This is a genomic window from Bacillus sp. cl96 (assembly GCF_900100505.1).
In the GTDB taxonomy this organism is placed as follows: Bacteria; Bacillota; Bacilli; order Bacillales; family Bacillaceae_G; genus Bacillus_A; species Bacillus_A cereus.
Map to the genome: position 1 here is coordinate 166,945 of NZ_FNDM01000006.1, position 115,343 is coordinate 282,287.

Consider the following 115,343-nt stretch of genomic DNA (forward strand, 5'->3'; position numbering starts at 1 on the left):
AAAAGGAAAAGTAACAGGCGCAATTTTCAACTTAGGTTACCTTCCAGGCGGAGACAAGCATATCGTTACAAAACCGAACTCAACAATCTCAGCGATCGAACAATTATTAGAAGTAATGGCACCTGAAGGTATCATCGTCCTTGTTATTTACCACGGACACCCAGAAGGACAAGTAGAACGCGACGCTGTACTTACATTTGCCGAAGAACTAGACCAAAAACAAGCACACGTACTGCGATACGGCTTCATTAATCAACAAAATAACCCGCCATTTATTGTGGCGATTGAGAAGCGATAATATATCAACGATTTTTCAATTATATCTATCGTAACTCGGGATATATCAACGATTTTTTCGATATATCTATCATAACTTACAATATATCAACGATTTCTCGGATATATCGATTGTTCGACAAAACATAACAAAAAAAGACGTGCATTCATTGCACGTCTTTTTGTTATTCTCCTATATAATGGATATATACAATATTTGAAGAAAGAAGGATAGAACTTTGCTAGTAGAACTAAGGGGAATTCAAAAGAAGTATGGCAAATCACTTATACTAGACAACATTGATTTATCCATCCCAGAAGGAGAAGCGCTCGCCATTGTTGGCGGGAACGGGACTGGAAAAAGTACTCTACTCAAAATAATTGCAGGCTTTATTTCACCTACGGCAGGGGCACTTCAAAGAAAAGAACATATACAAATTGGCTATGTACCTGAACATTTTCCTGAAGGGATTCGTTTTACATTAGAGGATTATTTATATCATCTCGGCCACATTCACGGTTTATCAACAAAATATGTAAAAGATAAAATTCCGATGCTCCTTGAATCTTTTCACCTACATCATGCAAGACATTCCGTTGTACGAAACTTTTCAAAAGGTATGAAACAAAAAACCGGTATTATGCAAGCATTACTTACAGACGTCCATTTATTAATTTTAGACGAACCGCTTTCTGGGCTCGATCCTAACTCCCAGCAAGAATTAGAACATATTTTACTCTCATTAAAACAACAAGGCATATCTATACTCTTCACATGTCACGAAAAACAACTATTAGAAAACTTCGCCGATAGAATTGTGACGTTAACAAATCATACAATCACAGCAGATACTTTTGTACAAAAAGAGGCAGAACAAGTCTATATTGAAGCAATCGTTCACGACACATTTTCAGCGATAGAACTACAAAAGCAATCCGGTTTTATACACGTTACACACAATTCAAATCAAAACCTTATTCAATTACAAATTGAAAAAGAATATACAAACGACATGCTTCAGTTTTTATTACATAAAAAAGCATCTATCACACTGCTACAACCTAATTTTTAAATCGAAAGAAGGTTTATTATGTTCGCGCTTATTCGTTACCATTTTCTCGACTATACAAAATCGTATAAGTACGTCCCTCCTATTGCGATGTACTTTGTGAGCTTACTTTTTGTATATACATATAAACCGACTCCTATTGTACCGACATATTTAGAAACAGCACTTGCGCTTTATTTATTATCTGCCTGGATTACAATCACAATTTTTCATACGGAAGACCCTATACAAGAGCAAATTACTATTTCTCACACAAATAATATTTCCGCACTATATGTTGGTAAATATATTACAGCTCTTCTCATTTGTACTGTGTTATCTTTTATATCCGTACTCTACCCAATTATTTTGCAAATGTTTAATGAAAAAATAACAGTTTCTTTATTTCTAGTCGGATTTCTCGCTCACATGTCTTTCTCTATACTAGGAATTTCAATCGCAACATTATTTACTAGAAATATAATTCAAAAAGCAGGCACTGCTTGGCTTAGCCTTACATTCATATTACTTATAACGATTGCTTCTATCCAATTTAAAAAAGAGTTACTATGGTTTTTACCACCTGTCGAAAGCTTTCTCATGCTTGGACAATACAACTATAATATACTGACTCACACACTATGGCTCACAGCTTGGGCTATCGTATATTCATTTTTATTATTTACCTTATTTCTTTTTATCGTTCGCAAAAAACGTTTTTAATTACATATTAAAGGAGACGAAACAATGATCGGAATACTAGCAGGAATGGGACCAAAATCAACTGGGCCATTCGTCGATACAGTTGTAGCAAGGTGCCAAACAATATACGGAGCAAAGTATGATATGGACTTTCCTCATATGATGATCTATTCGTGCCCAACACCGTTTTACATGGATCGCCCTATTGATCACGAAGCGATGAAAAAAGCAATTATTGAAGGAGCACAAAAACTTGAAAGTACTGGCGCAAGCTTTATCGCTATGCCGTGCAATACGGCGCATCTTTATTTTGAAGAATTACAGCGTTCGCTTTCTATCCCGATTTTAAATATAGTCGATGAAACGTTACAATCAATTCCTGAAAATACAAAAAGAGTCGCTCTTCTCGCAACAGAAGCAACTGTTCAAGCCGGTATTTATCAAGACGGGATTGCAAAACGGAATATAGAATACATTCATTATGAAAAATGGCAAACGATGATTAATCAAATTATTACGTATATTAAAAGCGGGGAAGTTGAAAATGCTCGCAAATTATGGAGCGCGCTCGTTGTGCAGTTGAAGGATGAAGTAGATACCGCAATTATCGCATGTACTGATTTGAATGTTGTAGCGGCTAGTGAGAATTTTGTTGATTCTTCTCAATGTCTTGCGAAAGCGGTTGTTAGGATGTATCTATCAAATACAAAGAAATCTTCATAAACATAGAAAACATCCCTTTTGAAATGTGTTTTATGTTTTATGAAAATCATCCTAAAAACTTTTAACTTTCTTCACAATTCTTTCAAAGTAATCACACTTAATCTCGCTATATTAAATAAGTAGTTATTCATATAGGGAAGGTTAGGGGAACTGAAAGTATGAAAGTAAATCGTTCGCTTCATTACATTTTTTGGCGTTGGCATTTTTATGCTGGGCTTTTTATTACGCCGCTTCTTATTACATTGTCACTAAGCGGAATTGGGTATTTATTTCGGGAAGAGGTTGAGGATTTCATCTATAAAGATTTATATTTTGGGAAGAGCGCTCAAACGGAATCTATTTCGATGTCTGATTCTATTTCCTTAACAGAGAAAAAATATCCACATTATAGCGTGGCGAAAATTAGTGAGTTTAATGGGGATTATAATACGAGACTTACGATTGCAAATGAGTATACTGGGCAACAAAAATATGTGTATTTAGATAGTAATAATCAAATTGTTGGGGATCAAAACGCAAGTGAAACGTTTGCTAATATAATGAGGGAATTACATAGTTCTCTTTTAGTTGGTGGCACTGTCGTAAACTATACTGTAGAACTCGCGGCATGCTGGACAATCTTTTTAATCGTAACCGGATTGTACATGAGTATACGACAATTCAAAAACACACCATCATCCAATAAGCGAGAAAAAGCAAAAAGACGTCATTCTATTATCGGTATTATATTTACAATTCCTCTCTTTCTGCTAGTCGCATCTGGATTGCCATGGTCAGGATTTATGGGGAACCAAATTTATAAAATCGCATCGTCAAATGAATCACTCGGATATCCCAAATTGTACATGGCTCCGCCTGAATCAAAGGTAAAAGAATTGCCGTGGGCAACAAGAAAAGAAGCTCCGCCTGAATCAAATTTAAATGAACCGAAAGCAATTTCTGTCGATGAATTACAAAAAGGAATTGAAATAAAGAAGCCATATGTTATTTCCCTACCAGCTGATCCGAAAGGTGTATTCACTGTTTCGAAATCGAGCGGTTCTGGTATTACAGGTATGCATGTTGCACCAAATGAAGAGATAACAGCTTACTTTGACCAATATAGCGGGGAGCTCATTTCAAAAACGGACTATCGTGATTATGGATTACTTGCACAATGGTTCACTTACGGTATCCCGCTTCATGAAGGACATTTATTCGGATGGCCAAATAAAATATTATGCTTACTAACGACATTATCTCTACTACTTCTCATTTATTACGGAATAAAAATGTGGTTAGCAAGAAAGCCGAAAGGAAAATTAGCAGCACCTCCAAAACAAAGAGATAAGAAAAGTATATTCGTTTTCTTTATCATGATGGTGATACTAGGCGCTGTCATGCCTTTATTTGGACTATCTGTTTTAGTTATTTTTGCAATTGAACTTCTTATATATGTATTTTTAAAAATACGATCATAATGAAAAAGCATTTGTACCATCGTGTACAAATGCTTTTTATTTACTGTTCTCTTTTTTTCTACCACTTATTAAAAAAACAATATCTACTATAATAATCAATGCAATGATAATTTGAGCTACATAATCCATCGTTGTAGGACCGCCGGTTTTATTCATCATCATATACATTCCAGTTACAAATGAAATGGAAAGTAGCACAAGTAATGTTACTTCAATATTGTCATATGGCTTTTGAAACAATCGCTTCATTTCCACCACCATCTTTACCATATTATAACAAAAAAACCACTCTACATGAGTGGTTTTCTTCATCACTGCGCTGTTTTCTTTCGGTACATCTTCCCGTTCCAATAGAAGAATCGTGAAGTGAGGCCTCCGTACTTTACAATGCGCCGTGCCATTTTGTGCATATTCTTTTGTGCTGATACTTTTTGATCTGATAAATAAATACCAAGTAACCCTCGGCTTATGAGACGATGAAACTTCGCATGAGGCAAATCACCAATGCTCTTCTCTGCTTCTTCTACAAAGTGTTTCATCCGATCTAATATCGCTTGCTCGTTTTCGTAATAACTACAGAAATTCAAATCTCCGCCTATACGGTCTTCTTCTTGATCAATGAAATAATCAAGCAAAATATGAAGTCCTTGTACGTAAGGGAAGTACCCTTGTCTAATTTTCGCAATATCTTCATCATGTAACTCATCATGAAATGCATATGCTACAAGACAGAAAATTCCAAGTGTAGAACCGGCACATGCTGAAAATTCAAACCAACTCATCTCAGGTAAGTTTTCTTTATGTGCTTCAAACCAATTTTTCAAGCGCGGCTCTCTTTCTTCTAATTTCACGTGTTTATGAATTTGCAAATCACAATAATAACAAGCAAGTTCATGAAGAACAGGAGCAATTTTGTCATAGTGCTTCGTTTTCTTTAAAACATCTTGGCATGTTTCAACAAGTTCATCTAAATAACCACCATCATCTTGATCATCACGATAACGATAATAATTACCGCCACCTTCTACTTCAGGTGATAATGCCATTAACATCGATTCATGCAGTGCGGCAAAATCATTTGGATCAAGTGATGTACTGCGATCACATAAATTATCTAAATAGTCGCTGATCGTTTGATACGCTACGATAAAACGAATACATTCTTCTCGGTGTTCATTTGCTAGCAGAGCTAAAATGCCACCGCCCTCACAATGAAACGTTTTATGCTCAATACTTGCGATTGCCTGACTATGAAGCTCATCATTCGGAATATGGTAGGCACGCTCTTTCCACATCGCTAGCTCATGGTGTACAACCGGAAACACATCACGGTATACTTTCGCCATGAGCGTTATGGGATTACTCGGTACGTTCACTTCTTCCTTCATCTCCTCTATTAAATGTACAAATAATGATTTATTTGTTTGTTTTTACTATATTATTGACATGCATTTCAGTAAATGACTGAATATAACTCAAAATTTCATCACGCTCATACTCATTTAATAACTCGTGATAACAATTCGGCCATTCTTTAAAAGCCTTATCACTTATTTTAACATTATCAAACCAAGTGCGGACACGTGTTTTATCTACAAGTTTATCCTCACAAGCTTGCATTAGCAAGAGCGGAACATCTGGAAAATCATCTATTTTTTTATGAGCAATTTCGATAGACTTAATCAATTCACTATACCAACGTACTGATACTTTGCGCAAGAACAAAGAATCATTCTCCATTGCATCTCTCACTTCGTGGTTACGTGTTGACATTTCCACCGTAAGATTCGTTGCAAATTGCAATTTTGGAGCCACAACATTTAATATTTTTGAAGCAAATTGAAGCGGAGCAGAGGGTCCAGTCACTACCCCTAAACAAGGCGAACTCAAAATAATACCCTCTACATCTTCTCTCTTCGTTTCTTGCATCATACGAATGACAATAAGACCACCCATACTATGACCGAATAGAAAAATAGGTAACCTATACTTTCTTGCTTCTTTCACCCATAGTTTAACTTCCTCTATGTATTCATCAAATGAATCAATATGTCCTCTATTTCTTGAAGTCGTTCCATGTGATGGAAGATCCCCCATCACGACGTGGTAGCCGATATGATTCCACATTTCCGCAACGGCTTCGTAACGTCCGTGATATTCCATTGCGCCGTGCACAATAACAATGACAGCCTTTGCTTCCTCCGCTTCATAATTCCACATACGGCTCTCCTCCATTTCACTCTTTCTCATAATTTGATACACTAAAACTAGTCTCTAGGAAAGGAAGACTTTACATGATATATCCTTACAAAGAAAAAAAACCGAAAATTGCGAGTAGTGCTTTTATCGCTGACTATGTTACGATTACAGGCGATGTTTACGTTGGCGAGGAATCAAGTATTTGGTTTAATACAGTCATCCGTGGTGATGTGTCACCAACGATCATTGGAGACCGAGTAAATGTACAAGACCAATGTACACTCCACCAAAGCCCTCAGTATCCTCTTATCTTAGAAGATGATGTTACAGTTGGGCATCAAGTTATTTTACATAGTTGTCATATTAAAAAAGATGCTTTAATTGGAATGGGATCCATTATATTAGATGGTGCTGAAATTGGCGAAGGAGCTTTTATCGGCGCTGGAAGCCTCGTTTCACAAGGAAAGAAAATTCCACCAAACACGTTAGCTTTCGGTCGTCCCGCGAAAGTCATTCGTGAATTAACAGCAGAAGACCGTAAAGATATGGAGCGTATTCGCACGCAATACGTTGAAAAAGGTCAATATTATAAATCATTACAGAAGTAAATTTCCGCTGCCATAAGATTGGCAGCTTTTTTTATATAAAAACTAACTTTTTCTTTACAAAACATTATTACTCCCTCAACAAAATCTTATTAAAATAAAAGCTAATATCTCCATATATATGTAAACGAGGGAGGAGAATTTTCATGAAGGTCAGTGGATTATATAAAATAGAATGTTACATTTTCAAAGGAATTAATCGCTACTTTGATCAAAAAACATTAAATATCTTTTTCAGCAATATTACTCATATCGGTGGCGCGACTTTCTCCATCGCACTCACACTTTTCTTTTTAATTTTTGCAAAAGGTACTTTACATCAGGCAGCAATTGCAACTGCTATTTCTTTAGCAATTAGCCATATTCCTGTACAAATATTAAAAAGATGGTATCCACGAAAACGTCCTTATTTAACAATTCAGGATGCAAAATATCCAGTCCATCCATTAAAAGACCACTCTTTCCCGTCTGGTCATACAACAGCCGTTTTCTCTGTCTTCATTCCATTTATTTGCTATAATCCAAGCTTACTTGCTTTCCTATTACCGTTAGCGTTATGCGTCGGTATTTCACGTATTTATTTAGGCCTTCACTATCCGTCAGATGTATTCGTCGGTATGTGCCTTGGCACTTGTTCTGGCATCATCTCTTTTTATCAATTCATCCCACTTTTCACATAAAGGAGTGATATGATGAGAGTCGCCATTTTTACCGATACTTTTACGCCACAAGTTAACGGGGTTGCGAAAACGTTAGAGCGATTAACACAATATTTTCAGAAAGAACAGATCGCCTATTCTGTTTTCGCCCCTCAGCATACAGCTGAAGATAATTTTGTAGCGAATGTGAATAAGATGAGAAGTATCCCGTTAACAATATTATATCCAGAATGTCGTTTTTCTTTTCCTACTCCGCGTATTAAACGGGAACTACTTTCCTTTAAACCTGACATTATTCACATTGCCACACCTTTCAACATGGGACTTTGTGGATTGTATTATGCAAAAAAGTTAAACATCCCAGTTGTCGGTTCTTATCATACTGATTTCGATGCCTATTTACGTTATTACAAAATCGAATTCCTCTCCAATATGCTTTGGAACTATTTAAAATGGTTTCATAGTCATATGCAAAAAAATTTTGTACCTTCCTTTGAAACATTACATCAATTAAAAAATAAAGGCTTTCAGACCCTCTCTATATGGGGACGTGGTGTAGATTGCACACTCTTTCATCCAGCTTACAATACAGACCTATTCCGAAAAAAATATAATATTACAGCGAAGTATGTCCTTTCCTATGTTGGACGAATTGCTCCTGAAAAAGATATTGATACGCTGCAACACCTTATCGTTAAAACAGCACATACTCGAAACGATATTCATTGGCTCATCGCAGGAGACGGTCCTCTAGCAACAAGTTTACGTGAAGCTGTTCCGAAAACAAATATCACTTTTACTGGCTATTTACAAGGCGGGGATTTAGCTGAAGCATATGCTTGTTCTAACATAATGGTGTTTCCATCAGCTACTGAAACATTCGGAAATGTCGTACTTGAATCACTCGCATGCGGTACACCTGTTATTGGTGCAAATAGTGGCGGGGTTAAAAATATTATTACAGATGGAAAAACGGGAGTTCTTTGTCCGCCTAAAAATGAAGATGCATTTCTATCATCCATTTATTTTTTATTACAAAATGAAGAAAAACTTGAGCAGATGGGAATAGAATCTTCCTCTTTTGCGAAATCAAAGAGCTGGGATGAGGTCTTTCGTGGCTTGCTTAACCAATATGAAGAAGTCCTTCAGCATAACGCATCAGAGTTGCTTGCTTAAATAGAAAAACTCCCTTCAAAAAACGAAGGGAGTTTATTACATGGTCATAAATTTTAGTTTAATAAATGATACATAAGGTTAAGCATTGTTTTATTTCTATATTAATTATATCAAAAATAAACATAACTAAACAGACTTGTAATAAAAACCCATAAAAATTAATATATGGTTATACAGTGTTTTAACTGTATAATGATTTTAAGAATTCCCCTTAAAATCAACTCACTCACATACCTTTATACAGCAATTGTTCCCCAATTCTGTATATCAAAAAAACCTTTCATTCATTTGAAAGGTCTTTTTGAGCCTGCACATATTCTTCTTTCGTATTTACATTTATAAACCAATCCGCATTCGCTTGTACATCTTCTCCAGAAACATACTTCACATTACATTGTGATAAAAGCTGCCCCATACTTCTTTTTTCTTCCTGAAGTAAAGCATAAATCTTTTCTTTCACGCGGTTATGATACGCCGCAAGTAGCGGTTGTTTTCTTCCATTAATAATAGGTACAACCGCATCATATTCATTGTTCGTTTGCTCTAGTAAAATGGTAAACCATTCATGCGAAACATTTGGCGCATCGCAAGGCATAATAGCGTACCAATCTGCTTCTATGTATTCCATTCCTGATACAATGCCGGCCAGCGGTCCATTCCCTTTATAGTGCGGAATGTCTTCTATAACAGGTACTTGTACGAATTGCTCTACTCGCTCTTTTATATCAGTATGGCTAATTACTACAATGTCTTGCAAAGTATTTCCCATCACTTTCACAATACGCTCAACAAAAGTAGTTTCCTTCCAAATTGCTAACGCTTTCGGCTCACCGAATCTACTCGACATACCACCTGCTAATACAATTCCAGCATACTTACTCATTGGCGATGCAGCTCAAATGTAATATGACCTAATTCCGGTAAAATTAATTTATTCATCGCAAGGCGAACCGCTCCGCTAGACCCTGGCATCGAGAAGACTACTTTGCGCCCAATTGTACCACCAATCGCTCTACTTAACATTGCGCTGCTTCCGATATCTTCTAAATAACTAATCATACGGAACAGCTCACCAAATCCAACAATTTCTTTATCTAATAACGCTGATACTGCTTCAATTGTGACATCGCGTTTCGTAATACCAGTACCGCCATTTGTTAATACAACATCTACATCTTCCTTATGATAACCAGCTAACACTGCTTGCTGAATACTTTCTTTATCATCTTTTACAATTTCATAAGAAGTTACTTTATGTCCCGCTTCTTTTAACAATTCATGTAATAGTTGTCCGCTCTTATCTGTTTCTTCCGTACGTGTATCGGAAATCGTCACGATCTTGCAACGCACTTCTTTTGGAGCTTGTTTTTTATGTTCAGTTACACTCATTTTTTATCTTTCCTTTCTTAAAGACTTTTCTTCATTTTATCATACATACCTTTACACAATTATGTATGAAGCCAATCATGCGCCATGATACAATATAAGTATACTAACCCACAAAAAGGAAAGTGCCCTTTCTTATACTCCTAGACTACACATCTTTAGCTACTCTTTATATTTTCTACATAATAGAATTCAATTTTAAAACTTGTACTAAAAAATAAATTGGAGGTCTACATAGTATGGAACTTTATAAAAAATTAACAACAACATTCATCCTCTTATTCGTCGCTTCCATCACTGTCGGTTTTTCTCTAAAAGGCGCAATTCCATACGCTACATTAGTAAGCATTATATTCGCGACACTATTTTTACTAAGTAGTGCCTTTTGCGCAGGTAAAGCACGTCAAATGAAAGGTTGATTACATATGTTCCAGAAGAAATCAATCCTTTGTAAATCATGTGAAAAGGAAATACAAAAGGAGGACTTACATTGTTTGAATCAAACCGTATCCAGTTACGAAAGTTTTCCGAAGATGATATTCTAACATATTATAAATGGCATAATGATATAGACGTTATGAGTTCAACTACTCTCACTCTTGATAAATATTCCCTTCAAGACACAGAAAAACTTTGCCAGCAATTTATTCATTCTTCGGACTCTAAGAGCTATATCATTGAAGAAAAATCTACGCATCTTTCAATTGGTATTACTTCTTTAATTCATATTGATTCGTATAATCGAAACGCTGAATGTATTATTGATATTGGTAACAAGGATTACTGGGGGCAAGGTTATGGGAAGGAAGCTTTCACCTTATTATTGGATTATGCATTTTTAGAATTAAATTTACATCGCCTTTCTTTACGAGTATTTTCTTTTAACGATAGAGCAATTAAATTATATAAATCACTCGGTTTTCAACATGAAGGAACTTGTAAAGAAGCTATATTCCGCAATGGCAATTGGCATGACATTGAACTCTTCGCTTTATTCCAACGTAATTATAAATAAAAAAAGCTTTGCGCTCACCGCGCAAAGCTTTTTTTCATATATTATAGACCAGCTTGCTCTTTTAAAGCTGCTGCTTTGTCTGTACGTTCCCATGATAGATCTACATCAGTACGTCCAAAGTGGCCGTAAGCTGCTGTTTGTTTGTAAATTGGGCGACGTAAGTCTAGCATTTTAATAATACCAGCTGGGCGAAGATCGAAGTTGTTACGAACTAGCTCTACTAGTACGTCTTCAGATACTTTACCAGTGCCGAATGTATCAACTGAAATTGATACTGGTTGTGCTACACCGATTGCGTATGCAAGTTGTACTTCTGCTTTTTCAGCAAGACCAGCTGCTACGATGTTTTTCGCAACATAACGAGCTGCATATGCTGCAGAACGGTCAACTTTCGTTGCATCTTTACCAGAGAATGCACCGCCACCGTGGCGAGCGTATCCACCGTAAGTATCAACGATGATTTTACGTCCTGTTAAACCAGCATCACCTTGTGGTCCACCAATTACGAAGCGGCCAGTTGGATTAATGAAGAATTTCGTTTCTCCATCCATTAATTCTGCTGGTACTACAGCTTTAATTACGTGCTCTTTTAAGTCGCGATCGATTTCTTCCCATGTAACATCTGGGTGATGTTGTGTAGAAATTACGATAGTATCAACACGTACTGGTTTACCATTTTCATCATACTCAACTGTAACTTGCGTTTTTCCATCCGGACGTAAGTATGATAATGTATCATCTTTACGTACTTCAGTTAAACGGCGAGCTAATTTGTGAGCAAGCGAGATTGGAAGTGGCATTAACTCTTGTGTTTCATTACATGCGAAACCAAACATTAAACCTTGGTCTCCTGCACCAATTGCCTCAATCTCAGCGTCAGTCATTTGACCTTCGCGTGCTTCTAGCGCTTGGTCAACACCCATAGCGATGTCAGCAGATTGCTCATCGATAGATGTTAAAACTGCACAAGTTTCTGCATCGAATCCGTATTTTGCGCGTGTGTAACCAATGCCTTGAATTGTTTCACGAACGATTTTTGGAATATCTACGTAAGTAGAAGTCGTAATTTCCCCCGCTACCAATACTAAACCAGTTGTTACAGTTGTTTCACAAGCTACACGTGCATTTGCGTCTTTTGATAAGATCGCATCTAAAATTGAATCAGAAATTTGGTCACAAATTTTATCTGGATGTCCTTCAGTTACAGACTCAGATGTGAACAGATGACGTTTTTTTGTCATGTGGTAAACCTCCCTACAGTAATTGTATATATTGTACGGAACTCATCCTTAATTTGCCACAAACTGCGACATACATTTATTCTCCCACACAAGCATACAGAAAAACCTTTCCTACTTTACATAGAGGAAAGGTTTAATTTGCTACTTGCATACTGCTTTTTGCCCTTCGCTCTTATCGTTCGAGACCTGTAGCCTCGCACAGGTTTTAGCACCTATTCACCTGTATTTACCACTACAAGTGAGGTTGCTGGGCTTCATCGGGCCTGTCCCTCCGCCAGCTCGGGATAAGAGAGTATCCGTCCCAACCTATACTAAAGAAATGATATTCATTTGTCAATTAATATTCACATTTTCCTGAAAGTTTTTCTCAATACGCCTGAAATGAAATATTAATAGGGAAATAATGCATTCACACAAACAAAAAGAAATAAATAGTATACATTATTTATATAATTGTGTTATACTCTTGTTGGGGATTACGAGAAATATTTCATTAAATGAAAAGGATGGTATATAAATATGAGTACTGTGAATGTCCAAATTGGTTTACACGAATTATTGAACGGAAGCAATGCACAGATTCAACTAAGTGTTCCGCAATTAGTGGAAAAAGTATTAATGCGAAATGAAGGGAAATTAACTTCTACTGGTGCCGTTTCTGCTTCAACAGGAAAATATACAGGACGTTCTCCTAAAGATAAATTTATTGTGAAAGAAGCATCGGTTGCTGACAAAATTGCTTGGGGAGCTGTAAACCAACCGATTTCTGAAGAACATTTTAATAAATTATATACTAAAGTTTTAGAATACTTAAAAGAAAAAGAAGAGTTATTCGTCTTCAAAGGATTTGCAGGCGCTGACCGCAATTACCGCCTACCAATTCAAGTTATTAATGAATATGCATGGCACAATTTATTTGTACATCAATTATTCATTCGTCCAACTGAAGAAGAATTAACAACTCATGAGTCAGAGTTCACAATTGTTTCTGCACCGAACTTCAAAGCTGATCCAGCTGTTGACGGTACAAACTCTGAAGCATTCATTATGGTTTCATTCGAAAAACGTATTGTACTAATTGGTGGTACAGAATACGCTGGAGAAATGAAAAAATCAATCTTCTCTATTATGAACTTCTTACTACCTGAACAAGATATTCTTTCTATGCATTGCTCTGCAAACGTAGGTGAAGAAGGCGACGTAGCACTATTCTTCGGTTTATCTGGAACAGGTAAAACAACATTATCTGCTGATCCAAACCGTAAATTAATCGGTGATGATGAGCACGGTTGGTCTGATAACGGTGTATTCAATATTGAAGGCGGTTGCTACGCGAAATGTGTAAACCTTTCTCACGAGAAAGAACCACAAATTTTCGATGCAATCACATTTGGATCTGTTTTAGAAAACGTTATCATTAATGACCAAACACGTATCGCCGACTACAACGATACTACTTTAACAGAAAATACTCGTGCTGCATACCCTATGCATGCGATCGACAATATCGTACTGCCAAGTGTTGCTGGACACCCAAATACAATTATTTTCTTAACTGCTGATGCATCTGGCGTATTGCCTCCAATCAGTAAGTTATCAAAAGAGCAAGCTATGTATCATTTCTTAAGTGGTTACACTAGTAAACTAGCAGGAACAGAGCGCGGCGTTACTTCTCCGCAAGCAACATTCTCAACTTGCTTCGGTTCACCATTCTTACCACTTGATGCATCTCGCTATGCTGAAATGCTTGGTGAAAAAATCGAGAAACACGATGCGAAAGTATTCTTAGTAAACACTGGCTGGACTGGTGGCGAATACGGCGTTGGTAAACGTATGAACTTAGGTTACACTCGTGCAATGATTCAAGCAGCATTAAACGGTGAACTTGCGAAAACTGAAACAGCTAAACATGACATCTTCGGTCTTGAAGTTCCACTTCACGTACCAGGTGTACCTGACGAAGTGTTAATGCCTGAACAAACTTGGGCTGATAAAGCTGCTTACAAAGCAAAAGCAATCGAACTTGCAAATGAATTCAAAGCTAACTTCAAAAAGTTCGACAGCGTATCTGAAGACATTATTAACTTAGGCGGTCCAATCGCTTAAATTAAAACTTTCTGTTGGAATAACCCTTTACTCATATGAATAAGTGTCGTGTAACCGTAAAGTTTCGCGTACTCACCGACAAAACCCAATGCGGCTTAACGGTTACACACACTTACATAAAAAAGAAGCTTACGTGAAAACGTAAGCTTCTTTCTATATCTTATATAAAGTGAAACGCTAATCTCTTCATCTGTGACCTAGATTATAAAATTACAGCTTCGAATATATACATTATATCCCTACTCACTACATCTCTCGGGTTTCACATCGTATGGGGCTAAAAAAGGCCCTGACCGCTTCTATTCGTGACTGGATCATCTATTCCATCTAAAAAGAAGTCTTTTATCTTTTTAGCTCTTTGTTAGTTCTTTCTCATCTTTCATGCTATAGTAACCTAAATTCACAACGATTAAGAAATACCCACCCATAATCCCTACTGCAAACGCCCACATAACCATGTGGTGCTCAATTTCGTACATAATAATAGCACCCAAAATGGCAGCTGCAAAACGGTTAAACATACCGAGTGTCGGTGCTTTCGTCTTCTTTACAATACTATCTCCAAGCTTCTCAATTCTTCTGCCTAAAAGCCAAACGCAATACATACTTACGATAAGTCCAATTCCTGCACCTAAAAAATGTGCTGAAAACGGTGTTATCATCCAGCCTAGTAAAAGAATACCTAGTATATAATACGATTGAATTTTAAATGATCTTAGTGACATACTAATCATGCTGTACCTCTCTTCATTCGTTCTTATCTATCCAACAAAAAATTTCTTTCAAATTCATATTCCTTACATTCATTTCATTCAAATTAAAAACAACATAAACAGTATGTTTATGTTGTTTAAATGTTTTTAGAAAATAATATTATACAAGATTTCAAACATCATATTCTCATATTTTGTGACGGTTTTTCAAACTTTTTTCGTCCATTTATGAAAAAAATGATATCAATCTATGAACATACGGATATGATGTAATAAGCACACAAATAAAGGGGGCGTCTAATGATTTATTTTTTAATGGCTCTCATTCACCTCATTATCCCTGCACTTATTGGACTTTCATTGTATTGGTACACGAAAAATCATAGCATTTTTTACGCTGTCCTCGGTGTTCTTCTTCCAGGTATTATTCTTATTACACTCTTCCGTATTCCATTTTTAAACTTAATTCCACTTATTACTGCTATCTTGTTTCTCATCTTCTTACCAAAAATAAAAAAATAGGAAAGCAGATCATAGGTGATCTGTTTTCCTATTTTGATATAGGTTCCTCTGCAATAGAATGAATTTTTACTTTCTCCGATTTCACAAACCATAGACCGACAAAAATGATAATTCCACCGATGATTTGTTGAAACGATACATATTCATTTGCCCAGACAGCTGCAAATAGAACCGCTACAAGCGGCGTTATATACATATATACCATCGTATGTGACGCCCCAATTTTTTGAACACCAACATACCACATTACTAGACCAAATACTGTTACAAAGAAAATAGAATATAGTAAAGCAAATAGTGTCATTCCGTGAGTAATGTGAAATGGCATGACAAACACATGTGGACCACTTAACAATAATAGCGGAATCGCACCCACTAATGCAGACCATGCAGTAACACGTAATGCTGAATATTTTTTAATTAATGGTCCTGCTAAAACAGGATAAAGCCCCCAGCATATTGATGTAATAAGTCCAATTCCATTGCCATAAAAAGAACTAGTAAGTGAATGTCCTGCTACTAAAACTAAGGCTGCACCAACAAAGGCAGTCATAGAACCGATTAACTTTCGAGAAGAAAACTTTTCTTGTTTCAAGAAAATCGCAAATGCAGTTGTAAAAATAGGTGAAATAGAAATGAGTAAAGAGGCATTTGTAGCGGATGTATATTTGACAGTTTCCATAAATAACGTTTGATACAGTACAATACCTACAACGCTAACGATAATTAATCTAGGTATATCCGTTCGCTCCATATAAACCGACTTTTCAATACAAAAGGTAAGGAGTAACAGAAGCGGTGCCGCCGCCATCATACGAAGTGCAGTAAACTCAATTGCTGTAAATTCTAAAAGTCCATACTTCGCAATTGTATAGTTAATCCCCCAAATAATAACAACACTTAAAATTAATAACTCAATTCCCCATCTTCTCATGCGTATCCCCTCCGCAAAGAAGATTATACAGAAAATTCAATCACATGTACATTTCATTATGTGAAAAAATCTTTTTATTATATGAAACGTTTTGGTAAATGAAATTATATCGGCGCAACTCCATTTATATCAGCGATTTTTTCAATATATCGACTTATCGAGAATAATAGCGACTTATAAAATAAAAAAAGTGAGTCCAAAATACATTTTGGACTCACCTTTACTATACTCGAACGTGTAATTTCATATTTGGATTATAAAACTGGCTTGGGCTCTTCAACTGAAAAGTTCCTCCACCTTCATGCCAATCAACCGTTAACTTATCGTCCATAAATACAAGCTTTGTACGATCAGCGATAAAATTCATTGTGCTTGATTCAATATCCACATCGCGCTCATCTTTCTCTGCTACAGCTACTAAATCGATGATTCCGCTCATAACACAACCGCAACCTTCATTATCATAAAATAACTTTATATATTTCGCTTCACTTGGAATCGTATCCATAATCTTTTTATATGCTGCTTCTGTTACAGTAACGTACATATGTTAATCTTCATCCTCTCTTCTCTTATCATTCATATATTGTATCACCATTTTTCTTAAAAGTTATATACAGAAAATTAAGACTAATATACAATGTATGTGATAAAGTTTCAGCAATCGAGCTTTTATGAGTAGTTCATGCAGGAGAAAGGATGTTTACTATCTGTGTTCAAACTACAACGATATCCCATGTTATTAGGTGTATTTAGTAGTTTCTTCATTTCTAGCGGAATGCTATTACAGCATGTACTTCCCTATTCTCCTTCTATTAGCTGGATTCTAGGTTTTATTTGTTTCCTATCCGCTTCTTATTTTGCTACGAAGAATACAAACAACTCATAAAGCAAGAATCATCTTAAGGAGGATTATCAAACATGCCAGCCTTAAAAAAAATAGAGCAATCACTCGATCACTTATTCCAAATTGAAAAATACGGAAAAGATAGTGCCTTTAGTCGATTTATCCCAGCCGTATATGATCCTATCAAATTTCCTTGGCAACAATTTTTCGAAGCAAATTTTGTAGATTTATTTAACGGCCTTATGATGCACGGATCTGAAAATGTAAACAAAGTATTTTTAGCTGTATTCCCTACAGATGACGTTCTTGAAACATTCATTTCACAATCCACACCCGGTGATTTACTCTTTATGCATCATCCCCTTGTAATGGAGTGCGGTGATCCGCTTGGAAGATCAGGCCGCGGTTTCTTACCAATTCCTGAAAAATATTTGCAAGGAATAAAAGAAAAACAACTTTCTATATATACATGTCACGTACCAATGGATTTTCATCAAACACATGGAACGAGTATTTCAATTGCAAAAGCATTAAACGCTACTGTAGTGGACGACTTTGCATATGGAGGTCCAGAACAAGAACCAGTTGGCCTTATTTGTGAAATAGATGAAACATCAACAGAAGCACTCCAAAAACATCTAAAACAACTCTTCCAGATTCCTTACACAGACTTCGAAGGTAAACGACATGATTCCATCAAAAAAATCGCAATTATCGCTGGATGTGGCGATGTCGTATCTTTAATGAAGGAAGCAGAAGAAAAAGGTGCTGAAGCATATATTACAGGAGAAATCCATTGCCATATCGATAATGATTACGGCAGACATAAATACTCGCTCATTATGGATTATGTAAAAGAAACGAATATGTCTCTAATTGGTGTGTCACACTCTGCCTCTGAATATTTAGTGAAAGAGACATTGATGTATGATTGGTTTAAAGAGAATTTTGATGTGGATGTTATTTTACTTCCTCAGGAAAAATGGTGGCTCTAACACTACTTAATTCTCCTCCCGCTATCTTTTGAAATCTAGACACAAAAGACGATCTGCCACACAAAATTATAGAATTCATAATATATATATATTAGTTCTATTTTAAAAACTAGATTTTGAAAATATAGAAAGGAGAACATATATGTACCCACGTAATTTTTTTAGTTGCGATGGCAGACGCAACAGCGGCTCTAACGGAAATACTGGACCCACGGGGAACACCGGACCTACGGGGAACACTGGACCCACGGGGAACACTGGACCCACGGGGAACACCGGACCCACGGGGAACACTGGACCCACGGGGAACACCGGACCCACGGGGAACACCGGACCTACGGGGAACACCGGACCCACGGGGAACACTGGACCCACGGGGAACACTGGACCCATGGGGAACACCGGACCCATGGGGAACACCGGACCTACGGGTAATGCTGGACCTTCCGGAGCTGGTTTCCAAAGTACTACCACCTTTAGTCTAGCAGCGGCTCCCAACTATAAAAAAGGACAAGTTGTCACTTATACGGGCAGTGGCTATGTTGTAAAAAAAGATGCACCTCAAGGGTTTCCTAATATATCTCCAGATTATATCGTATTAGTAGAAAGTGGACCTACCGGTAGTACCGGGCCTACCGGCATCACTGGGCCTACGGGGAACACTGGACCTACGGGCATTACTGGACCTACGGGATCTGCCGATAGTGCTTCAGCAAAAAGTATTGTTTTTCAAGGAACAAATGCTGGTTTTCAACGTATAGCGGGTTCTCCTGGAATTGACTCCAATGTTATTCCATATGTCACTGCTGGAGCCGGTAGTATTGTCGGCTTTTCTGCGTCTATAAATATAAATAATTTACCTGCTGCTATTTATACGATTAATATTTGCAGAAATGTCCCAACAAACCTCACAACCCCTTCTTCTAGCTACATCCTATCTACTATTACCTTAACTACTACTGACAAAATTACCGGAACTATGGTATTTTCCATTAAACCAACGGATAGCGGAGCAGGACAAATTCAAGTATTTAATCCTACCCCGGCAGTAGGTCCCGCTACTGTAACTTGGACTAGTATTACAACTGGAAACCCAGTTGCAAGAGGAGATGCTATATCCCTTTATATTACCCCTGGAATTACTGCAAGTGCTGTATATTCTATTTTTCTAATTACCGATATATAGCAATTTATTTCATAAAAAAAGACCCGAGATTCGGGTCAACAAATAGAAATATAAATGAACTACAACAAATAACAGACAAAGCCATTATATATTTTTCATAGTAAAACATCCATTATTTTCTTTTTACACTATCAATATATTATTTTTCGTTATCGTCCTCTTTTTTAGAACGTCTACCTAAGAAGAACACAAAAACATCACTTCCAAATAAGTGATGTTTTTTGTAGTTAATGCAGTGGTAACATAACTTCAACCGTCGTTCCAACCCCAACTTCACTTTCAAAACTTATTTTACCGTTGTGGTCTTTAATAATTTTTTCTGTAACTACTAAACCTAGACCAGTTCCTGTTTCTTTCGTTGTATAAAAGGCTTCATTTAACTTTGGAATTTTATCTTTCGGAATGCCGCATCCCTCATCTTTCACTTGAACGATGATTCCATCTTTTACAGTAACTTTAATCGTAATTGTTCCGCCAACTGACATTGCTTCAATTGCATTTTTGATTAAATTAAAAAAGACCTGTTTTAATCGTTTTTCATCACATGTAATTGATGGTAAGTCTTTACTGTAAATACCTTGTATGTAAACTCCTTGTTTTAAAGCTGGCTTTTCCATAACTCGAATAACATAAGAAATAATTTCTTGTATGTTATGAGTTTCTGATTCTAGTGATTTAGATTTCTCAAATCCACTAAGTTCTGTAGCAATTATATGAATCCGATCTACTTCTTGTTTCATAATATCACTATAAATTTTATCCTCTGGATGCTTGTCTGCTTGTTTATTCACAAGTTTTTTTAAGTTTGCTAAAGGTCTTCTAATCTTATAACCAATAACCGTTGCCATCTTTCCAACAGCTGCTAGTTTTTCTGTCTGTTTTATTTCTTTGTCCATCATCTCAAGCGTACGAACGTAAGACTGAACCCTTAAAAATATAATCCAACATATGATAGTAAATACGCTATATAATGCCATTGGGATTAAAACGAGAGAAGATTGAATAATGATTCCTGTAAGAGCATACTTTCCGATAAGTATCGCTGGAACTAACCAGAAATATCTTTTATTCACAAAGATTGGTGCAAACAAAATAAAAAATCCTTCTACTATATTTCCACCGTCAAATTCTGCATCGCTACCATAATAAATCATAATGTTATGGATACAATCTAATACATTATAGCCAATTAGAATAATATACTTTACCGCAAAAGCATTCTTCCATTTCATAAAGTATATTCCAATGCAAAACAATACCACCATCAAAAAGTAAAGCCATAAACCTAAACCATCTTCAAACTCTCCTACACCTTCTTGCTCTCCACCGATTAACGGTACGATAAATTCATAGGCAAGATCATATACGAAAAATATAATAAAAAATAAACTTAAAAATGCTTTCAGCGCCTTTATTTCTTCATTTTTAAATATATAGCCTTTATTCATATGGTAACTCCTAGCTTTTCTTCCACTTGGATTTCAGTATTTCCACACTTCCTTGGGAGAATGATGTCTATTCTCGTTCCAGTATCTTTTTCACTTGAAATATGCAACTCACCAAGGTGCTCGGCGACAATTCGATTCGCTACCGTCAGTCCCAGACCAATTTTATCTTGTTTCGTTGTATAAAAGGCCTCTGTAACACGGGGTAAGTTTTCTTGCTTAATACCATGACCATTATCGATCACACTGATCATTACATATTCTTTCCCTTTATTTTCTAATTGTAAATGTAATATACCACCTTGTCCCATTGCCTCTAAAGCATTTTTTATCGTATATAAAAAGACTCCTCTTATTTTTCGTTCATCACATTCAACTTCTATTGTTTTTTCTTCCACATTAGAAATAAACTGAATGTTTAATTCATCTATTTTTTCACGAAGACTTGTTATTACTTGTAATACAATTTTTCCTACATCATGTTTCTTATAAATAGAAGGTTTGCATGTAGCAACTTCCATTAACTCACTTATCATATTATTCATATTTTCTATTTCAAAAATCATACGTTTATAAATAGGATCCTCTTCATGCTTCTCTCGTTGTAATTGCGTAAATCCTTTTAATGAAGCAAGTGGATTTTTAATTTCATGTCCAACCGTCGCTGCCATTTTTCCGATTACTGCTAATTTCTGTGATTCACTAGCAATCGCAATACTTTCCTTTACAGCTGAAAGATATTGTAAAAATCGGTTTAAAATGATATATGCAGCTATTAACATAAGTGTATACATAATAAGGAACATAAATGCTTTTACTTCCTCTAATACAAATAAATAAATTAAATATTTTCCTACAATAGAGGAAAGTAAAAACACATAGAATTTTTTATTTAAAAATATAGGTACAAAGAAAATGAGAATAATTTCTATTATATTTGTCGCATCAAACGCCGCCTTATTATAAAAAACATACGAAAATATATTAGCGAATTCTATCCCTATGTATGCAAATATCCATGCATATTTAACAAGGTTTGCCTTCTCTTTTTTCATTAAATATATATTCACGCACAGTATTGCTACTCCGCAAATAACTTGCCATATTATGTTGTATCCCTTATCCATTATTGATTTATCTTCTAATACGATTGCATAGAAAATTTGATATACAATAACAATGACATATAACACCCATAAAAGGATTTTTGCATTTCTTTCTTCTTCTTTATATGATAGAAAACTTTCTTTCACTTCAACACCCCTTCAAAATAATATCTCGAAGAATACCATTTATTATAATAAATGATTTTCATAGACAAACAAAGATAAATCGAACATTTGAGGAAAATCATGCCAACTATGCAATATCTTCATGCTATATACAAGCATAAAAAACATAAACAATAATACGTATATTATCGGAGGTGTTTTTTATGGATGGCAAAAAAAATAAAAAGACCGAACAACTCCAATCTTTCATGCGTGAAAATGAAGGAAAGGAGATGACAACAAATACAGGTGTTAAAATTTCAAGCAATGAAAACTCTTTAACTGCCAGTGATCGTTTCAGAACGATTAGGTAGTGCAGGGAACGCCAAATGGACAGTGGGAAGTAAATGATACTTTCTTAACAGGCTCACCACTCCTTTATGATGGATTACTTCTTATCGGCGGAGAGATGGATGATCATTTTCTTAACAAAGCAAGTTCATTTGTCGTAGAATCATATAATCACTTTAAGCCGATTGGCTCCTTCCAAAACGGCTCTTCTATTATTCAATCTTTAAATATCGAAGGAAAGCCTGGTGTTCTAATAGAACAAGACCCTACGAGGCTAGCAAATGAATTTATTAAAGCTATGACAAAACAACGCTTTTGGGATAGAGCATATTCATAAAATAGGGGGACATTTATGTTTGTTACTGTCGAGAAAGATGTGCATATTTTTGTGCAAGACGTTAATCCTGGTCCAGGTAGTAAGACTGTTTTCTTCGTTCACGGATGGCCTTTAAATCATCAAATGTACCAATATCAACTCAATGTTTTACCTGAGCATGGCTTTCGCTGTATCGCCATGGATATACGAGGGAATGGACAATCTGATAAGCCATGGACTGGTTACACGTATGATCGATTAGCCGATGATATCGCAATTGTTCTGGAAGCACTTCAAGTAGAGAACGCTACATTAGTCGGTTTCTCAGTTGGTGGTGCTCTTTCTATTCGCTATATGTCTCGCTATAATGGGCGCCGCATTTCTAAGCTCGCATTAATTGACGCTGTCTCCCCCTCTTTCGTTAAAAATCAAGAGTCCCCTTACGGTGTACCGAAAGAACAAGCAGATGCTCTCATTAATCAAATGTATGCTAATTTACCAAAATTTTTAAATGATGTATCTTTATCCTTTTTTAATAGAAACTTAGGGGCTGCAACCCTTGAATGGTTTTCTTATCTCGGTATGCAGTCCGCTTCTTATGCCCTTATAAAAATTTTACAAGCAGCTGCAAATGAAGATGTAACGAAAGATTTAAATAAAATTAACGTCCCAACAAAAATCTTCCACGGCGTTCACGACCAACTAATTCCTTACAAAAGTGCTGAGCTTACGCAACAACGAATTAAAAATTCTCAGTTACATGCTCTTACAAATAGTGGTCATGGTTCACCAATCGATCAAGCGGATGAATTAAATAAAGAACTGATAAAATTTTTACATGCATAACAACTGCAATACAAGAACGAAAGTTAATATAATCGATTTTTCACAAAACATAAAATTCACATATTTCTCACAAATACACAAATAAAACGATTACATTTTCATATATACTAAATGTACAGGTAATACTCCCTAAACCCAGCTTGTCTGGTTACCCCGTTAAATACTATGAAAAAAGAACTTGTATCGTTATACAAGTTCTTTTTGTTTCTTTTATTTAAAGAGGATATCTTTACTATATTGATTTCCGACGAGTAAATCATATTGGAGCATTTTATATTGCTCTAACATTTCTTTTTGTTTCTTTGTTAAATCATTGATTACTTCTCCATTTTTATCAACTTTTAATTCATCTCTAAGTACTGGTATTTCCTTGTAAAGTTCCGATAAAAATTGATAAAATAAGGATTTATTTAATCCTGCATAATCAAAAATAAGATTAGAAAAATGAATTGGGCTTACTAAACCTAAATTATCATTTGGCATATCAAAGTTTGCATACATTAATAGCGGCGTTTGCGCCATCGCTAAACGTTCATTCGATGTTTTTTCATTCGTTATATACTCATTTTCTTTATAAAAAGATTTATTTGTTCCTAATGATGGAAGATGATCTCCAAAGAATACTAATAATGTAGGTCTATCAAAATTATCTAGTTGCTCTATTAAATATTGAAGAGCCTCATCTGAACGTCTTAATCCTTCTGTATACGTCTCTAATTCTCCCTTTGATTCTTCATTTTCTAGACCGCTAATTTCGATTAGGTTTTCACCAAATCGGCCCTCTGTAAATGGAAAATGATTTTGCATCGTAACTGCATGAATAAATGTAGGTTGTTTTTGTTCCTCTAACTCAGCAATTATCTCTTTACTCATCGCTAAATCACTAATATAATCTCCATCAATATCCACATTTTCCATCGTGTCCTCTGCATTAAACTTATCAAATCCTAACACCTTATATACATCGTCACGTTTAAAGAATGTGCGACCAAATGAATGAATTGCACTTGTATAATAACCTTCTTTTTTCAACGCCGTAGGGATTGATGGAATTTCTTTCTTATTTGTAATAACCTGCTGATATGGTATAGAACCTGGCTTTAACAAACTCATTGAATAACTTGTTAATGCCTCAAATTCAACGTTCGCCGTATTTCCCCCAAATGTAGGAGAAATAGTTTGTCCACCAGGAAAGTTTTCTATATAATGATGTAAATTTGGTACAGGATCTTCACTAAAAGAAAGGTTAGTTACTTTCGTCGGATCCCAAAACGATTCACTCATTACAAAAATAATATTCGGTTTCTCTTTTTTCTTTTGGCTCCCTATATTTCCACTATATTGTTTTTTTATATTGTTTGCTATTTGAAGCATATTTTCTTTAGAATAATTTTTTGGTTTTTCCATAACTGTTGTATCTAAATTGCTAATAAACCCAAGTACAAAACCATTTGAAGCATAGTTCTCATTTTGATTCCACAAAACAAAATCTACACCTGATTTTTGAAATACTTTATTCATAAATGTATTCGCAAAATTACCGTACGCATATAGAACAAAAATAGATCCCACTACTAATAAGGCTCTTATTCCTAGATGAATCTTTACATTTTGAATATACCTTCTCATATATATCCCTGCTACAATACAAGCTACGATACTTAAGATAATGACAAAAATATAACTCCAACTAAAATAGTCCATCACCATCGGTATAACAGATTGCATATGCGTAATTTGTGTAAAATCAGAAGGATATAACGGATCACCTCTGAAAATAAGCTTCAAATAATTCACAATACATAAAATGACTAACGTACAGCTCGTTAAAACCATACTTAGAAAAACCTTACCTATTAAATTATATACAAGAATATATATTGCATAAATTACTACAAAACTTAATATAAACTGCATATTATAAAAGTAAATCCAATTCATTGCCTCTATGAAACTCATATTAACTTGCATGACAATATAAAATAACGCTACTGTATGAGCTAGCAAAAATAATATAAAATGCACTCGTAGGGATGCTCTAAGTATAGACATCTCTTTTTTATTGAAATGCGTAATATAAAACGTTATGCCCCATATGAAAATCATCATAACACTTAAAACAAGCTTTTGATTTAAATGATCTTTCATCATGTCTAAATTGAAAACCTTTAAAATCATAAACAGCATAGTTATTACTAATAAAGTCACCATACTACTTATAATGCTAGAAATTAATATATTTCTTTTTGGAAGATGAAAAAGTGTAGAACCATACTTCAATTCATTCCCTCTTTTCTATGTATTAATTTCACCTCGCATCGAAAAAACTATTTGTATTAAAATAACATATATCCTATATTTCGTCTGCAAACTTGCTTCTACTATAAATATATTTCCTTAATACTTCCTTAATCAATAGTTAAATTGTGGCATACAAATTACTCATTCTTGAAAAGCTTAATTTTAGCACTCCACTTTATGATATAATAACTATTTTTTAGAAATCCTTAATGCTATTAAAGATTCCACATGAAAATACGAAAGAATTAATAAACAAGCGTTGTACGTTTTTAACAACTATTACTATAACGAAAAGAACCCGCCACAAGACAGGTTCTTTTCGTTATTTTATGATGAAAGAGAAGATGATTAGCATGTGTATTATATAAAAGGAAGCAGCCATATTTTCCATACGATACATACGAGTACTGTAACTACAAAATCAAAAAAATCTAATCTCGGGCCTTTTTTCATATTCATATGTAGCCACATATGAAACCATTTTATTTTTGTATATTTATGGATGTTTTTCTTTGCAAATCGGTAAATAAGCATTTGCATGATAAAAATCCGGCCACAAAAATAAATAATAAGATGAGAAATCCAATCACAAAATTCCTCCTATTTTTGTAGCGTTTTTTCTACTATCCGATTTTTCAAAACCCACTCTTCAAACTGGGCACTTCCAAATTCCCAGCTAAGATCGCGAGCATGTACAGAAAAAACGTAATGACCAGCATATTCGTCCATAAATCTCCCTAACTCTACATCGTCTTTCTGAATACCGTATACTCCAAAATTAAAATACACATCCCATACGTCTTCATTCTTTCTCTTATAAGCAATCGATTCCATATCACATTCTGTCCCGAAATAATCAAGATGTAAATGTACGCTATCATCGTATTCGTACTCCATTTTATCACCCCTTATATTTGTACTTCTTTACCACCAAAAAAATTCCTGCTATCTACACTCACATATGGGCGATTACCTACATATCATGCTTGTAGAGTGACTTCTAGGAGGTGTTATATAGTGAAAAAATTAATCGCGATTTTTTGCATCATGTTACTAGCTGTTTTTACTTTTGCTGCTTGTAGTAGTAAAAAAGAAGGTACGAAAGAACAAACTCAAAACATTCGCGTCGGCGAAGTTACCCATTCTCTCTTCTATGCCCCATTATATGTTGGGATTGAAAAAGGATTTTTTAAAGATGAAGGACTAAATATTGACCTACAAACAACAGCTGGTGGCGATAAAACGATGACCGCCCTATTATCTGGCGGAATTGATATTGCTCTCGTCGGTTCTGAAACGTCTATTTACGTTCATCAACAAGGAGCGAAAGACCCTGTCATTAACTTTGCACAGCTTACACAAACAGATGGGACATTTTTAGTTTCACGTAAAAAACTAGACTCTTTTAATTGGAATGACGTAAAAGGTGTTACATTTTTAGGACAGCGTAAAGGCGGCATGCCGCAAATGGTTGGGGAATACGTTTTAAAGAAAAATGGCATTGATCCTCGTAAAGATACGAACTTAATTCAAAATATCGAATTTGCTAATATTGCAAATGCCTTTGCATCTGGTACAGGAGAGTTTGTCCAGCTCTTTGAACCGACTGCAAGCATATTCGAAAAAGAAGGTAAAGGTTATATCGTCGCTTCATTCGGAAATGAATCTGGTACTGTTCCTTATACAACATTCATGGCAAAAGAAAGTTTCTTAAAGAAAGATAAAGCTGCTGCTGAAAAGTTCACACGTGCGCTCTATAAAGCACAGCAATGGGTTGATACACATAGTCCAGAAGAGATTGCTGATGCTGTTTCCCCGCTATTTAAAGACACTTCAAAAGACATTACAGTAAAAGTAATTGAACGGTATAAAAAGCAACATTCTTATGCGACAAATCCACTACTAGATGCGGAAGAATGGAAACAGCTCCAAACGATTATGAAAGACGCTGGTGAATTACAAAAAGAAGTCCCATATGAAGCGCTCGTCAATACAAAAATTGCCGAAAGCGTTATTAAGAAATAGAGGCGAAGTGTATGAGTTTTTTACAAATACGTAACGTTTCTCACTGCTTTTTTGCAAAAGAGAATGCCAAACTTATTCTTGAAGATATGAGCTTACAAGTGGAAGAAGGCGAATTTATTTCTATACTCGGCCCAAGTGGTTGCGGTAAAACAACGCTCCTCTCAATCATTGCTGGGTTACTTGATCCAATTGATGGTATTGTCTTTTTAGATGGTGAACCAATTACAACGAAAACATCATCTATGGGATATATGTTGCAGCAAGATTACTTATTCCCGTGGAAAACGATTGAAGAAAATATTATGCTTGGACTTCATATTCGAAGGATTTATGATGAACAAATGAAAGAACATACTTTAAATCTTTTAAAGCAAGTCGGTCTACATGGGGTAGAAAGACAATATCCTCGTGAACTATCCGGCGGTATGCGTCAACGTGCCGCTCTCGTTCGAACGTTAGCAACTGATCCGAAAATTTTATTACTAGATGAACCATTCTCCGCACTCGATTATCAAACGAAATTAAAACTAGAAGAACTCGTTTTCAACTTACTAAATAAATATAAGAAAACATCACTACTTGTTACTCACGATATTGAAGAGGCGATTGCGATGAGTGATCGTATTTATTTACTTCAAGCGAATCCTGGAAAAATCGCGAAAACCTTTATCGTCCCGGAAAGTATCCGTTCTTTATCACCGTTAGAAGCACGCCATCACTACGATTTCCCAGCCCTCTTTCAAGATATATGGAAGGAGCTGGAACGACTTGGATAATATAAAACAACTACATGAACAATTTCGAAAGAAAGAACGCAGGCGTGCTTGGATTGCTCGCTCACTACAGCTTTTACTACTCATTCTTTTCTTTGCACTATGGGAAATAGCTAGCAAAAAAGAATGGATTGATCCTTTACTCTTTAGCTCTCCTTCGAGTATTTGGGATCTCTTCTTAACGAAATGGATCGACGGTTCACTTTGGGTCCACATATGGACGACATTGCTGGAAACAGGAGTAGGCTTCATTCTCGGAACGGTACTCGGTGCTATTATTGCCACGTTTCTTTGGTGGATGCCACTTCTAGCCCGCGTACTTGATCCTTACCTCGTCGTCCTAAATGCAATGCCAAAAGTTGCACTCGGTCCAATCATCATCGTTATTTTCGGTCCAAACATTTCATCTTCTATCGCAATGGGAGTAATCATTTCCATCATCATTACCATTCTCGTTATTTACAGTGCATTTCAAGAAGTCGATTCTAACTATATAAAAGTGATGGACACATTTGGCGCAAATAAATGGCAATGTTATAAGCAAGTCGTTCTCCCTGCATCCTTTCCAGCAATTATCTCAACGTTAAAAGTAAATGTTGGTTTATCCTGGGTTGGTGTTATTTTCGGAGAACTTCTCGTTTCCAAACAAGGACTTGGCTACTTAATTAGCTACGGATTCCAAGTCTTTAACTTCACACTCGTCTTACTTAGCGTACTACTCACATGTGTTCTTGCAACTCTTATGTATGTATTTGTTGAGGCATTTGAAAAAATTCTAATTGGAAAAAGAAAAAGAAGCTGACTCAAAACAGTGCGCTATAGTCAGCTTCTTTCTTTTACCTTTTATCACACATTTTCGTTTCATTTGTAATGTTTCCATCCGCAACCGTAACTGTATGGAAACAGTCTTTCACACGTACTGTAACGACATTATCTTTTCGATCTATCACATGATAATCATTAAACTTTTCATTCAAAGCACTACGAATTTGCTCCCCTTCAAAAATCGGAAAACCGTGAGACATTACCCAAATGAGACCAGCAACAGCAAGAATCGTTTTCATACGTTTCATTACCTCCTCGAGAGTAAACTTATAGTCCCTACAACACGCGCATTATAATTGTGTCTAAATTGTGACATTTTTATACTAATTCTCTTTTGTGCCTCCAGTTCCTTCTTCTTTTTGATAAAAATACAGAATTTTCAACTTTATCAACATAAGAAAAAACGCAAAGAATTAAAAATTCTTCACGCTTTTCTTTAACAAAACTATATCGAAAGCATAACTCACATTAGTCTCCACTTTGTTGTTCTATCGTTTTCGAAACATCATATAATCCTGACAGCACTTCCGCTCTCATTTTTACAAGCTCAGGGAACTGATAGAAGAAAGCAATTTTCTTATATTTTAACTCTGTTCCTTCTTTCACTTTTTTTGAATCTTGTAAAATGAACGCTGTAAATGTATCTGCGATATCTTCCGTTACATTTGTTGTTCCATATAGCGATACAAAATCATCATGCTTTTCTTTATAAAATTCAATTTGTGCCTCTTCACTTTCTTCTACTTTCTTTTCTGTCCACTCTTGCTCAATTGGTTTCCAAAATTTATTATAAAATTGGTTAATATACGAACTTTTTCTCACACATCCATTTTTCACGAACACCGTTTTACATTTATTTCGATATGATGAAATGTCTTTCTCTTCATCAAACGCCTCTAAATACTTTCTATCCACTGGTACTTGTTTATGTCCAATCGTTAATAGGTGAGCCGTTTCATGAATTAATGTTTTCATCACTTCATCTATATTCACCCCAGAATCAAGCACGTCTAAACTAAGCACCCAATCTCTCGGGTCATCTATACTTGGCATGACATGGGCAACAACGCCATCATAACCATCCGTTATTAGACCAAATCCTGTTATATTCTCACGATATTTCACTGGGACGAGAGTGCGATACATGTCCCATAAAGTTTCATGATACTCTCTATCTTGTCGCTGACTTAACAAATCATCTTTTGCTACTTCGTCATCTGCAAAAACTTTATTCAATCTCTTACGATCCAATCTCTCAAAATAAGGATCTACAATTTCATCATCATCGATATAATAAGAAGCTAAAAAGAAGTAATTGTCATCCTCTTCTTTTTTCTGTTCCGCCTCTTTCATATTCATACTTTCATACTCTTCTATGTCATAATCCTCTACTTTTTCAAGTTCTGAAAGTTCCTCTATCTTTTTATATACTTTTTGTAATGTTTTATCTCCTATTTGCGTGCACTCTTCTTCTGTTTTACAAATTTCTTTTTCTTCCGTAACCTCGATAGCACTATCGCATCCTGCAACTAAACTGCTTGCTATAATACAACACACTAACTTGCCATACAATTTCTTCATACAATCCCCCATTATTCCATTCTACAAAATATCATAATCATTTTTTTACGAATATGCGATAATTAATTATAAAAACTGCAAGGAGGCTTCCCATGATTCGTGCAATCTTATTCGACTTAGATGGAACACTATTAGATCGGCGCCAATCTTTAGAACAATTTATTTGTGAGCAATATAATCGCTTCGCCTCACATTTGAAGAGTATAGAGAAATCAAAGTATTGTTCTCGATTTCTTGAACTCGATAATAATGGCTATACGTGGAAGGATAAAGTATATGCTACTCTCTTTTCCGAATACAACATTACTACTTTAACGCAAGAGCAACTACTACACGACTATATTACAAACTTCCAACATCATTGTATTCCTTTCAAAAACACGCATGAACTACTTCAACAGTTAAAACAGTGAAACATTAAAATTGGTATTATTACAAATGGTTTTACTGAATTTCAGATGAGCAACCTTCGAGCACTACATATACATACGTATACAAACACCATTCTCGTTTCAGAAGCTGAAGGAATTAAAAAACCTCATCCTGAAATTTTCGAACGTGCTTTGCAAAGACTAGATGTGAAGGCAGAAGAATGTCTTTATATTGGAGATCATCCAGAAAACGATGTGCTTGGTTCTGAACAAGTAGGGATTCTTGGTGTTTGGAAAAAAGATTCGTTTTGGGGTGATTTTAAGCATTCACGTATCGTAGATGATTTGTTGGAGGTGCTTTCGTTTTTAGAGGTGGAGGTGGAGATAAAAATACAATAATAGTAATTAAATTATATCAACAATTTTCACAATATATTGATTTACCGACAAAAAATAATAAGAGGAGGCAGTTGTTCAAAAATGCCTCCTCTTATTATTCATATACTGTAAACTGCGGTTTACTCGGATGATCTTTTACTAGCGCATCATCTGGAAACTTTGAAACTTTTTGATATAAGACAATGTCGCCGATACACCCTGCTGTTAGTAGAATTCCTAAAAATGAGAGTGGCTCCAGATTCATAGCTAATCCCAATACAATTGGCAAAATTCCAGTTGGTAAAAACGGAAGCATTAACACTTTCTTCATTTGCTTTACTGTAACCGCCTGTTTAGAATGAGCATATGCAACACCTAATTTCCAATTAACGCCCCATTTTAGTTCACTCCACGGAACACCTCCGATATAGCGAAAGCCAATTAAATGTATCGCTTCATGAATACAAACGAGAACCATCATTGCGATAATAAAAAGAAACATCGTTAATAATGTAACTTCGACTTGAACCCCACCTGAAAGAAATATATGCAAATAACCAATTCCAAACGACAAGGCAATTATTATAAAAAATAAAGAAAAGTTTAATTTAACCATCGAAACAGTAACAGTCGTTTCTTTTCTTTTATCCATCTTCCCCCTCCTAAAATGTAAATATACCTTTACAAAATTGTATAATATCCCCAAAATAATGTAAAGATATGTTTACATTTATTCTTACATACAAAAAAAAGAAACCGGCTACTTTACTTCGTAAAACAGCCGATTTCTTCTATATGTTTCATCGTACGCGCTAATACGTCATCGCGCATTATAAAGCTAAATTTTCTATTCGTTTTAATGTTGTCAGGAATGTCTTTTAATAAAACAGACCCTTTCGTTTCTTCGTAATGCGTATGTTCTTCTACCGCACTAATTGTTGCAAAATAAATGTTTTTAATGATTATTTTGTCTTTTCCAGATACTTTGTATTGTCCTAAGTAAGTTAAATCAGAAACTATGCCGCCGGTTTCTTCATGAACCTCTCGAACTGCCGCTTCTTCCGGTGTTTCCCCTAGTTCTACTTTACCACCTGGAAATTCAAGACCGCGACGTAAATGATGCGTTAATAACCATTGATCCCCGTACCGGCATACAACCCAAACATGCTTTGGCTCAGGAGAAAATGGATAACGTTCAAACGATAATTGTACAGTGTTGTGGTAATAATCTTTAAATTTGTACATGCCATTACTCCCCTATTGATGGTTACAAGTTTTTCCTACCACAAATTGTAGCATATTCTCGCTTTTCTGCATAATATTATCCAATTACAATCCATTGATTATTCCCATTTGTGCGACTAATTCTTTCGTCTCATGATTTCCTAAATCGTAAATCATTTTATATGCTTTTTGTAGTTGTTCATCATATCGGTCATTATTTGAATCGTGATGATACTCAACAAATGGAACGTGGGAGCGTACAAATGACCCTAAATCTTCTACATATGCTTGATCAAAGTGCTCTCTTAATTCCGTAATTTCCTCATCATTTGCGGAAATCTCAAAATTATACGTATCCGCCGTCTTCACTTGTGAAATTTGACCGTTTCCTATTGATATATAATATGTTTTTTTCGTCTCCATGTAACACCCTTCTTTCATCCTTTTATTTTCTATTGTTTTCATCAATTACAAAATTATGTAAAATAAAGAAAAGGAGGGATTTTATGTTCAAAATATTAATTATCGGTATTATCATCGTCCTAATCATCCTCGTACTCTCCGTCATGACAATTAATAAAGGCTATGCTTATAAACATTCCGTCGATAAACTAGAAGACAATCCTTATACAAAAAAGAATAAGGAGAATTCCTAATATGCTTCGTATACTTCGCATCATAGTAGCACTCACTGTGATCGTTATGTCGGCAATTGGATTATATACAGGTCAAAATAATTCTTTACCTCTTTCACAATTTCTATTAGGGGCTTTAATGTTTCTCATCGCATTTGAACAAATAAAGAAAAGGGAATCAGCAACTGGACTTATTTGTATTATTGCCGGTGCTTTCATTTGGATTGTTCTCATTATTACCTACATAAAATAGAGGAGGTCTTTTATGCTAAAATGGGGACGGATTACTTTATCACTTATTGCCTTATCTATAGCAATCTATGGATTTTTTACTGGTAATAGAGAAATAATCCCTTATATGTTCATCTTTTTAGGAGGTATGGCCCTCACCATAAGTTTAGAGGAAATATTAAAACAGCAAACAGGAGGTAGTGTGCTCGCTCTACTAGCAGGAGCTGCTGCTTTATTTATTGGTTTCACAGAAATATTCTAGTAAATGGTCTAAAGGGGGCTATACGATGCTAACTCTAACTATATTACGGATTTTTTTAGCATTTTTCATGCTTCTCTTACTCACTCTAAGCACTTATGTCCATTTTACCGATAATTTTTCACTTCTCCCATACGTACAATTTATTCTCAGTTGTTCCTTTATTCTTCTAGGAATTAATGAGTATCCCGTATTTTTTCGTTTCTAGTCTCATATTCTTCTTTTTAATATCAAACTCTTTCGCTACATGTAGAATAAAATTTCGATCAATTTAGCATTTATAATTATTTTCTCTCAGTAACTATTTTTTTCTACTTAAGGGGGATTCCATGTTAAAAAACATTCAAATCATAATCGCCACTATCGCTCTTTCTCTCGCCCTATTTAGCTTCTTTGCAAACTTCACTATTCTTTTACCTTACGTGTTTATCCTTTTAAGTATTATGTTTATCCTTTTTGGAATTGATGAAATGAAGAAACGGGAAAAAACAAAAGCATTTGTTTATTTTCTCGGTTCTGCCTTTGTTTTATATGTTGGAGTGTCTAGTATACTTTCATAAAAAAAGAACATGTTCGCTCTTAATAAAATAAAAAACTGCCCTTTCACAGGCAGTTTTTTATTTTATCCAAACACTTTCTCAAGTTCATCTTTATCTTGGCTTAACCAGAAGTTCATTAAGCGTTGTGCTCCTTCTAAGTCGTGAAGCTTCGCTTGACCACATTGTGTTTCATTTGCAGCTGGAATTTCTGTAATTTGAACCGCATCTTTTAATGTTAATTCTAATAAATCAATGATTTCTCGTACTGTCGGTGTTCCGCTTACTACAAGATAATATCCTGTTTGGCAGCCCATCGGTGAAATATCGATAATATCAAAATGCGGATAACGATCAATATATTTACGTAAATTAAATGCTAATAAATGTTCTAACGTATGAATAACATCTGGTTTCATTGCTTGTTTATTCGGTTGGCAAAAACGAATATCGAATTTATTTACAATACCGTCACTACCTACATTGTGAACTCCGCAATGTCTTACATAAGGTGCCTTTACAATCGTATGATCTAATTCAAAGCTTTCTACTGATGGCATACAACATCTCTCCCGCTTTTAATTTAATTCCGTTATATCCAATATGATATAACGGAAATGCACATTAGTAAAGTATTATGTACAGTCGTGCTATAATACTTTAAGAATATGCTGAAAAGGAGACCGTTATGAAACAGATTTTTATTGGGATTATACGCTTTTATCAAAAATTCATTTCTCCGATGACACCACCAACATGCCGTTTTTATCCGACTTGTTCTCATTACGGATTAGAGGCGTTTCAAAAACATGGTGCACTCAAAGGTTTTTGGCTTACTTGTAAGCGTATATTAAAATGTCACCCTTTCCACCCGGGAGGATTTGATCCTGTCCCAGATAAAAAGGATGACAAAGTAAATTCTTAATTGTCGTAACCATTCACAACTAAATCTAATTTTCCTGTTTCAGGATCGATAACAAGACCGTGAACAGGTACTTCTTCTGGAAGTAACGGATGGTTGCGAAGTATCGATACGCTATGTTCTACACTTTCTTCTACACTAGAGAACCCTTGTAGGAATCTTTCTAAATCGATTCCAGAATAACGGAGTGTATCTAATTTCTCATTTGTTATACCGCGCTCTTTCATCTTCTCAATTGTACTGCTTGCCTGAATTTTTGCCATACCGCAATCGTGGTGACCAACTACACAAACTTCATCAGCACCAAGTTCATATACAGCAACTAAAATACTACGCATAATACTTCCGAATGGATGTGAGATAACAGCTCCTGCTACCTTAATAATTTTCACATCACCGTTACGCATATTCATTGCTTTTGGTAATAATTCAACAAGACGAGTATCCATACAAGAGATAATTACCATTTTTTTATTCGGGAATTTTCCTGTTTCATACTCTTCGTATTTTTTCTCTTCAACAAATTTCTCATTGTACTGCAAAATCTCTTCTAATGACTTCATAGTAAGGAACCCTCTTTTCTCTCATTTACACTACATAAATAGTGTACCAAAATATGAAAAACTCAAAAAGGATATCGCTTTATAGTAAAAATAAGATATTTTCAGATAATCGACATAATTCTTTCAAAATATACACACAGCTTTGTAACAAGTTTCACATACTTTAAACGTATTTTCACTATAAACTGATTGTAGATAATGTAAAAAAGGAGTGAATATTTATTATGTCCGACGTTCTGTTACTGAGTCGTTTTCAATTTGCAATTACTATTTTTTATCACTTTTTATTTGTACCTTTGACAATCGGACTTGTTATTTTGGTGGCATGTATGGAAACTCAATACGCCCGCACATTGAATCCAACATACCGCAAAATGGCAAATTTCTGGGGTAAATTATTTACAATTAACTTCGTAATGGGGATTATAACCGGGATTACAATGGAATTCCAATTTGGAACAAACTGGTCTGAGTACTCCAAATATATGGGAGACATTTTCGGATCACCTCTCGCAATCGAAGCACTTGTTGCCTTCTTCTTAGAATCTACTTTCATGGGAATATGGTTATTCGGTAAAGACAAAATTTCACCAAAGTTCCGTGCCTTCTGCATGTGGATGGTTGCACTTGGAACAAATATTTCCGCCCTTTGGATTATTACAGCAAACGGCTTTATGCAAAACCCTGTTGGCTACGTAGTACGTAACGGCCGCGCTGAATTAAATGATTTCTGGGCACTCGTTACGAATCCATACGCTTGGAATATGTTCTTCCATACTGTAGTTGGTTGTTATATTGTTGGTGCTTTCTTCGTTATGGCAATTAGTGCCTATCACTTATTACGTAAAAATGAAGTTGAATTCTTCAAAAAATCATTTAAGTTCGGCTTAATGTTAGGCTTATTCGCCGCAACAATTACACCGTTTATGGGACATCAATCTGGTGTATCAGCGGCTAAATATCAACCCGCAAAAGGAGCTGCGATGGAAGCAGTTTGGGAAACCGGAAAAGGACAAGGCTTCTCAATAGTTCAAATTCCTGATGTGAAAAACGAGAAGAATTTTGAATTCCTTACGATTCCAAAACTCGGAAGCTTCTTCTATACAAACTCATTTGATGGCGAAATTGTTGGTTTAAAGGATATTCCGAAAGATGAACGTCCAAATGTTAACCTCGTGTATTATAGCTTCCGCTTAATGGTTGCACTCGGTATGTTCTTTATGGCATTAACTTGGTATGGCTTCTATTTAAACCGAAAAGGAAAACTAGAAAACTCAAAACGTTATTTAAAAATTACAATATGGTCTGTCTTACTTCCTTATATTGCGATTAACGCAGGATGGATTGTCGCTGAAGTAGGTCGCCAACCATGGACAGTATATAAACTAATGCGTACAGCAGAATCTGTATCGCCTATATCTGTCCCGCAAATTTGGTTCTCATTAATTAGTTTAATTTTATTCTACACTTTACTTTTAATCGCAGATGTATACTTAATGCTGAAGTTCGCGAAAAAAGGACCTGCCGCATTAGAAGAACCTGCTACTGAGGGAGGTGTGGCTCATGTCTCATGATATGCTTGCAATCATCTGGTTCGGTTTATGGGGCGTGATTTGGACAGTTTACTTCATTCTTGACGGGTATGCACTTGGTAACGGAATGATTTTTCCTTTCGTTACGAAAGATCGACAAGAACGAAATCAATTACAAGAAGCAATTGGCCCGTTCTGGGGCGGTAATGAAGTATGGTTAATTACAGCTGGTGGCGCAACATTTGCTGCCTTCCCAGTCACATATGCTAATATGTTTAGTTATTTATATACACCGTTATTCTTAGTATTACTTGCACTATTTGCTCGTGCCGCTGGACTGGAATTCATGCATAAAGATGATTCACCAATTTGGCAAAAAACTTGTAAATGGGCATTTGCAATTGGCAGTTTCTTAATCGCCTTTTTATTCGGTGTTACATTTGCTAACTTGTATTACGGACTACAAATCGGAAAAAATGGCTATGAAGGAAATTTACTTAGCTTACTAAACCATTACGGTATTTTAGGAGGGTTGTTCTTCACTGCTATATTTGTCGTATCCGGTGCCCTTTGGGTCATGATTAAAACGACTGGTGAAGTATCTGATCGTGCTTATAAAATCGCAAGGCCATTTTCAATGGCAGCTGCTATTATTTTAGCTATCTTCTATGTAGCGACTGCTAATCGAACAAACTTATTCCAAAACTTTACGGAATATCCGGTACTATTCATTCTTCCAGTACTTGCAATGCTAATGAGTGTACTCGCACTAATTATGGTGTACAAACATAAAATTGGCCTTGCCTTCACATTCGTTTGCCTAACAATCGCAATGTTTATGACAACTGGCTTTGCAGGTATGTTCCCAAGAATGTTACCATCTCGTATTAACGATGCATACAGTACAACGTTATACAACGCAGCCGGTAGTCAATTAAACTTAAAAATTATGTTCTTCGTTGCAATGGTCATGGTACCAATCGTTATTGGATATCAGCTTTGGAGCTACAGTATATTTAAAAATAAAATTCATAAAGACTCTGCTAAAGGGTATCACTAAGGTAAAAAAAGACACTTCATTTGAAGTGTCTTTTTTATACGTATGATTTTCGATAAGATGTTATATTTCTAATCTAACAACTATACTACAGAAGAATCATTAACAGCTCACAGCTAGATTGTATCATAGGGCAACTTCATCATTTTATGCAATTTTACATACTGTACTATAAAGTAAACTGTATCCCCTGATCATTCGCATCATTATCCCATACATCAGCTGTACTAATCCCGCTAAACGTTTGTACTTTCATTCCTGTATTTGATGATCCCGATCCATTATAAGCCTTCGTCTTTTCAATCGGCTGTACGTTATATTTGTCACCTACATTAATTGTTCCATTGCAGTTTTCAATAATAACACCTTCCACAACTGCCGGCATTTTGTCACCCACTTTCATTTCTTTACTTTTATTTTATGAAAATCGCCTAGAAAAATAGCATGTTTCAATAAGAAAAAGCACTCAATTTGAGTGCTTTTTCTTTAAGCATAAAGACAAGTTTGGAGACAGTTGACTTCTTCAAAATTTTATTAGGGGTAATATTTTGAAAAAGAAAGCCTTTCATATGTAGGTTAACACCACTGGAATATATAGTAAATTGATAATATTTATACGGAAGATTGCTAATGTTTAGTATAGATAGTTTACACTATGCTAACAGTGTAAACTATCTATACTAATAAAAAAAGGTGCCTTCAAAAAAGACACCTTTCAAAAACAGACACTATAAAACAGAATTATTTATTGTTATACGATTGTTAGATACAAAAAGTAGAGGGAAATGTTTGTATGAAATTCTGCTTTATAAAGTCTGTCTACAACTTATATTGTAATCCTCTTCATTTGAAAAAAAATATAATATGCACAATTGCATACAAAAAGAAAAAGCACTCTACTGAGTGCCTTTTCAACCATTTTACTTTTAATATATCGCTTTGAATATATTGTAACATACGTATCTATATATTTTATTGGGAAAATTCAAAATCCTTTTTCTTTCATTTTCACTTATAAAATCATGTAATATAAAAGGTATGTCAAATTCTTATACAAGTTGAGGTGTACTATATTTATGATGTATTTCGGAATTATTCCTCTTATATTATTTATTATTTTTCTTATCTCATATTTAAAAGATCCGCGAAAAATAATAAACGGCTTTTTATTTAATGCCTTTATCTGTTTTTTCCTTCTTTTTTGTGTGATTGTATCATTGAACTCAGATAGTGATGTCCTACGCTACATTATATTTTTACCTTTTTTAGCACTTCTCATTATGCTTCCTTTCGGTATTGTTGCTTTAATGTTTGGGCTATTTCTTAATGCTAGAATTTTAATGAAGCGAGAAGGACGACGGTTCACTAACTGTTTAACACTCCTTGCTGCTTTAGGGATGTTATTCTTTATGTTACTCCCTATTATAAATCCAGCAAGTTTGGTTTCATCGCATTTAGAGCCTATTTTTGCAGCTATTTCTCTTATAAGCATATATTTCTTTATACACTTATCTAACTTCTTAAGTGCATATTTTTTATACCAATTCAACAGACCAAGACGTAATCAAGATTTCATCATCGTTCTTGGTAGCGGCTTAATTAATGATAAAGTACCACCTTTACTTGCAAGCCGCATTAATAAAGCGATTGACTTCTATTGGAAACAAGCCGCTGTTAATACACCACCAACAATTATTTTTTCTGGTGGACAAGGTCCAGATGAAGGTCTTCCAGAAGCGGAAGCGATGCAAAGTTACGCTGTTGAAAAAGGAATTCCTCTTGAACATACAGTCCAGGAAAATCGCTCTGTAAACACATATCAAAATATGCTGTTCTCTAAAGAAATTATGGATTCTTTAAAACCAGAAGGTAAATATAAAAGTATTTTTACAACGAATAATTTCCACCTTTTCCGTGCTGGTATATATGCAAGACAAGCCGGTCTTAATAGCCAAGGAATCGGATCAAAAACTGCATTTTATTACTGGCCTAACGCAATGATCCGTGAATATGTTGCGATTGTCGTAATGGGACGCAAGCGCCATATGAAAATATGTGGAACTATTTTAGGTTTCGCTTTATTCGTATCAGTACTTAGTTTTATATTTTCTTAATAGCATCCCATCCTTTGAAAGGATGGGATTTCTTATACTGATTTCAAAAATATTTTAAAGATAATATGGTGATAATATTCCCTGCATACATCCATTAAAGGAGAATTTTTTCAAATTAAATGTTAAAATAAAATTTAGGTGTGAATTACGTAACAAATAAGAAACTAGTTTGAAACGAGGAAATTACATGGAGAAAATTATCAAAAACAAGCCCAATAAGCTAAGAATTGCTTCAAAAGCTTTGATGATTATTATTGGGGCATTTATCACAGCGTACGGATTAGAAGCAGTATTAATTCCAAATAACGTATCAGACGGTGGTGTAACTGGTTTAAGTATCGTTAGTTCAAGATTATTTGGATTGCCATTAGGAGCTCTAATCGCAGTTATTAACATTCCTTTCGTTTGGTTAGGGTATAAGCAAATCGGTAAAAGCTTTGCGATTTATTCTATTATCGGAATTGCTTCATTAGCAGTAGGTACCGTTGTCATGCACGGAATACCAGCTATTATTGAAGGCGATACATTATTAGTTACAGTTGTTGGTGGTATTATCATCGGTTTTGGTATGGGACTAGCATTACGTAACGGTGGGGCATTAGATGGAATCGATATGCTTGCTGTATTGCTTTCTCGTAAGTTACCATTTGGAACGAGTGACCTTATTTTATTCTTAAACATGTTCGTATTTATTTTCGTATCAACGGTATTCGGCCTGCAAGGAGCTATCCTTTCGGCAATTGCTTACTTTATCGCTTCGAAAGTGATTCATATCGTTGAAGTTGGTTTAAGTGGTTCAAAAGCATTTAAAATTATTACAAAAGAGCCTGAATTAATGGTAGAAACAATTCGCGATCGTTTAGGCCGAAGTGCAACATATAACGAAGTATACGGTGGTTATTCAAGAGAGAAGTTTAAAGAAATTTCATGTGTAATTAACCGTTTAGAAGAAAGTAAAATGAAAGAACTTATTAATGAAATCGATCCACACGCCTTTATTACAGTTTATGACGTAGCAGAAGTAAAAGGCGGTAACTTTAAGAAACGTGATATTCATTAATCGTTATGAAAAAGAGGGTGTGCCAAAATTTTGGCACACCCTCTTTTTATTATTAAGTTGCTATCGTTGTCAGTTTTTGTCGGTAAGTCGATATATTTCAATAATCGCTGATATATTTTTACTTCCTCCCTTATGCCTAAATCGTACCACATGAGAGGAATTAATTCCCATAACAAAAAAAGACCAAAAAGCAAATTCCACTTTTCGGTCTCTACACTATCTTCTCTTCGTAATTTTTCCTGAACCACCGACCCTCGTTTTCGGAGGAGATGTATTCCTTGGCGGCGTTTTAATAGATGATTTTGGCTTCACATCTGATCCGCTTGAACCGCCTGGTGTTTTTGTAATTTTACCCTTGCTTCCAGTAGAAGGTGGGGGCGTCGTATTACTTCCTTTTTCAGTAATACTTCCCTTATCACCTACTGATGGTTTCGAATCTACATTATCGCCTCGCTTAATGATAGACCCTTTCCCTTCCTTCGTAATTGGAGGTGGGGTTTTCTTTTCTTCTTTTGTAGGTGGTCTCTCTGGAATAACTGGTTTATGATTTTGTCTATCGTTATATCCTCGATAATCACCGTATGATGATTTTCGTGAGCCGAATATATCGTTTAATATGCTACCCATAATATATCCTTGCAAGAAGGACGGTTGGTAATTTTGACGGACAAATTCTTTATTACTTATTTCAATTAACGTATCAGATGGTTTCTCTTTATCCTTTTGCAGGTTATAAATCTTATCAGAATAAACGAGGAACATTTGATTTTCGTCTTCTTTAGACGCTTGCTGCGGTTCTCTTTCATTAATGAGTTCCTTTGCGACTTCAGGAACTGACCGATTGGCGGCCCTATACACGTAAGATTCTTGTTTACCTTCCTTGGCAACAGATTCAAGTGGATAACGGTCTTGAATCGACTTTGTCTGCCCGCCTTGACAACCTGATAAGGCATAACCAGCAACAACAAGTAATATAACGATAGCAAGTATAGGGATCACAAACGATTTAATCATGGTAAACAATCGGTTTGACATGATTACGCCCCCTTACGTTGCTCTTATAATTTGTACATCAGCAGGAATGATTGCTTCTCCCTCATACATCATTGTGCGACCATTTTGCCATTCAATACGCAATAATTTTCGATTATCTGATTGGAATTCCCATATATACTGTTCTTCTGAAGCTGAGAATGGAGTTTTTCCCATCACAACAACACGTCCGTTATATTGTTCTTCCATATGATACTCGGTATCATCCATTTCAATTGTCGTCGGAATTTCATCAATTGAATCTAAGCGACCATCAATTGGAGTATATAATTTGTAATACGTATTTTCTCGGTCTTCAATTTTTAAATAACGAATATCTTTTCCATCTTGCAATGTCAAAACAATTTCCTTACGCGAATGCATACTCGTTTTCCCAATTAATTCATACATAACTAATGAAACTTCAATCATATCGCCAGGAGCTAACGTTAAAAGACTCTTTTCCGGCTTCGGTGGCTCTGGGCTTTTCATTATATTTTTAATTCGTTTAAATAAACTCATGATCTACCCCTCCTTTTCTCTTTATAAACAAGCACCTAAAATTAGTGCACCAACAATATGTAATGATCCGGCTAACATCGCATGTGCAACGCTACCTTCTTTCGTACCTTCTTCTAAATCAAGACCAGACATTTTCTTTAATACGAATTCGATAAACATTTCTACCACTAATAAAATAACGAAAGAAACTGCTGATGCAAGAAGTGCTTGCCATAAATCATTTGCTTTCGTTATCGATTGAGATAAAATGTACCCTTGTGCAAATAATTTCATAATAAAACGAGTTGTTACAGCTGTATTTCCATTTTTGATTTCTTTTAAATCATTGTATTTTGTAAAAATTGAATCAACCCACATAATTGCAAATAAAAGTACTGCACTCGCTCCAGTCCATACAAGCATGGCAACTACATTCATCCATGTCATTGCAAAACCTCCTCTAAAATATAATAGAAAACCGACATGAATATATTTAGACATGTCGGTTCATTTGTCTTTATTCTATATTATTTCTCATACTGCTTCATAATACGAGCTAATTCATCGTCAACAGCAGAATTTTTGTTTAAGCTTGCGAATTCATCATCTAATGATTTTTCTTTCTTATAAACTTCACCGCTTGCTTCCGCTTCAGCCTCTAATTGAAGGGCTTTCTCTTCCATACGGCTTAAACCAGCTTTTGCTGAATTTGAATCAAATCCAGACATCGCCTGATTAATATTTTTCTGTGCTTTCGCAGCATTTACACGTGCTACAAGTGTTTCACGTTTATTTTTCAGCTCATTTAATTGCTTACGCATTTCTTCTAGCTTTAGGCGCAGGTTATCAGCAGCAGCTTTATTTTGCTCGTAGCTTGCTTTATACTCATTCATTTTTTGCTCTGCATTTTGTTTTTCTTCTAATGCACGACGCGCAAGATCTAAGTTATTAGCTTGAACAGCCGTATGAGCCTGCTCTTCACGTTTTTTCACAAGTGCTTCTTGCTCTTCAAATAATATTTTGAATTTCTTCTCAAGTGCGATTTGAGCTGCTACACTTTTCTCAGCCTCTTGTACATCGGCTTGCATATCGCGTAAATATTGATCAGTCATCTTAACTGGATCTTCCGCTTTTTCAATTAACGAATACACATTTGACATTGTTAAATCTCTTAATCGTTTAAATACAGACATCTAAATTCCTCCTATGATATACCTCATATTTCAAATTCACTACTTGGAAAACTGAAAAATCTCCCTTTACAGTAAAGAATATTCATTTTACAGCCTATGTGTTTATTATAACAAAACTAATATGTCCTTACATGTTATTTCCAAAATACATCCATTATAATATGACATTCTATATACAATATTGTATTTCTAATATATTCTCATTATCCCTCTTTGAAATTAACTTACTTTTGTGCAATTTCACTAAATTACATAAGTGTAATGTTACTGTAAGCTAACTCGATAGTTGCATTCCGATATTTCTTATACACTAATACCAGAAGCAACAAACAAGCTTCTTCACATTTAAGCACTAATACAAAAATTGTATTTACTATAAAACATATAAAAGGAGAAATCATCATGAAAAAATTAGTAGGAATCGGATTAGCAGCAGCAATTTCACTTGGAGCATTATCAGGTTGTTCTTTATTAGGAGAGAAAGCGAACGGCTTTGTACTGTACGGATCAGAAGAACAAGTTCAGCAAATTACAGATAAAAACAAAAAAGAAGTGAAAGAAAAAGACTTCTATAAAATGAAAATGACAACATTAGATGGTAAAAAAGTTCTTGTAATGGATAAGAAAACTGGTGAAGAACTAGTGAAAAAAGAGTTACTTAGCAAAGTTGATGAAAAAGACAACACGAAACCACTTGATAAATTACCAGCTGTAACAACAGAACAAGGTGTATTATTTGCAAAAGAAAAAGTAGAAAATGCTGCACTTGATGGGGCAAAATTAAAATATGAAGGCAACACAATTATCGGAAGTGGTCGTGCATATACAGATATGTATGCGATTGTCGATGACGCAACTTACAGCAATGTAAAAGGTGATGAAAAATCTGTAGGTGTATTAAAATTTGATAAAGACCCAAGTAAAGAATTCCCTGGTTACAAAGGCGTAGAAGCTTCTCAACTTGTAAAAATTAAAAAGTAAAACAAAAAAGCTTTGCGAAATTCGCAAAGCTTTTTTCTATTTATTATGAGCAATTTGCTCCATATCCGGGCTACAAGTTTGCGACTGACATGACTTATTTAAAGAACATGCCGCGCATTTTCCTTTTTTACTTCTCTTTACAAAATTAACTAACGTATATGCTGCATAACCAAAAATGATAGCTCCAATTATAATATTGACCATCATCACAATACATCTCCTTCTAGAATCCGAGTAAGGATCCAACTTGGTATATAATGAGCGTTAATACATAAGCAACTACGAGTGGATAAACGACTGAGAAAATCGTCCACTTCGCTGATCCTGTTTCACGTTTAATAACAGCTACCGTCGCTAAACACGGAACATATAATAAAATAAAGAACATAAATGCATAAGCTGATAATGCTGTATAATGTGCTCCCATTACATTTCCAAGCACATCTTCTTTAACTGCATAAATAATTGCCATTGTAGAAACGACAACTTCCTTCGCTAAAAATCCTGTTAAAAGGGATGCTGCAGCTTGCCACGTTCCGAAGCCGAGCGGTGCAAATAGTGGTGCGATAAATCCACCAATCATCGCTAAGTAACTGTCTCCCATATCAACGCCAAATCCTGATGGACCTGCATAGTTTAATAACCAAATGACAACCGAACCACCAAAGATGAATGTACCAGCTTTACGAACAAATCCTTTTCCTTTCTCCCACGTGCTTAGCCATAATGTTTTTGCTTGTGGCACACGGTAAGGCGGTAATTCAATTACGAAAATAGACTTTTCCGCTTTCAAAATTGTAAGAGACATAATTTTTGTAACTAATAACGCAAGAACAATCCCTGCAACATATAAAGAAAATACAACAGTCGCCTGACTATGCGGGAAAAATACGCCCGCAAATAATGCATATACAGGTAATCGTGCTGAACAAGACATAAATGGTGTTACTAAAATGGTAAGTAAACGTTCTTTTTCCTGTTCAATCGTTCTCGCAGCCATGATACCTGGAACGTTACATCCAAAACCGATAATCATCGGAATAAAAGCTTTTCCGTTTAAGCCGAAAAACTCCATAATTCTATCCATAACAACTGCAATTCGCGCCATATACCCTGAGTCTTCTAATAATGAAATAAAAAAGAATAGTGCAAAGATTTGTGGTACGAATACTAATACAGCACCAACACCGGCAATAATACCTTCTGTAACTAGTGCTTGAATAAAATCAGAAGCTCCAATACTTGTAAGTCCAGCCGTCACCCAATCCGTAAGCTGGCCACCAAAAAACTCATCTAACATATCCGATAAAGGTGTACCAATCCACGTAAACGTAACCTGAAAAATAAAAAACATAACTGCTAAAAAGATTGGAAGTCCTAAAATTTTATGTGTAATTAATCTATCAATTTTTTCTGAAAAAGGAATTTTTCCTTCTTTCTCATGCTTCATAACATTTGTTTTTAACTTTTCAATATACGCTTCACGAGTTTTGTAAATGTGCTCTTCTAACGTACAATCAAGTCTTCCTTCTAAGCGAGATCGAATGGCTATGAGTTCCTTATAAATTGGTAATGCTTTCATTTCTTTTTCTACTACTTCGTTATTGCTTAAAAATTGAAGTGCTAACCATCTCGGATGCTCGTAATTCGCTGTCTCTAAAAGAGCAATTACTTCTCCAATTCCTTCATCCATTTGTACACCATATGAAATAAGGAATGGCTTTTTCTCTTTTTTGTCATTTTCTTTAAGAGTCGTAAGCAGTTCTTCACAGCCTTTTCCACTTCTTGCAACAACAGGAACGACTGTTACACCTAATAGCTCTGATAATCGTTTTACATCAATGACAATTCCTCTTTGCTTCGCCACATCAACCATGTTTAAACCAATTGAGACTGGCTTACCAAATTCAAGTAACTGCAACGTTAAATGCATATTTCTTTCAAACTGCGAGGAATCTACGATATTTAACATATGATTAAATTCTTCTGTTAATAGAAAGTTTGTTACAACACCTTCATCACGTGAAACTGGATTTAAATCATAAACACCTGGTAAATCAATTAATGTTCCTTGTCTATCTTTTAATTTACCAACCTTTTTTTCTACTGTTACACCGCTCCAGTTTCCTACGTATTCATAAGAACCAGTAAGTGCATTAAATAATGATGTCTTCCCTGTATTCGGATTCCCTAGCAAAGCTACCTTATTCACGCTAATTCCACCTTTATCATTTTCGCGTCACAATGACGAATACTAATTAACTGTCCACGACACTCCAATGTACAAGGACCTTTGAACATCGCTTTCTGTTTCAGGCGAAGTTCGCTTCCTTCAGCAAGACCGAAAGCAGCTAGTCTACGCTTTAATAGCTGATCTAAAGACTGAATACTTTTTACTAACACTTTCTCTCCAATTTTAATATCTACTAAGCTCATAACCTTCCCCCTCAGAAGAGAATGATAATTATTTTCAAAAAAATTATACCACACCCAATTTCTCTTGTACTATACCCTTTTGCTTCATATTTATTAACATTTCGCTACAATTCTATTTCAATTATTGTCATACTGTATTCGTTTGCCATTCTCATCCATTTCGCTTACAATAAACAATAACAAATAAAGAATTTCGTTATCGCTGGGGGAGCCATGCCGCTGAGAGGGAACACTTCGTTCCGACCCTTCGAACCTGTTAGTTAATGCTAACGCAGGGATTGTGCAAACGTCCGAAATACATACCTCATTTTTATTTACGTATTTCGTATCCTCCTATGATATCTATTCTTTTTTGTACAACTTGGATTTAGGGGGAGACAACATGCGTAACACCAATTTACAAGCGATGATCGAATCTGCTATTCTTGCAGCCTTCGCCATGATTATCGATATTTTACCATTATCACTTAAACTTCCAACAGGCGGTTCTATCTCATTCGCTATGATTCCTATTTTTATTATTGCTTACCGCTGGGGCTTTAAATCAGCTTTCTTAGGCGGTTTAGTTTGGGGACTATTACAAATTGTCGTGGGAGATGCTTATATTTTAACACCTGTTCAAGCATTCATTGAGTACTTCATTGCCTTTGCTTTTATCGGATTTGCTGGCTTATTCTATCGTCCAATTCAAAAAGCACTTTTAACATCCAATGAAAATAGCTTAGAACAATCAAATTTAGGTAACCGTAAAGACAAACATTCATCAAAACAAAATCAGGGTAAGAAAGTCCTTGCTTATATTATCCTTGCTACATTTATCGGTAGCTTTGCTCGCTATTTCTGCCACTTTATTGCCGGCATTATTTTCTGGGGACAATATGCGCCGAAAGGTCAATCAGCTGTGTTATATTCATTAATCGTAAATGGAAGTACAATGCTTGGTTCTTTTATTTTATGTACCGTTTTACTTATATTTTTATTTATCACTTCACCACGATTATTCAAAAGCATCAGTGCTTATCAAATGAATACACAAAAAAAGGGCGCTTAATGAGCGCTCTTTTTTCATATCGTAATATCAATTAAAAATACAATAAATGCGCAAAAGAAAATAAATACCATTATACTTAGCCAATTGCTATGCACGGTTCATCGACTCCTTACATAACCTCATATTCTAAACAAATTATACTGATTAAAAATAAAGATTAGGTAAAGATAATATGAAAATAAATTAAAAAAGCATAGATCATATTGTCTACGCTTTTTTCGGTAAATAGAAATAAAATAATACACCATCTTCTGTATTTTCTGCCCCATATTCAGCATCATGTAGTTCTAAAATATTCTTTGAAATAGCAAGCCCAAGCCCCGTCCCACCTTGTGAACGCTGACGAGCTGTATCCACGCGATAAAAACGATCCCAAATTTTATCTAATTGCTCTTCTTCAATATGAGTACCTTTATTTTCAATGCACACTTTTATACGATTCTTCTCATCTATTGTAGAAATAATAATATCCTCTTTATTTGGTGTATATCGTATAGCATTCGTAATGAAGTTCACGATGACTTGTTCAATCCGGCCTTGATTTGCAATCACTTCAAATGAACTTATATTTTTATGAATATGAAGTTCTTTTTTCTCTATTTCCACAGATAGATGTTCACATATACCTTCAATTACTGTATCAATATAAAACGAATCTTTTTTCATTTTATATGTACCAGATTCAAATTTAGCTAACTCAAGCATATCCAAAATTAACGTATCCATTTTGTCTACTTCTCTCTCCATTGCCTGAAAATAATACTCTTTTTTATGTTCAGCTACCCCATCTTTTAAAATAGAAATACAGCTTTTCATAATACTTAGCGGTGTTTTTAATTCATGTGAAACACCAGAAATGAATTCTTTTCGCGTCTTTTCTAACTTTCTTTCCTTTTCAATATCTTCTTCTAACTGTCCAATATGCGAATGGAGTTTATTTGATAGCACATTAATATTTTTCGATAAATCTCCAATTTCATCTTTCGAAGTAATCGGTATTTTTTCTGTGAAGTCTAAATGCGCTATTTTCTTTGTTGTATCATTTATTTTCAATAATGGCTTTGCAATTTGTTTTGAGTAATAGAACGAAGCTAGAAAAATAAGAACGACTACAAATGCAATGATATAGATATAATAATCTTGCACCATTTGTACAGCTTCATCTACCGGCTGTAAAGAAGCCATCGCATAAATATATGTTACCGATCCGTCTTTTTCTTTTATTGGTTTCATTAATAATTTATATTTTATATCATTCTTTTCGTAGTCCATTGTCTTTGTTGAATACTCTATTTGATTACTCTCTTTTAGTAACACATCCGTTTGAAATTCTTTTATACTATCCAAAAATAAAGTGTTTTTATAAATTGGATTTACGGGGCCTTTTACATCTGGAAACTGTACTTTCGTAACACGCCCTCCTATGTAAACATCTGGTTCTTGAGCAGCTTGCTCCCGAACAGCCGGCTTCTTTTCCTTACCAACTTGTTCCACAGCTGCTTTCTTTTTCTCCTCATTTAATTTACTCATTTTCTCATTAAATGCTTTTTCTAACGGTTTATTAGATCCGCTTAAATTCTGCTTAGATAAAGAAAAAGAGAATGGAATAAAACTATCTTCTTTTCTCACTCCAGAAAAATAAATTTCTTGCCCTAAAAAATGCTCCGATAATTTATTATCAATCTCCTCTATATTGACGAGATTGCCTAAAGGAATTTTAAATATTTGTTGTCCAAAGCTCTTTTGTTGCCTACGATCTATCGTTACCTCAAAATAAAAATCATCTGCATGTTTTAAATTCCCGTTCTTATCTAATGTCGTAATCCACGTATTATTTTCTCTTAAAAAGTCTTGCTCTAGTTTCTGAATTTCTTCTGCATTTCCTGCATGATTTAAATAGTTCTTCTCAAAGGAATTTAAATTCACTTTAATATCTTCCACTTTTCGATTCGCATAATATTGTTTAAAAAATATCGTTTGTCCAATAAATATCGTCGCTAAAATTAACATGCATAATGCTGTTGTAAGAGTAAATAATTTTAGAACAATCCCTTTTCTCATATATTCCCCTCAAATTTATAACCAGTTCGTACTACAGTTGTAATATACTTTGCTTTCTCTCCTAATTTATTTCTTAAATTACGAATATGGCTATTCACCGTTCGATCATCGCCAGCAAATTCATATCCCCAAATTCTTGAAATGAGTTGCTCTCGCGTTAAAACGATTCCTTGATTTTTCATGAAATACACCAATATTTCAAACTCCGTATGCGTTAAACTAACATCTGCCTCATCAACAGTAACAGTACGCGACGGAAAATGGACATGGATGCCATGAATCGATAACGTATCATCTTCGTTCTCTAAAGGTTTCTTCGATGCTTTTCTACTTTCTAATAATCGTTTCGCTCTTGCTAATAAAATTGGCGGACTATACGGCTTCGTCACATAGTCATCTGCCCCAAGTTCAAAACCGAGTAACGTATCGTCTTCATCTACGCGCGCCGTCAGCATAATAATAGGCACCTCGGACGTCTTTCGAATTCTTCGGCAAACAGACCATCCATCGAGTTCTGGCAACATAATATCTAAAATAACTAAATCAACCTCTTCTTCTTCAAATACAACTAAAGCCTCTTTCCCGTCCCTCGCTTCAAACACTACATATTGCTCACTTAAAAAATAATCTTTTAATATTTCACGTAATATGTCTTCATCTTCAACAATTAAAATATTTTTTGACATAATTTATATATCCCCCTCCCGCTTTCAGAAACTATAATTTCACTTTGAATAACTGCCAGTTAACTTCGCCTCGATAATATATCTATCTGGTGCATTCCCTATATAATTAAATGGGTAACAAGTTGTCAGTGTTAATATCGGTTCTTCTTTTTTTATAATAACAGTACGATCATCCGCATGAGTAATCCATGTCTTTTGAATTTCATATGTGTACATTTTATTATCATACTCTAAAACAAGGGTATCCTTTTCTTTCAACTCTCCTAAATCTGTAAATACAGTATCTCGATGTCCACTTAGTACAGTATGTCCCCCTCCAGATGGAGTTGTCGTTAAATCACTAACGAACATACCCACTCCTTTTTTCAAAGTCGTATCATCCGCTCCCCAATATATAGAAAACTTCTTCTTTATTTTTGGTATGTTTAACATCGCTACCTTTTCTCCTTCTTTATGTTCTGTTTGAGAAGAAGGCACTTGAGAAGTTACAGGTGTTTCACGAGAAAGTTGAGTATCTTGTATATTTTTAAGACTCTTTATTTCTTCTGCAGTTAATTGCCCGGCAGAGCTTCTTCCTTTATACCATTCCACAGCATAATAGGATCCCATGAATAGCCCTATAGCCATCAATATGATACCGATATAATTGAGTGACTTCATTCTTCATTCCTCCATGCCAAAAATGGTAGGAGTAACCTACCATTTTTAATATATGAAATTATCCCATTCTTTATAGGAAAATATTTTATTTACGCTTTAATCTTATTGCGACGATTCAAACCAAATAATGTACCTACCGCTACAAGACATGCACTTAATCCCATCATTGCTACATTATTTGATGCTGTATTTGGTAATTTTTCACCTTGTACAACTGGCTTTGCTACTTCTTTTTTAGCTACTTCATTCTTTTGCTCGGCTTTTATCGCTGCTTCTTTTTTTGCCATATCGTTTTTTAACTGTTCTTGCGCTATTCTCTTTTTCTCTTCTTCACTTTTTTTCTCAGCTTTTATTGCTTCCTCTTTTTTAGCCATATCACTTTTTTCTTGTACTTGCGCTGCTTGCTTTTTCTCCTCATCACTCTTTTGCTGTTCCTTAATTGCTTCTTCTTTTTTAGCTTTATCTTGTTGCACTTGTGCTTCTTCCTTTGTTACTGTTCCAGTATCTGCACTCGCTACTGAAGAATATCCTACTGCTAAAAGTGCCATTGCACAAATTGGTAATAGTCTCTTTTTCATTTTCATTCTCTCCTTATATTTTATTCTCATCAACTCGCACCGGATGTATTACTAGAATAAGCAAGAGATATAAATATAAGATGCAGATGAAATATATTTCATTTAAAGATTTCATTGTAGAAAAAGAAAAAAACATCGCAATATGTACGATGTTTTTTTCGGGTGTGTGTCTCAATTATTTACATGTTACTTTCGCGTGATTTGGAAGTAGAACGGGTTGGAGCGATAACTAATTGTCTCGGCTCAGTTTTCTTGAAGTGATTTTTGACGTTACACTTACGACGTTGAACAACCCACGCTTTAATAGGGTTTGTTAAAATAATCTTTTGCTCTTCGTTAGGGGCCTCTTCTTCAAACCTACAACTCTCGCTCCATTTATTCCATTTCATTGTAAATTTAGAAGAAGAATGATCATCTTCACGATCAAACAAGTGCAAAAAATCCATTTTTCCATCTAGCATTACGGTGTTACTAGTCGCTAAAAAAGAAAAGGTCGTCCAACGTTTCTCCATGCCCTCCTACTCCTTTTTCACATATAGAGTGCCTAAAACTTAATTTACCTAAAATATGCTTGCCTTTTACCTTACACCCATAGTTTATCCAAAATGCTATTATGCAACTATCGATTTGCCTTACAACTACCTTACATTTTTGTAAGAAACAAAAAAACCTTCACTCTATATAATGAAGGTTTCTTACTTTTTATCTATATGATCTCTCATATCATCAAGTCCAGCTTCTTTTAGCTGCGACATCATACCGTGCGAAATTGCTCCTAACACTAAAGTCATTCCAATTAATGAAATACGAATCGCAGGTACATCAATTACGTAAGCCAACAGGCCAAGAACAATTGTTAAAAGTAATGCTTTTATAAATGTTACACTTGTGTACTGTTTCTTCTTCATCATATTCACCCTTTATGGAAGCGTTTTCTTAATATAATTAGTATATCATATCATCAGATGATTTTGTCGTTATCTTTGTAAAAAATTACTATCTCCTTTGACTTTTTCTATTCTATCCTTTACAGTCGAAATGTTCGCAAGTTTTACACTGTAGGAGGATTACAATGAATATTGAAATAAAAGACACTTTAATTTCTGAAGAACAATTACAAGCAAAAGTTAAAGAATTAGCACTTCAAATTGAACGTGACTTTGAAGGAGAAGAAATCGTAGTTATCGCAGTATTAAAAGGTTCATTCGTATTTGCTGCTGATTTAATTCGTCACATCAAAAATGATGTAACAATTGACTTTATTTCTGCATCTAGCTACGGAAATCAAACAGAAACAACAGGAAAAGTGAAACTACTAAAAGATATCGACGTAAACATTACTGGGAAAAACGTAATTGTTGTAGAAGATATTATCGATTCTGGTTTAACACTTCATTTTCTAAAAGACCACTTCTTTATGCATAAACCAAAGGCACTCAAGTTCTGTACATTACTTGATAAGCCAGAACGTCGTAAAGTAGACTTAACAGCTGAGTATGTTGGCTTCCAAATTCCAGACGAATTCATCGTTGGATACGGTATCGACTGTGCAGAAAAATATCGTAACTTACCATTTATCGCTTCAGTTGTAACGGAATAATATAATAAAATAAACTTTCATCAATTACTGGTGGAAGTTTATTTTCTATCACAATTCGTAAAAGACAAAGGGAGAGAAAAAAATGACAAAGACAAAATTTGAAAAAGTACTCCTCATCGTAAATCCGAAAGCTGGACAAGGTGACTTACATACAAATTTAACGAAAATCGTACCACCTCTTGCCGCAGCTTTTCCTGACTTACATATCCTTCATACGAAAAAGCAAGGTGATGCAACAAAATATTGCCAAGAGTTTGCTAGTAAAGTAGATTTAATTATCGTCTTTGGTGGTGACGGCACTGTATTTGAATGCACAAATGGCTTAGCACCTCTTGAAACTAGACCTACACTTGCAATCATTCCAGGCGGAACTTGCAACGACTTCTCTCGCACACTTGGCGTTCCGCAAAACATTGCAGAAGCGGCAAAACTTATTACAGAAGAACATATAAAACCAGTTGACGTTGCAAAAGCAAATGGACAACATTTCTTAAACTTCTGGGGGATTGGTCTCGTATCTGAAGTATCAAACAATATCGATGCAGATGAAAAAGCAAAGCTTGGTAAAATCGGTTACTATTTAAGCACAATTCGAACTGTAAAAAATGCTGAAACATTCCCAGTAAAAATTACTTATGACGGACAAGTATATGAAGACGAAGCTGTCCTTGTCATGGTTGGAAATGGTGAATATCTTGGTGGTATTCCATCCTTTATTCCGAACGTAAAATGTGATGACGGAACACTTGATATTTTCGTAGTCAAATCAACAGGTATTCAAGCATTTAAAGATTACATCGGAAAGAAACTATTCGAGGATTCAAATGAAAATGACATCTTCCACGTAAAAGCAAAATCCATTCATATTGAAACGAAAGAAGAAAAAGAAGTAGATACAGATGGAGAAAGTTCGCTTCATACACCTTGTCACATTGAATTATTACCAGGACACTTTACGATGATTTATAATCCTGCGGTTGTGTAAAGAAAAAAACGAGTGCTAGCACTCGTTTTTTTCTCTTCTAATCTAGCTATGTCTTTGAATCATTTCTTGTATTTCTTTAACTCTCTCTAAAGTAATTCCATTTCTTTGTTCGATTGCTAAAGGATGCTCGGTTGGCTCTAATTCAACATACGGTGCCGTTCCAACTTCTCTTATATGTACATTTGTTTTTAAATTTAATGTTTCTGGATAAACTGGCATTTCTACAGATAACCACCCAAAATAAGGATCACTATTTTCTCGGCCTCTCTCATCCCACTTTTCTAATACTTCATCATAACTTTCTTTACTAAGTGATACCCAAACAGTCCATATGAAGTTTTCGTGGTAGTCAATGATAGGAATCTCTAAACAACCTCTAATAAAGTAATGCTCATCGTCCATTACGCAAAGTTCTGATGTTAAATGGAAGCGTTCCTCTCTTTCATGGGGCGCTACCTCGTAATAATAATATGGTGCTTCACTTCCGTAGCATAGAGGTAGTGCAAAACGATGCATTTGTACTTTTTCTCCGGATTTTCTTCTTCTTTTCATTTATTATTCTTTCTCCTATCCTTTTCAGTCACAATCAAACGCTACCCAATTTCTCCAATGCGTGTTAGAATCCTTCTTCACAATAATACGTGGATCTTTCTTCTCTATTGCAGCGGCTACTGATTGGAAGAATTCATTTTCACTTACTTTTTCGTCTTCAACATGTTTCCATTCTTCCGTTTCATACGCTAGTTCCCAATTACCTTCTAAACCGAACTCTTCTAAAATCTCTTCTTTACTCCACCATAATAATGTTCTAACTTCTTCATTAGTAGCAAGCATACGCATAAAGTATGTTGGATAATGCTCTGTCGTTTGTACTTCTATTCCATTATTTATATAATCCTCTTCTGTAAATTCATATTCAAAATGCTGCTCACGAATTTTTAAACTGCCGTTATAAATATTCGGCATAAATTCACCTTCATCATTAAATAACTCATAATTGCCATCATTTAATTGTAAAATGCAATCATCACCCATTGAATGAGTAATTCTATCTCCATATACTTGAATATCATTACATACACCTAATGAACCTACACCAACAAGTTGAAACACCATTAACCAATCCTTAGTATCTTTAAAGAAAAGAGAGAATTTCACTTGCGAAATATCCATATATTCATTATCAAAGGCAGGAAATTCATAGTTACTTTGCTTTTTATCTAATAGTTTTAAAATATCTTTTTGCATATGTATCATCTTCACCCCGATATAAACAAAAATATTTTTTTAATTTCACTAGAGTATAACATAACCATACTTACCTGTGACATTCTAATAAAACTACTAAAAAATAGAAGAATGGCTTGTTTGCATACTCTAGTTCTTTTTATGTACAATGAAGGAAAGAAGTACCTTCATATAAGGGAGAGGACAAACTTTGTTCAACCAACAGTTAGTTAATTTACGCATTGATTTTGCATTTAAACAATTGTTTGGTACGAATGGTAGCGAAGATATTCTAATTGCATTTTTAAATGCTATGTTACAAGAGTCTTTAGAGTCGCCCATTGCTTCTCTACAACTAGAAGATCCACATTTACACAGGGAATATGAAGAGGATAAGTTATCTATTTTAGACATTTCAGCGACATTAGACACAGGAACAAAAGTTAATGTAGAAATACAACTCAATAATAATCACGATATGGTTAAACGCAGTTTATATTATTGGGGAAGGCTATACACATCTCAACTACAAAAAGGGATGCCCTACAGTGCACTTCACAAAACCATCACCATAAACTTACTAAACTTCGCAATGTTTTCGGAACACCCAGCCTTCCATACAACGAGCGTATTATGGAATACACAACAAAAAAAAATCCTGAGTGAAGACATAGAAATCCACATTATAGAAATTCCAAAGTTAACTGAACAATGGCATGAAGAAAAAGTAAATCCGTGGAAAGATCCATTTGTTCGTTGGCTTTTATTGCTTTCAGCAAATGAGGATGAGCACTTAACTAAACTATTGGAGGATATTGCTATGAACCAAGACCCTATTTTACAAAAAGCAATAAATAAATGGGAACGTATGAGTCAGGATTCTTCTTTCCGACAAGCCTATGACGCAAGGGAGAAAGTTTTAATGGATGAAGCAGCAAAATTCGCCCATGCAGAGACAGAAGGAATTAAAAGAGGAATGGAATAAGGAATTAAAAAAGGCATTGAAAAAGGTATTGAAAAAGGTATTGAAAAAGGCATTGAAAAAGGCATTGAAAAAGGCATTGAAAAAGGCATTCAACAGGGGAAAATTCAAATGATTAAAAATATGTATGATCTTGGTATACCACTTGAAACGATTGCTAAGGCAAGTAAATTAAGTTTGCATGAGATTGAACATATTTTAGGACATAAATAGTCATAAAAAAAGAGCTTGAATAGTTTCAAGCTCTTTTTTATCAACTCTCCTCAATATCATCCAATTGAGTCTTATAACATTCATCACACTCTGGCCTCGTAGGAAGAATCCCTCTTTCATCAGGTAATAAAACCCTCAAAACTTCTCGATCCATCTCTACGAAAGACTTCATAATAATGGGATATCCTTCAATAATATTCGTATACTCAATCCCTTGTTCAAACTTTTTTCCGCTCTTTATTTCTTCTATTATGGTACAAAAAACACTATGCGCGACTTCAGGATCCATATTTAATGCTATTTGTAAATCTTGATGATTAAAGTTATCTCTTAGACCATGTGTATGATAATTAGCATGGATGCCATCAATATCTTCTGCTAATATGCTATGCATGTACCATCCATACTCTTGTAGCATATTTTCTTCCCATTCATCTGCATCCTCTTCTAAATCTTCATCAAACAAATTCGGATCATACCACACGTCCTCGTAATCTCCAGCAATTAAAAATCTCCAACCAGGTGGTAACCCTAAATACTTCTTTATTTCAGGTGCCCATTCATCAATATGTTGAACGTGTAAAGGAAGAAAGAAATCTTCTTCTGTCCCCATTTCTTCACCAGCCCAAATGTACCAACCTGTCGTTCCGTTTTCTATAGGCATTCGTAACCCATTAATCGGAGCGATACCATCTTTCACATTTTGCGCTATTCCTAATTTCAAGTCATTCGGAGATTCTACATACTCCGCTTTATATTTATCACATATACTCCTCTGTTCTTTTATGTATTTTTCCATCCTTTTAGCACACTCCCCAATTTTTGAAAGATAGATTTCTTTGCCGAAGCACTCTCTAACTTCCATACCCCACACGGATTATAAAATGGATCCTCTTGTTCATAACGTTTATCTATATAATGAGATAAAAGATACACTGGAGCATCTTCTGTGAAACTAATTGTATCTCCATCTTTCAAATTAGGTTTTTCCAATATATTATGTAGGTTAAAATCATTTAATAAATCTACAGCTACTTCCGGATCTATCCCTCCGTCTAAAACAACGTCTGGTAGATTAAATGCTTGCATTCCACATGAATAGTAACCGTCCTCTTCATCTCCAACTAAAGTTACAAGGTGCGAATACATCGGGAATATTTCCTTATTCTCTGCAAGCTCTTGCCATTCTTCTTTCGAATAAGCCACACCTGCTGTTTCAACTTTTAAAGCAAGTCCCCCTGCATTTAAAAGTTCCATTCCTACATCAATTACTTCTTGTAATCTCTCTTTATCGTCAACTTTGGCAATAACATACACTATATAAGTATGCTTCTCCAACTCCTGAAGCAATTCTTCATCAAAACGCTCACCACCTGCATAGAAGAAAGCCTCTCTCAAAGAAGGGTCTTGTTCATATATATCAATTTCAAAGCCAATCTCTTTCTCCTTATGGTGCATAACATTTCCCGCTAATATATAGTTACTTTTACTCACAACTTCTTGTATTAATTCTGTTCTATCTTTCCATAAACCAGGTACTCCAATAACGATTTGTGTCTCCATCATATGCACTCCAATTCTCATCTATTTTCAATCTATTCTTTCAATCTTCCAAACTAAATTAGCTGGGATATCTTTCTCTAAAAAGGTTAACATCCATACAGTTTTTCCTTTATCATTCATCAGTAGCACTTTATGATTTAACTTCCAAGCCACTTCACTAACATGATGAAACATCTTATACATATCTTCTTCTCTAATAAGCTTTTCCTTTTTGATTAACCGCCTCGTTCTATACTCTCTTATTTCTAAGTACACGTCAGCATAAGCCACTTCATGCTGACATGTTATACTACATACGTATTTTTTATTCGGACTACTCTTTTTTATATATACGAACTCGTTTCTATAATTCAATTCTAGTATCTTATTCTTCACTTTTTCTAACTCTTCTATATCCCAATCATATTTCACAGCTAAACGCTTCATTTCAACATGAACGATTTGAAGGGCTAATTCTTTTTGCTCTCTATCTGATAAATATGGAAAACCCTTCACACTCTCATACTCCACAAAAACATTCATATATTCAGGGAAAATTCTATATTTCTTCTCCCACTCATCGAGTAATGAAATATCATCCACACAATGAATCAAAATCCCTTTCTCATAATCCATTCTTAACTTTGGCATATGTCGACAATATAAAGAAGTAATACTGCTCGTCTCTTTACCAAAAGAGATGTCTTCATCGTAGTTGCTTGTAGATGTTAACTGTAATGCCTCTATGTTTCTGGTATGCTCTTTTACTTTTAGAAAACTCAATTGTATATCTCTTATAACCGGCATTTGCTCTCTCCTCTTCGCAATACAACTATGAAATATTTTTGTTAATACGCCTTAATCAATTTCAAGCCAGCCCATTCCCATAGAAAGAAATAACATTCCGATTACCAAAAAGAGACCCCCAGTTAAAAAATAGAATGGCGCTCCGTGCAATGGATCACTAAATAACTCTATCAAATTTCCAGCTACTACTTTCCATTTCTCTCTCTTTGAATTTTTTTCTTTTAATTCTTTTACAAATCGATAAATACTGAAACTGATTAAAGTGATACCAATTAATAAACATCCTGCTATGATAAGAATTTCCAAATGTAACCCATTTAAATACCATTTTCATGCACACCTCATTTTAACTAAAAAAAGCGAAAGAGAACATAATTTTCACTATGCTCTCTTTCGCTTTTTCAAAAACTGTATATCTTATTTTCATTTACTAACAATCCTGAAATAAGAACGAACTGTTAAGCAATAATAACCAATATAAATAACACTATACACCCCGATGCTAATTAGTAACGGAACTGCAATTTCATACGGAATAACTGTCGCTAATCCTTTGAGCGCAAATAAAGTGTGTAATATACCAACTACTAAAGGAATAAAGAAGATAAATCTCATTTGCTTCGCAATGGCTTTTTTCATTTCTGTTTTCGTGACACCGAGTTTTCGAAGAACGATGTAACGTTCACGATCTGCATGTGCTTCTGTTAATTGTTTGAAATAAATAATAGAGCCTGTTGCAAGTAAAAATACAAGTCCTAAGAATATACCACTAAACATCATTAACCCTGACGTTTCAATACCGCTGCGGAATATTGTATAGAAGTCACTGAATTGCTCTCTTCCTTCTGCATCTTCTTCCGATATTACTTTCTTTAATTTCTCCGTTAACACTTTACTATTTCTTTCGTCTTTCACATCAATATTTTTCACAGTATGAGAGCCAATTGTCTTCTTTGCTTGCTCATACACTTCATCCGGAACGACAACTAGAAGTTCATATAAGTTTGTAATGTTTTTTGCTTGTACCTCTTTCACTTGTACTGGTGCTACTTCTTCAATTGGGAATGTAGCTTTTCGATTTTTATATACGCCACTATCTCTCTTACCTTCACTGTACATGCCATCAAATGCATACAATTCGTTCTTCTTTAAATCTAAAGTTTCTTCATTTAAATATTTTGCGATTGTATTAAATGATGATTGTGCGATAAGTTCTGTTGTTCTTGATTGTAATGAAGTGCCATCACCGTATTCTCCTACTACTTTTACCGTCTCTAATTCATATTGATGAATGACTTCATTCTGTCCTTCTTTTAAAATCTCATTTACTTTACGATCTAATTCCATATCTTTCTTTTCATAAGAATAACTAACTGGATGATATTTCTTCGCCTGCATATATGTGTTGTAATACATCGTTACAGAAGTTCCAACCGCCGTTAACGTTACTGCGCTTAATACGGCAATTGTTGCTAACGATTTTGCATTTCCTTTAATGCGGTATAGTAACTGAGACGTCGTAACCATTTTCATTCCGTTATAAAATGCGGATTTTTTATTTCGCACTCTTTTTAATACAAAAACGGTAAAGAACATAAATAATAAATACGTTCCAAGTACTGTCGCTAATAAAATGTAAAGTGCAAGGGGCATAAAGTTATCACCGCTCACATTTTTTATAGCCGTTACTGACAAGAAATAACCTGATCCAATTAATAATAAAGAAATGAAAGCCATTATTTTCGAACCTTTTGGCATGACTTCGCCTTCGTTATCTGCACGGAATAGCTCGATTAACTTAAATTGATAAATAACGCGGTATCCTTTAAACGATGTGTATAAAATGATGAGACAAAAAATAACTGTTGTATCTATAACCGCTCCAACTGGTACTTCAAAATGAACATTTACATGTAGCTCTAACATATTTAAAAGTAGCTTTAGGAATCCTTTTGAAAGTAAACTACCAATTACAATTCCGATTACTAATGATAATAAACCCATTAACATGTTTTCATAAAAAAGCATTTTACCTATTTCTTTTTTTCGAATACCAAGTAAAGAATAAACACCTATTTCTTTCTTACGCTTTCGTGTAAAGAAATCATTCGAATATATAATAAATATTGCAACGAAAATAATAAGCATTACACTCGCAAGCTGGAATCCTCGGCCGATGTTATCTCCAGCTTCACTTATTTGTGAATTGTATTGAAGCGCCTTAAACGTAAAATAAATGACGATGCTAAAAATCATGGAAGCAAAGTATATAAAATAATCTTTAAAATTTCGTTTTATATTACGAAGGGCGATGCTAGATAAGCTCATTTGTCGCACCCCCAGAGATTGAAGACATCATATCAATAATTTGTTGGAAGAACTGTTTTCTTGTCATCTCTTTGCGATGTAATTCTTTATATAACTTTCCATCTTTAATAAATACAACTCGTTTACAATAACTTGCCGCAAACGCATCATGCGTTACCATTAAAATCGTTACAAGATCTTTTTCATTTAATGTCTTCATACTTTCTAATAAATCCGTCGCTGACTTTGAATCAAGCGCACCAGTTGGCTCATCTCCAAAAATCATACTTGGATTTGTTACAATCGCTCTTGATGCCGCGCAGCGTTGTTTTTGTCCGCCTGAAGCTTCATACGGATACTGATTTAAAATATGATCTATCCCAAACTTCTTTGCAATCTCCTCAACGCGAGATTCTACTTCTCTCGCCTTCACCTTTGATAAAGCAAGTGGCAATGCAATATTTTCTCGCACTGTTAACGTATCTAATAAGTTATAATCTTGAAAAATAAATCCTAAATGATTACGGCGAAAAAGTGCCAATTCATCATCATTCATCTTCACAATATCTTTTCCATCAATTAAAATCTCACCTTTTGAAGCCGTATCAATAGTAGAAAGAACATTCAAAAGTGTCGTCTTACCAGAACCAGACGGTCCCATAATACCGACAAACTCTCCTTCTTTCACTTGCAGTTGAATATCTTTCAACGCTTCAAACGTATTCCCGCCTGTATCATATATTTTCGAAATCCCTTTCGCTTCTAACATTGTTTTCATCTATTTGTACCTCCTGTTATAATTCGTGATGTTCTCTTTAAGCAACAGAATTCAGTATAGATACATTTTCTTAACAAATAGTAATGGGGTTTCTTAATATTTTCTTAAAAAGAAAAATCCAAAATCATAAGAATTGATTTTGGATTTAATATAGTTAAAATATTAAATTACATTTCGAACAAAAAGGAGCCGAATTCCCTTTTCTAATTTTCGCATCACATTTTGGGCAATATACATATCGCTCTTCTATCATTTGTCGCTCTATCATATGTAAGGATACTATTCTCATACTGCACATAATCCCAATTAATATAAGGCTAACAATGAGTAGCATACCTCTCGCCCTCCCCCTTTATCATTTTACCATAAAATAACAAACCCGATTCTCTCATCTAGAACCGGGTTTATACTTACAATCCTAACTTCACCTTCGCGCCATCAGGAATTATTTCTTCTTCTATTTGTACCTTATCGTGCACAGACTTTCCTCTCGTAATTACATGCCAGTAGGAACCTTTTTGCAATGTATCCACTCCATCAATTGTTATCTCTTTTTCGTTTCCATCCTTATCATATGTGTTCACTGTGTATGCACGGCCTTTATTTCCACCTAAATCTTTTCCATCGTTATCAATTACCGCATAACGATATTCTAATTTAAGAAACGGATTCATGGAATCTACTGTAGCACTCCCATTTAACAAATATGCCGCTCCTGCTATGATGACAAGTAATGATCCTAAAATAAATCTTTTCATCTATATTCCGCCTTTCATTATGTTTTTCTATAAGACCTTTCTAAGTATAGAGAGCATTTCTTAATAAAAACTCGTGCGGTTTCTTAACTTTTTCTTAATGTCACAGGGCTTTGCATCAGCACTTCGATAAATAAAGCCATATTAATAATAAAAGGAGGCTGCCGCCTCCTTTATTTACTCATCACTGTATTTCTTTTTTGTCTGTAAAAATAAAACACACTCACAATCAATGCAATACTCCCGCCAAAATACAAACCATACTCTATCGCAGCTGCTACAATCCTTTCAATATGTTGTCCAAATAAAGAACCGAGCACAAAATAAACGAGTGTCCAAACAAATCCTGTCGTATAGGAATACAAAGCATATATCCGAAATGACATGTTATTCATCCCAACTAAATACGGTACGATATGTCTTACAACTGGTATGAAATAGCTTGTAACTAACGCGTACTGTCCGTATTTATCAACCATTTCTTGTGATTTCATCAAATACTTCGCTTTTTTCTTTTTCATTAATTTATGGAGTACCTTCGTTCCAAAAACCTTCCCTAATATATATCCTAAAGAAAGCCCTGATACAACACCTAAATATGTTAATACGAATGAAGGAACAACACTTAATATACCTACTGAAGATACGAAACCACCACTCATAACAATCATTTCATCTGGAATTGGCATACCGATAATCCCTAACCATAAACAGAAAAATAAAGCCCAATAACCGTATTGTTCAATATAAGATAATAATTCATGTAATTCCATTATGCATATGCTCTCCTTAGTTCTTTTTTGCAACTAAAGACGTAGGCTGGCGGGAAATTGAGCCATACTTTTTCTAGTGTAATTTCAGGGAAGAAATGCTGTATAAACCCTTTTTTCACAAGTGAATATTGAAATGTAATGAACTCACCATTCTCATGTATCGCTTCCATCGCATTATTTAAAATGCGCTTTGAAACTTCTTCTGGTAAAGAAGTGAAAGGCAACCCTGATAAAACGTAATCAATGCATTCTATATTGAGCTCCTCCATATACTTCTTTATATTTTCAGCTGAACCGTGTACAACAATGACATTCTGCTCATCTTTAAACTTTCTTTTTAATTCTTTGAAAAATACTTCATTAATTTCAATAAGAAGAAATATCGTTTCCTTCTTTTTTCTCTTCATAATCTCTTTCGTAAAAACCCCTGTGCCAGGCCCTAACTCTACAATACATTTCGCTTTATTAAAATCAATTACATCGACCATTTTCTTTGCTAATATTTTTGAACTTGGCGCAATTGCACCAGTATGTTTTGGATGCTTTATAAATTCATGTAAAAATGTAATGAGCTGCATGTAAACCTCTCCTCATTCGTTCGATAGTTTTTAACTTGTGTCTAAGTATAACTATCGTTTCTTAATAAAAATTGAGGAAGTTTCTTAAGATTTTATGAAGAATAAAAAAAACAGCTATCGCGTGTAGCGATAGCTGCCCCTTATTACTTCGTACTCACGATCTTATAATAAGAACGAACCGTTAAGAAGTAATATCCAATATAGATGACACCGTATACTCCAATACTAATGAGAAGAGGAATCATAATTTCAAATGGTAATATATTTGATAAACCTTTTAGTGCGAATAAACTGTGTAAAATACCGATTACTAACGGAATAGCGAAGATAAAGCTTACTTGTTTTGCGATAGCTTTCTTCATTTCTTGCTTCGTTACACCAACTTTATGAAGGACAATGTAACGATCACGGTCAGCACTTGCTTCTGTTAATTGTTTAAAGTAAATGATTGAGCCTGTTGCTAATAGGAATACTAATCCTAAGAATAACCCAATAAACATCATTAAGCCTGTCGTTTCAAGCCCCATTTGGAATCCTGTATAGAAATCGTTAAATGGTTTTAAAACTTCTGATTCTCCAGCTGGCATAATGCTTGCTAATTTTGCTGTTAACTCTTTACTATTTCGCTCACCTTTTACATCAATATTTTTTACAGTACGCGTTTCGTTTACTTGTTTCACTTGCTCATATGTTTTATCAGGAACGATTACAAATAGTTCATTTAAATTTGTAAGGCTTCTATTATTTACACCTTTAATTTTTAATTCTTTTGACTCATTTCCAACAGGGAATACAGCTGTATTTCCTGTATAAAGAGGACCAAAATCAAGTTTCTCAATATATAAGCTATCATATACGAAAGCTTCATTCGCACTCAAATTTACAGGTTCTACATCTAAGTGTTTCACATGTTTATTAAAGCTTGATTGAGAAATAAGCTGGTACTGATTCGTAACATTATAGTGTGTGTTCAGAACTTGATCAGCTCTTTCACCTTTAAATGTTCCTTTCACAGGAATCATTTCAACTTCTGATTCATATGTGACTGGGTGATTATTCTTCTCTCCAGCAAGTATTTCATTTACTTTTTTATCTAATGCTGCATCTTTTTTCTCATAGGAATAACTATACGGCGCAGCAACTTTTGATTGCGTAAATGTGTTGTAATACATCGTAACTGACGTACCAACCGCTGTTAATGTAACTGCACTTAAAATAGCGATTGTCGCCAATGATTTCGCATTTCCTTTAATACGATATAGTAACTGCGATGTCGTTACCATATTCATACCATTATAAAATGCTGACTTATTATTTCTTGCACGTTTCAATACAAATACTGTGAAGAACATGAACAGTAAATAAGTCCCTGCTACTGTCGCTAATAAAATATATAATGCAACGACCATAAAGTCTGCATACATAACTGCTTTCATGTACATTAGCGCTAAAAAATAACCTGAACCGATTAAGAAAACTGAAATTAATGCCATGATGACAGATCCTTTTGGCATTGCTTCTCCTTCACGTTCTGCACGGAAAAGTTCAATTAACTTAAAGCGATAAATTAAACGATATCCTTGAAGTGATGTATATAAAATAATCACAAAGAAAATAATTGCTGTATCAATAATAGCAGCCATCGGTACTTCAAAATGAACATTTAAATTTAATCCCATCATATTTACTAATAACTCAAGGAATAATTTCGAAAGGACACTACCAATCGCAATCCCGATTACTAATGACATTAATCCCATTAACATATTTTCATAAAAGAGCATTTTACCAATTTGTCTTTTACGGATACCTAATAACGAATATAAGCCAACTTCTTTTTTACGTTTACGTGTAAAGAATCCGTTCGAATATATAATGAACACCGCTACGAAAATGATAAGCATCACACTGGAAACTTGGAACGCTCCGCTAATCTTTTTAGAAGCTTCTGCTGCTTTTTCCATTTGTGAATTATATTGCAGTGCTTTAAATGTAAAATAAATAACGATACTAAAAATCATAGATGCGAAATATACAAAGTAGTCTTTAAAGTTCCGCTGTATGTTGCGGAGGGCAATGCTAGATAAGGTCATCAGCCATACCTCCAGAAATAGAAGACATTACGTCAACAATTTTTTGGAAGAACTGTTTACGCGTCGATTCACCGCGGTGCAATTCTTTATATAGTTCACCATCTTTAATGAAAATAACTCGTTTACAATAACTTGCTGCAAATGCATCATGCGTTACCATTAAAATTGTTGAGTTATCATATTCATTTAATGACTTCATACTTTCAAGTAAATCTGTTGCAGATTTAGAATCAAGCGCTCCAGTTGGCTCATCCCCGAAAATCATACTTGGATTCGTAACGATTGCACGTGATGCTGCGCAGCGCTGCTTCTGTCCACCAGATACTTGATATGGGAACTGACTTAAAATATGATCAATGCCAAATTTCTTTGAGATTTCAAGAACGCGGCGATCAATCTCACTCGCTTTCACCTTTGATAACGCAAGTGGTAAAGCAATATTCTCTTTCACTGTTAATGTATCTAATAAGTTATAATCTTGGAAAATGAAGCCTAAATGATCGCGGCGGAATAATGCTAACTTATCATCATTCATTTTCACAATATCTTTTCCATCAATTAAAATTTCACCGTTCGTCGCATTATCAATTGTAGAAAGAACATTTAGTAAAGTCGTCTTACCAGAACCAGAAGGTCCCATAATTCCAACGAACTCACCTTCTTTTACTTGTAAGTTAATACCTTTTAACGCTGCAAATTTATTACCACCCGTGTCATATACTTTTTCAATATTTTTTGCTTCTAATACTGTTTTCATCTCGACATCCCTCATTTCTTCTATTCTCTATTTTCAACTATATACACTCTCTACTCTTGCCACTATCGATGTTTCTTACACAAACATGACAGTTATGTAAGGCACATAAGTAAAGAAATCAAAAAGTTAACGTAATGAATTAAAGTACTTTGTTACTATAACATTGGGATATCATACCATCCATTCATTCTCCTTACAGGAACATTACAATTTTGTAAGGTAAAAAATGCACCTACAAAGTTGTGCACGAAATGTCGGATGGAGCTATTTCGTTCCTGCTATTCTATGTACAGAGGAGGTCATAATATGGATTCACTTAAAAATATGAATGCTGCAATGCGCTATATTGAAGATAACCTTACGAATGAAATTGATTTTAAAGAAGTTGCGAGGCTAGCTCTTTGTTCTGAGTATCACTTTAAAAGAATGTTTTCGTTTTTAGCAGGTATATCACTATCTGATTATATTCGCTGTAGACGTCTTACTCTCGCTGCCTTTGAACTAAAAAACAGCAATGTAAAAGTCATTGATATCGCTATAAAATATGGATACAACTCACCAGATTCATTCGCTCGTGCATTTCAAAACTTGCACGGTATAACACCTTCAGAAGCCCGAAATAGTAGCCATTCTTTGAAGGCTTATTCACCAATGACCTTCCAATTATCCATTCAAGGAGGAAATGAAATGAATTATCGAATTGAAGAAAAAGAGCCATTTCGAATTATAGGTATTACAAAACGAGTACCAATCGTTTTTAACGGTGTAAATGAAGAAATTGCTTCTATGTGGAAAAGTTTAAACCCAGAGTCTATTCAAACATTAAAGTCCCTTTCGAACATTGAACCTACTGGAATTATTAGTGCTTCTACTAATTTTTCTGAAGGAAGAATGGAGGAAGAAGGAGAACTTGATCACTATATTGGAGTAGCCACAACAAAGGATTGTCCAGAGCAATTCGCGCAACTTGAAGTCGCAGCTTCAACATGGGCTATATTTGAAGCTGTCGGTCTATTTCCTGATGCATTACAAAATGTGTGGGGGCGTATTTATTCTGAATGGTTCCCTTCTTCGAACTATGAACTAGCGGAAGGACCGGAAATATTGTGGAATGAACAGAAAGATATATCTTCTCCAAACTTTAAAAGTGAAATTTGGATACCGGTTTTGAAGAAGTGATAAAAAAAACAAAGCTGCTCTTCCCTAAAAGGAAAAGCAGCTTTATTTACATTTTTAGTTCTTTTTTATAAGCAATATATGAATATCCCATCGTTAATCCTACTGCACCAATAATAATTCCAACCATTACGAAAGATTTCCACGCCACTGGTGCAAAAACACTTAAAATCATAATGATCCCCAATGCAACAAACACCTTTCCGCTAAAACGGTGCGTTTTTCTCCACACTTCTTCGTTACTTAATGTCCACGGTGTTTTTATACCTACAAAGTAGTTTGGTTTACATTGTGGTAAATAGTTTCCGATGACTATAAATAAAATACCCACTAATAATTCCGGCACGCGATTAATGAATAAATTGTATCCTAATCCACTTGTAATAATATCTATATTCCCTACAAATAGTAGCAGTAGTATCCCGTTATTCATCATCATAAAAGCTTTAGAAAACTTCTCGTAGTTCGCTTTCTTTGGATCAATCTTTGGTAACACGTTTAGAAAAATATATAAAACAATCATAATTCCAACCATAGAAAGCATTCCATACAATTTAGAAGAATATCCATCTACTTTACCGCCGCTCCAATGCGTTGCAATTGTATCCGGTAAATGTGGCCAAGCAAACGCCCAAGCTAAACAAGTTATAACAATTAATAAGATTGCAAAAAGATGCTTTTTCATTTCCCCTCTTCCCCCTTATTCGTAAATGTAAACACCCAAGTCAATAAATCTTGAAAGACCGTTGTGTTTAAAGAGTACATAACGAATTGCCCTTTCTTTTCATCTTGAATAAGTTCAGCATTTTTAAGTGCATTTAAGTGGTGTGAAATACTTGGTTTTGTCATATTGAAATGTTCAGCAATCTCACCAGCGGTTAGATCGCCTTCTTTTAATAAGTCTAAAATTTTTCGCCTTGTTGGATCTGCTAATGCTTTGAATGCTTGATTCAATGTCTTTCTTCCTTTCGATAATTAGACATTTAGATATTTATCTAAATATTAAATCAATTACTGTTATTTGTCAATTTCATCCAGCGCTCTTTTTACTTTTCTCACTTTTAACCTATACTGTTTACTAGCTTATCTTTCAACATAATGAAAAGACTTGAAACACATGATACACTATAGCTACAATTGTTTTTTTGAGGAGGAATATACATATGTATAAAATTTTAATCGTTGAAGACGATCCAAATATTTCATCATTACTGCAATCTCACATTCAGAAGTACGGTTATGAGGCTGTGGTAGCGGAGAATTTCGATGATATTATGGAATCGTTTAACGCAGTGAAACCACATCTTGTTTTACTTGATGTAAACTTACCGAAATTCGATGGTTTCTACTGGTGCCGTCAAATTCGTCATGAATCTACTTGTCCAATTATTTTCATTTCAGCGCGTGCTGGTGAGATGGAACAAATTATGGCAATTGAAAGCGGTGCGGATGATTACATTACAAAACCATTCCACTACGACGTTGTAATGGCAAAAATTAAAGGACAATTACGCCGTATTTACGGTGATTATGCACCAAATATTTCTGAACGTATCGTTGAAGTAGAAGGTTTAAAACTATTCCCTGAACGTCCAGAAATTCATTTTGGATCTGAACAAGTTCTTTTAACGAAGAAAGAGGCAATTTTAGCAGAAATGTTATTATCTAAATTCCCTCGTACAGCGAGCCGTGAAGATTTATTAGCTGCGCTTTGGGATGACGAAAGTTTCGTTGAGGAAAATACATTAAACGTAAACATTACACGTCTTCGTAAAAAGTTTAATGAGCTTGGCATTGAGAACTCTATTGAAACAGTACGTGGACTTGGATATCGCTTTAACGCAACTTGGAGTGAATAAGCATGAAGCTATTTTTACGTGATCATTTTGCATTTTTTCTACTGTACGTATTAAACTTCGGTATCATTTTCGTTCTTTATGATGCAGTAGACGGATTTCAAAATAATAAATTTTACTTCGTCGTTTTAAGCCTATACTTATTTATTTGTTTCCTCGCTTATCGTTACGTTCGCAATCGTAGAATGTACCATAGATTAAGTGAGCAACCAGAAAAAATGGAAGATGCGTTTATTGAAAGAGCAACTGCTCCGATGCCTCACGGTGTCAATGAACTCGTACGTACGCAGTACCGTCTATTCCAAAAAGAACTACAATCGTATGAAGTAAAACAACAAGAACATCAATTATTCATTAACCATTGGGTACATCAAATGAAGACACCTGTTTCTGTTATGCAGCTTATGGTGCTAGAAATGGAAGACGAGCATTTAATTCCAAAGTTTAAAAAAGAATTAGAGCGTCTAAACCAAGGACTTGATATGGCTTTATACATGGCTAGGTTAAATAACTTCCATGAAGATTTCCATGTCGAGACGATTTCATTAAAAGATACGGTAACAAAAAATATTAACGGATTAAAAGAACTATTCATTCGTAATGGTGTCTTCCCTGTTTTAGAAGTCCATTCTGATTTAAAAGTTGCTTCTGATGCGAAATGGCTAAAATTTATCATCTATCAGTTAATGACAAATGCTGTTCGTTACTCTGGGGAACGCGGAAAGAAAGTATTCTTATCTGCTTACCGAAACGGAAAAGATATTATTTTAGAAGTTCGCGATGAAGGTGTTGGTATTCCACAAGAAGATATTCGAAGAGTATTTGAACCATTTTACACTGGGAAAAACGGTCGCGCATTCGGAGAATCTACTGGTATGGGCCTTTATATTGTAAGTAAAATTTGTGATTATTTAGGTCACTCTGTCAAACTAGATTCTGAAGTTGGTAAAGGAACGACGATTAAAATCATCTTCCACAACGCTGCAAATAATCAAGCAGAACATACGGAGAAGGTGACCGAAGCATGATCGTAACATATGCAAGCAAAATGTATGAGAACTCACTCTCATACATTTTTTGCAATACAACTACTTCTATATCTTCTAGCCGGAGGTATAATCTATGACATTTTGGCAATTTGCATTTAAAAACGTCACGCGCAACTCAAGAGCTTATTTTGCTTACTTTGTAAGTAGCTCCTTTTCCATTGCTGTGTTCTTTTCGTTTGCTGTTTACTTATTCCATCCGAAATTACAAAACTTTGACATGACCTCTGAAATTTCAGGATTAATGATATTTTCAGAAGTAGTAATTGTATTTTTCTCTTTCTTCTTTTTACTATATTCCATTGGTACTTTTTTAAAAGTTAGAAAAAAACAATTTGGTATTTTGACCATTTTAGGAATATCGAGAAAACAATTACATCGTCTTATTTTTATGGAGAATATGTTAATCGGGATTTTATCTATCTTTTTCGGCATGCAGTTTGGAGTTGTTTTTTCTCAATTTTTCTTATTAGTAACAGCCAAACTTACCCATGTTCCAGGAATATATTTATACGGGCCTACTAACGCGTTTATTTTAACAACCATTGTTTTCCTTAGTCTTTTTATCATTGTATCTGCATTCACACCAATGCTTATTCGTACAAAAAAAGCAGTACACCTTTTAAAAACAAATGGTGGAAAACAAAAAGAAAGAAAACCATCCATACTTGTTTCATTATTTGGTGCGATTTGTTTATTTGGTGGTTATGCGTTAGCTGGAAATCCTAAATATTTCGTATCAGTAAGCCCGCAAATCGGTGTTATATATATGGTTTCAAGTATTTTCGTCATTCCAACGCTCGTTACAATCGGAACATATTTTTTCTTTTCTCAAATTAGTTTCTTACTTATTTATATTTTAAAGAAAAGAAGAAAGTTTTATATGAAACGGATTAATATGCTTTGGATTTCGGATTTAGCGAGCCGTATTCGAACGAATATTAATATGCTGTTTATTGTAGCGATGCTATCTACAATTGCTTTCACAATGATTACGTTTCTATATGGATTCGGGAAATTTATTAAGCTAGAGGTGAATAGAACTTCTCCTTTTCCAATTTCTTATTTTTCTTATGATGCGAACCCTTTTGTTACAGAGCATTTAAATTGGCTTGAGCAACAATTACAAAAAGAGCATTTCCCCTATCAAAAAATAAAAGCTGATATATATGAAACACCACTAAAAGAAGATAAAGATATAGCTATTTATAATGACGTATACGCAATTAAGCAAAGTGACTATAACAAACTTGCAGATTCTTTACGAATGAAACAACTATTTATGGATGATAACGAAGCATATGTGCTAACAGGGACATCTTATAACACCATATTCAACGAATTTGAGCAAAGCTACAAAAGAGATTACATTACACTCTCTAGTACAAATACGAAATTACGAGTGAAAGGCTATGAGCATGTGAATGCAATTCCATCTGGCTTTTCATATCAAACGATAGTTTTGCCTGATGTTATCGTAAATAACTTACCTAGCACCGTAAAGCATATATCAGCATACAATTACAAAATTCAAAACTGGGAACAGACATATGAAATTGCTGATAATTTTATAGAAAAAGTGCAAAAAGATCGAAATAAATCCCAGTATGAAGGACCTCTTATTCGTTCCTTTGAATCAGCAGGATCGTTATACAAAATAACATCAGGCAGTGCTGCATTTTTCCTAATTGGGACCTTTTTAGGAGTTATTTTCTTCATTGGAGCTGGTAGCGTTCTTTACTTTAGAATGTATACGGATTTGACGAACGAACAAGAGAAATATATAACGATTTCTAAAATCGGTGTAACAGATACAGAGATGAAACGATCTGCAACCATTCAACTTAGTATTTTATTTTTCATTCCGTACATTATGGCATCCATTCATACAATGTTTGCAACAAAAATGCTACAAGATGTAATTGGTTTATCTCTGTTCAAAGAGGTTTTAGCCGTTCTTATTATTTTTGGATTCGTTGAAATCGTGTTTTTCATATTCATTCGTTCACTTTATATGCAAAAATTATCACAATACACGAGTGGACAAAATATTTAAAACAAACTTGATGAAAAGAGTATTTCTTATGCTCTTCTCATCTTCACCCTATCAGGAGGTTCAGGTGAATGACATTTTGGCAGTTTGCATTTAAAAACGTGACGCGGAACGCCAGAGCTTATTTCGCCTATTTTGTAAGCAGTGCGTTCTCCATCGCAATCTTTTTCTCATTTGCAGTTTATTTATTTCATCCTAAATTGCATATGACAGACGTGAATTATTCTCTGAACATATTAATGACAATTTCAGAAGTTGTCATTGTGTTCTTTTCATTTTTCTTTTTACTGTATTCAATCGGGACCTTTTTAAAAGTACGAAAAAAACAGTTCGGGATTTTAACAGTACTTGGCATATCTCAAAAACAATTAAAGCGACTCATATTTATAGAAAATATGTTAATTGGTGCTCTTTCTATATTTTTTGGCATTCAACTTGGAGTTGTCTTTTCACAGTTCTTTTTATTAGTTACCGCCAAAATTACACACGTACCTGGTTTATATTTATATCCGCCTACAAGTGCTATCGTTTTAACTATCATCATCTTTCTTGGGCTCTTCATTCTCGTATCATCTTTTACACCGATGCTCATTCGTACGAGAAAAGCCGTACGTCTTTTAAAAGAAGGAACACAACAAAAAGAAAGAAAAGCATCCGTGCTCATCTCTCTATTTGGTGCGACGTGTTTAATATGTGGATATGCGTTAGCCGCAAATCCGTTGTATTTTATGTCGCTAGGTGACATCATTGGGCTTTTATATGCCGTCTCTAGTATATTTGTCATCCCATCACTTATTGCAGCTGGAACATACTTTTTCTTTTCACAAATTAGTTTTTTACTTATTCGTATTTTAAAAATGCGAAGAACGTTTTATATGAAACGAATTAATATGCTTTGGATTTCGGATTTAGCAGCGCGCATTCGGACAAACATTAACATGCTCTTTATTGTAGCGATGCTATCAACACTCGCTTTTACAATGATTACATTCTTATACGGTTTTGGGAAATTTACAAAGTTTGATGCAATTAGACAAAACCCTTTCCCGTTTACGTATTTATCACATACTGAAAATACATTAGCTGATGAACATTTAAACTGGTTAGAGCAGAAATTTAATGAAGAGCATTTTACTTATACGAAATTTAAAACGGATATATATGAAGTATCTTCAGCTGAAGATAACACGCAGCTCTATTACGCAATTAAACAAAGTGACTATAATGTACTTGCTAAAGCATTAAATTTTGAAAAACTCACGGTAAATAAGAATGAATCTTATATTCTTATGAAAGACTTAGATGATCAAGTTATTGGAACACTTCACAATGAAGAAAAGAAAAATACTCTTACACTTACTCAAAACAATTTACAACTACAAGTGAAAGAATATAAAAGTTATAGCCCATTCCCAAACAGCTTAATATACCAATTACTCATACTATCTGATGAAAATGTAGAAGCCTTATCCACAGTTTCCAAACAAATGAGTGTATATAACTTCAAAGTTACAGATTGGGAAAAAGCACATAATATCGGTTCATCGTTTATAACAAAAATCCATAACGATAATGCAGCTATTCAAGCAGAGCACCCACCTTTCCATGCAAGTGAAGCGAGCGATTCTCTATATAAGAAAAAACTAAATGTTGCCTCATTCTTCTTAATTGGTACTTTCTTAGGTGTTATTTTCTTTATCGGTGCTGGTAGTGTTCTTTACTTCCGAATGTATACAGATTTAACAAATGAGCAAGAAAAATATATAACGATTACGAAAATTGGCTTAACTGAGACTGAAATGAAACGTTCAGCGACAATTCAGCTTGCGATTCTTTTCTTCGTGCCTTACATTATGGCATCAATCCATACGATGTTTGCGACAAAGATGCTACAAGAAATATTACATCTCTCGTTCTTCGCTGAAATTACAGTCGTACTTATGATTTTTGGAACAGTTGAAATTTTATTTTTCCTTTTAATTCGTTCCTTTTATATGCAAAAATTATCACAACACATTAAGTTTTAAAAAGTAGAAAGGTGATTACTATGGAAGAAGTATTACACATAAAAAACGTCTCAAAAGTATATGAGGGAAAAGTCCCTCATACTGCTTTAAAAAATATAAATTTACACGTGGATAAAGGTGAATTTGTTGCCATTATGGGACCATCTGGTAGCGGGAAATCTACATTTTTAAACGTTATCTCTACAATCGATTCTCCGACTTCTGGTGATGTCGTGATTAACGGAAAAAAACCGCACACATTTCGTAGAGAGAAGTTAGCTATTTTCCGCCGCCAAGAGTTAGGATTTGTTTTCCAAAACTTTAACCTACTAGATACACTAACAATCGGTGAAAATATCGTACTACCTTTAACATTAGATAATGTTCCATTAAAAGAAATGGATGAAAAGCTTGATAACATTTCAAAAAAGCTTGGAATTGATCATATTTTGGACAAGCGTATTTTTGAAGTTTCCGGGGGACAAGCACAGCGTACCGCAGTAGCACGTGCTGTCATTCATCATCCTTCACTTCTACTTGCCGATGAACCGACAGGAAACTTAGATTCAAAAGCGGCAATTGACGTAATGGAGCTATTTACGAAATTAAATAAAGAAGAAGATGCAACGATTTTAATGGTTACCCATGATCCGTTTGCAGCAAGTTATTGTAACCGTGTTATTTTCATTAAAGATGGAGAGCTTTACAACGAACTACACCGCGGATTGTACCGTGAGAAATTTTATCAAGAAATATTAGATGTTTTAGCATTATTAGGAGGAAGACGTGGATGACATTTTGGCAATTCGCATTTAAAAATGTCTCACGTAATTCGAAAGCATATTTCGCCTACTTTGTAAGTAGTGCGTTTTCTATCATGGTTTTCTTTTCATTTACTGTATACGCGTATCACCCGCGGTTACAAAGTGTACAAAGTTTCCAAGAACGTGATCCTCTAATGAACTTAGCTAGTACAGCACAGCTTGTGATTGTTATGTTCTCGTTCTTCTTTCTCTTATATTCAATTGGAACATTTTTAAATGTACGGAAGCACCAATTCGGGATACTCACCATTCTCGGTATCTCACAGAGACAATTAAAGAGACTGTTATTTACTGAAAATATGATAATCGGGATATTGTCTATCTTTATCGGCATTCAAGGTGGACTTGTATTTTCTAACTTTTTCTTATTAGTCACTTCGAAATTAACAAACGCGAAAGGTCTCTATTTATATTGGCCAACAGAAGCGATTATCGTTACAACCGTAACGTTTATTATCTTATTTTTAATCGTTTCTACATTTACACCAATGTTTATTCGTACTCGAAAAACAACGAAGCTTATTAAGGGCGTTAACAAAGAGAAGAGCGAAAAAAAACCATCTATACCGATTTCACTATTTGCTTTAACTTGTTTAGGACTATGCTATTATATTGCTGGTTATCCGCAAGGCTACATAACGGAAAAAAATGCACAAAATGGATCTGTATTCTTAATTATGCTATCTATTTTACCGCTTGTAGTAGTTGGGACGTATTTATTTTTTTCACAAACATTTCTTCTCTTTATCTATATTTTAAAGAAACGAAGAAAGTTTTATTTAAAACAAATAAATATGTTATGGATTTCAGATTTAGTTTCTCGTACACGCAGTAATATTAATGTACTCTTTATTGTTTCTATGCTATCTGCACTTGCATTTACAATTATTATCGGGTTATTTGCTGCAAACAATAATACGAAAGCACCCATACTAGAACGATATCCAATACCATTCACCTATACATCAGAAGGTGTTAATACATTTGAACAAAAGCATATTACTACGATTGAAACTGAACTTACAAATGCTAATTTTCAATATGACAAATATAAATTTACCGTTTTAAAAGATACAGCTTCAAAAGAATCAATTGCCATTATGAAAATGAGTGATTATAACGCAATAGCACAGCAATTAAACAGACCAAAAATCACTCTCGATTCTTCACAAGTTTATAATATTTCTCGCTATTCACCAGTGTTATTAAATCTCGTGTCTAACCCATTTGCGAAGCAGAACACGATTACACTTGGCTCTAATAAAAAGGAATTTCAAATTAAAGGTTTTATTAATAGAGGAATTGAGCCTCCCTTTGCATTACCTCACTTAATTGTGATGCAAGATGAAGTAATTGAAAATATGATTCCTCATATTGAAACAATTACAGTCTATAACTACTTCGTGGAAAATTGGGAAAATGCAATTGTCCCAACAAAAAATATATTAAAAAGCTTAAATCATGATGCAGAAACCTTGTATGAAGCACATAAAAATGAAGAAGATTTCATTAAACCATTTTATATTTATACAGCTACGGATGAACTCGTTCATAGTAAAGGAAATGCAGTCGCTCAATTCTTTATTTGGGCATTTCTCGGCTTTATTTTCTTTATCGGAGCAGCTAGTGTTTTATATTTCCGTATGTATAATGACTTAACAACTGAAAGACAAAAGTATATTACGATTACAAAGCTTGGCTTAACTGAATCAGAAATGTTTCGCTCTGCAACGATTCAATTAGGAATTTTATTTTTCGTTCCTTATGTCGTTGCTGGTGTTCACACATTATTTGCAGTTAAGTTTTTACAAAGCATGTTTTCTTTCTCCTTATTAAAAGAGACATGTATCGTACTCACCTTTTTCGGGATTATCGAGATCATTTTCTTCTTCTTAATCCGTTCTCTTTACATTAATAAATTATCACAGCATATAAAAATATGAATAAAATAGCCTTGTGCAATATGCACAAGGCTATTTTCAATAGTTTTTAATAATTAGCAGCAATATCCGCCGTAGCCGCCAGCATAACCGCCGTAACCACCATAACCACAACCGCCGCCTCCGCCGAAGCAGCTAGCACCGATGATAATTAATAAAATAAACAATACGATTAGAAGCGCAAAACCGCCTCCGCAACCATGTCTGCGGTTACAATCATCATGTCTGTGTTCACACTTTTCGCTCATTACCCTATTCCTCCTTTAGTATCATTCATAACAAGTTCACCTTGCTCTAAATGAGGGGATTCCATTTATATTATGTTTTCAGGGCGAATAAGAAGCTTGGCTTACCTAAAAACGGGCTTGTTTTAGGAATTGGGCTTTATTAAAAAGCGAATGAGCCTTATCCAGATGTAAGCATAAAACATTTGACATACTCTTAATTTCTTACTAATATTTAATTGAACGACCAATCAATTTTTTGATTATACATTCAAATCATATAAATTAGGAGTTGAATAGCGTGACTGATTCTTTTATTGCAGAGGCTAGGCGTGAACAAATTATTCTTGCATGTATTGATACATTAGAAGAGGTTGGATATAACAACTTAAGCTTAACGAAGGTAGCAAAAAAGGCTAAGATTAGTACCGGACTTATTTCTTATCATTTTAATGATAAGCTTTACCTTATGAATCGCACATTACAATTTTTAGTTGCCAAGCAACATGAATTTATTAGTAATCGAGTGCTATTAGCTCAATCTGAAATAAATAAACTAGAGGCTTTTATTGAAGCGCATTTGGCTTATCAAGAAACTCATTACAAAAATAATATTGCCTTAATTGAGATTGTCTTTAATGCAAGAAATGAAGAGAACGTTCCTTATTACAGAATCGAAGACGACGAAGAGGAGGATGCTCTTAGAACGATGTTATTAGATATTTTGAAGACTGGTCAACAAAATGGCGTGTTTTCCGATTCTTTCCAAACCGACACATTAGCTTCATTTATTTTAGGAGCAATCGAAGAAAGAATGCTGAAGGCAAATTCATCTATATCCATAGAAAATTACTCAGATGAGCTCATAAAAATGGTGAAGAAACTCACTGTTTAAAACATGCCTTGATTAAAAAAATATATATGAAAGGATGAACTACACATGAAAAAGGCATCTGTCATTGGATTAGGTTTTTTAGAAAAATTACTTGCTATAGCAAGTCCCATCCTTTTAGGCGTTATTGGATATTTTTCACCTAAATTAATAGAGATTATAAAAAAGATTCCTCTCTTTTCTGATTCAAAAATTATAGAACTTTTAAATTTTATTAGTCCCTTCTGGCTTCCTATTATCCTCATGCTAATTGGTGTTATTGCAGGAATTTTATTTTCTTTAATTATTTATAGTGAAGCTTTAAAAATGAACATTACTTCGGAAAGCATTCACGTGAATAAGGACGATCAAAAGAAACAAATCACCAGATTAAATGTAAAAGCCGTTTTTGTAGATAAGCGTCAAGTGGTTATCATTGATCAAGAAGACCGAGAATGGTTACGTGAAACATCTGACATTACCCCAAGCAAAATTAAAGATACTTTCTTAATGCACGGCTTCCCCTGGGTGGAACAAGATCCTTATAAACATGAGTATAGCTTATGGAAATTAGAGGATGAGCGATTTAATAAAAGCATAAATACTATTTTGTATGAAAGACGCAATGCCCTTCGAGAAGGAAACTCTAAAAAAAAGAAGCATTTACGCAAAGATTTGAATGAGCTAGGAGTCTTTGTCAAAGACGATGGAGAAGATCAGTATGTCCGTTCTATTAAGTAATAGGACAATAGAAAAAAGATATAAAAAGCACCTTGCCCTGTATATTTGTAAGTAACTACGATCAAAAAATAGCAAAACCCACAGAGAAATTGAATTTCTCCTGTGGGTTTTATTAATTAAAATGGACTTTTCTCCCTAAAGAAACATATTCAACACAAGCGCAAAACCAAATGCAATAAATGATAACAATGTCTCGAGTACCGTCCACGTTTTAAACGTTTCCTTCACCGTCAAACCTAAATACTCTTTTACAAGCCAGAACCCTGCATCATTTACGTGAGAAAACATTAATGATCCTGCACCGGTTGCAATAACAAGCAACTCTAAATTCACACCAGACATGTGCTGAATAACTGGTGAAACAATCCCTGCTGCTGTCGTTAATGCTACTGTAGCTGAACCTGTTGCAATTCGAATTAAACCAGCTACCATGAAAGCTAATACGATTGGTGATAACGAAATATGTTCTGCCATTTGTGCAATAGCTGTTCCAACGCCGCTTTCAATTAATATTTGTTTAAATCCACCGCCTGCACCAATTATTAAAATAATAGAACCGACAGGCAATAAACTTTCATCTGTTAATTTTTTAATCATCTTTTTATTAATACCTTGTTTGATACCAAGTAAATAAAATGCTGCGAAACATGAAATAAGTAAGGCGATTACTGGACTTCCTATAAACACGAAAAATTCAGTCAATTTTTTCGGTAATGAAATATATGGTGCAACTACTGATAAAATCATCAATACAACTGGTAGTAAAATAATAAAGAATGAAACTTTACGACTTGGCAAATCAGTTGAGACAGTCGTAACCCGAATAAGCTCTGGTTCATTTTCAGGTATCACCCTTTTATGTACCCACTTTGCAAATATCGGTCCTGCGATAATGGCTGTTGGTAACGCGATAATTAATGAATATAAAAGTACCTTTCCTAAGTTCGCGTTATAAATACCGATTGCTGTCATCGCCCCTGGATGCGGAGGCACGAGCCCGTGAACAATAGATAATCCTGCAATGACAGGTAACGCAATTAATAATATATTTTGCTTCGTCGTTTTTCGAATGGAAATAACAAGTGGTAATAAAATGACGATCCCCACTTCAAAAAACACTGGAATCCCTATAACAAATCCTGCAAATAACATAGCCCAAGGTAGTTTCTTTACACCGAAAAATCGAATAAAGAAATCTGCCACTTGCATACCGGCCCCTGAATCGGACATCATTTTCCCTAAAATTGTTCCGAGAGCTAAAATACCAACTAAATGCCCTAGTACACTACCAACACCAGTTTCATAGGCAGTCACTATTTTCGTTAAGTTCAGTCCAGACATGATAGCTAAAAACAAACTCGCAACTGTTAAACTAATAAATGCATGCCATTTCCACCATGATACCCCTAAAATAACAATCGCAATTGCAAGTAACGTGACGATTAATAAGTATATATCCATCTCCCATTCTCCTTACTTTATAAAAAAAGAGGGAAAATCCCCTCTTTTTTATACGTCATAATTCACTACATAATGCTGCATTTCTGTATTGTAGTAGCCTTCGCTATATTCAATTACTTCGCCAACTTCATCGTAAGAATAACGCATGCGTTTTAATAGCGCTGTCCCCTCTTTTTCATCTAGCGCTTCTGCAACGAAACTAGGCGCGAGTCCAACAGCGAATTCATCTCTGAAGTTTTCTAAATGAATACCTCGGTCTTCAACTAAATCATAAAGCGATTGCAAGTCAAAATCCGATAAATCTGAACTTGCCATTCCTGCTGAGAAATAGTGCGTATAATGAATGTACGGTGCATCATTTAACGTATATAAACGTTCAATACGAAAACTCTCCTTACCGAATAATCGAAATGGCACTGTTCCTTCTTCATTCTGCACAATTTCTGCTTTTAGCAATTTCTTCTGTACTTTATATCCTTCTTCCACTAACACTTCAGTAAATTTCTTACCCTTTGATAGTTTTGTCGCAGAAGTATTGCGGATGACTTTCGTTCCTTTACCGCTTTTCTTTTCCAAATATCCTTCTTGAGCGAGTTCTTTAATCGCATTTCGCACTGTAATTTTACTCACTTTGAACTCTTCTTCTAACTGCGGTTCGGAAGGGATATTCGTATGAATCGCATATACACCATGCAATATTCGATCACGAATAATATTTTTTATTTGCAAATATAATGGTCCTTTTTTTCTCGTTACGTTCACCGTTACACCCACTACCTTTCTACATCACCTACTGATGCCGTCATTGCCCGAAGTATATCCTTCTCTGATGACATTGGCGTATCACCGACGATTGTATGTGCTAGCATTCCAGCTGCTGACGCAAATGAAACAGCTTTCTCTGGTGCGAACTCCTTTATCTCGCCATGAATAATTCCGCTCGTATAAGCATCTCCAGCACCTATTCTATCATATACAGAAAACGTAAGTGTTTTTGCAAAAGTGAACGTTCCATCTTTACATATAAACCCGCGAAGCGAATGTGTATTATCACTGTTAATAGAGCGATGAGTACCAGCGATTGTAGCGATATGATACGTTTCAGCTACCTTTGGAATAAGATCAACAAGTTGCGCCTCTCGCTCCGTTTCTTCGGTTTTTATTCCTAAAACAAACATTGCATCTTTTTCGTTCATCATAACGATATCAGCAAGTCCCAGCATTTCTTCATAATGCGGTTTTGCCTGTTCATATCCGTCTTCTCCCCAAAGTGATGGACGATAATTACAATCAAAAACGACGGTTCCTCCGTTTTCTTTAACTGCTCTCGCTAAAGACTTCATATGATGGCGCACCGTATCATTCATCGCAAGTGTAATACCGCAAAAATGAACGATATCAATTTCCTTAGCAATTTCTTCAAATTGGTATATCTCTTCAGACGCCGTATTGAAGCTACTTTCTAGTCGATTCGAATACGTAACGCGGCTTGCACGTGCACCGAATCCATTTTCTAAAAAATACATACCTACATATTTACCACCTCTTGAAACAAGAGAAGTTTGAATTCCTAACTTTTGAATGTAAGATACAGCTGCATCTCCAACCGAATTTTCCGGTAAAGTTGAAATAAGAAGCCCTTCATGCCCTAAGTGAGAAAGTGCCGCTACAACGTTCACACCTGTACCTGAAAATGAGTAATTTAACGTGTTAGCTTGCGACAACAATTCATATCCAGGTACTTGCAGGCGCATCATTACTTCGCCGAACGCTGCAATTTTCTTACGCATATTGATCAACTAGCTTCTTCACGACTGCTAATAATTCACGCACATCTTCTACTTTCGTGTTACCAGTTTCTTTATCAATAATAGAAGAGTACACGTGCGGGATAACTTGCTCTACATTTGCCTCAAGCGCAATACGTACAATTGTTTCGAAGTTTTCTTTATCGATTCCGCCTGTTGGCTCTAATGCGAATCCTTCTTCCGCACAAGCTTTCGCAACTGCGCGATATTCTTCTTCATGGGCTAGCCCTTTCATCGGGAAGTACTTCAATGAATTTCCGCCCATATCACGTACAAGTGCAATCGCTGTTTTAATTGGAACGATTGCTTTTTCTTCTCCAGCCGCACTAATTGGGCCAGTAGAAATATTTACGTAACCTACTTTTCCTGTTGGCGATACTAAACTATTAATCCAGCTATCTTTTTCGCCAAGATTTGCACGTGTCGCTCCAACTGAAGGAAACACTTGGTTAATATGGCTACCAGGATAATGCTTCGCAATTTCAGCCACAACTGCCGCTTGGCGATTATCTCCTGCGCCTAGTCCGATTGATACAGCGTCATCAATTTCTTTTCCATATGCTTTCATAGCTGTAACAGCTTCTTCTACTGTTGGATAGTCTTTTGATAACACTCCCACTACTACATAACCTTCTGCTGCTTCAAAAATATCTTTCGCATTTTCTATATTGTTTGCCAATACATTTAATGCTACGCGGCCTTTATAAAAACGTTTTTGAATGTTTGTCATTTTAGTTTCCCCCTACAATTTCTCTCATTTTTTCTTCAATTACATGTATGTCATCACCTTGAAGTGGACGTGGATCGATATCAAAGAACCCTTGTCTTACTCCGTAATCACGTGTGTAAATTGCAATTTCCCCGTCGCGTAATGCAGCCACAACGTCTTTTGCCGATTTATTTAACTCTTTTTCGTTAATATGAATACGTGCTCTAAAGATTGCTCTTCCAGCTTCATCTTGAACGATCGTTACATTTACACCATTTAATTCTTTTAGCGGCATAAGTACTTGTAGCAATTCTTTTTCTTGCTCGCTCTTATCTTCTTTTACTCCGTACTCATCAAGCGCTTGAAGTAAGCCAAATGTTGTTTCTTTCCCAACTTTCATGCTTCTTCCGATACAATGTAATTGCACTTTCAGCCATTCAATATACTTTCTTTTACCGCCCACAATACCAGAAGTAGGTCCTTCAATCGCCTTTGAACCGCTATAAATAGCAAGATCTGAATACTTCACATATTTTTGAATGTCTTCTTCAGCTGCTGCATCCACGATAAGCGGTACTTTATTTCGCTGCGCAACTTCCCATGCTTCTTCAACAGAAATCATATTTTTTTGCACTGCATGATGTGATTTCACATACAGAATCGCTGCTGTATTTTCACCAATTGCATCTTCAATATGTTCTGCTTTCCCTTCATTTGCATAGCCAACTTCTACAAGTTTACCGCCGCCTAAGTAAATCATCGTTTCAACAGGAGCACCGTATTGAACGTTATGACCTTTTAACATAATCACTTCGTTTTTCGCGATTACTTCTTGATGAAGTCTTTCACTTTTACGGCGATTTCCTTCTGTAACGATACCAGCGATAGAAAGCGCAATTCCGCTCGATGCTGAATTCACAACGACCGCTGCCTCTGAATCTAGAATTCTCGCAATATGGTCTCCTGCTTTATCTACTAAATCAGCAATTTCCACATAATTTTGTCCACCATGTTTCATCGCATCCATTACCGTATCTGTAGGAGCAGATACACCTAAAATACTCATTCTACCGCTCGCATTAATTACTCTTTTTAATCCGTACTTAGCATTCAATGAATGACCCATTAATTACAACCCCTTTCGTATCAATCCTTCTTTCAGCAATGCGCTGATCCCCTTCTGAATCAATTAACGTAACCTTCTCATCTTTAACCGTAAATAAAGTTAAGTTTGCAATATCTCCTTCTTGAATACGGCCAAGCTCTGGTTTCTTAAGCCACTCTGCCGCATTTTTCGTAACCGCATCAATCACTTCTTCTAGCGGATAACCTAAGTAAAGGAATTTCGAAAGAACATGAGCCATACTATACACTGGACCGTGTATACGGTTCTTTCGGTAAATATCTGTACTAATTGTATGAAAGGCAATACCATGACGCTTCGCTGCTTCTGCTACTTTAAAAGAAAAACTAGCATTACCGTGACCAACATCTAAATGTACGCCACGATTCACTGCATCTAGTAACACAGGTAGCGGTTTGCCTTCTTCATCAAATAAATTATTTTCTTTCCCGTTTAAGTAATGTGTAATAACATCATCTTTTTCTAAAAGAGGTACAACTTCCTCAATGCGAGGAGGCGCTGAACCGATATGTACCATAATCGGTAATGATGTTTCACGGGATAAAGAGCGCGCTACATGCAGCGGTTCAATTCCACTATCACAAACGACGCTTTTACTCATTCTCGCCTTTAACCCAACGATTACATCTTTATACTTTTCTACTGCTTCTATCACTTTCTCTTTATCTATCCATTCCATATTGGATAATTCATCAATTCGTTTCAAACCGATGCGAGAAATATTCAAAAAGGCAAATAAATTCGTTTTTGCCTGTTCTCTACTTTTTACTAAATCTGCAATGCGATCAGCTCCGCAGCTACCCGCATCAACAATTGTCGTTACCCCTTGCTTAACGCCAATTTCATCCACTTCATCGCCATACGGATCAAACTCTGGAAAAGCATGAACGTGTAAATCAATCCAGCCACTCGATACGTAAGTACCAGAGTAATCAAGAATCCTTCCACCCTCGCCAGCACCAGCTTTCGTCACCTGTGCGATTTTATTATTTTCAATTACAATGTCAATCTCTTCCCCGTTCACACGTTTCACATTACGTAGTACGAATCGTTCTGTCATTGTACTTCCACCCTTTTCTATAAGAAGCCATAAGAATACGCTTACATTAAAGTTTCATTTTTATATCTCTTTCACACGTTTAGCGTAACACAAAAAAAGGGAGAAGTAAATATAACGTTATAATGTTTAAAATCGAATAAAAAGATGCTCCTCCAAAATGCTAATAGTATAGGAAATTATATCAACGATTTTTTGAATATATCTATCATAACTTACAATATATCAACGATTTTTCAATTATATCTACCGTAACTCACAATATATCAACGATTCGACAAAGAATATCGATTTACCGACAAAAAACATCAATCCCTTTCTTATATATACGAAGAGGTTGCTCCAAACGGAACAACCTCTTTCTCTATTCCTGAACCGTCACAATAACCCCATCCATATTGTTCCCGGAAATTTCATACTGCTTGTTTGCTGGCACGTTCACTTTCATATTCTCAGAAACTTTATAATAAGAAACAGTATATTTCTTACCTTCGACTTCAGTTGAAATCTCTTTTTCCTCTTTTAAAAACTCTAAATATTCCTCTAGTGTGAAATTCTTTTTTTGCATAATTGCGCTATGAGGTAAGCCTACATAACGTATATGCCATGGCTCATATTGAATGCCTGTAATGTTACTTTTATTTTTCGGATAACGTAATACAAAGCCATGCTTCCATACGTTCTCTTCAATCCATTTTCCTTCAGGCGCTTTCTCCATTTTCTTTTGAGTAGACCCAATGTCCAGTGATAATCCTAAGTTATGTTCACTGTATCCTGCTGGAAGTGCATAATCAGATCCCATTTTTTCATATAGCTGTTTTTGCTCTTGGAAGTCTCTATAGCCACTACTAATCAAAAAATGGTTAACACTTTCTTTTCCAGCCGCATCGACAACGTTCAAAAACTTTTTCACAACATCCTTTGATAAACGAAGATTTCTATCAAATATTACATAGCCTCTCACTAATTCACTATTATGATTTACATTTATAATATCAGACCTAATACTATCTTTTTTTACTGGGTAATCCCTGTTAACTAATAATAAATCGCCCTTATAAATTTGTTCCTTCGTAATCTCTTTCCCATCGGTGTTTGCCGCCTTTACTAGCTCATCTTTCCCGACAATTTTAACGTCGATTTCCTTTTGAAATAACGGTGATATATAAACGCCTACACATACTGTGCATACTATAAAAAAAGAAATAAATACCCACTTTTTCATTTCTAGTTCCTCCTTAACGTAACTTACGTATAGAATAGAAAAAACTATTAAAATAAAAAGTGGGGTAAAGTTTAAATTTTTATTAAATTGTTACATTCTCGTCTTTTGGCAATCGTACTTCAAATATCGTTCTAACTACATTGCTCTCAGCAGAAATCGTACCGTTATGTTGCTCGACAATATTTTTCGCAATAAATAGTCCAAGGCCTGTCCCGCCACGGTTCTCAGTTCTTGCTTTATCACCTGTATAGAACATATCAAAAAGATACGGTAAATCTTCTTCCGGGATGCTATCTCCGTAATTCATAATTTGTACGACAACTTCTCCATTATCAACATACCCATTCATATCAACAAATTGTCCATCATAGCCGTAACGAACGGCATTTGTTAACAAGTTTTCAAATACTCTAGCTAACAATTTTCCATCACCGTGCATCGGTAAATGAGGAGCCACATTCAATCTAGCTTCTAAATGATGTTTTTCTAATAACGGATACAATTCCTCCTCTAACTGTATAAGCAACTCACTTATATCAATCGGCTTTTTATCCAGATTTAGCATGCCATAATTCATACGTGTAATTTCAAATAGCTCATCAATTAAACTTTCCAGTCTTTGCGATTTTGTATATGCAATTGTGGAGAAATGTTTAATTTGTTCTTTTGTTAAATTTTCATCTTTAAGAATTAAATCTAAATATCCTAACACGGATGTTAATGGTGTTCTTAAATCATGAGCTAAATTCACAACAAGCTGATCTTTACTATTTTCAGCAAAGTCTCCTCTTTCAACAGCTTCTTTTAACTTTTCACTTGCAACATTTATTTCACGCGCGATATTTCCAAACTCATCATTTGATGAAACTTGAACTTTATTCGTAAAGTTACCGTTCGCAAGATGATGAATCCCATTAGAAATTTCATCAAAGTATTTTAAATACGGTTTTGTCAAAAAGAAGAAAAAGATAATAGATAACGGAATAAAGAAAATTAAAAAGAAATTAATGTCTCCAAATTCCCTTACCATTGACCTAAATTGTGCTAAAGGCTCTTCGTAGCGAACCATCGTTTTATAATACAGCTGCAATCCTTTATAAATTATATAAGTTACAGTTGCTGCAAGTACCGTACTTAACGCAAATAAGGCAATCATTTTAAATCGAAAACTTTTCATCATATTAGCCATTAAAAGTATAACCTACTCCCCACACTGTTTTTATTAATTTATCCTTTCTTTTATCTTCTCCAAGTTTCTTCCGCAACGTACGAATATGTACCATTACTGTATTTCCACCTTCATAATAATCGTCTGCCCATACGTGCTGAAAAATATTTTCTACATTGTACACTTTCTTCGGATGACTCGCTAATAAATATAAAATATCAAACTCTTTCGGCGTTAATTCAATTTGCTCACCATATACATCAACCGTCCTACGCTCGGGATTAATTACGACTCCGCCTAGTTCTAAAGCAGATTTACTCTCCGCTACTTTCGGTTGATTTAACGTAAAAAACCTACGCAGTTGTGCATTTACACGTGCAACTAATTCAATCGGTGTGAAAGGCTTCGTCATATAATCATCCGCGCCTAGTACAAGACCTGTCACCTTATCAAAGTCCGAAGTTTTCGCGCTTAAAAAAATAATCGGCATATGATGTTTCGTGCGAATTTGACGCGTCACCTCATACCCATCCATTTTCGGCATCATAATATCTAAAATTACCAAGTCGATTGGCTGCGTTTCAATAATATGAATTGCCTCTTCTCCATCAGCTGCTTTCACGACGTGGTACCCTTCTTTTTCTAAATGTATCTCAATTAAATCAGCAATTTCTGCCTCATCATCCGCTATTAAAATTGAAATGCGCTTCATTTTACTCCCCCTTTTTCATTCCATTTTTATACGCTCGATTGTAAACTAGTCTATCCAATTTGTACAATACAAAAAGGCTACTCGTTAGAGTAACCTTGGTAAATAAAATTATATCAGCGATTTTCCAATTATATCGACCGTAACTCAAATTATATCAGCAATTATTGAAATATATCGACTTACCGACAATGAACGACAAAATCCTCTCGCTATTTGCGGGCATCCTAATGAAACTTCCATTTACCGCTCAAACACAATCCGCTGCTTCGTAATTTCTTCCAATCTTCCGCGATCTACTTCATACTCAGCATCAACGCTTTGCGGCACCATCACTTTCCCGCCCTCAAGCATCACTTCCGGCCAAATAATATCCTGCTCCCAATGTCTACTAGAAGCAGATATATCTCCTGGAATCGTAAAGTTAGGCAATGACGCAAGAGCAACATTTTGCGCTCGTGAAATCCCCATCTCTACCATACCACCGCACCAAACGGGTACGTTATGTTCCATACAATAATTATGGATTTGGATTGATTCTGTTAATCCGCCCACTCGCCCTGGTTTAATGTTCACAATTTGGCAGCTGCCAAGCGTAATCGCAACGCGTGCATCTTCTAAACTATGAATACTTTCATCTAAACAAATCGGCGTTTCAATTTTCTTTTGCAATTCTGCGTGATCAAGAAAATCGTAATCCGCTAACGGTTGTTCAATCATCATTAATTGGAATTCATCTAGTCGTTTCAGCCTCTCCGTATCCCCTAATGTATATGCTGAGTTTGCATCAGCCATTAACGGGATACCTGGGAACTCTTTACGAATCTCTTTCAATAATTCGTAATCATGCTCTGGCTTTATTTTCACTTTAAAACGCTCGTATCCTTCTTCCGCGTACTTCTCGATTTGTTTTAACATAACTGGAATCGTATTAAGGCCAATTACAACGCCGACTTCAATTTCAGACTTCGTTCCGCCAAGCAATGTCGCTAACGATTTCTTTTGACGCTTCGCATATAAATCCCAAACAGCCCCCTCTATTCCGGCTTTTGCCATTCGGTTTCTTTTTATATGTTGAAATAGACCCGGTACCTCATTCGGATGAGAAATTTCAGCCTTTAATAAATCAGGTATTAAAAAGTCTTGCAATACATGCAGCGCTGTCTTCACCGTTTCTTCCGTATACCACGGTTCAGAGAATGCAACGACTTCCCCAAATCCAATGTACCCGTCCGTATCCTCTAATTCAATAACGATACTCTCACGCTTTTCGTAAGTCCCGTAGCTTGTAGCAAACGGGATTACGAGTGGCATTTCCGTTATATACAGTGTCGCTTTTTTTATTTCCACCTACATCTCCTCCACTAATTGTCTTAACTCTCGTCTTAACAATTTTTTCGAAGCGTTACGTGGTAATTCCTCTAAGAAACATGCTTTCTTCGGCACTTTATATTTCGCTAATTTCTCCTCGCAAAAATGAAGAATTTCTTCTTCTGTTACCGCCCCGCTTTTCACAACAAAAGCAGCTGGTACTTGTCCCCATTTGTCGTCAGACATACCGACAACGCCAGCTTCCGCTACTGCCGGATGGGAGAGTAACACTTCTTCAATTTGAGCTGGGTATATATTCTCTCCGCCAGAAATAATTAAATCACTGCGGCGATCTAATACGTATAAAAACCCTTCTTCGTCTAAATAACCGAGGTCGCCAGTATGAAGCCATCCGTTTTGAATAGTCTCTCGCGTCGCATCTTCACGGTTAAAGTAACCGCCTGTTACGTTCGGTCCTTTTACTACGATCTCGCCTTCTACTAACGGCGGTACTACTACGCCATCTTTTTCAATACGAAGTTGGCACTGAAATAGTGGTTTTCCAGCTGATCCTACTTTCGTTAACATGTAATCTGCGGATAACGTACAAATTTGCGAAGATGTTTCTGTCATACCGTACGTTTGATATACAGGAATTCCTTTTTCTACACATGCTTCTAATAGTGGTTTTGGCGCTGGTCCTCCGCCAAGTAACATGCATCGTAAAGAAGATGGATATGTCTCTGCCCCAAGTCGCTCTAATAAATCAGTTAACATTTTAGAAACGACAGAAATAATTGTTACTCCTCTCGTTTGAAGTGCTTTATGAATAAAATCAGCATCATATTTCGGAACAAGTAAAATACGCATGCCATACATAATGTTTTTCATTAAAAGAGATAGCCCGCCAACATGGAACATCGGCATGCAGGCTAACCAACAATCATCATCACGAAGTCCTAAATTAAGCGACGAACCGACTGCGCTTGCCCAATGATTGCCGTACGTTAAAATAACGCCTTTCGGTTTGCCTGTCGTCCCAGACGTATAAATAATTGTCATCGCTTCTTCTAAAGAAAACTCTTCTTGTATAGAGGCTTCCTCTTTTGGTCCATTCATCACTTCGGCTAATGAATAAACAGGAACATCTTTAGCATCAAAATCTTGATCCGTTACTAAACAAACAACTTCAGCATCATCCATTTGCCAAAGTAGCTCTTCTCTTGAAAGACGCGTATTTAAAAGCACAGCTACTGCACCTACATAAGATAGGGCGTGAATAACTGTAATCATCTCCATACCATTTTTCATCAGAACAGCCACCTTTTGCCCTCGCTCCACTCCAACATGCGTGAGGTGTTCACAAACAGATACTACTTTTTCATGCAGCTCCATAAAAGTAACTTTCTCTTCCTCTATTTCAATTGCAGTGCGATCTGGTGTTAAAAATGCACGTTGCATTAACCAATTTGGCATCGTCTCCATCATTCATTCTCCTTTCATGAAAGAAAGAGACTTGATATGATATCAAGTCTCTTAGTTGTTTTGTTTCCGGTTTGGTCTTATCCAGCTGCGCCTCCTAGCCCCTTCCGTCTAAGAACCTTCCGCACGAGAAAGTAAAAAACACTTTCTGTGCGAAAGAACCTTAGCCTACGAGGCTAAACAGTCGGCTCCGCTTTTAAAACATCCAGCTACAGCAGCTAGAATGCTCGGTGGCTTCACTTCTTCCTACGAGGCAAAAAGCGCCTCTACGTCAGAAGCTCCATCCCCCTCACATTCTGAACGAGCTGCTTTCGCTTTTGGTCTCATCCAGCTACAGCGGCTAGAACAGTCGGTCGTTTCACGCCTTCCTACGAGGCAAAAAGCGCCTCTACGTCAGGAGTTCCAACGCCCTCTTGTTCTAAGCAAGCCGCTTCCGCTTTTGGTTTGATCACGGGAAACGAGGGAATTGACCGAAGTCCGGACTGCGTTTTTCTTTGAATGCGTCGCGACCTTCTTTTGCTTCGTCAGTTGTGTAGTACAATAACGTTGCATCTCCAGCTAGTTGTTGAATACCAGCTAGACCGTCTGTGTCTGCGTTGAATGCAGCTTTTAGGAAACGAAGTGCCATTGGGCTGTTTGCTAAAATTTCTTGTGCCCATTGTACTGTTTCTGCTTCAAGCTCTTCTAATGGTACTACAGTGTTTACTAAGCCCATATCAAGTGCTTCTTGAGCACTATATTGACGGCATAGGTACCAAATTTCGCGAGCTTTCTTGTGGCCTACCATACGAGCTAAGTAACCAGCTCCGTATCCACCGTCAAAGCTTCCTACTTTAGGACCTGTTTGTCCGAATACAGCGTTGTCTGCAGCGATTGTTAAGTCACATACGATATGAAGTACGTGTCCACCACCGATTGCATAACCTGCTACCATTGCGATAACTGGTTTAGGAATTGCGCGAATTAGACGTTGTAAGTCTAATACGTTTAAACGAGGGATTTGGTCGTCACCTACATATCCACCATGACCGCGAACTTTTTGGTCGCCGCCAGAACAGAATGCACGTCCACCTTCACCTGTTAAAATGATAACGCCAACATTTGCATCATCACGAGCTTGTGCAAAAGCGTCGATTAACTCCATTACCGTTTTAGGACGGAATGCGTTATGTACTTCAGGGCGGTTAATCGAAATCTTTGCGATACCATTGTATGTTGAATAAATAATATCTTCGTAATTGCCTTCTTTTACCCATTCAATAGCCATTACAACTACCTCCTTGTATATTTCTGATCTCCTCTATAAGTGTAACTTCATTCTTAACTGAAAAAAGCATCACTGCATAGTTTTTAGAAATCCCTTTACTATTGTATCAAACTTTTCCGGTTGTTCCACATGAATTGCATGGCCAGCACCATCAATTTTGACAAATTTCGCGTCAGAGATGCATTTTTCAATATTTTTTAATATACGAAAGAACTTTTCATCATACTCTCCGTTCATTAAAAGAACAGGTATTTTTAAGTTTTTCAGCTCATCCCACCATGAAGGCTGAGCCCCCGTTCCCATGCCGCGCAAGCTATTTGCAAGTCCTTTTGGATTGTTAGCAAGTCGTTCTTTTCGCACCGCTTCTTGTACGTTTTTTGCTAAACGTTTTTGCGTTTCAAAAATCGGAATATTTTCCCACATAGATACAAAACTTTCTATGTCTTCTCGCTCAATTTTATCGGCAAGTCGATCATCTTTTTCACGACGTTCTTTTCTATCTGCTTCGTTTTCGAGCCCAGCTGTACAATTTTCTAATAAAAGAGAGTGTACATAATCTGGATATAGACATGCCATCGTAATCGCCAATCTACCGCCCATTGAATAGCCAAGTATATGTGCTTTTTCAATATGAAGGTAATCTAATAGTTCTTTCATTTGCAATGCCACATTTCGGATATCATAATACGCAACATCTTCAGGACTCTCAGTCTTTCCGTGTCCAACAAGATCCACTACAATAACTTGAAACTGCTCACTCCATGAAGAGATAAAAGAACGCCACGTTTCCATGCTTCCCGTAAAACCATGAAGAAGTAGAAGTGGTTCCCCGCTTCCGACTACTTCATATTCATACGATACACCTTGCAGCGTTACGTTCATTTTGATTCACCTTGCAACGATGTAGTAATTACGTCCTGTGTTTTTGCCCATAACGTACGGTGCAATGTTAAGTTTTCATCACGATTCGTACAAATTTCCACAACGTGTAAACCTTCTGTCGTCGTTCCTTTTCGAACTTCTTCTCGGAATTGCTCCCAACCATTTACACGGCTAAATGAACCGCCGTACATTTTGACAACATGCTCATAATCAAGTCCAATTGGTGTTCCAAATAATGATTCAAAATGTTCCTTTTTCTCATACTGTGGTAAGAATGAGAAAATACCCCCACCATCATTATTTACAACGACAATTGTTATATTTAATTCATGTAATTTCGCTGCTAACAGTCCATTTAAATCGTGATAAAATGATAAATCACCAATTACTAATACAAGTGGGTCGCAAATAACGCTTGCTCCTAGAGCTGTCGAAATGATTCCATCAATACCATTTACACCACGGTTTGCCATCACATGGATGTTTTTATCCGATGTGAAGAAGAATGAGTCTGTATCACGAATTGGCATACTATTGCTCGCAAATAACGTTGCGTCTTCTGGTAATACGCGCACAATATCTGTAATAACCTTTCCTTCAAATGCAGTTTCATATGTTTCCATTTCACGAAGCGTTTCCTTCGTTTTTTCGTTTATATGTTGCCACATTAGGGACCAATCATTCTTTTTCATAACTGGCATTTTTTCTATTAATGCCTTGCAGAATTCAATGTCACTTGCTTGCACAACTTCTGTCGCAACAAGAGCTGGATCTCTCCATTGTCCTGATTCATCGACAACGATATGAACTGCTTTTGTTTGTTTTTTTATGAACTGCGTTAATGATTTAGAAACAGGCATACCACCAAAGCGAATTAAAACGTCCGGTTTCCATGTTTCTTTTAACTTTTCATTTCGTAAAAATGTATCATAACAGTCAATTACCATCGTTTTATCGTGGTGTCCGCTACGAATATTAGAAAGTGGGTCTGCTAATATAGGATAGCCAGTTTTTTCAGCTAGTTGCGTTGCAAACATTGCAATTTCTGCATGACTATCATCTCCACAAATAATAAGCCCCTTTTCCATATGTGAAAGGCGCCCTACAAGAGAATCTACATATTCACTCGGCATCACCGCGTTTCCTTGCTGAACTACTCCTGTATATTCACTACGTCCTTTATCCCATAAGCTTTCTAGTGAGAAATCAGGGATAAGTGGCTCGCGAACTGGAAAATTAAGATGAACAGGACCCTGCGGCGCTAAACAAGCATTTGCTACTATACGCTGCGTCGTCATACGAGCGTAATGATACATCGCTTCACTTGCTTCTGGCAGTGCCATCTCTGTAAATTGTTTCACAAAAGTACCGTATAAATTAAATTGATTCATTGCTTGTGGTGCACCCACATCTCTTAATTCATGCGGTCTATCCGCTGTTAAGACGATAAGTGGGACCCTTGAATGAAAAGCTTCACATACAGCTGGATAATAGTTCGCTGCTGCTGTTCCTGACGTACATAATAATGCTACTGGGCGTTTTTTTGCTTTCGCAATACCGAGCGCGAAAAATCCTGCTGATCTTTCATCCACATGTAAATATGTGTTCATTCCTTCGTGTTGTTCCATTAGTAAAGCAATCGGCGTTGACCGTGAGCCTGGACTAATGACAACATCACATACATCTAGACGCGTCAGTTCATCCACGAACGCGCCTAAATAATATGATAATGCTTCTATATGATTGTTCATTTCATTAATTCCTCCAAAGCACCAAGCATCGGTCTAAACTTCAAACTTGTTTCTTCATATTCAAGCTGCGGGATTGAATCAATTACAATACCACAACCGGCAAATAAGGATGCTTTCTCGCCGTTTAATAATCCGCAGCGCAGCGCAACCGCAAATTCACCATTTCCTTCATCATCTATCCAGCCAATTGGTGCACCATACAACCCTCTGTCTAACAATTCAACATCACGGATCAGTTTCATCGCTTCCAAACGAGGTGTCCCGCCAAGAGCTGGTGTTGGATGTAATTCTTCTACCATTGTTAAAAGACTCGCATCGCCTTTTGCTTCTACAGGCGTATATAAGTGAATTAAGTTTTTCGTTGTTAATAAACCTGGGCTTTCCGGAATATTAACGTATTCGCAATGTTCATTTAGTACCGAGCGGATCATGTTAACAACATACCCATGTTCAGCTAAATTCTTTTCATCATGAAGAAGCGCATTACTATTTCGCTTACTTTCTTCTATAGAATGACCATGACCGATTGAACCCGCAAGACACATCGATGTAAATTTCTCATCTTCTTTGCGAATTAATCTCTCAGGCGTCGCTCCTAAGAAGCATGCTCCTTTATAATCAAAAGAAAATACGTAACAATCCGGTTGACCAATGCGAAGTGCTTCTAAAACAAGAGCAGAATCAATCGACTGATTCATCTCTACTTTTAGTTCCCTCGCCAATACAACCTTCTGCACGTTACCCTGCTTCATCTCATCTTGTACTTTTTCAATTGCTTTCATCCAGCCTTTCGGATCCACTTCTACTTTAGAAATAACAGTCAATTTCGATCCGTTTAGCGCACATTTACTCTCTCCCAAAATCTTCTCTTCTAAAGAAATCATTTCGTTAGAAAGAGTTTCTGCACAATCTGTTGCTGAAACAAATGTATTCATCGTTAACCATGCTTTTTCATTTTTTACAGTTAATAAAAATGCTGGTAGTGAAAATGTCGTATCTTTAAATTCTTTCCATAGGTCCGTTTTCTCTTTTTCTGGATCAAAGGAAAAACCACCAAATAAAAGCGGACCCGTTCCAAATTCATATTCATCTCTTTGGACAAATGCATTCTCTTTTACTTTCTCCCACTCGTCGCGAGCGGTTTGAAAGCGCTTATGAGAAGAATTTGCTATAGTGAAAACAGAGCCAATTCCTGCAAATATTACATGCTGAGCCGGGTCTGCAAAATAACATCTATTTTCGAATGAAATCCTTTTTCCTGCTGCATAGAACAGAAGCGGATCCACCCAGTCTATTTGTTTTACAAAACTAACCAATGTTTTTTCGTTAGTTGCACGCTTGATAGCTGCAATAAGAACTTCTTGCAAGCCTTTTTGTTTCGTTTGAATCACAATTGTCTCCCCCCTATGGGCGAAAAATAGTCATAATTACGCTTGATTTTAAGATACACCTCAAACGAAAGGCCTGTCAACGTTTAGCATTTCTGAGAAATTCACCTTCTCTTCCTAGAAAATAAACGTTGACACTAAATGATGCTTTTTCTACACTTAGTTGTGTACAATATGTGACCAAAGGAGGATTCAACATGGAAATGAACGTCAAAACGAATTCCTCTCCTACGGCGCCAAAGCCAAGTAAGCAAACAGGCTGGCGCATCTGGTGGAGTTTACTACGTCCCCATACATTAACAGCCGCTTTCGTACCTGTTTTCATCGGAACAGCATATTCGATGCAGGTCGGAGGTATAAATCAAATACATCTTCCTCTTTTCCTTATGATGCTTCTTGCTTGTCTTCTCATTCAAGCAGCAACAAACATGTTTAATGAATACTTTGATTATAAAAGAGGACTCGATCACGAAGGTTCAGTTGGTATCGGCGGCGCTATCGTTCGCGATGGCATTCAGCCAAAAACAGTGCTTAACTTAGCATTTGGATTTTTCGGCATCGCAATACTATTAGGTGTTTATATTTGTATAAATTCTAGCTGGTGGCTTGCTGCAATCGGTCTTGTTTGTATGGCCGTTGCTTACCTTTATACAGGTGGCCCACTTCCAATTGCATATACACCATTTGGAGAGTTGACAGCCGGATTATTTATGGGTGTCATTATTATTGGGATTTCATTCTTTATTCAAACTGGAACTGTAACATCAGAAGTCATTTTACTATCTATTCCAAGCTCCATTTTAATTGGTGCCATTTTACTAGCCAATAATATTCGTGACTTGGATGGCGATAAAGAAAACGGTCGTAAAACGTTAGCAATTCTCGTTGGACGCGAGCGAGCGGTTGGTGTACTTGCTTCGATGTTCATCGTTTCCTACATTTGGACAATTGCTTTAATTATCGTGGGCATCGTATCACCATGGATGCTTATCGTATTTTTAAGTGCGCCGAAAGCATTTAAAGCGACGAAAGGCTTTATCGGCAAAAGCATTCCGATGGAAATGGTACCTGCGATGATTGCAACAGCAAAAACAAATACAATCTTCGGTTTCCTAATGGGAATCGGATTATTACTTGGATACTTTCTATAAAAGGAGCTGCTTATGCGGCTCCTTTTTCATATCTAAAATTCATCTCATAATTCCTACTCTCAACGCTCATACTATGTAAAGAAACTGAATTGTAGGAAGGTGGACGACTATGTTAACTCCACAACAAGTAGGTCAATTTAAATCCATTTTAGAAAAACAAAAACAAGAACTAGAGCAAACGATACAAACTCATGAAAATACAGATCGTGCTTCTGAACGTGACTCAGTAGGAGAACTGTCTAGCTATGACAACCATCCAGGTGATATGGCTACAGAGCTATATGAACGGGAAAAAGACTTCGGGCTTATTGAACTTTGGCATAAACAGCTTGAGGACACGAAACATGCCTTGCAAAAAATAGAAGCGGGTACGTACGGCATTTGCGAAGTGTCTGGCGAAGAGATTCCATTTGAAAGATTGGAAGCAATGCCGACTGCTACAACATGCATCCAGCACGCGACAAATAAGTTAAATATGAATACACGACCAGTTGAAGAAGAAGTGTTGTCTCCTTCTTTCCACAAGCATGATGAGGACAATTCTGTTGAGTACGATGCGGAAGATGCGTGGCAAGATGTCGCAAATTACGGAACATCTGAAACGCCGTCTGATTTAGAAAGACAAGATTCAAAAAACTATAATGGCATGTATGTAAATAGTGAAGAAAACGTAGGCTACGTGGAGGATTTTGAAAACTTTATCGGTACGGATATGTACGGGAAAAACCCACAAGTTTTCGCTACAGAAGAGCATGAAGAATATGAACAAATGCTTGATGATTTTGAAGAACGTACCTTCAAAGGTGAATTATCTTCAAATGAATCTAGTTCCAAAGAATAAAAAAAAGCATTCCGAAAATCGGAATGCTTTTTATCGCTAGCTAATTAGTTTTTTGTAACGTTAGCAGCTTGTGGTCCACGGTTACCTTCAACGATTTCGAAAGAAACTTCTTGACCTTCTTCTAAAGTTTTGAATCCGTCACCTTGGATAGCTGAGAAGTGAACGAATACATCGTCTCCACCTTCAACTTCGATGAAACCGAAACCTTTTTCGCTGTTGAACCATTTAACTTTACCTGTTTGCATGTCATGTACCTCCTAAATAAAAATGAAACTATGAATCCACATGAAAAGGTGGATATAAAGGACATGAATGTATAACAAGCTTACAGCCTTTAATTCAACGTGCTTTATTTCCGTACCACATTATGTAGCTCAATAGTGATTTCACTATATCACGCTATATCCAAAACGTCAAATGAGAACACTTTCATTCCATCATTTTTTTATAATTTTAATATAATGTTGAATTTCCATATTCATATATTATCCCGCCATTTGTGGACAGCTTGATTGGCGGGAGCTGATAATCAGTTTTGGCTGGTTCCACTTTATTTGAAAATTAACAGAACTAAAGTATTCTAATCCTATTAAATTCTGTACAATATAAGTATCTATTACATACGAGGTGAAAAAAATGAGAGCACACGAAATCGAGTATAAGTTATATGGCGATGATATGCAGTTTGTTGAAATTGAGTTAGATCCAGAAGAGAGCGTGATTGCAGAAGCTGGCGCAATGATGATGATGGAAGATTACATAGAAATGGAAACAATCTTCGGTGATGGTTCTGGCCCATCTGGAGGTTTATTCGGAAAATTAATGGGCGCTGGTAAACGTCTCGTTACAGGCGAAAGTATGTTTATGACTGTATTTACAAATACAGGTCACGGCAAGCGCCACGTCTCATTTGCTGCTCCTTATCCTGGTAAAATTATTCCTGTAGATTTAACAGAGTATCAAGGAAAAGTAGTTTGTCAAAAAGATGCCTTTCTTTGTGCCGCAAAAGGTGTTTCCATCGGAATTGAATTTACGAAAAAAATAGGAACTGGTTTCTTCGGTGGTGAAGGTTTCATCATGCAGAAACTTGAAGGTGATGGCCTTGCTTTCATGCACGCAGGTGGAACTGTATATAAACGTGAATTAAAACCTGGTGAGAAACTTCGCATTGATACAGGTTGTCTCGTTGCTATGACAAAAGACATTAACTATGATGTCGAGTTCGTCGGTAAAGTAAAAACAGCTCTATTTGGCGGCGAGGGTTTATTCTTCGCAACATTAGAAGGTCCTGGAACAGTTTGGATTCAGTCCTTAACACTTAGCCGCTTAGCAGCACGCCTTACAAGCCCAGCAGCGCAAAGTACTGGCGAAGGTAGTGTAAGGTGGACTTGGTCGTTTATTAGATGGGAAAGAGTAAACTGTGCCCTTATGTAGGCATGGCCATCAACTAATAAAATAATAAAATTAAAACACCCTTGCTTGCAGTAATGCAGTGAAAGGGTGTTTTAATTTACGTCTACAAACGAGAAAAAGCAGTTAAAATAAAGTAATAAGGTTTACTTCAGGAAAATAAGGTATATTATATTTGTTGAATAGATTCTCTTTAGAGACAAGAAAAGTAGGTGAACAAAGTGGGAAAATATCAATTGGATTCCAAAAGTCAGGTAGCTGTGGCAAAGTTCCATGAAAAACAGAAACCTGCCAAATTTGATAAAAAGCAACAACTTGAAAAATTGCGTACGGAGTATTTGAAAAAGAAGCAAAAACAAACAGATAAATAATACGTTTTGTTTTTCAAATTTTTCTGTATATAGTGTAAACAAACACAAGAAAATAGGTAAGTTATTCATCGTTCAAATATATACAGGCTATTTTTTCAAACCTCTTACTTATGCAACTAACGCATGCGTCAGTTCATTAAGAATAACTAAAAAAGTCGATTCCTTGAGATGAAAAAGAGTAAACAGTGCCCTTATCAGGCACTGTTTTATTTTGACGTTATAATTTCCTCCACTGATTTAGATAAGCGATATAAGCTATTCCCCACCTCCAAAAGAATGAATCAAGTTCCTCACTGCATATATTAAACTATACTTTTTCTTAAGGAGGGCTTCCTTAATGCGTACTCCTTTATCCTTTGATAAAGACACTGCCATACTGTTAGCTTCTTGTTGTGAGTTAACGTATGAACAATATAAACAAAATGGCATTTTCGAAATACCAGATGGTTTTCAATATGTACAAGGGTTTCAAGGAAAGGCCATTCAAACAACAGAATGGTTCGGATTTATATTAGAATCTGAGGATACAATTATTGTTGCCTTCAGAGGCACTCAAACAGATCCAGATTGGATTATTGATTCTCTCGTCAATCAAAAACCTTATCCTTATGCTTTAAATGGCGGAAATGTCCATAACGGTTTTCTCTCTATTTATGAGTCTTGTCGTGATTCTATTATGGATATGCTCGTATCATTGCCAGCACATAAAAAACTGCTAGCTACTGGGCATAGTCTAGGTGGCGCGCTTGCCACATTACACATATTAGATGCACGTATAAATACTGCCTTCGCACAGTATGGACTTTATACATTCGCTTCTCCAAAAGTAGGAGATATCGCTTTTCGAAATTATTATAAACTACAAGTAGCTAGTAGCTTTCGTTTCGTCAACTTGTTCGATGTCGTCCCACTTCTCCCTCCCCGAAACATAAATTTTAATGATCATGATTGGGAGTATGCACACGTCCATCACAACATGACATTTACAAAAAACACAAAATCCATTACAAATAATCATTCCATTACAACATACAAAACATGTCTGACTTCTCATTTTTAACCAGTAAACAATTGGAAATAAAATATTCGTATACTATAATAATGTATGAAGTTATTTTTGGATGAGGGGACCTTACATGTTAAAATTTATCTTCGCACTTTTTCTTATTGTAATTTTTACGGTTACAGGTTTCTTTACATTTTCATACTTTGCGACAGGAGAGTATGATGGGGCAGGTATCATATATACCACTGTTCCATTTCTTTCTTAAGCAAAATAAATAAAACGAGCTTAATTTTATTAAGCTCGCTTTATTTATTAATATCCATTTTTGTTGGTAAATCGATAATATATCTCCCAATATAGCAACCTCTTTAAAACTGTTTAACTGCATTACCGATACCCCAAATTTCATTACTGTACTGTAAAATCGTTCGATCGCTCGCAAAATGACCAGACTGTGCAATATTTAAAATAGACATTTCTAGCCACTTCGTTCGGTTCTCATAAGCTCTACCAACAGCTTCTTGTCTTTCAGCATACGGACCAAAATCTCGCAGAACGAAATATTCATCGTTTTGAATAACGAGAGAATCGTAAATCGCTTCAAATTCAGCTCCCGATTGTGCAAAGAAACCATTTGTTAATTGATCAACTACTTTTTTAATGTGCCTATTGTGGTGATAATAATCACTTGCACGATACCCACCATTTTGATAGTAATGAAGAACCTCTTCGGCTGTTAAACCGAAAATAAAACAGTTATCCTCACCGACCCGGTCTTTTATTTCAACGTTAGCACCGTCTAGCGTTCCGAGTGTAATCGCACCATTCATCATAAATTTCATATTACCTGTTCCCGATGCTTCTTTACTCGCCGTTGAAATTTGTTCACTTACATCCGCTGCTGGGAATATATCTTCAGCTAAAGAAACTCGATAGTTTTCTAGAAAGATAACTTTCATATATTGACTGACATACGGGTCATTATTTACTTTTCTTGCGAGTTCATTTATTAATTTAATAATTTTTTTCGCGTAATAATAGCCAGGTGATGCTTTCGCTCCAAAAATAAAAGTACGCGGATAAAATGTAAAACTAGCATCCTCTTTCAAACGGTTATACAAATATAAAATATGAAGAACATTTAATAATTGTCGTTTATAAGCATGTAATCTTTTCACTTGCACATCAAAAATAGAATTTGGATCAATGGTAATCCCCATTGTATTATGAATACGCTCCGCTAAAATCTCTTTACGCTCTTGTTTTACCTCTGCAAATTTCTCTTGGAAACTCGCATCATATTGAACTAATTGTAGCTCTTGAAGCTTAATCGGTTCTTTCTTCCACTCCGTTCCAATCGCCTCTGAAATGAGATTTGTTAACTGTGGATTTGCTTTCATAAGCCAGCGCCTATGAGCAATTCCATTCGTCTTATTATTAAACTTATCTGGATAAAATTCATAAAACAATCGCATTTCCCGCTGCTTTAATATTTCCGTATGAATTTTTGCTACACCGTTTACGCTATGGCTACCGACAATCGCTAAATGAGCCATTTTCACAAGGTCATGTGCAATAATCGCCATTGCTTCAATACGATCCCACTCATACGGATACTGTTCCCACAGTTCATGACAGAAACGTTCATTAATCTCTTCAATAATCATATAAATTCTCGGTAATAACGGTTTAAAAATGTGAATTGGCCACTTTTCGAGCGCTTCTGATAACGTCGTATGATTCGTATAAGAAATCGTCTGCGTCGTTATGTGCCAAGCTTCTTCCCATGCTAACTTTTCTTCGTCTAGTAAAATACGCATCAGTTCCGGAATTGCTAAAACCGGATGTGTATCGTTAATGTGGATCGCAATTTTTTCATGTAGTTGACGAAGGTCACCATATCTTTCTCTATGCATTCGAACGATATTTTGCAAACTTGCTGATACGAGGAAATACTGTTGTTTTAAACGAAGTATTTTTCCCTCATCATGCGTATCATCTGGATATAAAAACTCCGATACAGCCTCTGTTTCACGCTTATATTTCAAAATATCTTTGCAGTTTTGCGGGAAAGGAACTGGTTCAGCATTCCAAAGTCTAAGTGTATTTACAGTACTCGTCTCATAGCCAACTACCGGCACATCATATGGCACGGCCATAATGACTTCTGCATTTGTATGCCTAAACTCTAAACGCCCGTCAATTTCTAGCGGTTCAACACTGCCGAAATAACTTACTTCTACAGCTTGATCATACCTTCTTACTTCCCATACGTTTTCATGAAGAAGCCACTGTTCTGGAAATTCAACTTGATAACCATCAACAATTTTCTGATCAAACAAACCATGTTTATAACGAATTCCACAGCCGTGTCCTGGTAAGTTTAAAGATGCGAGTGAATCGAGAAAACAGGCTGCTAAGCGTCCAAGCCCACCATTACCAAGGCCTGCATCTGCTTCCACTTCTTCTAACTCTTGTAACGAAATCCCTAGTTCAGATAACCCCTGCTCGCATACATCTCGAATACCTAAATTCAAGATGTTACTTCCAAGCAAACGTCCAAGCAAAAACTCAATAGACAAGTAATACATTTGCTTTTGCTCTCCGGATCGATAACTCTCGTTCGTTGCAATCCATTGACTATTCATATACTCACGTACCATATGGCCGAGTGTATTATATTGATCACGAGTTGTAGAATCTTTAAAACTTTTACCATACATCGTCTCTAACTTTTCTAGAAAAGTTGATTTAAAACTTTCAACATGAGTAAACATTTTTTCACCACCTACATGTTATTCCATGAGACTTTTATACAATTTCTTATAAGCAAGAGCCGATTGCTCCCAGCTATAATCTTCAGTCATCGCTTGTTTTACAAGCTGCTCCCACACTGGTTTATCATGATAGAATTCAATTGCACGATGAATCGTATGCAGCATGTCATGTGCATTAAAATTCGTGAAACTGAAACCATTTCCTTCTCCAGTTTCTTCATCATAAGAATGTACCGTGTCGTTTAACCCACCTGTTTCTCTTACAATTGGAATCGTACCGTATGCTAATGCGATAAGTTGTCCAAGTCCACACGGTTCAAACAGCGATGGCATTAAAAACAAATCGCTTCCCGCATACACTTGGTGAGCTAATTCTTCATTAAATCCGATATAAACTTTTACCTTCTCCGGATACTCATATGCCATCCACTCAAAGAATTGCTCATATTCCGAATCACCTGAACCTAAAATAATACATTGTACATCTTCTTCCATTATTTCGCGGAATACAGTACGTACTAAATCAAGACCTTTTTGCTTCGTTAATCTCGTTACCATTGAAATAATTGGTGTATCCTCTTTTTCTGGCAAACCAAAATAACGCTGCAAGGCGCGTTTATTTTCACTCTTTTCATATAATGACTCTGCATCATACTGGGCCTTAATATACGAATCCGTTTCTGGATTATATACGCTCGTATCAATACCATTTACAATGCCGCTAAGCTTATCATTATATTTTCGCAGTAATCCATCTAACTTCTCACCGAAAAATTCATATTGAATTTCTTCTTTATACGTCGGGCTCACCGCTGTAATTTGATCCGAAGCAATAATACCGCCTTTCATAAAGTTTACGTTTCCATAAAACTCTAGCTGCTCACTATGAAAATATTCATCACCAAGCTCTAACAAGTCGTACATCACTTCAGGAGGAAATACACCTTGGAACTGCAAGTTATGAATCGTATATACCGTTTTAATACGCTCATATAACGGGTTATCTTGATACTTTTCACGAAGTAAGAAATTAACCATAGCCGTATGCCAATCATGGCTATGAAGAACATCCACTTCAAAATCAAGGTGCGGAATACACTCTAACACTGCTTTTGAGAAATAAGAAAAACGCTCTCCGTCATCGTAATGACCATACAGAGAATCTCTCTTAAAATAATATTCATTATCTATTAAGTAATACGTAATTCCGTCTTGCTCACCTTTTAAAATTCCACAATATTGATTTCTCCACCCAAGAGGGACGTTAATTACTTTATGTAACGTACATCCATCTCTTAACTTTTGCGGAATGAGACTATAATTCGGAAGTATAATACGAACGTCCACTCCTAATTTTTTTAGCTCTTTTGGGAGCGCACCCGCTACATCAGCTAATCCTCCCGATTTCACAAACGGTACACATTCTGATACTGCAAATAAAATATTCACTTGTTGTCCCACTGCGCGAAAAGTTTTTATTACTCCTCTTGCAGCTTCCTCCCTTCGAGTTTTCATTTAAATTAAAACTTTAATCAGTGGAGGAAAAAGCCCCCACTGATTCTTTAGGAATAACTATTAATCGTACTGTTTTGTACGCTTCCTTTTTCTACAACATACGGCTCATCGGCGCTTCCTTTTAATACGACACCGTCGCCAATTTTCACGTCTTTATCAATAATAACACCGTCTATTATACAGTTATCTCCAATTTGGCTCTTTTGCATAATAATACTGTTACGAATAATTGAACCTTTTCCAATTTTAACCGAACGGGAAACAACACTGTTTTCGACTTCCCCTTCAATAATACTGCCATTTGCAATCATTGTATTTTTCACGACTGCACCCTTTAAATAACGAGTTGGTGGCTCATCTTTTACTTTCGTAAAGATCGGTGCTTCTTTCTTAAATAATTGCTTCCAAATAGCAGGTTGCAAAATTTCTAAGCTATGTTTATAGTAACTTTCAATCGAGTCAATAATTGCTACATATCCAGTATGTTCATATGTAGCAATGTGTAATGATTTCCCGCGCTTTTCTCTCACTACATCAAATAAACTGTATTGTTCCACACCTTTATATGACTCAAATAAGTCTAACAATAATTGTTTCTTTAACACGTATGTTTGAAGCGAAACCCCTTCATGGCAAACTTCTGTAATATCAGCTGCCGTATGTATATGTCGCTCTAACACCGCTTGAAAATTTAATGCTGTTACGAGATGGCTATTCGTAATAACAACGTACTCTTCTCTGCTTCTTAGAAAATAATCAATATGTCTTCTAAAGTGTGCAAAAGACCCAAATTCATCTTGGTCACATTGGCAGTTTGGCGGGAATAAAAATAGTCCGTCTCGTTTTCTATCTAAATCCCACTGTTTTCCTGAACCAACATGGTCCATTAACGAACGATTTTTATGGCTTGTAAAAACTGCCACACTATGAATACTAGAATTCACCATATTTGAAAGCATGAAATCAATGAGTCGATAACGGCCCCCAAACGGTAACGCCGCTAGTGAACGATGCCCTGTTACTTTCTTTAAGGAAGGAAAACTTCCCGTTGCATTAATAATTCCTAACATTTTTTCTCCCATTCATTTCATCCCCCTTTTCTATTTCCCTTCAGCAATTAATACTACATCGTCAACATTCTTTTCTGGACGAATGATTGTTCCATCTTCGATAACCATTTCTGATCCAACAATCGCTCTTTCAATCACAACATTTTTACCAATCTTAGCCCCTGGCATAACGACAGAATCAATCACCATACTTCCTTCTTCCACCGTCACTCCTTGGAATAACACAGAATGCTTCACGTCCCCTTCAATGACGCATCCTTCGTTAATAAGCGATTCTTCTACTTTCGCCTTTTCAGCAATATATTGAGGCGGTTCGTTTGGATTGACAGAGTAAATACGCCAATTACGATCGTTTAAATTCAGTGATGTTTCATCGCGAAGCAAATCCATATTCGCTTCCCATAAGCTCTTCACCGTTCCAACATCTTTCCAATATCCTTCAAACGGATACGCCATTAACTTCTTCCCTTCATCCAATAAAAGCGGAAGTACGTCTTTTCCGAAATCGTTACTAGATTCAGGGTTTCTTGCATCCATCTCTAAATACTCTTTCAAAATTGACCAATTAAAAATATAGATTCCCATTGATGCAAGATTACTTCTTGGAAATTGTGGTTTCTCTTCAAACTCAACAATCTCCATTTCTTCATTTGTATTCATAATGCCAAAGCGACTCGCTTCATCCCAAGGTACTTCAATAACAGAAATGGATACGTCCGATTCTTTCTCAATATGGTAATCTAGCATCTTACTGTAATCCATTTTATAAATATGGTCGCCTGATAAAATAAGAACATACTCTGGTTCATATTGACTTAAATAGTTTAAGTTTTGATAAATGGCACTTGCCGTACCTGTGTACCACTTCACACCTGAAGACTCCGCATAAGGAGGTAATACTGTGACTCCACCGCTTACTCGGTCTAAATCCCATGCATTGCCGATTCCGATATAATTATGAAGTTCTAGTGGTTGATATTGCGTTAAAATCCCAACCGTTTCAATACCAGAATTTGCGCAGTTACTTAGCGTAAAATCAATAATGCGATATTTACCACCAAATGGAACAGCTGGCTTGGCTAAATTTTTTGTTAATGCACTTAATCGACTACCTTTTCCCCCTGCTAGTAACATTGCTACGCACTTTTGTTTTTGAGCCATCTTGTTTTTTGCTCCCCTTTCTCGTCTTCACTGGTCGTAATATGGATACGCCAAATGGTGGAATTGTAATCTCTACATGTGCTGCTTGATTATGGTACGGTTCTAGAATCGTCTTAAGACGTTTCTTATTCACTTGCCCCGAACCGCCATATTGCTGTGCATCACTGTTTAAAATCTCGTTATAATACTCGAAATCTGGTACACCTACTTTATAGTTTTCATATGTAGCTTTCGTAAAATTACATACGATAACTAACGCATCCTCTTGTTTATCCCCTTGGCGGATAAACGAGAAAATACTTTGCTCGTTATTATTAGCATCAATCCACTGAAAACCTTCAGGCGAATGATCAAGCTGCCAAAGTGGTTTTGAGCGCTTATACAATGCTATGAGCTCTTTAAAGTAATCATGCATATAACGATGCATTTCAAAATCATGTAAATTCCAATCTAAATCTTCAAGGTCTTTCCACTCATCAAACTGTCCGAATTCCCCTCCCATGAAAAGTAATTTCTTTCCTGGGTGAGTAAAGAAATATCCATATAATAAACGAAGCTGAGCAAACTTATCCCAGTAATCACCTGGCATTTTATTTAATAACGACTTTTTCCCATGAACGACTTCATCATGAGAAAGCGGTAATATGAAGTTTTCAGAGTACGCATATAGCAAAGAAAACGTCATTTTCTCATGAATGTGTTTCCTATATTCAGGCGCACACTCCATATATTTCAGCACGTCATTCATCCAGCCCATGTTCCATTTGTAATTGAATCCAAGCCCACCTTCATACGTTGGAGTTGTTACAAGTGGCCAAGCTGTTGAATCTTCTGCCGTCATAAGAAAATCTTCATCCTCTGCAAACACTGCTTCATTTAACTCTCTTAAAAATGAAACAGCATGCTCATTACTTTGCTCTTGTCCTTCTTTATTCCAGTACAACATGTTCGCAACTGCATCAACTCTGAAACCATCAATATGGAAATATCTCATCCAAAATAACGCATTTGAAATTAAGAAATTACGTACCTCTCTCTTTCCTAAATCAAAATTGACAGTTCCCCATACTGGATTTTCTTGTACATCTTTATCTTTATATTCATAGGTCGGTGTACCATCAAACAAATATAAACCGTGAGCATCTTTACAAAAATGCCCCGGCACCCAATCTAAAATGACACCGATTCCATATTTATGACATTCGTCGACAAAATGCATTAAATCATGCGGCGTACCAAATCTACTCGTCGCTGCATAATATCCCGTTCCTTGGTATCCCCAAGAACGATCATATGGATGCTCAACAAGCGGCATAATTTCAATATGTGTAAATTGATGTTCCACCACATACGGGATGAGCTCTTCAACCATTTCCCTGTAAGAGTACAGCGTTCCATCTTCTTTCTTTTTCCAAGAACCAAAATGTAATTCATAAACTGTCATCGCTTCTTTATAAATCGATTTTTTCTTTTTCTTACGATTCCAGTTTTTATCATTCCATTCATATCCTTTTATATCAAAAACTACAGATGCCGTATTCGGTCTTACTTCTGCATATACAGCATACGGATCTGCCTTTAAAATGACGTCACCAGCCAATGTTTCAATCGCATATTTATATATTTCTCCTTCTTCAATATGCGGTATAAATAAGGACCAAATGCCTTCTTCTGTCACTTGTAGCATCTTATGTTGCTCATAATCCCACTCATTAAAATCCCCAACAACACTCATTGCTTTCGCATGAGGAGCCCACACTGTAAATCGTACCCCTTGAATCTCATCTTCCGTCACAACATGCGCGCCAAAGATGTTATAACTTTCATAGTACTTTTCTGTATGAAACTCATCTCGTTTCACTTCTTCACAATTTATTACATTCAATATGCTCACCTCACTTAGATGACAGAATTTTTTATACTTTAACTATTTCTGCGAAAAACTGCAATATCCTTGTTAATTTATAAAAAATATTCGTTTTTTTCTTAAAAATGTTAGTTTTTCTTCACATTTCCGTGTAAAATATCGAATTTTGACGAATATTTATTGTAAACGCTTCATTCTACTTCTATATTTCCTCCTATTATTTTTTTCTCAACCTTTATTTTATTAGGTTTATACTATTTTTCATGCTATTTTCCACTCAAAATCAAAACAAAATAATCTGTAATAAAAAAATGTTTCTCAACATTTTTTGTCATATTTTTATTGAAACGCGAAATTCATAAGCATATACTTGTTCTCAATAAAGAACCCTGATCTTTCGTAACTATAATTCATAGCGGACTACTATGTTTACTTATTTATCCTTGTTGCGAACGGTTGCTATACAAATTTAACTAGGAGGCTTTCTTATGTCATTAAAACAAAAAGTAGGAATGGGAATTATCACCGCTTCACTTGGCTTATCCCTTACATTCGGCGGTGTATTCGCCTATTTCAGTGATTCAGAAACATCAAGTAACTCATTTCAAGCTGGAACACTAGATCTTTCTATTAATCCAAGTGTAATCGTTAATGTAAAAGATTTAAAACCAGGTGATTTTATTGAAAGGAACTTCAAGCTTGAAAATAAAGGTACATTGGATATCGCAAAAGTAGCACTTGAAACATCATATGAAGTTACAGATGCAAAGCAAAATAATGACGGTGAAGATTTAGGTGATCACATTATCGTCAAGTTTCTAGTAAATGATGGACAGCCATCTAATCCAAACGATGATCATGAGATTGTGTGGGAAACAAAACTATCACAATTAAAAACTATGAAACCTGAAGATGTCGCTACGTCTCTAGAACGTCATAACTTAATAGATGGTATTAAATCTGGTGAAACAGATTACTTACACGTCCTCTTCTCATTTGAAGATAACGACCGAGATCAAAATAAATTTCAAGGTGATTCCCTGCAGCTAAACTGGACATTCCATGCTGAGCAAACAGCTGGCGTGGAGAAATAATTTTTAAAAATATAAATTACCGGAGGCCTATACATGAAAAAGAAAAATCGTTTTGTTACCGGAATTGTAACAGCTGGCGTTTTGTTTTCAACTGCTATTCCGTTCAATGTACTTGCTGAAAGTCCTATTAACCAAATTGAATCTTCAAATGCTCATTCTATATTATCTAAGCTTTCTAAAGAACAACGCCTGGCATTACAAACGGTAGATGCCAACCCTGGTTTTACAATTTCACCAGATATTAATACGAGTAGTTCTGAGCCTGTAAATATCATCGTAGAATTTCAAACTGCTCCAGTAAAGATTAATGAATTAAAACAAAAAGAAAAAGGATTACAGTCTGCTCCTGAAAATATAAAAGCACGTATTGATCAAGAACATGAAGAATTCGAAAAAGGACTAAAACGTCTTTATCAATTCAGCCCATCAGTAAAATCAGGAAACTTCCAGTCTGTACAAATTAAACGTTCTTATAAGCATGCGATAAATGGTGTTGCGATGACATTACCAGCAAATACAGTAGAAGAATTGTTACGAATTGGCGTTGTAAAACGTATTTGGAAAGATTACGAAGTGAAATTAAATTTACCAAAACAAGCTGAGCAAAAAGCGCCTCAAAAACTAACAGATAGCATCCCGCAAATTGGAGTAGATAAGTTACATAGTGAGGGCATTACCGGAAAAGGAATTAAAGTTGGTGTATTAGATACAGGTATTGATTACAATCATCCTGACTTAAAAGACGTATATAAAGGCTATCGCGCGAAACCTGGTGAGGACTCTAGCAAAGTAGACCCAAACTCAGTAAAGGGTTGGGACTTTATTAATAATGATGCAGATCCAATGGAAACTACTTATTCAGAATGGCAACAATCTGGTGCTCCTGAATTTGATAACCGTGGTTCTTCCTTCTACACAGCCCACGGCACTCACGTAGCAGGTATCGTTTCTGCTCAAAAGAAGAACCAATCTGATTCAGCAGTAAAAGGTGTTGCACCTGACATTGAACTGTATAACTATCGTGTACTCGGTCCATACGGAAGTGGAGATAGTTCAGGTATTATCGCTGCAATTGATAAATCCATTTCTGACGGTATGAACGTTATTAACTTATCGTTAGGTGATGATAGCAACAATCCACTCGATCCAACATCTATCGCTGTTAATAATGCAATGCTTTCAGGCGTTGTTACAGTCGTTGCTGCTGGTAACTCTGGACCAAATCCATCAACACTCGGATCACCAGGTGCTTCACCATTTGCAATTACGGTTGGAGCAAGTGATAGCTCTATTTCCTTACCGAAACTATCAGGTCATGCTGGACAATTACAATTTCCTAACCTAATTCTATTCGGCAAAAACTTCACTGATAAAATAGAAGATTTCAAGGGACAAACTTTACCTATTGAATATGTAGGAATTGGTACGCCTGACGAGTTTAGTAAAAAAGATGTAAAAGGAAAAATCGCTCTCGTTGCACGCGGTACACTGTCATTTGATGAAAAAATTGCTAATACAAAACAAGCAGGTGCAAAAGCCGTTATTATTTATAACAATGTGGATGGAGAAATTCCTTTCTACGTTGGCGAAAGTACAAAATACATTCCAGCATTCCGCCTAACGAAAGAAGAAGGTGAAAAACTAAAAGCTCAAATCGAACAAGGTAGCACCTCCTTAACTCTCGATGAAATTAATTACATTCAAACAGAAGGCGATCATCTTGCAGACTTTAGCTCACGCGGTCCTGTTACAGCAAATGATGATATTAAGCCTGATATTACAGCGCCTGGTGTCGCTATCCTTTCAACAGTTCCTGAATATATTAACGACCCGCAAGAGGGTGAAAACTACGCTGTTTCCTATGAGCGTATGCAAGGAACATCTATGGCTTCTCCTCATATCGCTGGCGTTGCTGCTCTAATTTTACAAGAACACCCAGACTACTCTCCGTTCGATGTAAAAGCGTCTCTTATGAACACAGCTAATGATTTAAAAGAAAAATATTCCGTATATGAAGTTGGAGCTGGGCGAGTAGATGCTTACAACGCCGTTCGT

General features: G+C 35.7%; 119 protein-coding genes, 5 pseudogenes and 2 riboswitches (2 of these 126 only partly in view). Of the genes and pseudogenes, 51 read left to right on the forward strand and 73 right to left on the reverse strand.

All coding sequences use genetic code 11. From position 1 onward, the window contains the following. The 5 genes from BLT20_RS15630 to BLT20_RS15650 form a co-directional block, all read left to right on the forward strand. Positions 1 to 298 carry the 3' portion of a tRNA 5-(aminomethyl)-2-thiouridylate-methyltransferase MnmM gene (locus BLT20_RS15630; protein ID WP_000764473.1) on the forward strand. It extends 275 nt beyond the left edge of the window, so the window shows 298 of its 573 coding nt (coding positions 276-573); its start codon lies off the left edge, out of view; it ends in the stop codon at positions 296 to 298. A 217-nt stretch (positions 299 to 515) separates the two neighbouring features. Then, on the forward strand, positions 516 to 1,349 hold the full coding sequence (locus BLT20_RS15635; protein ID WP_000959734.1) for an ABC transporter ATP-binding protein: 834 nt from the start codon (positions 516 to 518) through the stop codon (positions 1,347 to 1,349). Positions 1,350 to 1,367: 18 nt separating this feature from the next. Beyond that, positions 1,368 to 2,048: an ABC transporter permease gene (locus BLT20_RS15640; protein WP_000457766.1), complete on the forward strand. Its 681-nt coding sequence runs from the start codon at positions 1,368 to 1,370 to the stop codon at positions 2,046 to 2,048. A 24-nt stretch (positions 2,049 to 2,072) separates the two neighbouring features. After that, on the forward strand, positions 2,073 to 2,750 hold the full coding sequence (locus tag BLT20_RS15645) for an aspartate/glutamate racemase family protein (RefSeq protein ID WP_000579355.1): 678 nt from the start codon (positions 2,073 to 2,075) through the stop codon (positions 2,748 to 2,750). A gap of 158 nt (positions 2,751 to 2,908) precedes the next feature. Next, entirely contained in the window at positions 2,909 to 4,210 is a 1,302-nt protein-coding gene (locus tag BLT20_RS15650; protein ID WP_000867834.1) for a PepSY-associated TM helix domain-containing protein, read from the forward strand. A 36-nt stretch (positions 4,211 to 4,246) separates the two neighbouring features. Here the strand turns inward: BLT20_RS15650 and BLT20_RS15655 are convergent, their stop codons facing one another. From BLT20_RS15655 to BLT20_RS15665, 3 genes are read right to left on the reverse strand one after another with little or no spacing between them, the layout of a single operon-like run. Then, positions 4,247 to 4,480 (reverse strand): hypothetical protein, encoded by a 234-nt coding sequence (locus tag BLT20_RS15655; protein ID WP_002026447.1) that lies wholly within the window; start codon positions 4,478 to 4,480, stop codon positions 4,247 to 4,249. Between the two features lie 41 nt (positions 4,481 to 4,521). Beyond that, entirely contained in the window at positions 4,522 to 5,586 is a 1,065-nt protein-coding gene (locus BLT20_RS15660; RefSeq protein ID WP_001102461.1) for a tetraprenyl-beta-curcumene synthase family protein, read from the reverse strand. Positions 5,587 to 5,626: 40 nt separating this feature from the next. After that, positions 5,627 to 6,430 (reverse strand): alpha/beta hydrolase, encoded by an 804-nt coding sequence (locus BLT20_RS15665; RefSeq protein WP_000267421.1) that lies wholly within the window; start codon positions 6,428 to 6,430, stop codon positions 5,627 to 5,629. A gap of 74 nt (positions 6,431 to 6,504) precedes the next feature. Here BLT20_RS15665 and BLT20_RS15670 point away from each other — a divergent pair, with 74 nt between their 5' ends. The 3 genes from BLT20_RS15670 to BLT20_RS15680 all read left to right on the forward strand — a co-directional run bounded on the left by BLT20_RS15670 (position 6,505) and on the right by BLT20_RS15680 (position 8,849). Next, positions 6,505 to 7,017 (forward strand): gamma carbonic anhydrase, encoded by a 513-nt coding sequence (locus tag BLT20_RS15670; protein ID WP_000640188.1) that lies wholly within the window; start codon positions 6,505 to 6,507, stop codon positions 7,015 to 7,017. Positions 7,018 to 7,160: 143 nt separating this feature from the next. Next, the gene (locus BLT20_RS15675) at positions 7,161 to 7,694 is read left to right on the forward strand and encodes a phosphatase PAP2 family protein (RefSeq protein WP_000868582.1); all 534 of its coding nucleotides are present in this window, start codon (positions 7,161 to 7,163) and stop codon (positions 7,692 to 7,694) included. 12 nt (positions 7,695 to 7,706) lie between these two features. Continuing rightward, positions 7,707 to 8,849: a glycosyltransferase family 4 protein gene (locus BLT20_RS15680; RefSeq protein WP_001261602.1), complete on the forward strand. Its 1,143-nt coding sequence runs from the start codon at positions 7,707 to 7,709 to the stop codon at positions 8,847 to 8,849. Between the two features lie 280 nt (positions 8,850 to 9,129). Here BLT20_RS15680 and BLT20_RS15685 read toward each other — a convergent pair whose 3' ends face one another. Further along, positions 9,130 to 9,732 carry a molybdenum cofactor guanylyltransferase gene (locus BLT20_RS15685; RefSeq protein ID WP_000049594.1) on the reverse strand — a complete coding sequence of 201 codons (603 nt, stop codon included), beginning with the start codon at positions 9,730 to 9,732 and terminating at the stop codon, positions 9,130 to 9,132. Further along, entirely contained in the window at positions 9,729 to 10,238 is a 510-nt protein-coding gene (locus BLT20_RS15690; protein WP_000117124.1) for a MogA/MoaB family molybdenum cofactor biosynthesis protein, read from the reverse strand. Before BLT20_RS15690 ends, BLT20_RS15685 begins: the two co-directional genes overlap by 4 nt. Positions 10,239 to 10,474: 236 nt before the next feature. Here BLT20_RS15690 and BLT20_RS15695 point away from each other — a divergent pair, with 236 nt between their 5' ends. Further along, entirely contained in the window at positions 10,475 to 10,654 is a 180-nt protein-coding gene (locus BLT20_RS15695; RefSeq protein WP_000424805.1) for a hypothetical protein, read from the forward strand. Between the two features lie 71 nt (positions 10,655 to 10,725). Beyond that, a complete protein-coding gene (locus BLT20_RS15700; protein WP_000464126.1) occupies positions 10,726 to 11,250 on the forward strand; it encodes a GNAT family N-acetyltransferase in 525 nt (174 codons plus the stop codon). Positions 11,251 to 11,291: 41 nt separating this feature from the next. Here the strand turns inward: BLT20_RS15700 and metK are convergent, their stop codons facing one another. After that, positions 11,292 to 12,491: a methionine adenosyltransferase gene (metK, locus tag BLT20_RS15705; protein ID WP_000163123.1), complete on the reverse strand. Its 1,200-nt coding sequence runs from the start codon at positions 12,489 to 12,491 to the stop codon at positions 11,292 to 11,294. Positions 12,492 to 12,660: 169 nt separating this feature from the next. After that, a riboswitch (SAM riboswitch) is annotated at positions 12,661 to 12,782 on the reverse strand. A 228-nt stretch (positions 12,783 to 13,010) separates the two neighbouring features. Between metK and pckA the strand changes: the two genes are divergently transcribed. Beyond that, a complete protein-coding gene (gene pckA / locus BLT20_RS15715) occupies positions 13,011 to 14,597 on the forward strand; it encodes a phosphoenolpyruvate carboxykinase (ATP) (RefSeq protein WP_000108802.1) in 1,587 nt (528 codons plus the stop codon). A 350-nt stretch (positions 14,598 to 14,947) separates the two neighbouring features. On the opposite strand, the gene BLT20_RS15720 is transcribed toward pckA, so the two are convergent. Further along, entirely contained in the window at positions 14,948 to 15,331 is a 384-nt protein-coding gene (locus BLT20_RS15720) for an ATP synthase subunit I (protein WP_000624922.1), read from the reverse strand. A 279-nt stretch (positions 15,332 to 15,610) separates the two neighbouring features. Here BLT20_RS15720 and BLT20_RS15725 point away from each other — a divergent pair, with 279 nt between their 5' ends. Further along, the gene (locus BLT20_RS15725; protein WP_000639042.1) at positions 15,611 to 15,832 is read left to right on the forward strand and encodes a hypothetical protein; all 222 of its coding nucleotides are present in this window, start codon (positions 15,611 to 15,613) and stop codon (positions 15,830 to 15,832) included. Between the two features lie 28 nt (positions 15,833 to 15,860). Here the strand turns inward: BLT20_RS15725 and BLT20_RS15730 are convergent, their stop codons facing one another. Both BLT20_RS15730 and BLT20_RS15735 read right to left on the reverse strand, forming a co-directional pair. Beyond that, positions 15,861 to 16,766, reverse strand: a complete 906-nt coding sequence (locus BLT20_RS15730) for a DMT family transporter (protein WP_001255409.1) — start codon at positions 16,764 to 16,766, stop codon at positions 15,861 to 15,863. 223 nt (positions 16,767 to 16,989) lie between these two features. Next, positions 16,990 to 17,313: an iron-sulfur cluster biosynthesis family protein gene (locus tag BLT20_RS15735; RefSeq protein WP_000289570.1), complete on the reverse strand. Its 324-nt coding sequence runs from the start codon at positions 17,311 to 17,313 to the stop codon at positions 16,990 to 16,992. 374 nt (positions 17,314 to 17,687) lie between these two features. Here BLT20_RS15735 and BLT20_RS15745 point away from each other — a divergent pair, with 374 nt between their 5' ends. Beyond that, positions 17,688 to 18,608 carry a Nif3-like dinuclear metal center hexameric protein gene (locus BLT20_RS15745; protein WP_001111125.1) on the forward strand — a complete coding sequence of 307 codons (921 nt, stop codon included), beginning with the start codon at positions 17,688 to 17,690 and terminating at the stop codon, positions 18,606 to 18,608. A gap of 142 nt (positions 18,609 to 18,750) precedes the next feature. After that, positions 18,751 to 19,794, forward strand: coding sequence for a collagen-like domain-containing protein (locus BLT20_RS15750; RefSeq protein WP_059303396.1), 1,044 nt, complete (start codon positions 18,751 to 18,753; stop codon positions 19,792 to 19,794). A gap of 227 nt (positions 19,795 to 20,021) precedes the next feature. Here the strand turns inward: BLT20_RS15750 and BLT20_RS15755 are convergent, their stop codons facing one another. Both BLT20_RS15755 and BLT20_RS15760 read right to left on the reverse strand, forming a co-directional pair. Continuing rightward, positions 20,022 to 21,242 carry an ATP-binding protein gene (locus tag BLT20_RS15755; protein ID WP_001032628.1) on the reverse strand — a complete coding sequence of 407 codons (1,221 nt, stop codon included), beginning with the start codon at positions 21,240 to 21,242 and terminating at the stop codon, positions 20,022 to 20,024. Beyond that, positions 21,239 to 22,492, reverse strand: coding sequence for an ATP-binding protein (locus BLT20_RS15760; RefSeq protein ID WP_000664889.1), 1,254 nt, complete (start codon positions 22,490 to 22,492; stop codon positions 21,239 to 21,241). Before BLT20_RS15760 ends, BLT20_RS15755 begins: the two co-directional genes overlap by 4 nt. A 303-nt stretch (positions 22,493 to 22,795) precedes the next feature. Here BLT20_RS15760 and BLT20_RS15770 point away from each other — a divergent pair. Then, a pseudogene (locus BLT20_RS15770) lies at positions 22,796 to 23,138 on the forward strand (catalase); the annotation flags it as partial. A gap of 15 nt (positions 23,139 to 23,153) precedes the next feature. Beyond that, complete coding sequence (locus BLT20_RS15775) at positions 23,154 to 23,963, forward strand: alpha/beta fold hydrolase (protein WP_000498278.1); 810 nt, start codon at positions 23,154 to 23,156, stop codon at positions 23,961 to 23,963. A 210-nt stretch (positions 23,964 to 24,173) separates the two neighbouring features. Here the strand turns inward: BLT20_RS15775 and BLT20_RS15780 are convergent, their stop codons facing one another. From BLT20_RS15780 to BLT20_RS15790, 3 genes and pseudogenes are all read right to left on the reverse strand, one after another. After that, on the reverse strand, positions 24,174 to 26,243 hold the full coding sequence (locus tag BLT20_RS15780; RefSeq protein WP_000873628.1) for an LTA synthase family protein: 2,070 nt from the start codon (positions 26,241 to 26,243) through the stop codon (positions 24,174 to 24,176). Between the two features lie 381 nt (positions 26,244 to 26,624). Further along, a pseudogene (locus BLT20_RS15785) lies at positions 26,625 to 26,854 on the reverse strand (hypothetical protein). A 10-nt stretch (positions 26,855 to 26,864) separates the two neighbouring features. Then, on the reverse strand, positions 26,865 to 27,161 hold the full coding sequence (locus BLT20_RS15790; RefSeq protein ID WP_000455579.1) for a DUF3986 family protein: 297 nt from the start codon (positions 27,159 to 27,161) through the stop codon (positions 26,865 to 26,867). 120 nt (positions 27,162 to 27,281) lie between these two features. Between BLT20_RS15790 and BLT20_RS15795 the strand changes: the two genes are divergently transcribed. Genes BLT20_RS15795 through BLT20_RS15805 form a run of 3 tightly spaced genes read left to right on the forward strand, consistent with a single transcriptional unit; the run spans position 27,282 to position 29,864 of the window. Then, a complete protein-coding gene (locus tag BLT20_RS15795) occupies positions 27,282 to 28,289 on the forward strand; it encodes an ABC transporter substrate-binding protein (protein ID WP_000733144.1) in 1,008 nt (335 codons plus the stop codon). A gap of 11 nt (positions 28,290 to 28,300) precedes the next feature. Next, the gene (locus BLT20_RS15800) at positions 28,301 to 29,065 is read left to right on the forward strand and encodes an ABC transporter ATP-binding protein (protein WP_000009036.1); all 765 of its coding nucleotides are present in this window, start codon (positions 28,301 to 28,303) and stop codon (positions 29,063 to 29,065) included. Continuing rightward, the gene (locus BLT20_RS15805) at positions 29,058 to 29,864 is read left to right on the forward strand and encodes an ABC transporter permease (protein WP_000368771.1); all 807 of its coding nucleotides are present in this window, start codon (positions 29,058 to 29,060) and stop codon (positions 29,862 to 29,864) included. Before BLT20_RS15800 ends, BLT20_RS15805 begins: the two co-directional genes overlap by 8 nt. 34 nt (positions 29,865 to 29,898) lie before the next feature. Here BLT20_RS15805 and BLT20_RS15810 read toward each other — a convergent pair whose 3' ends face one another. Further along, entirely contained in the window at positions 29,899 to 30,126 is a 228-nt protein-coding gene (locus BLT20_RS15810) for a hypothetical protein (RefSeq protein ID WP_000849112.1), read from the reverse strand. Between the two features lie 229 nt (positions 30,127 to 30,355). Next, complete coding sequence (locus BLT20_RS15815) at positions 30,356 to 31,468, reverse strand: hypothetical protein (RefSeq protein ID WP_000737821.1); 1,113 nt, start codon at positions 31,466 to 31,468, stop codon at positions 30,356 to 30,358. 92 nt (positions 31,469 to 31,560) lie between these two features. On the opposite strand from BLT20_RS15815, the pseudogene BLT20_RS15820 reads away from it, so the two are divergent. Beyond that, positions 31,561 to 32,238 (forward strand): annotated as a pseudogene (locus BLT20_RS15820) (HAD family hydrolase). Between the two features lie 94 nt (positions 32,239 to 32,332). Here the strand turns inward: BLT20_RS15820 and BLT20_RS15825 are convergent. The 3 genes from BLT20_RS15825 to BLT20_RS15835 form a co-directional block, all read right to left on the reverse strand. Further along, positions 32,333 to 32,869, reverse strand: coding sequence for a DUF3267 domain-containing protein (locus BLT20_RS15825; RefSeq protein WP_000361293.1), 537 nt, complete (start codon positions 32,867 to 32,869; stop codon positions 32,333 to 32,335). Positions 32,870 to 32,982: 113 nt separating this feature from the next. Continuing rightward, a complete protein-coding gene (gene mutTA, locus BLT20_RS15830; protein WP_000276385.1) occupies positions 32,983 to 33,462 on the reverse strand; it encodes an antimutator 8-oxo-(dGTP/GTP)ase in 480 nt (159 codons plus the stop codon). Between the two features lie 84 nt (positions 33,463 to 33,546). Beyond that, the gene (locus tag BLT20_RS15835; RefSeq protein WP_000448409.1) at positions 33,547 to 33,864 is read right to left on the reverse strand and encodes a hypothetical protein; all 318 of its coding nucleotides are present in this window, start codon (positions 33,862 to 33,864) and stop codon (positions 33,547 to 33,549) included. Between the two features lie 83 nt (positions 33,865 to 33,947). On the opposite strand from BLT20_RS15835, the gene ytzI reads away from it, so the two are divergent. The 4 genes from ytzI (at position 33,948) to BLT20_RS15860 (ending at position 35,126) form a co-directional block, all read left to right on the forward strand. Further along, a complete protein-coding gene (gene ytzI / locus BLT20_RS15840) occupies positions 33,948 to 34,097 on the forward strand; it encodes a YtzI protein (RefSeq protein WP_000472794.1) in 150 nt (49 codons plus the stop codon). 1 nt (position 34,098) lies between these two features. Further along, on the forward strand, positions 34,099 to 34,329 hold the full coding sequence (locus tag BLT20_RS15845) for a DUF3953 domain-containing protein (protein WP_000944458.1): 231 nt from the start codon (positions 34,099 to 34,101) through the stop codon (positions 34,327 to 34,329). A 12-nt stretch (positions 34,330 to 34,341) separates the two neighbouring features. Beyond that, a complete protein-coding gene (locus BLT20_RS15850; RefSeq protein WP_000922253.1) occupies positions 34,342 to 34,569 on the forward strand; it encodes a DUF3953 domain-containing protein in 228 nt (75 codons plus the stop codon). A 326-nt stretch (positions 34,570 to 34,895) separates the two neighbouring features. Next, on the forward strand, positions 34,896 to 35,126 hold the full coding sequence (locus BLT20_RS15860; protein ID WP_000916670.1) for a YczI family protein: 231 nt from the start codon (positions 34,896 to 34,898) through the stop codon (positions 35,124 to 35,126). Between the two features lie 62 nt (positions 35,127 to 35,188). On the opposite strand, the gene luxS is transcribed toward BLT20_RS15860, so the two are convergent. After that, a complete protein-coding gene (gene luxS / locus BLT20_RS15865) occupies positions 35,189 to 35,662 on the reverse strand; it encodes an S-ribosylhomocysteine lyase LuxS (protein ID WP_001141371.1) in 474 nt (157 codons plus the stop codon). Positions 35,663 to 35,790: 128 nt separating this feature from the next. Between luxS and yidD the strand changes: the two genes are divergently transcribed. Then, positions 35,791 to 36,027 carry a membrane protein insertion efficiency factor YidD gene (gene yidD, locus BLT20_RS15870; RefSeq protein WP_000809334.1) on the forward strand — a complete coding sequence of 79 codons (237 nt, stop codon included), beginning with the start codon at positions 35,791 to 35,793 and terminating at the stop codon, positions 36,025 to 36,027. On the opposite strand, the gene BLT20_RS15875 is transcribed toward yidD, so the two are convergent. After that, entirely contained in the window at positions 36,024 to 36,587 is a 564-nt protein-coding gene (locus BLT20_RS15875; protein WP_000838169.1) for a beta-class carbonic anhydrase, read from the reverse strand. The genes yidD and BLT20_RS15875 overlap by 4 nt on opposite strands. 224 nt (positions 36,588 to 36,811) lie before the next feature. Between BLT20_RS15875 and cydA the strand changes: the two genes are divergently transcribed. Further along, a complete protein-coding gene (gene cydA / locus BLT20_RS15880) occupies positions 36,812 to 38,161 on the forward strand; it encodes a cytochrome ubiquinol oxidase subunit I (protein WP_001286188.1) in 1,350 nt (449 codons plus the stop codon). Next, positions 38,151 to 39,179 (forward strand): cytochrome d ubiquinol oxidase subunit II, encoded by a 1,029-nt coding sequence (gene cydB, locus BLT20_RS15885; RefSeq protein WP_000017662.1) that lies wholly within the window; start codon positions 38,151 to 38,153, stop codon positions 39,177 to 39,179. Before cydA ends, cydB begins: the two co-directional genes overlap by 11 nt. Positions 39,180 to 39,345: 166 nt before the next feature. Here the strand turns inward: cydB and BLT20_RS15890 are convergent, their stop codons facing one another. Continuing rightward, the gene (locus BLT20_RS15890) at positions 39,346 to 39,579 is read right to left on the reverse strand and encodes a spore germination protein (protein WP_002001299.1); all 234 of its coding nucleotides are present in this window, start codon (positions 39,577 to 39,579) and stop codon (positions 39,346 to 39,348) included. 673 nt (positions 39,580 to 40,252) lie between these two features. Between BLT20_RS15890 and BLT20_RS15895 the strand changes: the two genes are divergently transcribed. Beyond that, positions 40,253 to 41,290, forward strand: a complete 1,038-nt coding sequence (locus BLT20_RS15895; RefSeq protein ID WP_000990094.1) for a YdcF family protein — start codon at positions 40,253 to 40,255, stop codon at positions 41,288 to 41,290. A 187-nt stretch (positions 41,291 to 41,477) separates the two neighbouring features. Further along, on the forward strand, positions 41,478 to 42,350 hold the full coding sequence (locus BLT20_RS15900; protein ID WP_000411246.1) for a YitT family protein: 873 nt from the start codon (positions 41,478 to 41,480) through the stop codon (positions 42,348 to 42,350). A 216-nt stretch (positions 42,351 to 42,566) separates the two neighbouring features. Here the strand turns inward: BLT20_RS15900 and BLT20_RS15910 are convergent, their stop codons facing one another. The 4 genes from BLT20_RS15910 to BLT20_RS15925 form a co-directional block, all read right to left on the reverse strand. Then, positions 42,567 to 43,385, reverse strand: coding sequence for a DUF4247 domain-containing protein (locus tag BLT20_RS15910; protein WP_000071199.1), 819 nt, complete (start codon positions 43,383 to 43,385; stop codon positions 42,567 to 42,569). A gap of 12 nt (positions 43,386 to 43,397) precedes the next feature. Beyond that, positions 43,398 to 43,904, reverse strand: a complete 507-nt coding sequence (locus BLT20_RS15915; RefSeq protein WP_000051745.1) for a DUF4178 domain-containing protein — start codon at positions 43,902 to 43,904, stop codon at positions 43,398 to 43,400. Between the two features lie 21 nt (positions 43,905 to 43,925). Next, positions 43,926 to 44,330, reverse strand: a complete 405-nt coding sequence (locus BLT20_RS15920) for a DUF350 domain-containing protein (RefSeq protein ID WP_000220087.1) — start codon at positions 44,328 to 44,330, stop codon at positions 43,926 to 43,928. An 80-nt stretch (positions 44,331 to 44,410) separates the two neighbouring features. Further along, positions 44,411 to 45,076 carry a PspA/IM30 family protein gene (locus tag BLT20_RS15925; RefSeq protein WP_000110290.1) on the reverse strand — a complete coding sequence of 222 codons (666 nt, stop codon included), beginning with the start codon at positions 45,074 to 45,076 and terminating at the stop codon, positions 44,411 to 44,413. A 402-nt stretch (positions 45,077 to 45,478) separates the two neighbouring features. Between BLT20_RS15925 and BLT20_RS15930 the strand changes: the two genes are divergently transcribed. Further along, positions 45,479 to 46,057, forward strand: a complete 579-nt coding sequence (locus tag BLT20_RS15930; RefSeq protein ID WP_000737501.1) for a lipoprotein BA_5634 family protein — start codon at positions 45,479 to 45,481, stop codon at positions 46,055 to 46,057. A 36-nt stretch (positions 46,058 to 46,093) separates the two neighbouring features. On the opposite strand, the gene BLT20_RS15935 is transcribed toward BLT20_RS15930, so the two are convergent. The 3 genes from BLT20_RS15935 to BLT20_RS15945 are packed head-to-tail and all read right to left on the reverse strand — an operon-like array spanning position 46,094 to position 48,493. Next, entirely contained in the window at positions 46,094 to 46,264 is a 171-nt protein-coding gene (locus BLT20_RS15935) for a FeoB-associated Cys-rich membrane protein (RefSeq protein WP_000989598.1), read from the reverse strand. A gap of 16 nt (positions 46,265 to 46,280) precedes the next feature. Next, positions 46,281 to 48,269 (reverse strand): ferrous iron transport protein B, encoded by a 1,989-nt coding sequence (gene feoB, locus BLT20_RS15940; RefSeq protein ID WP_001044840.1) that lies wholly within the window; start codon positions 48,267 to 48,269, stop codon positions 46,281 to 46,283. After that, complete coding sequence (locus BLT20_RS15945) at positions 48,266 to 48,493, reverse strand: FeoA family protein (RefSeq protein ID WP_000060512.1); 228 nt, start codon at positions 48,491 to 48,493, stop codon at positions 48,266 to 48,268. The genes feoB and BLT20_RS15945 overlap by 4 nt, the downstream gene beginning before the upstream one ends. A gap of 194 nt (positions 48,494 to 48,687) precedes the next feature. Further along, positions 48,688 to 48,789: riboswitch (TPP riboswitch) on the forward strand. Between the two features lie 86 nt (positions 48,790 to 48,875). On the opposite strand from BLT20_RS15945, the gene thiT reads away from it, so the two are divergent. Further along, positions 48,876 to 49,544, forward strand: coding sequence for an energy-coupled thiamine transporter ThiT (gene thiT, locus BLT20_RS15950; RefSeq protein ID WP_001246587.1), 669 nt, complete (start codon positions 48,876 to 48,878; stop codon positions 49,542 to 49,544). A gap of 207 nt (positions 49,545 to 49,751) precedes the next feature. On the opposite strand, the gene BLT20_RS15955 is transcribed toward thiT, so the two are convergent. From BLT20_RS15955 to BLT20_RS15980, 6 genes are all read right to left on the reverse strand, one after another. After that, complete coding sequence (locus BLT20_RS15955; RefSeq protein WP_001225339.1) at positions 49,752 to 51,605, reverse strand: sensor histidine kinase; 1,854 nt, start codon at positions 51,603 to 51,605, stop codon at positions 49,752 to 49,754. Then, positions 51,602 to 52,291, reverse strand: a complete 690-nt coding sequence (locus tag BLT20_RS15960) for a response regulator transcription factor (protein WP_000041847.1) — start codon at positions 52,289 to 52,291, stop codon at positions 51,602 to 51,604. Before BLT20_RS15960 ends, BLT20_RS15955 begins: the two co-directional genes overlap by 4 nt. 39 nt (positions 52,292 to 52,330) lie before the next feature. Further along, a complete protein-coding gene (locus BLT20_RS15965) occupies positions 52,331 to 52,951 on the reverse strand; it encodes a class D sortase (RefSeq protein WP_000838838.1) in 621 nt (206 codons plus the stop codon). An 89-nt stretch (positions 52,952 to 53,040) separates the two neighbouring features. After that, the gene (locus BLT20_RS15970) at positions 53,041 to 53,529 is read right to left on the reverse strand and encodes an LPXTG cell wall anchor domain-containing protein (RefSeq protein ID WP_000746702.1); all 489 of its coding nucleotides are present in this window, start codon (positions 53,527 to 53,529) and stop codon (positions 53,041 to 53,043) included. 179 nt (positions 53,530 to 53,708) lie between these two features. Next, entirely contained in the window at positions 53,709 to 54,041 is a 333-nt protein-coding gene (locus BLT20_RS15975) for a hypothetical protein (protein ID WP_000415614.1), read from the reverse strand. Positions 54,042 to 54,224: 183 nt separating this feature from the next. Then, the gene (locus BLT20_RS15980; protein WP_002001286.1) at positions 54,225 to 54,440 is read right to left on the reverse strand and encodes a hypothetical protein; all 216 of its coding nucleotides are present in this window, start codon (positions 54,438 to 54,440) and stop codon (positions 54,225 to 54,227) included. Positions 54,441 to 54,601: 161 nt separating this feature from the next. Between BLT20_RS15980 and hpt the strand changes: the two genes are divergently transcribed. Continuing rightward, complete coding sequence (gene hpt / locus BLT20_RS15985; protein ID WP_001019295.1) at positions 54,602 to 55,129, forward strand: hypoxanthine phosphoribosyltransferase; 528 nt, start codon at positions 54,602 to 54,604, stop codon at positions 55,127 to 55,129. A gap of 82 nt (positions 55,130 to 55,211) precedes the next feature. Next, the gene (locus BLT20_RS15990) at positions 55,212 to 56,114 is read left to right on the forward strand and encodes a diacylglycerol/lipid kinase family protein (protein WP_000167893.1); all 903 of its coding nucleotides are present in this window, start codon (positions 55,212 to 55,214) and stop codon (positions 56,112 to 56,114) included. Positions 56,115 to 56,156: 42 nt separating this feature from the next. Here the strand turns inward: BLT20_RS15990 and BLT20_RS15995 are convergent, their stop codons facing one another. Both BLT20_RS15995 and BLT20_RS16000 read right to left on the reverse strand, forming a co-directional pair. Further along, a complete protein-coding gene (locus BLT20_RS15995; protein WP_000830214.1) occupies positions 56,157 to 56,666 on the reverse strand; it encodes a DUF2199 domain-containing protein in 510 nt (169 codons plus the stop codon). Between the two features lie 24 nt (positions 56,667 to 56,690). Next, positions 56,691 to 57,362: a DUF7003 family protein gene (locus BLT20_RS16000; protein WP_001168101.1), complete on the reverse strand. Its 672-nt coding sequence runs from the start codon at positions 57,360 to 57,362 to the stop codon at positions 56,691 to 56,693. A 190-nt stretch (positions 57,363 to 57,552) separates the two neighbouring features. Here BLT20_RS16000 and BLT20_RS16005 point away from each other — a divergent pair. Beyond that, positions 57,553 to 58,536, forward strand: a pseudogene (locus BLT20_RS16005) (Rpn family recombination-promoting nuclease/putative transposase). Positions 58,537 to 58,576: 40 nt separating this feature from the next. On the opposite strand, the gene BLT20_RS16010 reads toward BLT20_RS16005, so the two are convergent. From BLT20_RS16010 to BLT20_RS16065, 12 genes are all read right to left on the reverse strand, one after another. Further along, positions 58,577 to 59,335, reverse strand: coding sequence for a DUF4262 domain-containing protein (locus tag BLT20_RS16010; protein WP_000417362.1), 759 nt, complete (start codon positions 59,333 to 59,335; stop codon positions 58,577 to 58,579). Beyond that, the gene (locus BLT20_RS16015) at positions 59,320 to 60,099 is read right to left on the reverse strand and encodes a DUF4261 domain-containing protein (protein ID WP_000449847.1); all 780 of its coding nucleotides are present in this window, start codon (positions 60,097 to 60,099) and stop codon (positions 59,320 to 59,322) included. Before BLT20_RS16015 ends, BLT20_RS16010 begins: the two co-directional genes overlap by 16 nt. Before the next feature lie 27 nt (positions 60,100 to 60,126). Next, complete coding sequence (locus BLT20_RS16020; RefSeq protein WP_001144126.1) at positions 60,127 to 60,885, reverse strand: hypothetical protein; 759 nt, start codon at positions 60,883 to 60,885, stop codon at positions 60,127 to 60,129. A 51-nt stretch (positions 60,886 to 60,936) separates the two neighbouring features. After that, the gene (locus tag BLT20_RS16025; RefSeq protein WP_000404318.1) at positions 60,937 to 61,191 is read right to left on the reverse strand and encodes a hypothetical protein; all 255 of its coding nucleotides are present in this window, start codon (positions 61,189 to 61,191) and stop codon (positions 60,937 to 60,939) included. A 117-nt stretch (positions 61,192 to 61,308) separates the two neighbouring features. Further along, on the reverse strand, positions 61,309 to 63,213 hold the full coding sequence (locus BLT20_RS16030) for an ABC transporter permease (protein ID WP_061685110.1): 1,905 nt from the start codon (positions 63,211 to 63,213) through the stop codon (positions 61,309 to 61,311). Beyond that, positions 63,200 to 63,970 carry an ABC transporter ATP-binding protein gene (locus tag BLT20_RS16035; protein ID WP_000855634.1) on the reverse strand — a complete coding sequence of 257 codons (771 nt, stop codon included), beginning with the start codon at positions 63,968 to 63,970 and terminating at the stop codon, positions 63,200 to 63,202. The genes BLT20_RS16030 and BLT20_RS16035 overlap by 14 nt, the downstream gene beginning before the upstream one ends. A 154-nt stretch (positions 63,971 to 64,124) precedes the next feature. Next, positions 64,125 to 64,304: a hypothetical protein gene (locus BLT20_RS16040; RefSeq protein ID WP_000924676.1), complete on the reverse strand. Its 180-nt coding sequence runs from the start codon at positions 64,302 to 64,304 to the stop codon at positions 64,125 to 64,127. Positions 64,305 to 64,380: 76 nt separating this feature from the next. Next, positions 64,381 to 64,728: a YxeA family protein gene (locus tag BLT20_RS16045; RefSeq protein WP_000819387.1), complete on the reverse strand. Its 348-nt coding sequence runs from the start codon at positions 64,726 to 64,728 to the stop codon at positions 64,381 to 64,383. Positions 64,729 to 64,898: 170 nt separating this feature from the next. After that, the gene (locus BLT20_RS16050) at positions 64,899 to 65,498 is read right to left on the reverse strand and encodes a DedA family protein (protein ID WP_000418943.1); all 600 of its coding nucleotides are present in this window, start codon (positions 65,496 to 65,498) and stop codon (positions 64,899 to 64,901) included. Then, the gene (locus tag BLT20_RS16055; RefSeq protein WP_001176064.1) at positions 65,498 to 66,076 is read right to left on the reverse strand and encodes a class I SAM-dependent methyltransferase; all 579 of its coding nucleotides are present in this window, start codon (positions 66,074 to 66,076) and stop codon (positions 65,498 to 65,500) included. The genes BLT20_RS16050 and BLT20_RS16055 overlap by 1 nt, the downstream gene beginning before the upstream one ends. Positions 66,077 to 66,219: 143 nt before the next feature. Next, positions 66,220 to 68,169: an ABC transporter permease gene (locus BLT20_RS16060; protein ID WP_000176151.1), complete on the reverse strand. Its 1,950-nt coding sequence runs from the start codon at positions 68,167 to 68,169 to the stop codon at positions 66,220 to 66,222. Further along, on the reverse strand, positions 68,156 to 68,926 hold the full coding sequence (locus BLT20_RS16065; protein ID WP_000859655.1) for an ABC transporter ATP-binding protein: 771 nt from the start codon (positions 68,924 to 68,926) through the stop codon (positions 68,156 to 68,158). Before BLT20_RS16065 ends, BLT20_RS16060 begins: the two co-directional genes overlap by 14 nt. Positions 68,927 to 69,232: 306 nt before the next feature. Here BLT20_RS16065 and BLT20_RS16070 point away from each other — a divergent pair, with 306 nt between their 5' ends. Continuing rightward, positions 69,233 to 70,105 carry an AraC family transcriptional regulator gene (locus BLT20_RS16070; RefSeq protein WP_000377715.1) on the forward strand — a complete coding sequence of 291 codons (873 nt, stop codon included), beginning with the start codon at positions 69,233 to 69,235 and terminating at the stop codon, positions 70,103 to 70,105. 46 nt (positions 70,106 to 70,151) lie between these two features. On the opposite strand, the gene BLT20_RS16075 is transcribed toward BLT20_RS16070, so the two are convergent. Together BLT20_RS16075 and BLT20_RS16080 are read right to left on the reverse strand one after the other, a co-directional pair. After that, positions 70,152 to 70,787 (reverse strand): SdpI family protein, encoded by a 636-nt coding sequence (locus BLT20_RS16075; RefSeq protein ID WP_000716356.1) that lies wholly within the window; start codon positions 70,785 to 70,787, stop codon positions 70,152 to 70,154. Beyond that, on the reverse strand, positions 70,784 to 71,056 hold the full coding sequence (locus BLT20_RS16080; protein WP_001070523.1) for an autorepressor SdpR family transcription factor: 273 nt from the start codon (positions 71,054 to 71,056) through the stop codon (positions 70,784 to 70,786). Before BLT20_RS16080 ends, BLT20_RS16075 begins: the two co-directional genes overlap by 4 nt. Positions 71,057 to 71,265: 209 nt before the next feature. On the opposite strand from BLT20_RS16080, the gene BLT20_RS16085 reads away from it, so the two are divergent. From BLT20_RS16085 to BLT20_RS16110, 6 genes are all read left to right on the forward strand, one after another. Then, positions 71,266 to 71,961, forward strand: a complete 696-nt coding sequence (locus tag BLT20_RS16085; RefSeq protein ID WP_000276738.1) for a response regulator transcription factor — start codon at positions 71,266 to 71,268, stop codon at positions 71,959 to 71,961. A gap of 2 nt (positions 71,962 to 71,963) precedes the next feature. Continuing rightward, positions 71,964 to 72,986, forward strand: coding sequence for a sensor histidine kinase (locus BLT20_RS16090; RefSeq protein ID WP_000765341.1), 1,023 nt, complete (start codon positions 71,964 to 71,966; stop codon positions 72,984 to 72,986). A gap of 94 nt (positions 72,987 to 73,080) precedes the next feature. Continuing rightward, positions 73,081 to 75,060 carry an FtsX-like permease family protein gene (locus BLT20_RS16095; RefSeq protein ID WP_061685112.1) on the forward strand — a complete coding sequence of 660 codons (1,980 nt, stop codon included), beginning with the start codon at positions 73,081 to 73,083 and terminating at the stop codon, positions 75,058 to 75,060. A 68-nt stretch (positions 75,061 to 75,128) separates the two neighbouring features. Continuing rightward, complete coding sequence (locus tag BLT20_RS16100; RefSeq protein WP_000145004.1) at positions 75,129 to 77,084, forward strand: ABC transporter permease; 1,956 nt, start codon at positions 75,129 to 75,131, stop codon at positions 77,082 to 77,084. 20 nt (positions 77,085 to 77,104) lie between these two features. Further along, positions 77,105 to 77,857: an ABC transporter ATP-binding protein gene (locus BLT20_RS16105; RefSeq protein ID WP_000393250.1), complete on the forward strand. Its 753-nt coding sequence runs from the start codon at positions 77,105 to 77,107 to the stop codon at positions 77,855 to 77,857. After that, complete coding sequence (locus tag BLT20_RS16110; protein WP_073339829.1) at positions 77,854 to 79,830, forward strand: FtsX-like permease family protein; 1,977 nt, start codon at positions 77,854 to 77,856, stop codon at positions 79,828 to 79,830. The genes BLT20_RS16105 and BLT20_RS16110 overlap by 4 nt, the downstream gene beginning before the upstream one ends. A 53-nt stretch (positions 79,831 to 79,883) precedes the next feature. Here BLT20_RS16110 and BLT20_RS16115 read toward each other — a convergent pair whose 3' ends face one another. Then, on the reverse strand, positions 79,884 to 80,075 hold the full coding sequence (locus BLT20_RS16115; RefSeq protein ID WP_001290392.1) for a YjcZ family sporulation protein: 192 nt from the start codon (positions 80,073 to 80,075) through the stop codon (positions 79,884 to 79,886). A 277-nt stretch (positions 80,076 to 80,352) separates the two neighbouring features. Between BLT20_RS16115 and BLT20_RS16120 the strand changes: the two genes are divergently transcribed. Both BLT20_RS16120 and BLT20_RS16125 read left to right on the forward strand, forming a co-directional pair. Then, entirely contained in the window at positions 80,353 to 80,946 is a 594-nt protein-coding gene (locus BLT20_RS16120; protein WP_000132248.1) for a TetR/AcrR family transcriptional regulator, read from the forward strand. 45 nt (positions 80,947 to 80,991) lie between these two features. Further along, on the forward strand, positions 80,992 to 81,663 hold the full coding sequence (locus BLT20_RS16125) for a YqeB family protein (RefSeq protein WP_000710349.1): 672 nt from the start codon (positions 80,992 to 80,994) through the stop codon (positions 81,661 to 81,663). A gap of 135 nt (positions 81,664 to 81,798) precedes the next feature. Here the strand turns inward: BLT20_RS16125 and gntP are convergent, their stop codons facing one another. From gntP to BLT20_RS16205, 15 genes are all read right to left on the reverse strand, one after another. Continuing rightward, positions 81,799 to 83,124 carry a gluconate permease GntP gene (gene gntP, locus BLT20_RS16130; protein ID WP_000356167.1) on the reverse strand — a complete coding sequence of 442 codons (1,326 nt, stop codon included), beginning with the start codon at positions 83,122 to 83,124 and terminating at the stop codon, positions 81,799 to 81,801. Positions 83,125 to 83,172: 48 nt separating this feature from the next. Beyond that, complete coding sequence (locus BLT20_RS16135; protein ID WP_000539277.1) at positions 83,173 to 83,898, reverse strand: GntR family transcriptional regulator; 726 nt, start codon at positions 83,896 to 83,898, stop codon at positions 83,173 to 83,175. Next, a complete protein-coding gene (locus BLT20_RS16140) occupies positions 83,898 to 84,914 on the reverse strand; it encodes a sugar kinase (protein ID WP_001227516.1) in 1,017 nt (338 codons plus the stop codon). The genes BLT20_RS16135 and BLT20_RS16140 overlap by 1 nt, the downstream gene beginning before the upstream one ends. Then, the gene (locus BLT20_RS16145) at positions 84,907 to 85,662 is read right to left on the reverse strand and encodes a 2-dehydro-3-deoxy-phosphogluconate aldolase (protein WP_000181907.1); all 756 of its coding nucleotides are present in this window, start codon (positions 85,660 to 85,662) and stop codon (positions 84,907 to 84,909) included. The genes BLT20_RS16140 and BLT20_RS16145 overlap by 8 nt, the downstream gene beginning before the upstream one ends. Position 85,663: 1 nt before the next feature. After that, complete coding sequence (locus BLT20_RS16150) at positions 85,664 to 86,767, reverse strand: DgaE family pyridoxal phosphate-dependent ammonia lyase (RefSeq protein ID WP_000510099.1); 1,104 nt, start codon at positions 86,765 to 86,767, stop codon at positions 85,664 to 85,666. After that, positions 86,745 to 87,845, reverse strand: coding sequence for an amidohydrolase/deacetylase family metallohydrolase (locus BLT20_RS16155; RefSeq protein ID WP_000139972.1), 1,101 nt, complete (start codon positions 87,843 to 87,845; stop codon positions 86,745 to 86,747). The genes BLT20_RS16150 and BLT20_RS16155 overlap by 23 nt, the downstream gene beginning before the upstream one ends. Before the next feature lie 361 nt (positions 87,846 to 88,206). Then, a complete protein-coding gene (locus tag BLT20_RS16160) occupies positions 88,207 to 89,067 on the reverse strand; it encodes a D-Ala-D-Ala carboxypeptidase VanY (protein ID WP_000759406.1) in 861 nt (286 codons plus the stop codon). Between the two features lie 82 nt (positions 89,068 to 89,149). Continuing rightward, complete coding sequence (locus BLT20_RS16165) at positions 89,150 to 90,256, reverse strand: sensor histidine kinase (RefSeq protein WP_000002611.1); 1,107 nt, start codon at positions 90,254 to 90,256, stop codon at positions 89,150 to 89,152. Beyond that, on the reverse strand, positions 90,249 to 90,947 hold the full coding sequence (locus BLT20_RS16170; RefSeq protein ID WP_000822489.1) for a response regulator transcription factor: 699 nt from the start codon (positions 90,945 to 90,947) through the stop codon (positions 90,249 to 90,251). Before BLT20_RS16170 ends, BLT20_RS16165 begins: the two co-directional genes overlap by 8 nt. 240 nt (positions 90,948 to 91,187) lie before the next feature. Next, entirely contained in the window at positions 91,188 to 92,294 is a 1,107-nt protein-coding gene (gene menC / locus BLT20_RS16180; protein WP_000403318.1) for an o-succinylbenzoate synthase, read from the reverse strand. Beyond that, a complete protein-coding gene (locus BLT20_RS16185) occupies positions 92,295 to 93,740 on the reverse strand; it encodes an o-succinylbenzoate--CoA ligase (RefSeq protein WP_000449573.1) in 1,446 nt (481 codons plus the stop codon). It lies immediately after the preceding gene. 445 nt (positions 93,741 to 94,185) lie between these two features. Beyond that, on the reverse strand, positions 94,186 to 95,004 hold the full coding sequence (gene menB, locus BLT20_RS16190) for a 1,4-dihydroxy-2-naphthoyl-CoA synthase (protein ID WP_000963885.1): 819 nt from the start codon (positions 95,002 to 95,004) through the stop codon (positions 94,186 to 94,188). A 69-nt stretch (positions 95,005 to 95,073) separates the two neighbouring features. Then, positions 95,074 to 95,886 (reverse strand): 2-succinyl-6-hydroxy-2,4-cyclohexadiene-1-carboxylate synthase, encoded by an 813-nt coding sequence (gene menH / locus BLT20_RS16195; RefSeq protein WP_061685114.1) that lies wholly within the window; start codon positions 95,884 to 95,886, stop codon positions 95,074 to 95,076. Next, complete coding sequence (gene menD / locus BLT20_RS16200; RefSeq protein WP_001059195.1) at positions 95,883 to 97,637, reverse strand: 2-succinyl-5-enolpyruvyl-6-hydroxy-3-cyclohexene-1-carboxylic-acid synthase; 1,755 nt, start codon at positions 97,635 to 97,637, stop codon at positions 95,883 to 95,885. Before menD ends, menH begins: the two co-directional genes overlap by 4 nt. After that, positions 97,634 to 99,028 carry an isochorismate synthase gene (locus BLT20_RS16205; RefSeq protein WP_000616739.1) on the reverse strand — a complete coding sequence of 465 codons (1,395 nt, stop codon included), beginning with the start codon at positions 99,026 to 99,028 and terminating at the stop codon, positions 97,634 to 97,636. The genes menD and BLT20_RS16205 overlap by 4 nt, the downstream gene beginning before the upstream one ends. Before the next feature lie 194 nt (positions 99,029 to 99,222). Here BLT20_RS16205 and BLT20_RS16210 point away from each other — a divergent pair, with 194 nt between their 5' ends. Further along, complete coding sequence (locus BLT20_RS16210) at positions 99,223 to 100,176, forward strand: 1,4-dihydroxy-2-naphthoate polyprenyltransferase (protein WP_000425766.1); 954 nt, start codon at positions 99,223 to 99,225, stop codon at positions 100,174 to 100,176. Positions 100,177 to 100,285: 109 nt separating this feature from the next. Then, positions 100,286 to 101,017, forward strand: a complete 732-nt coding sequence (locus tag BLT20_RS16215; RefSeq protein ID WP_000957396.1) for a yteA family sporulation protein — start codon at positions 100,286 to 100,288, stop codon at positions 101,015 to 101,017. 44 nt (positions 101,018 to 101,061) lie between these two features. Here the strand turns inward: BLT20_RS16215 and cspD are convergent, their stop codons facing one another. Then, positions 101,062 to 101,262 (reverse strand): cold-shock protein CspD, encoded by a 201-nt coding sequence (cspD, locus tag BLT20_RS16220; protein WP_001193054.1) that lies wholly within the window; start codon positions 101,260 to 101,262, stop codon positions 101,062 to 101,064. Between the two features lie 391 nt (positions 101,263 to 101,653). Between cspD and BLT20_RS16225 the strand changes: the two are divergent. The 4 genes and pseudogenes from BLT20_RS16225 to BLT20_RS31070 all read left to right on the forward strand — a co-directional run bounded on the left by BLT20_RS16225 (position 101,654) and on the right by BLT20_RS31070 (position 104,069). Next, a pseudogene (locus tag BLT20_RS16225) lies at positions 101,654 to 102,434 on the forward strand (TIGR00266 family protein). A 214-nt stretch (positions 102,435 to 102,648) separates the two neighbouring features. Continuing rightward, positions 102,649 to 102,798, forward strand: a complete 150-nt coding sequence (locus BLT20_RS30590; protein WP_000521639.1) for a hypothetical protein — start codon at positions 102,649 to 102,651, stop codon at positions 102,796 to 102,798. A 337-nt stretch (positions 102,799 to 103,135) separates the two neighbouring features. After that, entirely contained in the window at positions 103,136 to 103,858 is a 723-nt protein-coding gene (locus tag BLT20_RS16235) for a lipase family protein (protein WP_001260111.1), read from the forward strand. Positions 103,859 to 103,934: 76 nt separating this feature from the next. Beyond that, positions 103,935 to 104,069 (forward strand): hypothetical protein, encoded by a 135-nt coding sequence (locus tag BLT20_RS31070; RefSeq protein ID WP_000911075.1) that lies wholly within the window; start codon positions 103,935 to 103,937, stop codon positions 104,067 to 104,069. A 103-nt stretch (positions 104,070 to 104,172) separates the two neighbouring features. On the opposite strand, the gene glgP is transcribed toward BLT20_RS31070, so the two are convergent. The 5 genes from glgP to glgB form a co-directional block, all read right to left on the reverse strand. After that, complete coding sequence (gene glgP / locus BLT20_RS16245) at positions 104,173 to 106,581, reverse strand: glycogen phosphorylase (protein WP_000494109.1); 2,409 nt, start codon at positions 106,579 to 106,581, stop codon at positions 104,173 to 104,175. An 18-nt stretch (positions 106,582 to 106,599) separates the two neighbouring features. Further along, positions 106,600 to 108,030 (reverse strand): glycogen synthase GlgA, encoded by a 1,431-nt coding sequence (gene glgA, locus BLT20_RS16250; protein WP_033684672.1) that lies wholly within the window; start codon positions 108,028 to 108,030, stop codon positions 106,600 to 106,602. A 113-nt stretch (positions 108,031 to 108,143) separates the two neighbouring features. Continuing rightward, complete coding sequence (gene glgD, locus BLT20_RS16255; RefSeq protein ID WP_000504168.1) at positions 108,144 to 109,178, reverse strand: glucose-1-phosphate adenylyltransferase subunit GlgD; 1,035 nt, start codon at positions 109,176 to 109,178, stop codon at positions 108,144 to 108,146. A gap of 18 nt (positions 109,179 to 109,196) precedes the next feature. After that, positions 109,197 to 110,327, reverse strand: coding sequence for a glucose-1-phosphate adenylyltransferase (gene glgC / locus BLT20_RS16260; protein ID WP_000057619.1), 1,131 nt, complete (start codon positions 110,325 to 110,327; stop codon positions 109,197 to 109,199). After that, a complete protein-coding gene (gene glgB, locus BLT20_RS16265) occupies positions 110,275 to 112,212 on the reverse strand; it encodes a 1,4-alpha-glucan branching protein GlgB (protein ID WP_001100880.1) in 1,938 nt (645 codons plus the stop codon). The genes glgC and glgB overlap by 53 nt, the downstream gene beginning before the upstream one ends. A gap of 470 nt (positions 112,213 to 112,682) precedes the next feature. Between glgB and BLT20_RS16270 the strand changes: the two genes are divergently transcribed. Together BLT20_RS16270 and BLT20_RS16275 are read left to right on the forward strand one after the other, a co-directional pair. Then, positions 112,683 to 113,288: a CalY family protein gene (locus BLT20_RS16270; RefSeq protein WP_000053927.1), complete on the forward strand. Its 606-nt coding sequence runs from the start codon at positions 112,683 to 112,685 to the stop codon at positions 113,286 to 113,288. Positions 113,289 to 113,321: 33 nt separating this feature from the next. Continuing rightward, positions 113,322 to 115,343, forward strand: the 5' end (the start) of a protein-coding gene (locus BLT20_RS16275; RefSeq protein ID WP_000728854.1) for a S8 family serine peptidase. 2,202 nt of this gene lie beyond the right edge of the window; the window shows 2,022 of its 4,224 coding nt (coding positions 1-2,022); the start codon lies at positions 113,322 to 113,324; the stop codon falls past the right edge of the window.

What these genes read in the sequence shown, in the direction of transcription:
- glgD (WP_000504168.1), bottom strand. Translation starts at nt 109,178, where the DNA reads ATGGGAGAAAAAATGTTAGGAATTATTAATGCAACGGGAAGTTTTCCT.
- thiT (WP_001246587.1), top strand. Translation starts at nt 48,876, where the DNA reads ATGCGTAACACCAATTTACAAGCGATGATCGAATCTGCTATTCTTGCA.
- BLT20_RS15955 (WP_001225339.1), bottom strand. Translation starts at nt 51,605, where the DNA reads ATGAGAAAAGGGATTGTTCTAAAATTATTTACTCTTACAACAGCATTA.
- BLT20_RS16150 (WP_000510099.1), bottom strand. Translation starts at nt 86,767, where the DNA reads ATGGGTCATTCATTGAATGCTAAGTACGGATTAAAAAGAGTAATTAAT.
- BLT20_RS16170 (WP_000822489.1), bottom strand. Translation starts at nt 90,947, where the DNA reads ATGAAGCGCATTTCAATTTTAATAGCGGATGATGAGGCAGAAATTGCT.
- BLT20_RS16155 (WP_000139972.1), bottom strand. Translation starts at nt 87,845, where the DNA reads ATGACAGAACGATTCGTACTACGTAATGTGAAACGTGTGAACGGGGAA.
- BLT20_RS31070 (WP_000911075.1), top strand. Translation starts at nt 103,935, where the DNA reads ATGTTAAAATTTATCTTCGCACTTTTTCTTATTGTAATTTTTACGGTT.
- BLT20_RS16000 (WP_001168101.1), bottom strand. Translation starts at nt 57,362, where the DNA reads ATGCAAAAAGATATTTTAAAACTATTAGATAAAAAGCAAAGTAACTAT.
- yidD (WP_000809334.1), top strand. Translation starts at nt 35,791, where the DNA reads ATGAAACAGATTTTTATTGGGATTATACGCTTTTATCAAAAATTCATT.
- BLT20_RS15750 (WP_059303396.1), top strand. Translation starts at nt 18,751, where the DNA reads ATGTACCCACGTAATTTTTTTAGTTGCGATGGCAGACGCAACAGCGGC.
- BLT20_RS16110 (WP_073339829.1), top strand. Translation starts at nt 77,854, where the DNA reads ATGACATTTTGGCAATTCGCATTTAAAAATGTCTCACGTAATTCGAAA.
- BLT20_RS16035 (WP_000855634.1), bottom strand. Translation starts at nt 63,970, where the DNA reads ATGAAAACAATGTTAGAAGCGAAAGGGATTTCGAAAATATATGATACA.
- BLT20_RS15900 (WP_000411246.1), top strand. Translation starts at nt 41,478, where the DNA reads ATGGAGAAAATTATCAAAAACAAGCCCAATAAGCTAAGAATTGCTTCA.
- BLT20_RS15730 (WP_001255409.1), bottom strand. Translation starts at nt 16,766, where the DNA reads ATGAGAAGATGGGGAATTGAGTTATTAATTTTAAGTGTTGTTATTATT.
- BLT20_RS16115 (WP_001290392.1), bottom strand. Translation starts at nt 80,075, where the DNA reads ATGAGCGAAAAGTGTGAACACAGACATGATGATTGTAACCGCAGACAT.
- BLT20_RS16020 (WP_001144126.1), bottom strand. Translation starts at nt 60,885, where the DNA reads ATGCCGGTTATAAGAGATATACAATTGAGTTTTCTAAAAGTAAAAGAG.
- BLT20_RS15725 (WP_000639042.1), top strand. Translation starts at nt 15,611, where the DNA reads ATGATTTATTTTTTAATGGCTCTCATTCACCTCATTATCCCTGCACTT.
- cspD (WP_001193054.1), bottom strand. Translation starts at nt 101,262, where the DNA reads ATGCAAACAGGTAAAGTTAAATGGTTCAACAGCGAAAAAGGTTTCGGT.
- BLT20_RS16015 (WP_000449847.1), bottom strand. Translation starts at nt 60,099, where the DNA reads ATGGAGACACAAATCGTTATTGGAGTACCTGGTTTATGGAAAGATAGA.
- BLT20_RS16065 (WP_000859655.1), bottom strand. Translation starts at nt 68,926, where the DNA reads ATGAAAACAGTATTAGAAGCAAAAAATATTGAAAAAGTATATGACACG.
- BLT20_RS15835 (WP_000448409.1), bottom strand. Translation starts at nt 33,864, where the DNA reads ATGGAGACGAAAAAAACATATTATATATCAATAGGAAACGGTCAAATT.
- BLT20_RS15665 (WP_000267421.1), bottom strand. Translation starts at nt 6,430, where the DNA reads ATGTGGAATTATGAAGCGGAGGAAGCAAAGGCTGTCATTGTTATTGTG.
- BLT20_RS16045 (WP_000819387.1), bottom strand. Translation starts at nt 64,728, where the DNA reads ATGAAAAGATTTATTTTAGGATCATTACTTGTCATCATAGCAGGAGCG.
- BLT20_RS15935 (WP_000989598.1), bottom strand. Translation starts at nt 46,264, where the DNA reads ATGATGGTCAATATTATAATTGGAGCTATCATTTTTGGTTATGCAGCA.
- BLT20_RS15990 (WP_000167893.1), top strand. Translation starts at nt 55,212, where the DNA reads ATGACAAAGACAAAATTTGAAAAAGTACTCCTCATCGTAAATCCGAAA.
- BLT20_RS15910 (WP_000071199.1), bottom strand. Translation starts at nt 43,385, where the DNA reads ATGTCAAACCGATTGTTTACCATGATTAAATCGTTTGTGATCCCTATA.
- BLT20_RS15970 (WP_000746702.1), bottom strand. Translation starts at nt 53,529, where the DNA reads ATGAAAAAGAGACTATTACCAATTTGTGCAATGGCACTTTTAGCAGTA.
- ytzI (WP_000472794.1), top strand. Translation starts at nt 33,948, where the DNA reads ATGTTCAAAATATTAATTATCGGTATTATCATCGTCCTAATCATCCTC.
- cydA (WP_001286188.1), top strand. Translation starts at nt 36,812, where the DNA reads ATGTCCGACGTTCTGTTACTGAGTCGTTTTCAATTTGCAATTACTATT.
- BLT20_RS15755 (WP_001032628.1), bottom strand. Translation starts at nt 21,242, where the DNA reads ATGAATAAAGGCTATATATTTAAAAATGAAGAAATAAAGGCGCTGAAA.
- BLT20_RS15720 (WP_000624922.1), bottom strand. Translation starts at nt 15,331, where the DNA reads ATGATTAGTATGTCACTAAGATCATTTAAAATTCAATCGTATTATATA.
- BLT20_RS15875 (WP_000838169.1), bottom strand. Translation starts at nt 36,587, where the DNA reads ATGAAGTCATTAGAAGAGATTTTGCAGTACAATGAGAAATTTGTTGAA.
- BLT20_RS15695 (WP_000424805.1), top strand. Translation starts at nt 10,475, where the DNA reads ATGGAACTTTATAAAAAATTAACAACAACATTCATCCTCTTATTCGTC.
- BLT20_RS15995 (WP_000830214.1), bottom strand. Translation starts at nt 56,666, where the DNA reads ATGAAAAGAAGAAGAAAATCCGGAGAAAAAGTACAAATGCATCGTTTT.
- gntP (WP_000356167.1), bottom strand. Translation starts at nt 83,124, where the DNA reads ATGGATATATACTTATTAATCGTCACGTTACTTGCAATTGCGATTGTT.
- BLT20_RS15860 (WP_000916670.1), top strand. Translation starts at nt 34,896, where the DNA reads ATGTTAAAAAACATTCAAATCATAATCGCCACTATCGCTCTTTCTCTC.
- BLT20_RS16050 (WP_000418943.1), bottom strand. Translation starts at nt 65,498, where the DNA reads ATGGAATTACATGAATTATTATCTTATATTGAACAATACGGTTATTGG.
- BLT20_RS15915 (WP_000051745.1), bottom strand. Translation starts at nt 43,904, where the DNA reads ATGAGTTTATTTAAACGAATTAAAAATATAATGAAAAGCCCAGAGCCA.
- BLT20_RS16210 (WP_000425766.1), top strand. Translation starts at nt 99,223, where the DNA reads ATGGAAATGAACGTCAAAACGAATTCCTCTCCTACGGCGCCAAAGCCA.
- BLT20_RS16145 (WP_000181907.1), bottom strand. Translation starts at nt 85,662, where the DNA reads ATGACAAACATTCAAAAACGTTTTTATAAAGGCCGCGTAGCATTAAAT.
- BLT20_RS15655 (WP_002026447.1), bottom strand. Translation starts at nt 4,480, where the DNA reads ATGGTAAAGATGGTGGTGGAAATGAAGCGATTGTTTCAAAAGCCATAT.
- BLT20_RS15895 (WP_000990094.1), top strand. Translation starts at nt 40,253, where the DNA reads ATGATGTATTTCGGAATTATTCCTCTTATATTATTTATTATTTTTCTT.
- BLT20_RS15745 (WP_001111125.1), top strand. Translation starts at nt 17,688, where the DNA reads ATGCCAGCCTTAAAAAAAATAGAGCAATCACTCGATCACTTATTCCAA.
- BLT20_RS16165 (WP_000002611.1), bottom strand. Translation starts at nt 90,256, where the DNA reads ATGGCTAATATGATGAAAAGTTTTCGATTTAAAATGATTGCCTTATTT.
- BLT20_RS16055 (WP_001176064.1), bottom strand. Translation starts at nt 66,076, where the DNA reads ATGCAGCTCATTACATTTTTACATGAATTTATAAAGCATCCAAAACAT.
- pckA (WP_000108802.1), top strand. Translation starts at nt 13,011, where the DNA reads ATGAGTACTGTGAATGTCCAAATTGGTTTACACGAATTATTGAACGGA.
- menD (WP_001059195.1), bottom strand. Translation starts at nt 97,637, where the DNA reads ATGAACAATCATATAGAAGCATTATCATATTATTTAGGCGCGTTCGTG.
- BLT20_RS16030 (WP_061685110.1), bottom strand. Translation starts at nt 63,213, where the DNA reads ATGAGCTTATCTAGCATCGCCCTTCGTAATATAAAACGAAATTTTAAA.
- mutTA (WP_000276385.1), bottom strand. Translation starts at nt 33,462, where the DNA reads ATGTACAAATTTAAAGATTATTACCACAACACTGTACAATTATCGTTT.
- BLT20_RS15790 (WP_000455579.1), bottom strand. Translation starts at nt 27,161, where the DNA reads ATGGAGTACGAATACGATGATAGCGTACATTTACATCTTGATTATTTC.
- BLT20_RS15960 (WP_000041847.1), bottom strand. Translation starts at nt 52,291, where the DNA reads ATGTCAAAAAATATTTTAATTGTTGAAGATGAAGACATATTACGTGAA.
- BLT20_RS16160 (WP_000759406.1), bottom strand. Translation starts at nt 89,067, where the DNA reads ATGAAAAAGTGGGTATTTATTTCTTTTTTTATAGTATGCACAGTATGT.
- BLT20_RS15845 (WP_000944458.1), top strand. Translation starts at nt 34,099, where the DNA reads ATGCTTCGTATACTTCGCATCATAGTAGCACTCACTGTGATCGTTATG.
- BLT20_RS16090 (WP_000765341.1), top strand. Translation starts at nt 71,964, where the DNA reads ATGAAGCTATTTTTACGTGATCATTTTGCATTTTTTCTACTGTACGTA.
- BLT20_RS15925 (WP_000110290.1), bottom strand. Translation starts at nt 45,076, where the DNA reads ATGTCTGTATTTAAACGATTAAGAGATTTAACAATGTCAAATGTGTAT.
- BLT20_RS15810 (WP_000849112.1), bottom strand. Translation starts at nt 30,126, where the DNA reads ATGAAAACGATTCTTGCTGTTGCTGGTCTCATTTGGGTAATGTCTCAC.
- BLT20_RS16095 (WP_061685112.1), top strand. Translation starts at nt 73,081, where the DNA reads ATGACATTTTGGCAATTTGCATTTAAAAACGTCACGCGCAACTCAAGA.
- metK (WP_000163123.1), bottom strand. Translation starts at nt 12,491, where the DNA reads ATGACAAAAAAACGTCATCTGTTCACATCTGAGTCTGTAACTGAAGGA.
- BLT20_RS15920 (WP_000220087.1), bottom strand. Translation starts at nt 44,330, where the DNA reads ATGACATGGATGAATGTAGTTGCCATGCTTGTATGGACTGGAGCGAGT.
- BLT20_RS15825 (WP_000361293.1), bottom strand. Translation starts at nt 32,869, where the DNA reads ATGGATAAAAGAAAAGAAACGACTGTTACTGTTTCGATGGTTAAATTA.
- BLT20_RS15975 (WP_000415614.1), bottom strand. Translation starts at nt 54,041, where the DNA reads ATGGAGAAACGTTGGACGACCTTTTCTTTTTTAGCGACTAGTAACACC.
- luxS (WP_001141371.1), bottom strand. Translation starts at nt 35,662, where the DNA reads ATGCCATCAGTAGAAAGCTTTGAATTAGATCATACGATTGTAAAGGCA.
- BLT20_RS15800 (WP_000009036.1), top strand. Translation starts at nt 28,301, where the DNA reads ATGAGTTTTTTACAAATACGTAACGTTTCTCACTGCTTTTTTGCAAAA.
- menH (WP_061685114.1), bottom strand. Translation starts at nt 95,886, where the DNA reads ATGAACGTAACGCTGCAAGGTGTATCGTATGAATATGAAGTAGTCGGA.
- BLT20_RS15680 (WP_001261602.1), top strand. Translation starts at nt 7,707, where the DNA reads ATGAGAGTCGCCATTTTTACCGATACTTTTACGCCACAAGTTAACGGG.
- BLT20_RS15890 (WP_002001299.1), bottom strand. Translation starts at nt 39,579, where the DNA reads ATGAAAGTGGGTGACAAAATGCCGGCAGTTGTGGAAGGTGTTATTATT.
- BLT20_RS15685 (WP_000049594.1), bottom strand. Translation starts at nt 9,732, where the DNA reads ATGAGTAAGTATGCTGGAATTGTATTAGCAGGTGGTATGTCGAGTAGA.
- BLT20_RS15675 (WP_000868582.1), top strand. Translation starts at nt 7,161, where the DNA reads ATGAAGGTCAGTGGATTATATAAAATAGAATGTTACATTTTCAAAGGA.
- BLT20_RS16105 (WP_000393250.1), top strand. Translation starts at nt 77,105, where the DNA reads ATGGAAGAAGTATTACACATAAAAAACGTCTCAAAAGTATATGAGGGA.
- menB (WP_000963885.1), bottom strand. Translation starts at nt 95,004, where the DNA reads ATGGCTATTGAATGGGTAAAAGAAGGCAATTACGAAGATATTATTTAT.
- BLT20_RS15930 (WP_000737501.1), top strand. Translation starts at nt 45,479, where the DNA reads ATGAAAAAATTAGTAGGAATCGGATTAGCAGCAGCAATTTCACTTGGA.
- BLT20_RS15815 (WP_000737821.1), bottom strand. Translation starts at nt 31,468, where the DNA reads ATGAAGAAATTGTATGGCAAGTTAGTGTGTTGTATTATAGCAAGCAGT.
- BLT20_RS15640 (WP_000457766.1), top strand. Translation starts at nt 1,368, where the DNA reads ATGTTCGCGCTTATTCGTTACCATTTTCTCGACTATACAAAATCGTAT.
- BLT20_RS16060 (WP_000176151.1), bottom strand. Translation starts at nt 68,169, where the DNA reads ATGACCTTATCTAGCATTGCCCTCCGCAACATACAGCGGAACTTTAAA.
- BLT20_RS16040 (WP_000924676.1), bottom strand. Translation starts at nt 64,304, where the DNA reads ATGCTACTCATTGTTAGCCTTATATTAATTGGGATTATGTGCAGTATG.
- BLT20_RS15980 (WP_002001286.1), bottom strand. Translation starts at nt 54,440, where the DNA reads ATGATGAAGAAGAAACAGTACACAAGTGTAACATTTATAAAAGCATTA.
- cydB (WP_000017662.1), top strand. Translation starts at nt 38,151, where the DNA reads ATGTCTCATGATATGCTTGCAATCATCTGGTTCGGTTTATGGGGCGTG.
- glgC (WP_000057619.1), bottom strand. Translation starts at nt 110,327, where the DNA reads ATGGCTCAAAAACAAAAGTGCGTAGCAATGTTACTAGCAGGGGGAAAA.
- BLT20_RS15735 (WP_000289570.1), bottom strand. Translation starts at nt 17,313, where the DNA reads ATGTACGTTACTGTAACAGAAGCAGCATATAAAAAGATTATGGATACG.
- BLT20_RS15650 (WP_000867834.1), top strand. Translation starts at nt 2,909, where the DNA reads ATGAAAGTAAATCGTTCGCTTCATTACATTTTTTGGCGTTGGCATTTT.
- BLT20_RS16070 (WP_000377715.1), top strand. Translation starts at nt 69,233, where the DNA reads ATGGATTCACTTAAAAATATGAATGCTGCAATGCGCTATATTGAAGAT.
- BLT20_RS16100 (WP_000145004.1), top strand. Translation starts at nt 75,129, where the DNA reads ATGACATTTTGGCAGTTTGCATTTAAAAACGTGACGCGGAACGCCAGA.
- hpt (WP_001019295.1), top strand. Translation starts at nt 54,602, where the DNA reads ATGAATATTGAAATAAAAGACACTTTAATTTCTGAAGAACAATTACAA.
- BLT20_RS16140 (WP_001227516.1), bottom strand. Translation starts at nt 84,914, where the DNA reads ATGCGTAAGAAAATTGCAGCGTTCGGCGAAGTAATGATGCGCCTGCAA.
- BLT20_RS15775 (WP_000498278.1), top strand. Translation starts at nt 23,154, where the DNA reads ATGTTTGTTACTGTCGAGAAAGATGTGCATATTTTTGTGCAAGACGTT.
- BLT20_RS15850 (WP_000922253.1), top strand. Translation starts at nt 34,342, where the DNA reads ATGCTAAAATGGGGACGGATTACTTTATCACTTATTGCCTTATCTATA.
- BLT20_RS16010 (WP_000417362.1), bottom strand. Translation starts at nt 59,335, where the DNA reads ATGGAAAAATACATAAAAGAACAGAGGAGTATATGTGATAAATATAAA.
- BLT20_RS15965 (WP_000838838.1), bottom strand. Translation starts at nt 52,951, where the DNA reads ATGAAGTCACTCAATTATATCGGTATCATATTGATGGCTATAGGGCTA.
- BLT20_RS16075 (WP_000716356.1), bottom strand. Translation starts at nt 70,787, where the DNA reads ATGAAAAAGCATCTTTTTGCAATCTTATTAATTGTTATAACTTGTTTA.
- BLT20_RS15690 (WP_000117124.1), bottom strand. Translation starts at nt 10,238, where the DNA reads ATGAGTGTAACTGAACATAAAAAACAAGCTCCAAAAGAAGTGCGTTGC.
- BLT20_RS15670 (WP_000640188.1), top strand. Translation starts at nt 6,505, where the DNA reads ATGATATATCCTTACAAAGAAAAAAAACCGAAAATTGCGAGTAGTGCT.
- BLT20_RS16235 (WP_001260111.1), top strand. Translation starts at nt 103,136, where the DNA reads ATGCGTACTCCTTTATCCTTTGATAAAGACACTGCCATACTGTTAGCT.
- glgP (WP_000494109.1), bottom strand. Translation starts at nt 106,581, where the DNA reads ATGTTTACTCATGTTGAAAGTTTTAAATCAACTTTTCTAGAAAAGTTA.
- BLT20_RS16125 (WP_000710349.1), top strand. Translation starts at nt 80,992, where the DNA reads ATGAAAAAGGCATCTGTCATTGGATTAGGTTTTTTAGAAAAATTACTT.
- BLT20_RS16085 (WP_000276738.1), top strand. Translation starts at nt 71,266, where the DNA reads ATGTATAAAATTTTAATCGTTGAAGACGATCCAAATATTTCATCATTA.
- BLT20_RS15945 (WP_000060512.1), bottom strand. Translation starts at nt 48,493, where the DNA reads ATGAGCTTAGTAGATATTAAAATTGGAGAGAAAGTGTTAGTAAAAAGT.
- BLT20_RS15645 (WP_000579355.1), top strand. Translation starts at nt 2,073, where the DNA reads ATGATCGGAATACTAGCAGGAATGGGACCAAAATCAACTGGGCCATTC.
- BLT20_RS16270 (WP_000053927.1), top strand. Translation starts at nt 112,683, where the DNA reads ATGTCATTAAAACAAAAAGTAGGAATGGGAATTATCACCGCTTCACTT.
- BLT20_RS16185 (WP_000449573.1), bottom strand. Translation starts at nt 93,740, where the DNA reads ATGGAGACGATGCCAAATTGGTTAATGCAACGTGCATTTTTAACACCA.
- BLT20_RS16215 (WP_000957396.1), top strand. Translation starts at nt 100,286, where the DNA reads ATGTTAACTCCACAACAAGTAGGTCAATTTAAATCCATTTTAGAAAAA.